General features: G+C 60.0%; 110 protein-coding genes, 1 tRNA gene and 1 pseudogene (1 of these 112 running past the window's edge). 67 read left to right on the top strand and 45 right to left on the bottom strand.

The window, feature by feature from the left end:
- Positions 1-95: 95 nt before the first annotated feature.
- The 21 genes from ndhC to BM173_RS07155 are packed head-to-tail and all read left to right on the top strand — an operon-like array spanning position 96 to position 18874.
- The gene (ndhC, locus tag BM173_RS07250; RefSeq protein WP_090479351.1) at positions 96-470 is read left to right on the top strand and encodes an NADH-quinone oxidoreductase subunit A; all 375 of its coding nucleotides are present in this window, start codon (positions 96-98) and stop codon (positions 468-470) included.
- 13 nt (positions 471-483) lie between these two features.
- On the top strand, positions 484-1050 hold the full coding sequence (locus BM173_RS07245; RefSeq protein ID WP_245755806.1) for a NuoB/complex I 20 kDa subunit family protein: 567 nt from the start codon (positions 484-486) through the stop codon (positions 1048-1050).
- A gap of 10 nt (positions 1051-1060) precedes the next feature.
- A complete protein-coding gene (locus tag BM173_RS07240; protein ID WP_090479348.1) occupies positions 1061-1909 on the top strand; it encodes an NADH-quinone oxidoreductase subunit C in 849 nt (282 codons plus the stop codon).
- On the top strand, positions 1909-2439 hold the full coding sequence (locus tag BM173_RS07235; RefSeq protein WP_090479346.1) for a hypothetical protein: 531 nt from the start codon (positions 1909-1911) through the stop codon (positions 2437-2439). Before BM173_RS07240 ends, BM173_RS07235 begins: the two co-directional genes overlap by 1 nt.
- The gene (locus BM173_RS07230; protein WP_090479343.1) at positions 2436-3653 is read left to right on the top strand and encodes an NADH-quinone oxidoreductase subunit D; all 1218 of its coding nucleotides are present in this window, start codon (positions 2436-2438) and stop codon (positions 3651-3653) included. The genes BM173_RS07235 and BM173_RS07230 overlap by 4 nt, the downstream gene beginning before the upstream one ends.
- Positions 3653-4324, top strand: a complete 672-nt coding sequence (locus tag BM173_RS07225; protein ID WP_090479340.1) for a complex I 24 kDa subunit family protein — start codon at positions 3653-3655, stop codon at positions 4322-4324. Before BM173_RS07230 ends, BM173_RS07225 begins: the two co-directional genes overlap by 1 nt.
- Positions 4321-4464 (top strand): hypothetical protein, encoded by a 144-nt coding sequence (locus tag BM173_RS14595; protein ID WP_177201835.1) that lies wholly within the window; start codon positions 4321-4323, stop codon positions 4462-4464. The genes BM173_RS07225 and BM173_RS14595 overlap by 4 nt, the downstream gene beginning before the upstream one ends.
- A complete protein-coding gene (gene nuoF / locus BM173_RS07220; RefSeq protein ID WP_090479338.1) occupies positions 4464-5768 on the top strand; it encodes an NADH-quinone oxidoreductase subunit NuoF in 1305 nt (434 codons plus the stop codon). The genes BM173_RS14595 and nuoF overlap by 1 nt, the downstream gene beginning before the upstream one ends.
- The gene (gene nuoG / locus BM173_RS07215) at positions 5768-7756 is read left to right on the top strand and encodes an NADH-quinone oxidoreductase subunit NuoG (protein ID WP_090479336.1); all 1989 of its coding nucleotides are present in this window, start codon (positions 5768-5770) and stop codon (positions 7754-7756) included. The genes nuoF and nuoG overlap by 1 nt, the downstream gene beginning before the upstream one ends.
- Entirely contained in the window at positions 7753-7944 is a 192-nt protein-coding gene (locus tag BM173_RS07210; protein WP_090479333.1) for a hypothetical protein, read from the top strand. The genes nuoG and BM173_RS07210 overlap by 4 nt, the downstream gene beginning before the upstream one ends.
- Entirely contained in the window at positions 7941-9002 is a 1062-nt protein-coding gene (gene nuoH / locus BM173_RS07205) for an NADH-quinone oxidoreductase subunit NuoH (protein ID WP_090479330.1), read from the top strand. The genes BM173_RS07210 and nuoH overlap by 4 nt, the downstream gene beginning before the upstream one ends.
- The gene (nuoI, locus tag BM173_RS07200) at positions 8999-9484 is read left to right on the top strand and encodes an NADH-quinone oxidoreductase subunit NuoI (RefSeq protein WP_090479327.1); all 486 of its coding nucleotides are present in this window, start codon (positions 8999-9001) and stop codon (positions 9482-9484) included. The genes nuoH and nuoI overlap by 4 nt, the downstream gene beginning before the upstream one ends.
- Positions 9485-9511: 27 nt before the next feature.
- Positions 9512-10132: an NADH-quinone oxidoreductase subunit J gene (locus BM173_RS07195; RefSeq protein WP_090479324.1), complete on the top strand. Its 621-nt coding sequence runs from the start codon at positions 9512-9514 to the stop codon at positions 10130-10132.
- The gene (gene nuoK, locus BM173_RS07190) at positions 10129-10434 is read left to right on the top strand and encodes an NADH-quinone oxidoreductase subunit NuoK (RefSeq protein WP_090479321.1); all 306 of its coding nucleotides are present in this window, start codon (positions 10129-10131) and stop codon (positions 10432-10434) included. The genes BM173_RS07195 and nuoK overlap by 4 nt, the downstream gene beginning before the upstream one ends.
- A gap of 6 nt (positions 10435-10440) precedes the next feature.
- Positions 10441-12432: an NADH-quinone oxidoreductase subunit L gene (gene nuoL, locus BM173_RS07185; protein ID WP_090479318.1), complete on the top strand. Its 1992-nt coding sequence runs from the start codon at positions 10441-10443 to the stop codon at positions 12430-12432.
- Positions 12432-13976, top strand: a complete 1545-nt coding sequence (locus tag BM173_RS07180) for an NADH-quinone oxidoreductase subunit M (RefSeq protein WP_090479315.1) — start codon at positions 12432-12434, stop codon at positions 13974-13976. The genes nuoL and BM173_RS07180 overlap by 1 nt, the downstream gene beginning before the upstream one ends.
- The gene (gene nuoN / locus BM173_RS07175; protein ID WP_090479313.1) at positions 13976-15430 is read left to right on the top strand and encodes an NADH-quinone oxidoreductase subunit NuoN; all 1455 of its coding nucleotides are present in this window, start codon (positions 13976-13978) and stop codon (positions 15428-15430) included. The genes BM173_RS07180 and nuoN overlap by 1 nt, the downstream gene beginning before the upstream one ends.
- On the top strand, positions 15427-16149 hold the full coding sequence (locus tag BM173_RS07170; RefSeq protein WP_090479310.1) for a biotin--[acetyl-CoA-carboxylase] ligase: 723 nt from the start codon (positions 15427-15429) through the stop codon (positions 16147-16149). Before nuoN ends, BM173_RS07170 begins: the two co-directional genes overlap by 4 nt.
- 3 nt (positions 16150-16152) lie before the next feature.
- On the top strand, positions 16153-16929 hold the full coding sequence (locus BM173_RS07165; RefSeq protein ID WP_090479307.1) for a type III pantothenate kinase: 777 nt from the start codon (positions 16153-16155) through the stop codon (positions 16927-16929).
- Positions 16926-18581: a ribonuclease J gene (locus BM173_RS07160; protein ID WP_177201834.1), complete on the top strand. Its 1656-nt coding sequence runs from the start codon at positions 16926-16928 to the stop codon at positions 18579-18581. The genes BM173_RS07165 and BM173_RS07160 overlap by 4 nt, the downstream gene beginning before the upstream one ends.
- Positions 18582-18598: 17 nt before the next feature.
- Positions 18599-18874: a DUF1467 family protein gene (locus tag BM173_RS07155; RefSeq protein WP_090480228.1), complete on the top strand. Its 276-nt coding sequence runs from the start codon at positions 18599-18601 to the stop codon at positions 18872-18874.
- Positions 18875-18878: 4 nt separating this feature from the next.
- On the opposite strand, the gene BM173_RS07150 is transcribed toward BM173_RS07155, so the two are convergent.
- Positions 18879-21488, bottom strand: coding sequence for a coiled-coil domain-containing protein (locus BM173_RS07150; RefSeq protein WP_090479304.1), 2610 nt, complete (start codon positions 21486-21488; stop codon positions 18879-18881).
- Between the two features lie 72 nt (positions 21489-21560).
- Here BM173_RS07150 and BM173_RS07145 point away from each other — a divergent pair, with 72 nt between their 5' ends.
- From BM173_RS07145 to BM173_RS07130, 4 genes are all read left to right on the top strand, one after another.
- Positions 21561-21860, top strand: a complete 300-nt coding sequence (locus BM173_RS07145; RefSeq protein WP_090479301.1) for an Hpt domain-containing protein — start codon at positions 21561-21563, stop codon at positions 21858-21860.
- 167 nt (positions 21861-22027) lie between these two features.
- Positions 22028-23119, top strand: coding sequence for a hypothetical protein (locus tag BM173_RS07140; protein ID WP_090479298.1), 1092 nt, complete (start codon positions 22028-22030; stop codon positions 23117-23119).
- A 41-nt stretch (positions 23120-23160) separates the two neighbouring features.
- Positions 23161-24117: a hypothetical protein gene (locus tag BM173_RS07135; RefSeq protein ID WP_143089595.1), complete on the top strand. Its 957-nt coding sequence runs from the start codon at positions 23161-23163 to the stop codon at positions 24115-24117.
- Positions 24114-25529 carry a sensor histidine kinase gene (locus BM173_RS07130; protein WP_090479292.1) on the top strand — a complete coding sequence of 472 codons (1416 nt, stop codon included), beginning with the start codon at positions 24114-24116 and terminating at the stop codon, positions 25527-25529. The genes BM173_RS07135 and BM173_RS07130 overlap by 4 nt, the downstream gene beginning before the upstream one ends.
- A 51-nt stretch (positions 25530-25580) precedes the next feature.
- Here BM173_RS07130 and gltA read toward each other — a convergent pair whose 3' ends face one another.
- Together gltA and gltX are read right to left on the bottom strand one after the other, a co-directional pair.
- On the bottom strand, positions 25581-26867 hold the full coding sequence (gene gltA / locus BM173_RS07125; protein WP_090479289.1) for a citrate synthase: 1287 nt from the start codon (positions 26865-26867) through the stop codon (positions 25581-25583).
- Between the two features lie 10 nt (positions 26868-26877).
- Complete coding sequence (gltX, locus tag BM173_RS07120; protein ID WP_090480225.1) at positions 26878-28332, bottom strand: glutamate--tRNA ligase; 1455 nt, start codon at positions 28330-28332, stop codon at positions 26878-26880.
- Between the two features lie 28 nt (positions 28333-28360).
- Here gltX and BM173_RS07115 point away from each other — a divergent pair, with 28 nt between their 5' ends.
- On the top strand, positions 28361-30544 hold the full coding sequence (locus BM173_RS07115) for a ComEC/Rec2 family competence protein (RefSeq protein WP_090479287.1): 2184 nt from the start codon (positions 28361-28363) through the stop codon (positions 30542-30544).
- Positions 30545-30609: 65 nt separating this feature from the next.
- Here BM173_RS07115 and lexA read toward each other — a convergent pair whose 3' ends face one another.
- From lexA to BM173_RS07070, 9 genes are all read right to left on the bottom strand, one after another.
- Positions 30610-31314: a transcriptional repressor LexA gene (lexA, locus tag BM173_RS07110; RefSeq protein WP_090479283.1), complete on the bottom strand. Its 705-nt coding sequence runs from the start codon at positions 31312-31314 to the stop codon at positions 30610-30612.
- 125 nt (positions 31315-31439) lie between these two features.
- Positions 31440-31913, bottom strand: a complete 474-nt coding sequence (gene moaC / locus BM173_RS07105; RefSeq protein WP_090479280.1) for a cyclic pyranopterin monophosphate synthase MoaC — start codon at positions 31911-31913, stop codon at positions 31440-31442.
- Complete coding sequence (gene trpC, locus BM173_RS07100) at positions 31910-32713, bottom strand: indole-3-glycerol phosphate synthase TrpC (protein WP_090479277.1); 804 nt, start codon at positions 32711-32713, stop codon at positions 31910-31912. Before trpC ends, moaC begins: the two co-directional genes overlap by 4 nt.
- Positions 32710-33702, bottom strand: a complete 993-nt coding sequence (trpD, locus tag BM173_RS07095; RefSeq protein ID WP_090479274.1) for an anthranilate phosphoribosyltransferase — start codon at positions 33700-33702, stop codon at positions 32710-32712. The genes trpC and trpD overlap by 4 nt, the downstream gene beginning before the upstream one ends.
- Complete coding sequence (locus BM173_RS07090; protein ID WP_090479271.1) at positions 33699-34313, bottom strand: anthranilate synthase component II; 615 nt, start codon at positions 34311-34313, stop codon at positions 33699-33701. The genes trpD and BM173_RS07090 overlap by 4 nt, the downstream gene beginning before the upstream one ends.
- 59 nt (positions 34314-34372) lie before the next feature.
- Positions 34373-35335 (bottom strand): prolyl aminopeptidase, encoded by a 963-nt coding sequence (gene pip / locus BM173_RS07085; RefSeq protein ID WP_090479269.1) that lies wholly within the window; start codon positions 35333-35335, stop codon positions 34373-34375.
- Complete coding sequence (locus tag BM173_RS07080) at positions 35325-36176, bottom strand: phosphodiester glycosidase family protein (RefSeq protein ID WP_090479266.1); 852 nt, start codon at positions 36174-36176, stop codon at positions 35325-35327. The genes pip and BM173_RS07080 overlap by 11 nt, the downstream gene beginning before the upstream one ends.
- Positions 36173-37687: an anthranilate synthase component I gene (gene trpE, locus BM173_RS07075; RefSeq protein ID WP_090479263.1), complete on the bottom strand. Its 1515-nt coding sequence runs from the start codon at positions 37685-37687 to the stop codon at positions 36173-36175. Before trpE ends, BM173_RS07080 begins: the two co-directional genes overlap by 4 nt.
- Positions 37688-37695: 8 nt before the next feature.
- Positions 37696-39633, bottom strand: coding sequence for a peptidylprolyl isomerase (locus BM173_RS07070; RefSeq protein WP_090479260.1), 1938 nt, complete (start codon positions 39631-39633; stop codon positions 37696-37698).
- A gap of 214 nt (positions 39634-39847) precedes the next feature.
- Here BM173_RS07070 and tpiA point away from each other — a divergent pair, with 214 nt between their 5' ends.
- The 3 genes from tpiA (at position 39848) to BM173_RS07055 (ending at position 42781) form a co-directional block, all read left to right on the top strand.
- A complete protein-coding gene (gene tpiA, locus BM173_RS07065; RefSeq protein ID WP_090479257.1) occupies positions 39848-40609 on the top strand; it encodes a triose-phosphate isomerase in 762 nt (253 codons plus the stop codon).
- A 76-nt stretch (positions 40610-40685) separates the two neighbouring features.
- Entirely contained in the window at positions 40686-41045 is a 360-nt protein-coding gene (secG, locus tag BM173_RS07060) for a preprotein translocase subunit SecG (protein WP_090479255.1), read from the top strand.
- Positions 41046-41146: 101 nt separating this feature from the next.
- A complete protein-coding gene (locus tag BM173_RS07055) occupies positions 41147-42781 on the top strand; it encodes a CTP synthase (RefSeq protein WP_090479252.1) in 1635 nt (544 codons plus the stop codon).
- Between the two features lie 330 nt (positions 42782-43111).
- Here BM173_RS07055 and BM173_RS07050 read toward each other — a convergent pair whose 3' ends face one another.
- Complete coding sequence (locus tag BM173_RS07050; RefSeq protein ID WP_090479249.1) at positions 43112-43579, bottom strand: Hsp20 family protein; 468 nt, start codon at positions 43577-43579, stop codon at positions 43112-43114.
- Positions 43580-43749: 170 nt separating this feature from the next.
- On the opposite strand from BM173_RS07050, the gene grxC reads away from it, so the two are divergent.
- The 4 genes from grxC to BM173_RS07030 all read left to right on the top strand — a co-directional run bounded on the left by grxC (position 43750) and on the right by BM173_RS07030 (position 45426).
- Positions 43750-44016, top strand: coding sequence for a glutaredoxin 3 (gene grxC / locus BM173_RS07045; RefSeq protein ID WP_090479245.1), 267 nt, complete (start codon positions 43750-43752; stop codon positions 44014-44016).
- Complete coding sequence (locus BM173_RS07040; RefSeq protein ID WP_090479242.1) at positions 44013-44828, top strand: carbon-nitrogen hydrolase family protein; 816 nt, start codon at positions 44013-44015, stop codon at positions 44826-44828. The genes grxC and BM173_RS07040 overlap by 4 nt, the downstream gene beginning before the upstream one ends.
- Before the next feature lie 6 nt (positions 44829-44834).
- Positions 44835-45311 (top strand): DUF1178 family protein, encoded by a 477-nt coding sequence (locus tag BM173_RS07035; protein ID WP_090479240.1) that lies wholly within the window; start codon positions 44835-44837, stop codon positions 45309-45311.
- 38 nt (positions 45312-45349) lie between these two features.
- A tRNA-Arg gene (locus BM173_RS07030) sits at positions 45350-45426 on the top strand.
- A gap of 2 nt (positions 45427-45428) precedes the next feature.
- On the opposite strand, the gene BM173_RS07025 is transcribed toward BM173_RS07030, so the two are convergent.
- The 5 genes from BM173_RS07025 to hppD form a co-directional block, all read right to left on the bottom strand.
- Complete coding sequence (locus BM173_RS07025; protein WP_090479233.1) at positions 45429-46604, bottom strand: MFS transporter; 1176 nt, start codon at positions 46602-46604, stop codon at positions 45429-45431.
- A complete protein-coding gene (locus BM173_RS07020) occupies positions 46601-47515 on the bottom strand; it encodes a haloalkane dehalogenase (RefSeq protein ID WP_090479229.1) in 915 nt (304 codons plus the stop codon). The genes BM173_RS07025 and BM173_RS07020 overlap by 4 nt, the downstream gene beginning before the upstream one ends.
- A gap of 61 nt (positions 47516-47576) precedes the next feature.
- Entirely contained in the window at positions 47577-48455 is an 879-nt protein-coding gene (locus BM173_RS07015; RefSeq protein ID WP_090479226.1) for a mechanosensitive ion channel family protein, read from the bottom strand.
- Positions 48456-48539: 84 nt separating this feature from the next.
- The gene (locus tag BM173_RS07010) at positions 48540-49112 is read right to left on the bottom strand and encodes a VOC family protein (protein WP_090479223.1); all 573 of its coding nucleotides are present in this window, start codon (positions 49110-49112) and stop codon (positions 48540-48542) included.
- On the bottom strand, positions 49109-50230 hold the full coding sequence (gene hppD, locus BM173_RS07005) for a 4-hydroxyphenylpyruvate dioxygenase (RefSeq protein ID WP_090479221.1): 1122 nt from the start codon (positions 50228-50230) through the stop codon (positions 49109-49111). The genes BM173_RS07010 and hppD overlap by 4 nt, the downstream gene beginning before the upstream one ends.
- 140 nt (positions 50231-50370) lie before the next feature.
- On the opposite strand from hppD, the gene BM173_RS07000 reads away from it, so the two are divergent.
- From BM173_RS07000 to BM173_RS06960, 9 genes are all read left to right on the top strand, one after another.
- Complete coding sequence (locus BM173_RS07000) at positions 50371-51525, top strand: acyl-CoA dehydrogenase family protein (protein ID WP_218152632.1); 1155 nt, start codon at positions 50371-50373, stop codon at positions 51523-51525.
- Positions 51526-51579: 54 nt separating this feature from the next.
- Entirely contained in the window at positions 51580-51894 is a 315-nt protein-coding gene (locus tag BM173_RS06995; RefSeq protein ID WP_090479216.1) for an FtsB family cell division protein, read from the top strand.
- Positions 51895-52019: 125 nt separating this feature from the next.
- Entirely contained in the window at positions 52020-53102 is a 1083-nt protein-coding gene (gene pdhA, locus BM173_RS06990) for a pyruvate dehydrogenase (acetyl-transferring) E1 component subunit alpha (protein ID WP_090479213.1), read from the top strand.
- 3 nt (positions 53103-53105) lie between these two features.
- Positions 53106-54488: a pyruvate dehydrogenase complex E1 component subunit beta gene (locus BM173_RS06985; RefSeq protein ID WP_090479211.1), complete on the top strand. Its 1383-nt coding sequence runs from the start codon at positions 53106-53108 to the stop codon at positions 54486-54488.
- A 216-nt stretch (positions 54489-54704) separates the two neighbouring features.
- Positions 54705-55946, top strand: coding sequence for a pilus assembly protein TadG-related protein (locus BM173_RS06980; protein ID WP_177201833.1), 1242 nt, complete (start codon positions 54705-54707; stop codon positions 55944-55946).
- Positions 55943-56401: a TadE/TadG family type IV pilus assembly protein gene (locus tag BM173_RS06975; RefSeq protein WP_090479206.1), complete on the top strand. Its 459-nt coding sequence runs from the start codon at positions 55943-55945 to the stop codon at positions 56399-56401. Before BM173_RS06980 ends, BM173_RS06975 begins: the two co-directional genes overlap by 4 nt.
- Positions 56401-56805 carry a TadE/TadG family type IV pilus assembly protein gene (locus BM173_RS06970; protein WP_160594923.1) on the top strand — a complete coding sequence of 135 codons (405 nt, stop codon included), beginning with the start codon at positions 56401-56403 and terminating at the stop codon, positions 56803-56805. The genes BM173_RS06975 and BM173_RS06970 overlap by 1 nt, the downstream gene beginning before the upstream one ends.
- Positions 56806-56872: 67 nt before the next feature.
- Entirely contained in the window at positions 56873-57544 is a 672-nt protein-coding gene (locus BM173_RS06965) for a hypothetical protein (RefSeq protein WP_090479201.1), read from the top strand.
- Positions 57545-57578: 34 nt separating this feature from the next.
- Positions 57579-58049, top strand: a complete 471-nt coding sequence (locus BM173_RS06960; protein WP_090479198.1) for an EF-hand domain-containing protein — start codon at positions 57579-57581, stop codon at positions 58047-58049.
- Here BM173_RS06960 and trmFO read toward each other — a convergent pair whose 3' ends face one another.
- Positions 58050-59417 carry a methylenetetrahydrofolate--tRNA-(uracil(54)-C(5))-methyltransferase (FADH(2)-oxidizing) TrmFO gene (gene trmFO / locus BM173_RS06955; protein ID WP_090479195.1) on the bottom strand — a complete coding sequence of 456 codons (1368 nt, stop codon included), beginning with the start codon at positions 59415-59417 and terminating at the stop codon, positions 58050-58052.
- Positions 59418-59485: 68 nt separating this feature from the next.
- On the opposite strand from trmFO, the gene BM173_RS06950 reads away from it, so the two are divergent.
- Positions 59486-60157, top strand: a complete 672-nt coding sequence (locus BM173_RS06950; protein WP_090479192.1) for a lysoplasmalogenase — start codon at positions 59486-59488, stop codon at positions 60155-60157.
- On the opposite strand, the gene BM173_RS14860 is transcribed toward BM173_RS06950, so the two are convergent.
- The 3 genes and pseudogenes from BM173_RS14860 to gyrA form a co-directional block, all read right to left on the bottom strand.
- Complete coding sequence (locus BM173_RS14860) at positions 60154-60429, bottom strand: TauD/TfdA dioxygenase family protein (protein ID WP_281247530.1); 276 nt, start codon at positions 60427-60429, stop codon at positions 60154-60156. The genes BM173_RS06950 and BM173_RS14860 overlap by 4 nt on opposite strands.
- 110 nt (positions 60430-60539) lie before the next feature.
- A pseudogene (locus BM173_RS14855) lies at positions 60540-60995 on the bottom strand (TauD/TfdA dioxygenase family protein); the annotation flags it as partial.
- Positions 60992-63826 carry a DNA gyrase subunit A gene (gene gyrA, locus BM173_RS06940; RefSeq protein WP_090479190.1) on the bottom strand — a complete coding sequence of 945 codons (2835 nt, stop codon included), beginning with the start codon at positions 63824-63826 and terminating at the stop codon, positions 60992-60994. The pseudogene BM173_RS14855 and the gene gyrA, both read right to left, overlap by 4 nt.
- Before the next feature lie 302 nt (positions 63827-64128).
- Between gyrA and BM173_RS06935 the strand changes: the two genes are divergently transcribed.
- Positions 64129-65418, top strand: a complete 1290-nt coding sequence (locus BM173_RS06935) for a hypothetical protein (protein ID WP_090479187.1) — start codon at positions 64129-64131, stop codon at positions 65416-65418.
- A gap of 63 nt (positions 65419-65481) precedes the next feature.
- Here BM173_RS06935 and BM173_RS06930 read toward each other — a convergent pair whose 3' ends face one another.
- Both BM173_RS06930 and BM173_RS06925 read right to left on the bottom strand, forming a co-directional pair.
- A complete protein-coding gene (locus BM173_RS06930; RefSeq protein WP_090479185.1) occupies positions 65482-66207 on the bottom strand; it encodes an NYN domain-containing protein in 726 nt (241 codons plus the stop codon).
- Between the two features lie 34 nt (positions 66208-66241).
- A complete protein-coding gene (locus BM173_RS06925; protein WP_090479182.1) occupies positions 66242-66880 on the bottom strand; it encodes a carbonic anhydrase in 639 nt (212 codons plus the stop codon).
- Between the two features lie 112 nt (positions 66881-66992).
- Here BM173_RS06925 and lipA point away from each other — a divergent pair, with 112 nt between their 5' ends.
- Positions 66993-67946, top strand: coding sequence for a lipoyl synthase (lipA, locus tag BM173_RS06920; protein ID WP_090480222.1), 954 nt, complete (start codon positions 66993-66995; stop codon positions 67944-67946).
- Positions 67946-68401: a type II toxin-antitoxin system RatA family toxin gene (locus BM173_RS06915; protein WP_090479179.1), complete on the top strand. Its 456-nt coding sequence runs from the start codon at positions 67946-67948 to the stop codon at positions 68399-68401. The genes lipA and BM173_RS06915 overlap by 1 nt, the downstream gene beginning before the upstream one ends.
- On the opposite strand, the gene BM173_RS06910 is transcribed toward BM173_RS06915, so the two are convergent.
- The gene (locus BM173_RS06910) at positions 68398-68901 is read right to left on the bottom strand and encodes a CinA family protein (protein WP_090480218.1); all 504 of its coding nucleotides are present in this window, start codon (positions 68899-68901) and stop codon (positions 68398-68400) included. The two genes, BM173_RS06915 and BM173_RS06910, sit on opposite strands and share 4 nt — an antisense overlap.
- A 14-nt stretch (positions 68902-68915) precedes the next feature.
- Entirely contained in the window at positions 68916-70055 is a 1140-nt protein-coding gene (locus BM173_RS06905; protein ID WP_090480215.1) for a bifunctional 2-C-methyl-D-erythritol 4-phosphate cytidylyltransferase/2-C-methyl-D-erythritol 2,4-cyclodiphosphate synthase, read from the bottom strand.
- 79 nt (positions 70056-70134) lie between these two features.
- Between BM173_RS06905 and dusB the strand changes: the two genes are divergently transcribed.
- From dusB to hflX, 7 genes are all read left to right on the top strand, one after another.
- Positions 70135-71154: a tRNA dihydrouridine synthase DusB gene (dusB, locus tag BM173_RS06900; protein WP_090479177.1), complete on the top strand. Its 1020-nt coding sequence runs from the start codon at positions 70135-70137 to the stop codon at positions 71152-71154.
- A complete protein-coding gene (locus BM173_RS06895; RefSeq protein ID WP_245755805.1) occupies positions 71151-72212 on the top strand; it encodes a two-component system sensor histidine kinase NtrB in 1062 nt (353 codons plus the stop codon). The genes dusB and BM173_RS06895 overlap by 4 nt, the downstream gene beginning before the upstream one ends.
- Before the next feature lie 3 nt (positions 72213-72215).
- Complete coding sequence (ntrC, locus tag BM173_RS06890) at positions 72216-73628, top strand: nitrogen regulation protein NR(I) (protein ID WP_090479171.1); 1413 nt, start codon at positions 72216-72218, stop codon at positions 73626-73628.
- 61 nt (positions 73629-73689) lie between these two features.
- The gene (locus tag BM173_RS06885; protein ID WP_090479167.1) at positions 73690-75930 is read left to right on the top strand and encodes a sensor histidine kinase; all 2241 of its coding nucleotides are present in this window, start codon (positions 73690-73692) and stop codon (positions 75928-75930) included.
- Position 75931: 1 nt separating this feature from the next.
- Positions 75932-77314: a nitrogen assimilation response regulator NtrX gene (ntrX, locus tag BM173_RS06880; RefSeq protein WP_090479164.1), complete on the top strand. Its 1383-nt coding sequence runs from the start codon at positions 75932-75934 to the stop codon at positions 77312-77314.
- 170 nt (positions 77315-77484) lie between these two features.
- Positions 77485-78021 carry an RNA chaperone Hfq gene (gene hfq / locus BM173_RS06875; RefSeq protein ID WP_090480212.1) on the top strand — a complete coding sequence of 179 codons (537 nt, stop codon included), beginning with the start codon at positions 77485-77487 and terminating at the stop codon, positions 78019-78021.
- Positions 78022-78038: 17 nt separating this feature from the next.
- Entirely contained in the window at positions 78039-79340 is a 1302-nt protein-coding gene (hflX, locus tag BM173_RS06870) for a GTPase HflX (RefSeq protein WP_090479163.1), read from the top strand.
- Here hflX and mazG read toward each other — a convergent pair whose 3' ends face one another.
- Both mazG and BM173_RS14590 read right to left on the bottom strand, forming a co-directional pair.
- Positions 79341-80096: a nucleoside triphosphate pyrophosphohydrolase gene (mazG, locus tag BM173_RS06865; RefSeq protein WP_090479160.1), complete on the bottom strand. Its 756-nt coding sequence runs from the start codon at positions 80094-80096 to the stop codon at positions 79341-79343.
- A gap of 152 nt (positions 80097-80248) precedes the next feature.
- Positions 80249-80413 carry a hypothetical protein gene (locus tag BM173_RS14590; RefSeq protein WP_177201832.1) on the bottom strand — a complete coding sequence of 55 codons (165 nt, stop codon included), beginning with the start codon at positions 80411-80413 and terminating at the stop codon, positions 80249-80251.
- Between the two features lie 383 nt (positions 80414-80796).
- Between BM173_RS14590 and BM173_RS06860 the strand changes: the two genes are divergently transcribed.
- From BM173_RS06860 to BM173_RS14880, 10 genes are all read left to right on the top strand, one after another.
- Positions 80797-81804, top strand: a complete 1008-nt coding sequence (locus tag BM173_RS06860; protein WP_143089594.1) for a tyrosine-type recombinase/integrase — start codon at positions 80797-80799, stop codon at positions 81802-81804.
- Entirely contained in the window at positions 81801-83315 is a 1515-nt protein-coding gene (locus BM173_RS06855) for a site-specific integrase (RefSeq protein ID WP_090479153.1), read from the top strand. The genes BM173_RS06860 and BM173_RS06855 overlap by 4 nt, the downstream gene beginning before the upstream one ends.
- Positions 83312-84259, top strand: coding sequence for a hypothetical protein (locus BM173_RS14425; protein ID WP_143089593.1), 948 nt, complete (start codon positions 83312-83314; stop codon positions 84257-84259). The genes BM173_RS06855 and BM173_RS14425 overlap by 4 nt, the downstream gene beginning before the upstream one ends.
- A gap of 105 nt (positions 84260-84364) precedes the next feature.
- Complete coding sequence (locus BM173_RS06845) at positions 84365-85648, top strand: hypothetical protein (protein WP_143089592.1); 1284 nt, start codon at positions 84365-84367, stop codon at positions 85646-85648.
- Positions 85649-85657: 9 nt separating this feature from the next.
- Entirely contained in the window at positions 85658-86110 is a 453-nt protein-coding gene (locus BM173_RS06840; RefSeq protein WP_143089591.1) for a hypothetical protein, read from the top strand.
- A gap of 568 nt (positions 86111-86678) precedes the next feature.
- On the top strand, positions 86679-87002 hold the full coding sequence (locus BM173_RS14420) for a hypothetical protein (RefSeq protein WP_143089590.1): 324 nt from the start codon (positions 86679-86681) through the stop codon (positions 87000-87002).
- A gap of 109 nt (positions 87003-87111) precedes the next feature.
- A complete protein-coding gene (locus BM173_RS06830) occupies positions 87112-87411 on the top strand; it encodes an MbcA/ParS/Xre antitoxin family protein (protein WP_090479139.1) in 300 nt (99 codons plus the stop codon).
- Between the two features lie 86 nt (positions 87412-87497).
- On the top strand, positions 87498-87809 hold the full coding sequence (locus BM173_RS06825; RefSeq protein WP_177201831.1) for an antitoxin Xre/MbcA/ParS toxin-binding domain-containing protein: 312 nt from the start codon (positions 87498-87500) through the stop codon (positions 87807-87809).
- 58 nt (positions 87810-87867) lie between these two features.
- On the top strand, positions 87868-88128 hold the full coding sequence (locus BM173_RS06820; RefSeq protein ID WP_143089589.1) for a hypothetical protein: 261 nt from the start codon (positions 87868-87870) through the stop codon (positions 88126-88128).
- Entirely contained in the window at positions 88019-88510 is a 492-nt protein-coding gene (locus tag BM173_RS14880; RefSeq protein ID WP_342741971.1) for a HigA family addiction module antitoxin, read from the top strand. The genes BM173_RS06820 and BM173_RS14880 overlap by 110 nt, the downstream gene beginning before the upstream one ends.
- Before the next feature lie 292 nt (positions 88511-88802).
- Here BM173_RS14880 and BM173_RS06810 read toward each other — a convergent pair whose 3' ends face one another.
- From BM173_RS06810 to BM173_RS06735, 16 genes are all read right to left on the bottom strand, one after another.
- Positions 88803-89723, bottom strand: a complete 921-nt coding sequence (locus BM173_RS06810) for a hypothetical protein (protein WP_090479126.1) — start codon at positions 89721-89723, stop codon at positions 88803-88805.
- Positions 89723-91156 carry a glycosyltransferase family 2 protein gene (locus BM173_RS06805; RefSeq protein WP_218152631.1) on the bottom strand — a complete coding sequence of 478 codons (1434 nt, stop codon included), beginning with the start codon at positions 91154-91156 and terminating at the stop codon, positions 89723-89725. Before BM173_RS06805 ends, BM173_RS06810 begins: the two co-directional genes overlap by 1 nt.
- Positions 91157-91388: 232 nt before the next feature.
- On the bottom strand, positions 91389-91601 hold the full coding sequence (locus BM173_RS06800) for a hypothetical protein (RefSeq protein WP_143089587.1): 213 nt from the start codon (positions 91599-91601) through the stop codon (positions 91389-91391).
- A 291-nt stretch (positions 91602-91892) separates the two neighbouring features.
- Positions 91893-93245 (bottom strand): HWE histidine kinase domain-containing protein, encoded by a 1353-nt coding sequence (locus BM173_RS06795; RefSeq protein WP_143089586.1) that lies wholly within the window; start codon positions 93243-93245, stop codon positions 91893-91895.
- Positions 93246-93415: 170 nt separating this feature from the next.
- Positions 93416-94767 (bottom strand): IS3 family transposase gene (locus tag BM173_RS06790; RefSeq protein WP_090483091.1). Its coding sequence is split into 2 segments (ribosomal slippage): positions 93416-94429 and positions 94432-94767, totalling 1350 coding nucleotides; the frame shifts between segments, so codons are not numbered across the junction.
- Positions 94768-94929: 162 nt separating this feature from the next.
- Positions 94930-95883 carry a cation diffusion facilitator family transporter gene (locus BM173_RS06785; RefSeq protein WP_090479115.1) on the bottom strand — a complete coding sequence of 318 codons (954 nt, stop codon included), beginning with the start codon at positions 95881-95883 and terminating at the stop codon, positions 94930-94932.
- Complete coding sequence (locus BM173_RS06780; protein ID WP_090479112.1) at positions 95883-96749, bottom strand: hypothetical protein; 867 nt, start codon at positions 96747-96749, stop codon at positions 95883-95885. Before BM173_RS06780 ends, BM173_RS06785 begins: the two co-directional genes overlap by 1 nt.
- The gene (locus BM173_RS06775; RefSeq protein WP_090479109.1) at positions 96746-97375 is read right to left on the bottom strand and encodes a cation efflux transmembrane domain-containing protein; all 630 of its coding nucleotides are present in this window, start codon (positions 97373-97375) and stop codon (positions 96746-96748) included. The genes BM173_RS06780 and BM173_RS06775 overlap by 4 nt, the downstream gene beginning before the upstream one ends.
- Positions 97372-99867, bottom strand: a complete 2496-nt coding sequence (locus BM173_RS06770; protein WP_090479106.1) for a heavy metal translocating P-type ATPase — start codon at positions 99865-99867, stop codon at positions 97372-97374. Before BM173_RS06770 ends, BM173_RS06775 begins: the two co-directional genes overlap by 4 nt.
- Positions 99868-99983: 116 nt before the next feature.
- The gene (locus BM173_RS14765; RefSeq protein WP_240956886.1) at positions 99984-100409 is read right to left on the bottom strand and encodes a hypothetical protein; all 426 of its coding nucleotides are present in this window, start codon (positions 100407-100409) and stop codon (positions 99984-99986) included.
- Between the two features lie 13 nt (positions 100410-100422).
- Positions 100423-103686 carry an efflux RND transporter permease subunit gene (locus tag BM173_RS06760; protein WP_137678839.1) on the bottom strand — a complete coding sequence of 1088 codons (3264 nt, stop codon included), beginning with the start codon at positions 103684-103686 and terminating at the stop codon, positions 100423-100425.
- Between the two features lie 37 nt (positions 103687-103723).
- Positions 103724-104872 (bottom strand): efflux RND transporter periplasmic adaptor subunit, encoded by a 1149-nt coding sequence (locus BM173_RS06755; RefSeq protein ID WP_011413836.1) that lies wholly within the window; start codon positions 104870-104872, stop codon positions 103724-103726.
- 11 nt (positions 104873-104883) lie between these two features.
- On the bottom strand, positions 104884-106137 hold the full coding sequence (locus BM173_RS06750; protein ID WP_010412683.1) for a TolC family protein: 1254 nt from the start codon (positions 106135-106137) through the stop codon (positions 104884-104886).
- A gap of 64 nt (positions 106138-106201) precedes the next feature.
- Positions 106202-106546, bottom strand: coding sequence for a hypothetical protein (locus BM173_RS14585; RefSeq protein WP_170002815.1), 345 nt, complete (start codon positions 106544-106546; stop codon positions 106202-106204).
- Positions 106547-106720: 174 nt separating this feature from the next.
- Positions 106721-108637 carry a cytochrome c/FTR1 family iron permease gene (locus tag BM173_RS06740; RefSeq protein ID WP_090479097.1) on the bottom strand — a complete coding sequence of 639 codons (1917 nt, stop codon included), beginning with the start codon at positions 108635-108637 and terminating at the stop codon, positions 106721-106723.
- Positions 108634-109275, bottom strand: coding sequence for a cation efflux transmembrane domain-containing protein (locus BM173_RS06735; RefSeq protein WP_011413839.1), 642 nt, complete (start codon positions 109273-109275; stop codon positions 108634-108636). Before BM173_RS06735 ends, BM173_RS06740 begins: the two co-directional genes overlap by 4 nt.
- Positions 109276-109413: 138 nt before the next feature.
- On the opposite strand from BM173_RS06735, the gene BM173_RS06730 reads away from it, so the two are divergent.
- Positions 109414-109809 (top strand): MerR family transcriptional regulator, encoded by a 396-nt coding sequence (locus BM173_RS06730; RefSeq protein ID WP_090479094.1) that lies wholly within the window; start codon positions 109414-109416, stop codon positions 109807-109809.
- 26 nt (positions 109810-109835) lie between these two features.
- Here the strand turns inward: BM173_RS06730 and lspA are convergent, their stop codons facing one another.
- The gene (lspA, locus tag BM173_RS06725) at positions 109836-110327 is read right to left on the bottom strand and encodes a signal peptidase II (protein ID WP_090479092.1); all 492 of its coding nucleotides are present in this window, start codon (positions 110325-110327) and stop codon (positions 109836-109838) included.
- A gap of 501 nt (positions 110328-110828) precedes the next feature.
- On the opposite strand from lspA, the gene BM173_RS06720 reads away from it, so the two are divergent.
- The 3 genes from BM173_RS06720 to BM173_RS06710 all read left to right on the top strand — a co-directional run.
- Entirely contained in the window at positions 110829-112469 is a 1641-nt protein-coding gene (locus BM173_RS06720) for an acetolactate synthase large subunit (protein ID WP_090479089.1), read from the top strand.
- Positions 112466-113872 carry an aldehyde dehydrogenase family protein gene (locus BM173_RS06715; RefSeq protein WP_090479087.1) on the top strand — a complete coding sequence of 469 codons (1407 nt, stop codon included), beginning with the start codon at positions 112466-112468 and terminating at the stop codon, positions 113870-113872. Before BM173_RS06720 ends, BM173_RS06715 begins: the two co-directional genes overlap by 4 nt.
- Positions 113873-114302: 430 nt before the next feature.
- Positions 114303-114388: the 5' end (the start) of a CBS domain-containing protein gene (locus BM173_RS06710; protein WP_090479084.1), read on the top strand. 358 nt of this gene lie beyond the right edge of the window; 86 of the gene's 444 nt are visible here — the first part of the coding sequence; its start codon is at positions 114303-114305; its stop codon lies off the right edge, out of view.

The raw sequence follows: 114388 nt of genomic DNA, 5'->3' as shown, positions 1-114388 counted from the left end.
CCATGCTTACGGGAATTGCGCCTTTCGCACCCTTGCACCTGTCACGCGAGGGGCCTAGAGGCGTGCCCGAACCAAGCCCCGCTTAGGAATCATTCGTGGTCGACCTCGAACAATATCTACCGATCCTGATCTTCCTCTTCATCGCAGTCGTCCTGTCGACTGCCTTCGTGTTCCTGCCGATGGGCGTATCCCGCCTTACCGGCGCGCACGCGCCCGATGCGGAGAAGCTCAGCGAATACGAGTGCGGATTTCCCGCATTCGACGACGCCCGCAGCCAGTTCGACGTTCGCTTCTACCTTGTCGCGATCTCGTTCCTGCTGTTCGACCTCGAAGCCTCGTTCCTTTTCCCGTGGGCTGTCAGCCTCGACATCACCGGGTGGACGGGCTGGATTTCGATGGTGATTTTCCTTCTCATTCTGGCGATCGGTCTCGCCTACGAATGGAAGATGGGCGCATTGGATTGGGACTGATATGAGCCAGCAAATGACCTCCAGCCCGCACGGACGCGACGCCCTGCTGCAGCCGACTGCCCAGCCGGGTGACGTGCGCCAGCCCGACCAAGACTATTTCAACGCGCTTCAGACGGAAGTGAACGACAAGGGTTTCCTCGTCACCAGTACCGAGGACCTGTTCCAGTGGGCGCGTACGGGTTCGCTGTGGTGGATGACTTTCGGCCTCGCATGCTGCGCGGTCGAGATGATCCACGTGAACATGCCGCGTTACGATATGGAGCGTTTCGGCGTCGCTCCGCGTGCTTCGCCCCGTCAGTCCGACGTGATGATCGTCGCAGGCACGCTCTGCAACAAGATGGCTCCTGCGCTGCGCAAGGTTTACGACCAGATGTCGGAACCGAAATACGTTATCTCGATGGGCAGCTGCGCCAATGGCGGCGGCTACTATCACTATAGCTACAGCGTCGTTCGCGGCTGCGATCGCATCGTGCCGGTCGACATCTACGTGCCTGGTTGCCCTCCGACGGCAGAGGCACTGCTTTACGGCGTGATGCAGCTGCAGCGTAAGATCCGCCGCGTCGGCACGATCGAGAGGTAAGGGCGAAGAGATGGCAACGCTTCATTCCGCGCCCCGGTTCACCCAGATCGACGGCCTCAAGAACACGATCTCGAATGCGCTTGGCGATCATCTCGTCGAGGCACGCGAAGAGCATGGCGAGCTGCTTTTCCATGTCCAGCGCGGCAGCATCGAAACTGCGCTGCGCACCCTGCGCGACGATTTCGAGTACCAGCAGCTGATGGAAATCGCCGGTGTCGACTACCCGAACCGTAATGAACGGTTCGAAGTAGTCTATATGCTGCTTTCGGTCACCACCAACAATCGCATCATGGTCAAGTGCCGCGCATCGGAAGATACGCCGGTACCGACGGTGACGACGCTCTGGCCAAATGCGGGCTGGCTCGAGCGCGAAGTGTTCGACATGTACGGCGTGCTGTTCGACGGTAATACCGACTTGCGCCGCATCCTGACCGACTACGGCTTCGAAGGTCACCCCTTCCGCAAGGATTTCCCGCTCACCGGCTATGTCGAGTTGCGGTATTCCGAAGACGAAAAGCGCGTCGTCTACGAACCCGTGAAGCTGGCACAGGACCTGCGTCAGTTCGATTTCATGAGCCCGTGGGAAGGCGCGGATTACGTCCTTCCGGGCGACGAAAAGGCGGATATGCCGCCGATCGACGATCCCAAGACTACCGAAAGCCCCAAGCAAACGGGTGCCGGCGAGAAGGCTGATGATAAGGCCGCTGAAAAAGTCAGCGCCGATGCGCCGGCCGAAAAGGACGGCGGACCCGATGCTCCGCCGCCGGAGCCGACGGAAGATCAGCCGGGGCGCAAGAAGCGGGTCGGCAAGACGACCGATACCGCGAAGGCCACCAAGCCGAAGAAGGGCACCGATTGATGCGCGCGCTTATCCTTCCTCTGACTGCGCTCGCGCTCGCGGCGTGCTCTTCCGAGCCCGCGCCTCAGGAAAGCGCGGATGACTTCGCCAGCCGTATCAACGGCGGGGAGCAGGGTGCTGCTGCGCCTGTCGATGCCGATGCGCCGAATGTCGCTGCGGAAGCCCCTCCGGCGGATGCAAATGTCACGCAGCTCGAGCAGCTTCGCGATATTGCCAATGTCGACATGGGGCCGCGCGATGGCGGCTGCACCTTCATGGACGGCAATCGCGAACTCGTCATGGCGAGCGCGCTTAAGGAACCGACCTTGCCGGGCAAGGCCGTGATCCGTGTTGGAGGCGGTCTGACGCTGCTCGACACGGGCCCCGGCGGCCTCGACTTGCTCAAGGCAGGAGCCACATTTTCGGGTGAGGGCGTGACCGTCCAGGTCGCACCGCAGGCAGGCGATGCGGCTTCGCGTCCCGCCAACCTCACCGTTAGCGCTGCCGACGGCAGCACCGCCACCTACTCCGGCAAGTGGATTTGCGCATGAGTACCGGTTTCCAACTCGAAGAATCGCCGACCACCGGCGACGAAACGATCACCAACTACACGATCAACTTCGGGCCCCAGCATCCTGCGGCCCACGGCGTGCTGCGCATGGTCATGGAGCTCGACGGCGAGATCATCGAACGCATCGATCCGCACGTCGGCCTGCTGCACCGCGGCACCGAAAAGCTGATCGAGCACAAGACCTACCTGCAGGCGCTGCCGTATTTCGACCGGCTCGACTACTGTTCGCCGCTGGCGCAGGAATACAGTTACGTCCTCGCGATCGAGAAGCTGCTGAACGTCGAGGTGCCCGAGCGGGCACAGTACATCCGCGTACTGTTCGCCGAGCTGACCCGCATTTGCAACCACATGCTCAACATTGGCGCGCACGTCATGGACGTTGGCGCGATGACGCCGAACCTGTGGGTTTTCGAGCTGCGCGAAGATTGCATGAACTTCTTCGAGCGCATGAGCGGCGCGCGCATGCACCACGCTTATCTGCGCCCGGGCGGTGTCCACCAGGACGTGCCCGAAAAGCTGCTCGTCGGCATCGGCGAATGGATCGACACGCGCCTGCCCGAACTGTTCGGCGATGCGATGAGCCTCGTGCTCGACAACCGCATCTTCAAGCAGCGCAACGTCGATATCGCGGTGGTCAGCAAGGAAGACGCGCTGGCCTGGGGCTTCTCCGGCCCGATGATCCGTGCTGCCGGTATCCCGTGGGATCTGCGCAAGTCGCAGCCCTATGACGTTTATGACCGGATGGAGTTCGACATTCCCGTCGGCACCAATTCGGACTGCTACGATCGCTTCGTGGTGCGCGTGAAGGAAGTTTACGAGAGCGCGAAGATCATCAAGCAGTGCCTGCGCGATATGCCGACCGGCCCCATCGCCAGCAGCGACCGCAAGGTCTCGCCGCCCAAGCGCGCCGAGATGAAGCAGTCGATGGAAGCGCTGATCCACCACTTCAAGCTATATACCGAGGGCTTCCACGTGCCCGCGGGTGAGGTTTACGTCGCCACCGAAAGCCCCAAGGGCGAATTCGGCGTCTACCTCGTCAGTGACGGCTCGAACAAACCCTATCGCTGCAAGATCCGCCCGACGGCCTTCAGCCACCTGCAAGCAATGGATTTCATGAGCAAAGGCCACATGCTGCCCGATGCCACGGCCATCCTCGGCGCCATCGACGTCGTGTTCGGGGAGTGTGACCGCTAATGGCTGACCGTAATCCCGCACCCGATACTCCCGAGCTGCGCGAGCGCTGGGGTGCTTTCGAGTTTAACGAAAGCTACCGCGAGCGTGCGGACAAGGCGATTGCGCGCTATCCCGAGGGACGCCAGCGTTCCGCGGTGATGCCGCTACTCGACCTTGCACAGCGCCAGGTCGGTGAGGAAACGAATACGCAGGGCTGGCTGCCGCTGCCGGTGATCGAATATGTCGCCGACTATCTCGACATGCCGGTCATCCGCGTGCTCGAAGTCGCCAGCTTCTACTTCATGTACAACATGAAGCCGGTGGGTAAGTACCACGTGCAAGTCTGTGGCACGACGCCCTGCATGCTACGCGGTTCGGACGGTCTGTTCGAAACCTGCAAGAAGCGCGGCATGAAGAAGGGCCACGTGTCGGAAGACGGCCTGTGGACCCTCACCGAAGTCGAATGCATGGGCAATTGCGCCACCGCGCCGATGGTCCAGATCAACGACGACAATTACGAAGACCTTACGCCCGAGCGCCTCGACACCATCCTCGATGCATTGGCAAAGGGTGAGCAGCCCAAGGCTGGAACGCAGGAGCCGGGCCGTCACACCAGCGAACCGGCCAACGCGCTGAGCTCGCTCGAAGCGATGGTCGAGGAAAACCACGATTATCGGAGTGAGTGGTCATGAGCGCCGACTGGCTCACCATCATCCTCGCGCTGGTCGCGATCGTGGTCGCGTGGAAAGTCTTCAAGGGCGTCGTGAAGACGATCGCACTGGTCGTGATCCTGATCGCGGCTGCCATTTTCGTATTCGGAGGTCTCGCCTGATGCTCGCCGACAAGGATCGCATCTTTACCAACCTCTACGGCTTCCAGGACTGGGGCCTGAAGGCGGCGCAGCAGCGCGGCGACTGGGATGATACCAAGTCGCTGATCGCGCGCGGACATGACAACATCATCGAGGAAGTGAAGGCTTCCGGCCTTCGCGGCCGTGGTGGCGCAGGCTTCCCGACCGGCCTCAAATGGTCGTTCATGCCGAAGGAATCGAAGGACGGCCGTCCGAGTTTCCTCGTCATCAACGCCGACGAATCCGAGCCCGGTTCCTGCAAGGACCGCGAGATCATCCGCCACGATCCGCACAAGCTGATCGAAGGCGCGTTGGTCGCCGGCTACGCCATGCGGGCGAGGGCGGCCTACATCTACATTCGCGGCGAGTACATCCGCGAGGCAGAGACTCTGCAGGCCGCGATCGACGAGGCCTATGACGCTGGCCTGATCGGCAAGAACGCCTCGAAATCGGGCTATGATTTCGACGTCTTCCTGCACCGCGGCGCGGGCGCCTACATCTGCGGCGAGGAAACCGCGATGATCGAGAGTCTCGAGGGCAAGAAGGGTCAGCCCCGTCTCAAGCCCCCGTTCCCGGCAGGCGCGGGCCTCTATGGCTGCCCGACCACGGTCAACAATGTGGAATCGATCGCCGTCGTCCCGACCATCCTGCGTCGCGGCGCGAGCTGGTTCGCAAGCTTCGGCCGCGAGAACAACAAGGGCACCAAGCTCTTCCAGATCAGCGGCCATGTGAACAAGCCCTGCGTGGTCGAGGAAGCGCTCTCGATCCCGTTCAGCGAGCTGATCGAGAAGCACTGCGGCGGCATCATCGGCGGCAAGGACAACCTCCTCGCCGTGATCCCCGGCGGTTCCTCGGTACCGCTGGTCCCGGCAGAGCAGATCTGGGACGCGCCGATGGACTTCGACGGGCTCAAGGACTTGGGTTCGGGCCTCGGCACGGCCGGCGTCATCGTCATGGACAAGTCGACCGACATCGTGCGCGCGATTTCCCGCTTGAGCTATTTCTACAAGCACGAGAGTTGCGGCCAGTGCACGCCCTGCCGCGAAGGCACGGGCTGGATGTGGCGCATGATGGAGCGCCTGCGCACCGGCGACGCGGCGATCGAGGAAATCGATATGCTGCAGCAGGTCACCAAGCAGGTCGAAGGCCACACCATCTGCGCGCTGGGTGACGCGGCCGCATGGCCGATCCAGGGCCTCATCCGCCACTTCCGCCCCGAGCTTGAGCGCCGGATCGAAGAACACAACGCAAAGTTTGCCCCCGATACTCTGGAAGCAGCTGAATAATGCCCAAGGTTACAGTAGACGGACAGGAACTCGAAGTCCCCGAAGGCGCAACCGTCCTTCAGGCGTGCGAGCTTGCGGGCAAGGAAATCCCGCGTTTCTGCTATCACGAGCGGCTGAGCATTGCCGGCAACTGCCGCATGTGCCTCGTCGAGGTGAAGCCCGGGCCGCCCAAGCCGCAGGCGAGTTGTGCGCTCCCGGCCACCGAAGGCCAGGAAATCCGCACCGATAGCGAGATGGTGAAGACCGCGCGCGAAGGCGTGATGGAATTCCTGCTCATCAATCACCCGCTCGATTGCCCGATCTGCGACCAGGGCGGTGAATGCGACCTGCAGGACCAGTCGGTCGCTTACGGCCGCGGCGCGACGCGCTATGAGGAAAACAAGCGCGCCGTCACCGAGAAATACATGGGCCCGCTGATCAAGACGGTCATGACCCGCTGCATTCACTGCACCCGTTGCGTGCGCTTCAGCGAGGAAATTGCTGGCGTGGACGAAATCGGCGCGGTCGGTCGCGGCGAGGACATGCAGATCACGACCTACCTCGAGCAGGCAGCCGAGCACGAGCTTTCGGCAAATGTGATCGACCTCTGCCCGGTCGGCGCGCTCACGTCGCGCCCCTACGCGTTCGAAGCGCGTCCGTGGGAGCTCAAGAAGACGCTCAGCATCGACGTTTCCGATGCGGTCGGCGCGAATATCCGCCTCGACAGCCGTGGCCGTGAAGTCATGCGTGCACTTCCGCGCGTCAATGATGCGGTCAACGAGGAATGGCTGTCCGACAAGGGCCGCTACATGGTCGACGGCTTGTCCAAGCGTCGTCTCGACAAGGTCTTCATGCGCAAGCGCGGTAAATTGCAGCCGGCGACCTGGGACGAGGCTTTCAAGGCCATCGCCAAGGCCAAGCCCGGCAAGGCCATCGCCGCCGTGGCCGGTGACATGGTTGATTGCGAAACGATGTTCGCCGCCAAAGCGCTGCTCAAGGCGTGCGGTTCGAAGCTGATCGAAGGTCGTCAGACCGGCATGGATTATGACGTGTCGAACCTGGCCGCGGTCAACTTCAACTCGACTTTCGAAGGTCTCGAACACGCCGGCGCGATCCTGATTGTCGGCAGCCACATCCGCTGGGAAGCCCCGCTGGTCAACGTGCGCATTCGCAAGGCCGTGAAGCGCGGTGCGAAGGTTTACGTTGTCGGACCTTACTGGGACACGACCTATCCCGCTGAATTCCTCGGTGAAGACCTTGGCGTTCTCAACAAGCTCCCGAAGGACGTCGCGGACGCCTTCAAGAATGCCGAACGCGGCGCAGTCATCGTCGGCGGCGGTGCGCTCAAGGGTGCGCATGGCAAGGCAATGGCGCTCGCCAGCGATTGGGGAGCGGACTTCAACGTCCTGCATTTCTCCGCCGCGCGTATGGGCGGCCTGATGCTCGGCTTCGCGCAGAAGGGCGGCATGGCGGACATCGTCAAGGCCAAGCCCAAGGTCCTTATCAGCCTGGGCGCTGACGAAATGGACTACGAGCCGTTCACCGATACGCTGAAGGTCTACATTGGCCATCACGGCGACAAGGGCGCGCATTCGGCCGACATCATCCTTCCGGCAGCTAGCTATGCCGAAAAGGACGGGACCTACGTCAACACCGAAGGCCGCGTGCAGTTCGCCGAAAAGGCCGTTTTCGCACCGGGTGATGCACGCGAGGACTGGACGATCCTGCGTGCGCTTGCCGATGCCCTCAAGGTTGAAGTCGGTTTCGACAATTTCGCTCAGTTGCAGTCTGCGATGATCGCTGAAGTCCCGGCTCTCGGCGAAGAAGGCCTGGCCGATTATGGTGCGCTTCCCAAGGTCGACGCCAAGGCGAAGGCGGAAGGCACCATGAGTGCCTATCCGATCAAGGATTTCTACCTCACCAACCCTATCGCGCGTGCCAGCGAAGTGATGCAGCGCTGCTCAAGCGAACTCCTGCATGACGGCGAGCTTGCGGAGGCGGCGGAATGAGCGATCCTTTCACCCGCGTGGTGGCGCGTTTCACGCCGCACTTCCTGATCCTGTTCTTTGTTGCGGCTGTCGCAGCCACCATCATTACCGGCGGTCCGGTAATCGATAATGTCTTTTACGGCAGCTGGTTGCTGATTGCCGCTGCCGCCCTGGTGCGCTTTGATATTCACATGGAAGGTCGCAAATGACCGAGTTCTTCCAATCCCTCGGCATGAGCTACGAATGGGCGTGGGGCGTAGCCACCGTTGCCGGCATCCTGCTCATCGCGCTGCCGCTGATGCTGGCAGTAGCCATGATCATTTACGTCGACCGCAAGGTCTGGGCGGCGATCAACCTGCGCCGCGGCCCCAACGTGGTCGGACCCTTCGGCCTGCTGCAGAGCTTTGCCGACGGTCTGAAGGTGTTCCTCCAAGAAACCATCATCCCGAGCGCGGCAAACAAGGGCATCTTCCTGCTCGCCCCGATCGTGACATTTACCGTCGCGCTGGCGGCATGGGCGGTCATCCCCTTCGATGCAGGCATGGTGCTGGCCGATATCAATGTCGGACTGCTCTACATCCTCGCGGTAAGTTCGCTGTCGGTCTACGGCATCATCATGGCCGGTTGGGCTTCGAACTCGAAGTATCCGTTCTTCTCGGCCATGCGCGCTTCGGCACAGATGATCAGTTATGAAGTCTCGATCGGCTTCATCCTCGTCTGCGTCGTCCTGTTCGCAGGTACTTTCAATCTCAACGACATCGTGCGGGCGCAGGAAGGCTTCGGCCTCGGCATCGTGAACGCCTATGTCGTCCACCCGCTGATCTTCCCGATCTGGGTGATGTTCTTCATCTCCTGCCTCGCGGAAACGCAGCGTGTCCCGTTCGACCTTACCGAGGCGGAATCGGAACTCGTCGCCGGTTACCAGACCGAATACAGCTCGATGAGCTTCGCGCTCTTCTGGCTCGGTGAGTATGCGAACATCCTGCTGATGTGCATTCTCAACGCGCTGCTGTTCTTCGGTGGCTGGCTGCCGCCGCTAGATATCGACCTGATCCCCTGGTTCGATATTCCGGGCATCGTCTGGCTGCTGCTGAAGGCGTTCTTCTTCTTCTTCATGTTCAGCTGGGTCATGGCGACCGTCCCGCGCTATCGCTACGACCAGCTGATGCGCCTGGGCTGGAAGGTGTTCCTGCCGTTGAGCCTCGTTTTCGTCCTTGTCATTTCCGGTTACCTGATGGCGACCGGTCACTTCGGAGCCGCCGCATGAGCGTCGCCCATCTGATCAAGTCGTTTACCTTGTGGGAGTTCGTGAAGGCGCACGCCCTCACGCTGAAGTACTTCTTCAAGCCCAAGGTCACGATCAACTATCCGTTCGAGAAGAACCCGCTGAGCCCGCGTTTCCGCGGTGAGCATGCCCTGCGCCGCTATCCCAACGGGGAAGAGCGCTGCATCGCCTGCAAGCTGTGCGAAGCTGTCTGCCCGGCGCAGGCTATCACGATCGAGGCCGAACCGCGTGAAGACGGCAGCCGCCGTACCACGCGCTACGACATCGACATGACCAAGTGCATCTACTGCGGTTTCTGCCAGGAAGCCTGCCCGGTCGATGCCGTCGTCGAAGGCCCGAACTTCGAATACGCAACCGAAACCCGCGAGGAGCTGCTTTACGACAAGGCCAAGCTGCTCGCGAATGGTGACAAGTGGGAGCGGGCCATCGCCGCGAACCTTGAAGCCGACGCACCCTATCGCTAACCGCGCCGCAACCGTAACCGGGGCAACATGATCCAGACTATCGCCTTTTACATGTTCGCGATCATCATGATTGCATCGGCCGTGATGGTAATCACGGCCCGCAATCCGGTGCATTCCGTCCTGTGGCTCATCCTCGCCTTCTTCAACGCGGCCGGCCTCATGGTGCTGGTCGGTGCCGAGTTCATCGCGATGCTGTTGGTCATCGTCTACGTCGGGGCAGTCGCCGTGCTTTTCCTGTTCGTGGTCATGATGCTCGATATCGATGTCGCGGCCATGCGCGCGGGCTTCATCCGCAATTTCCCGCTGGGGATCGTCGTGGCGCTGATACTGCTCGCAGAGCTGGTGCTGGGCATCGGTGCCTATAACGTGGGCGCGATCAACCTCGGTACGCCGCCTGCAGGCGATGCGTCGGTCGTGGCCGAGAGCAATACTGCCGCCATCGGTGCGCTGCTCTACAGCAAATATGTATTCCTGTTCGAGATCGCCGGCATCATTCTGCTCGTCGCGATGATCGGGGCGATCGTCCTAACCCACCGTCCTTCCAAATCGAAGCGCGGACAGCAGGACATCGGCAAGCAGGTCCGCCGCAATCCCGACGAGGCAACCGTCATGAAACAGCCCGAAGTGGGTAAGGGAGTCGAGCTGTGATTGGCATCGAACACTATGTCGTCGTCAGCACGATCCTGTTCGTGCTCGGCGTCCTGGGGATTTTCCTCAATCGCAAGAACATCATCGTCATCCTGATGGCGATCGAACTGATCCTGCTCGCAGTGAACATCAACATGGTCGCATTCAGCGCTTTCCTGGGCGATCTGGTCGGGCAGGTCTTCGCGATGTTCATCCTGACCGTTGCTGCTGCCGAAGCCGCCATCGGTCTGGCGATCCTTATGATATATTTCCGTGGCCGCGGCACGATTGCGGTCGACGATGCGAACCGGATGAAGGGGTAAGCAACCGTGCAATCGATCCTCGTCATCGTATTCCTGCCGCTGCTCGCGTCGATTGTCGCGGGACTGGTCAACAAGAGCGCGCCGAGCGTGTTCGCCAAGAGCATCACCACGGGCGGCCTGTTTGTCTCCTGCGCGCTGAGCTGGCCGATCTTCCTGTCGTTCTGGTCGGGTAATGCCGAAGCGACAGTCGTCCCGGTCCTCACGTGGATCCAGTCGGGTGCGCTGAGCTTCGACTGGGCACTGCGCGTCGACACTCTGACCGCCGTCATGCTGGTGGTCATCACGACCGTTTCGGCGCTCGTCCACCTCTATAGCTGGGGTTACATGGACGAAGACCCGGACCAGCCGCGGTTCTTCGCCTACCTTTCGCTGTTTACCTTCGCCATGCTGATGCTGGTGACCGCCGACAACCTCGTCCAGATGTTCTTCGGTTGGGAAGGGGTGGGCCTCGCCAGCTACCTGCTGATCGGTTTCTGGTTCAAGAAGCCGAGCGCGAATGCCGCCGCTATCAAGGCTTTCGTGGTCAACCGGGTCGGCGACCTTGGCTTCATGATGGGCATCTTCGGCACCTTCTGGGTATTCGGCACGGTGTCGATCCCCGAAATCCTCGAAGCGGCCCCCGGCATGAGCGGTGCGACGATCGGCTTCCTGGGCCTTCGCGTCCACACCATGGATGTCCTGTGCATCCTGCTATTCATCGGCGCGATGGGTAAGTCGGCGCAGCTTGGCCTGCACACTTGGCTTCCCGATGCAATGGAAGGCCCGACGCCCGTTTCCGCGCTGATCCATGCCGCGACGATGGTCACCGCCGGTGTCTTCATGGTCTGCCGCCTGTCGCCCATGTTCGAGACCGCGCCGATTGCGCTCGCGATGGTGACCTTCGTTGGTGCTGCCACCTGTATCTTCGCGGCGACCGTCGGCACGACGCAGTGGGACATCAAGCGCGTCATCGCCTATTCGACCTGTTCGCAGCTTGGCTACATGTTCTTTGCCGCAGGCGTGGGCGCTTATGGCGCGGCCATGTTGCACCTGTTCACGCACGCTTTCTTCAAGGCGCTGCTGTTCCTCGGTGCTGGCTCGGTCATCCACGCGATGCATCACGAGCAGGACATGCGGTATTACGGCAATCTGCGTAAGCACATCCCGCTCACCTTCTGGGCGATGATGATGGGCACGCTCGCGATTACCGGCCTCGGCATCTATCACCTTGGCGTAGGTTTCGCAGGCTTCTGGTCGAAGGACGCCATCATCGAAGTCGCGTTCGCGCGCGGCACCGAGCTCGGCAACTTCGCGTTCTGGATGGGCGTGTTCGCAGCGCTTCTCACCAGCTTCTACAGCTGGCGCCTGATGTTCCTTACCTTCTGGGGCAAGCCGCGCTGGATCGAGAGCGAGCACATCCAGCACTCGGTCCACAAGACCCCCGAAGAAGCGGGTGCGGACACGACCGGTGGCTACCACCCGCATGAAAGCCCGATCTCGATGCTGATCCCGCTCGGGGTGCTGTCGATCGGTGCGATTGCCGCAGGCCAGGTTTTTGCGCCCGCCTTCCTCGATAGCGCAGCGTTCTGGGGTGGTTCGATCTTCTATAACGAAGCGTTGATCCACGCGATGCATGCGGTTCCTTGGCCTGTGAAATACGCTGCTTTCTTCGTGATGCTCATCGGCCTTTTCGTCGCCTGGCTTGCCTACATCAAGGATACCTCGATCCCCGGCAAGGCGGCCGAGCAACTCGGTCCGATCTACCGCTTCCTCTATAACAAGTGGTATTTCGACGAGCTCTACCACTACCTCTTCGTGGTGCCGGCCTTCTGGCTGGGCCGCCAGTTCTGGAAGCTGGGCGATATCGGCACGATCGACCGCTTCGGCCCCAATGGCGTGGCCTGGGTCGTCGAGAAGGGTGCCGTGGGCGCCAAGAAGTTCCAGACCGGATATTTGTATAGCTATGCGCTGGTGATGCTCCTCGGACTTGTCGCCGCCGTCACTTGGGTGCTGTTCTGATGGAGTTCCCCATCCTCTCGCTCATGCTCGCCGTGCCGCTGGTTGCGGCCATCGCCTGCCTGTTCCTGAATGCCGGCAGCGCGCGAATGGTCGCGCTGTTCGCGACGCTTTTCAATCTCGCTCTCGGCATCCTGCTGTGGCTTAATTACGAGATCGGCGGCGCACAGTGGCAGTTCGTCGAACGCGCCGAATTGTTCGCCGGCTTCAGCTATGCCCTTGGCATCGACGGCATCGCGCTGATGCTCATCATGCTTTCGGTATTCCTGATGCCGATCTGCATTCTCGCCAGCTGGGATTCGATCACCAAGCGCGTGGGCGAATACATGGCGGCCTTCCTGCTCATGGAAGTGTTGATGATCGGCGTGTTCGCCGCGCAGGACCTGTTCCTGTTCTACATCTTCTTCGAAGCCGGCCTTATCCCGATGTACCTGATTATCGGTGTTTGGGGCGGCGATAACCGCATCTACGCGTCGTATAAGTTCTTCCTCTATACGCTGCTCGGTTCGGTGCTGATGCTGATCGCCATGCTGTGGATGGTGAACGAGGCGGGCACGACCGACATTCCCACGCTGATGCAGTACGATTTCCCGGTCGATGCGCAGCTGTGGTTGTGGCTGGCCTTCTTCGCCAGCTTCGCAGTCAAAATGCCGATGTGGCCGGTGCATACTTGGCTGCCCGACGCCCATGTCCAGGCACCGACGGCGGGTTCGGTCATCCTGGCTGGCGTCTTGTTGAAACTCGGTGGCTACGGCTTCATCCGTTTCAGCCTGCCGATGTTCCCCGATGCCAGTGCCGATCTTGCCTGGCTGGTCTTCGCGCTCTCCATGGTCGCCGTGATCTACACCTCGCTCGTCGCGCTGGTGCAGGAGGACATGAAGAAGCTCATCGCCTATTCCTCCGTCGCCCACATGGCGATCGTGACCGTCGGTCTCTTCGCATTCAACGTGCAGGGTCTGGAGGGCGCGATGATGGTCATGCTCGGCCACGGCCTCGTCTCGGGTGCGCTGTTCCTGTGTGTCGGCGTCATCTACGACCGCCTGCATACTCGTGAGATCGCCCGCTACGGCGGCCTGTCGATCAACATGCCGAAGTACGCGCTCTTCTTCCTGCTGTTCACCATGGCCTCCATCGGCCTGCCGGGGACCAGCAACTTCGTTGGCGAATTCCTCGCCCTTGCAGGCATCTACAAGGTTTCGACCTTCGTGACGCTGGTCTGCACCACCGGCATCATCCTTGGCGCTGCCTACATGCTTTATCTCTATCGCCGCGTGGCATTCGGCGAGCAGGTCAATGCCGACGCTGCCCGCATGCCCGATCTCAATGCCCGCGAATGGGCCATGCTCGCACCCATCGCCGCCGCCGTGCTGTGGATGGGCGTCTATCCGGAAAGTTTCCTCGCCCCGATGCGCCAGGACATTGCCACCCTTGAAGCCCGCCTCGCCAGCGTCGCGCCCGAATATGACAGCGCACTGACGGTAGGCACGCCTGACGAACACGCTGCGAACTACATCGCTGCAGAGCACGGATCGGAGGGAGAGCACTGATGTCCTACGCTAACTCGCTCTACCTGACCGGTGCGGAAATCGGGCTGTCGATTGCCGGCCTGGTCCTGCTGCTCGCCACCGCCTGGACGACGCGTTCTTCGGCCCGCGCCATTACGATCGCCGCGGTTACCGCACTTTTCGGCGCCCTGATCTTCAACCTCTCTCTCGCGAATGATGGCGTAGGCGCTGCGGCATTCGGCGGCCTGCTGGAAGTCGATGCATTCAGCATCTTTGCAAAGTCGCTCGTCTACATCGCGACCATCGCCTGCCTGATCGTGGCCCCTCGCTACTTCGAGGATCGTGGCCAGTTTCGCGGTGAATTCGCCGTACTGATGCTGTTCAATGCAGTTGGCATGGGCATCATGGTGTCCGCGGTCGACCTGATGACGCTGTATATCGGTCTCGAGCTGTCGAGCCTCTCGTCCTACGTCCTCGCGAGCTTCGCGCGGCGTGACGACAAGTCCAGCGAAGCCGGCCTGAAGTACTTCATCCTGGGTGGTCTCGCCTCGGGTATCATCCTTTACGGCGTCAGCCTCGTCTACGGTTTCTCCGGTACGACGAGCTATGACGGCGTCAGGGCTGCATTCGATGCCGATTTCTCGACCGGCGCGCTGTTCGGCGTGGTGTTCGTGCTCGCCGGCCTTGCCTTCAAGGTCGCGGCAGTTCCGTTCCACATGTGGACGCCGGACGTTTACGAAGGCGCACCTACACCGGTCACTGCATTCTTCGCCAGCGCTCCCAAGGTCGCTGCGGTGGCCATGCTCGTACGTATGGCAGCGGTCCCGTTCGGCGGTCAGGCTGAAGCGTGGCAGCAGATTGTCATCTTCGCGGCCCTCGCTTCGATCGTTGTGGGTGCGCTTGGCGCCATCGGGCAGCAGAACCTCAAGCGCTTGCTGGCGTATTCGTCGATCAACAATGTCGGCTTCATCCTTATCGGCCTTGCAGCGGCGACACCGGCCGGGATTTCCGGCGTGCTCGTCTACCTTTCGATCTATGTGTTCATGACCATCGGCAGCTTCGTTGCCCTGCTCATGCTCCGTACCGAGAAGGGTGAGGCGCTTGCGACCTTCGACGATATCTCGGGCCTTTCGACCAGCAGTCCGGCGCTCGCTTGGTGCTTGCTCGCGCTCATGTTCAGCCTTGCGGGTATTCCGCCGCTGTTCGGGTTCTGGGGCAAGTTCGTAGTCTTCCAGGCAGCCGTGCAGGCCGACATGATCGCGCTGGCCGCCATCGGTATCGCCGCCAGCGTCATCGGCGCGTTCTACTACATCAAGTTCGTCAAGGTCATGTTCTTCGACGAGCCGAAAGGCGATGCACCGGCTAAGGCGCCGGTATCGCACTGGGTTGTTCTGGGCCTGTGTGTCCTGGTCATTTCCCCGCTCGGATACCTGCTTACGCCGTGGCTGGGATCGGTAGCTGACGCTGCGGCCCAGGCGCTGTTCTTCGCAGCTTGATCGAGTACCTAGCCGAAACCGGTTCGACCAACGCGGATCTGCTGGAGCGCGTTCGTCAGGGCGAGCGCGTCAGTGAAGGCAATTGGCTGGTGGCCGAGCGCCAGTTGGCGGGGAAGGGCCGTCAGGGTCGCACGTGGTTCGACGGCGCGGGCAACTTTATGGGTTCTACCGTCGTAGAGGTCCGCGCGAGCGACCCTCCCCCGGCGAGCCTTGCGCTAGTTGTCGGCCTGGCGGTCTATGAAACCGTCGTCGCGATTGTCAGCGAACCGGGCGCTCTGGCTCTCAAATGGCCCAATGACCTGCTCCTGCGAGGTGCCAAGCTTGCCGGCATCCTTTTGGAGCGAGAGGGTGATGCTATCGTTGTCGGCATCGGTGTGAACCTAGGCAAGGCGCCCGACCTTCCAGACCGAGAGACCATCGCCCTGTCGGCCCTGGGACCCGCTCCCGATCGTAACCAGTTCGCGAATTCGCTTGCCCGGCAGCTGGATACCGAACTCGAACGCTGGCGGACTTTCGGCCTGCCACCCATGATCCGGCGCTGGGAACTCGCGGCGCACGCCCTGGGGACGGAGCTTCGCGTCCAGCCACCGGGTGAAGATGTATTGCTGGGTGCTTTCGCCGGATTGGACGACAGCGGGGCATTGCAATTGCGGTTGCCTGATGGCGAAGTGAAGGTCATCCATGCTGGTGACGTGATGTTGGCACGAGAGGAGGGCTGATCCATGCTGCTTGCAGCCGATGTCGGAAATACGAATGTGGTCTTTGCGCTTTTCGAAGGGCGGCAGATCAAGGCGCGCTGGCGCATCGCGACCGACCCGCGTCGGACCGGCGACGAATACGCCGTCTGGCTGCTCCGCCTGCTCGAACTGCAGGGTTATGCCAAAGAGGACATCGACCAGATCATCGTGGGATCGGTGGTGCCCCGTTCCATCCATAATCTCACCGTATTGGCGCAGAAATACTTCGGGATCGAACCGCTGATCGCAGGCCAAGATGCGGCAGATTGGGGCATCGCCATCGACGTAGACGACCCGCGAACGCTGGGCGCCGACCGTGCTCTCAACACAATTGCGGCCCATGCGAAGTACGAGGGTGATTTGATCGTAATCGACTTCGGCACCGCCACGACCATCGATGCCGTCGATTTCACCGGTGCCTACAAGGGCGGGATCATCGCGCCGGGGATCAATCTTTCGCTTGATGCGCTTGTCGGAAACACGGCCAAACTGCCGCGTATCGCGATCAGGAAACCCGACGACGAGAACGTGATTGGGCGCAACACGGAAGACCAGATGTTGATAGGCGTATTCTGGGGTTATGTAGCCCTTATAGAGGGTCTTGTAGACCGTATGCGCCGCCAGATAGGCCGACCGGCCAAAGTTGTCGCAACCGGCGGACTGGCTCTTTTGTTCGACGAAATTACCGACCTGTTCGATGAGGTGGATAGCGACCTCACCCTGGATGGTCTCGCCATGCTGGCTGAAAGGGCCTCCGCTTGAAAAAGAATTTCACCCCCGAAGACGAACTGTTGTTTCTCGCGCTCGGCGGCTCAGGCGAGATCGGGATGAACGTCAACCTCTACGGCTGCAACGGCAAGTGGTTGATGGTCGATCTGGGCATGACTTTCTCCGGCGGCGAGTATCCCGGCGTGGACCTTGTGTTCGCCGACCTCGAATTCATCGAGGAGCGGACGAAGCAGCTTGAAGCGATCGTTCTCACCCATGCGCATGAAGATCACATCGGCGCCGTGCCTTATTTCGCAGCCGACCTGGGCGTGCCGATCTATGCGACGCCCTTCACGATGGAACTTGTGCGGCGCAAGCTCGAGGAAGCGGGACTACTTGGCGAAATCGAGCTGCATGAGATCGAAGAAGACCACGGGAGTTTCCAGGTTGGCCCCTTCGAGGTCACTTACATCCCGCTGGCCCATTCGATCGCAGAGGGCAATGCGCTGCTGATCGACACGCCGCATGGCAAGATCTTCCATACCGGTGACTGGAAGCTGGACGACGATCCGATCATTGGAGAGCCCGCGACCGACGAAGAGCTTGCCGAGATCGGCGACGATGGCGTACTCGCGCTGGTGTGCGACAGCACCAATGTCTTCAACCCTTCGCCTAGCGGTTCGGAAGGCGCGGTCTACAAGGGCCTTCTCGAAGAAGTTCAGAAGCACAAGGGCAAGCGGGTCCTCGTGACGACCTTCGCCAGCAACGTAGCCCGTTTGCAGACCCTCGGAAACGTCGCGCGCGAAACCGGGCGACAGCTTTGCGTGGCCGGTCGATCGCTCGACCGGATCATCGAAGTAGCGCAGCAGAACGGATACCTCGAAGACCTGCCGGAACCGGTGGATTTCGACACCGCCATGGGCCTGCCACGAGGTGAGGTCATGATCCTGGCAACCGGCGGGCAGGGTGAGCCGCGGGCGGCACTTTCGCGAATTTCCGAGGACAATCACCCGCTGGAACTCGTGCCGGGCGATGTTGTCCTTTTCTCCAGCCGCCAGATCCCGGGCAACGAACTCTCCATCGGCGCTGTCCAGAACCGTCTTGCCGAAAAGGGTGTGACGATGGTGACCGACCGGCAGAGCATGATCCACGTATCGGGCCACCCTGGCCGTCCAGAGCTCGAGGCGCTCTATGGCTGGCTTCGTCCTGATATCCTCGTGCCGGTTCATGGCGAAATGCGGCACATGCAGGAGCAGGCGAGGTTCGGACGCGAAAACGGCATTCCCGATGCCGTGGTCCAGCAGAACGGCGATATCGTGCGTCTTGCGCCCGGTGCGCCGGGCACGATTGCCAAGGTCAGGGCAGGGCGCCTTGTCCTGGACGGTGACATCATCGCCCCGGCCGATGGCGATGCGATCGTCATGCGCCGGCGGATTATGCATGAGGGCGTAGTGATCGTCGCGCTCGATGGTGACCTATCCCCGCGCATCGACAGTATCGGCTTGCCGCTCGACGAGGACTACGGTGATTTCACCGAAGAAGCGCTGGCCGACATCCGCCAGGCCATAGCCAAGCTCAAGGGCATGGACGCCCGCAGCGCCTCGGCAGTACATGAGGCGGCGCGGCTTGCAGCGCGCCGCGCAGCGCAGCGCTGGTCGGGCAAGCGTCCGCAAGTGCGCGTCCTCCTGCCAGAGAACCTGGGGTAAGCGGCATGGAACTGCCGATGCAGTGGACCTCGATCCTTGCGATCTACGTTCTGTTCTGGGTCGTCAGCGCCTTCGTGCTGCTGCCTTTCGGGGTGAAGACGCCGGACGAGATCGGGGCGACAAAAGTACCCGGCCAAGCCGATAGTGCACCGGTGAACTTCCGACCCGGCGTGATTGCAGTGCGCGCCACGATCCTGTCGATCGTCCTCACCACCCTTTACGTACTTAATTACGCCTACGGGTGGATCGAGGCGGAAGACCTCATCTTCTGGGGGCCGACCGTCAACCGGTGAGCCTTTAGTTGCGCAGGCGTTCCAGAGCCTGTGCCATCGCCACGTAAAGCTTGCCCATGTCGCTCGACAGCAAGGTGACGCTGATCGCGTTGCCGTCGCGCGTGGACAGCAGGTTGCGTAGCAATGCCTCGAAATCGTGGATGTAGCGATTGGCGTGTTCGCGGAAGTCCGGATCCTCGTCGTAAAGTTCGGCGATCTCGCGGGCTTCGCCATTATCGATCAGGCGGACTGCGCGGCGCGTGAAAATCCCGCGATCCCCGCGAAGATAACTCGCCCAGGCGCTGTCGGTCACCTCGGTTGAAAGGGCCTTGGAGATATCGATGGCGTTCGAGTTGAGGCTTTCGGTGATGAGAGCGACGCGGCGCGCGAAATCGCTATCGACGCTGTCGGTGGCTTTTTCGCGTGCATGGGCGATGCGGGCTTCGAGGTTGCCCGTCAGGTCGTTGAGCCGCTTCAACTGGTCGCGCAGCTGCTTGGTCGCGTCGCGCGCAGCATCGCTGGACCGCTTACGAGCCTCGTCGAGGCGGGCGAGGGCGGTATCGGTGTGTTCGGCCAGGGCGTTGTCGATCGCCTCGGCGCTGCGTTCCGCAACCGACTTGGCGAGATTTTCGACGCGCGCCGTCTCTTCGCTTTCGATTGCCGTCATCGCATCGCGCGCGCTCGTCTCCAGCGCTGCAATTGCTGTGCGCAACTCGCCCTGGACGCGTTCGGCGAGCTGTTCGCTTTCGGCCGATAGCGCAGTGATACCCGAGCGCAGGCGCTCGACGCTGTCGACCTGGGCTGCAGCTGTCTCTCCGAAGCCCGACTGGAAGTTTTCGAACCCTTCCATCGCTTCACGCGTACGGCGTTCGACCTCGGCCATGCCCTCGGTAAGCGTGTCTCCGGACCTGCGTGCCTCGCCAAGCAAATCGCGGATTTCCGAAGTCCGACGTTCGATCTGCGCGAGGCGATCCTCCGAAGCCTCCATGGCGACGGGCAGATCCTCGCGGCTCTGGCGCGCGCTGGCCTGGATGAGTTCTAGCAGGCGCACGCTGGCGTCGGTTAGCGATGCCACGGCTGCGTCAGTGCCATCGAGAGCCTCGCGGCTGCCGATCAGTTTCTCGTTCAGGGCATCGATTGCGGTCGCTAGCGTTTCGTTCGCTTCACGGCCCTGATCGGTGACAGTTTCGAATGTCGTGCCGAGATTGGCGATCTTTTCCGCCAGTGCGTCACCTTCAGCGGCGATGACAGTCATCTGGCTGCGCTGGGCTTCGCGGCGCTCCGATATCGCTGCGTCAATCGCGCCCAGTTTCTCGGCCAGCTCGCGGCTGATGCGATCCTGCGCTTCGCCGAGAGCGGTAAGGCGCTGCTCCGCCCCGTGATCCAGCGCTTCGCCATTGGCTCGGATTTGGGTGTTGATGGATTCCGCCCGTTCGAACAGGACGTTGAGCCGTGCGGTCGCCGCTTCGATAACGGCAGCGTCCATCTTCTCGATCTCGCTTACGGCACTGGCAAGACGGTCCTTCATCTCGGCGACCTGGGTGTTCCAGGCATCCATGGCACCTTCTTCACCCTTGCGGATCGCTCCCGATGCCTGCGCGGCTTCGACCCGCAAGGCGGTGAAACGTTCGCGCATCGAGGACAGTGCCAGCTCTTCTTCCGCATTGGCGGTCTGTTGTGCTTCGGCCAATTCACCGCGCAGCGTTTCGGAACGCGTGCGGATAGCGGCAAGGGCCTCTACCTCGCGGCTGTCGAGGTCTGCGCGGGCTGCCTCGCTGCCTTCGCGAAGAGCCGCAAAGCGTTCTTCTGCAATGCGTTCGAGATCGCCAGCCTGTGCCGAGAATGCCTCGACCGCTTCGTCGACCCGCTCGCGCAGGGAAACGACCTGGCGTTCGCTGGCGGCACCGAATTCGTTGAGCCGCTCGAACCCTTCGACCAGTTTGTCGAGTTGTTCCTGCGCATTCCGGCCGGCTCCGCCGATCTGGTTCGTCACATCCTTTGCCGAAGTGGCGATGACCGGAAGGCTGTCCCGCAGGCGGGTCATGTTGTCGAGCGCTGTAGTGCTGACGCTGGCAATGGCGTCGACCTGCTCGCCGTTGTTACGAACGAGGCCTTGCAGGCGGTCAGCGTGTTCCGACAGGCGCTCGCTCGCGGAGCGGCCGGCAAATTCGAGTTCGCGTGACTGGCTTTCGAGAAATTCGCGCGCAAGGCTCAGTTCGCGGTTCACGACCGCAAGTTTGGCTTCAAGCCGAGCCGATTCCTCGGAAAGCGACCGTGAAACTTCGCCAAAACGGCGCGCCTCCACTGTGGAATTGCGACGCGCCAGCATCAGAAGGGAAACGATCAGGAGGACCGGGATTGCCCACGCGGTGATCCAGCCGCTCCACTGCTGGGGCGTACCGCCAGCAAGGATCTCGCTCCGGTGGGCCCAAGCGTAAAAGCCGCTCCATGCAGCAGTCAGCAGCGCGGCAAGGGCAGGGGCGATCCATCCGGCGCGGGAAAGCGGTTCGGGCTCTTCATCGAACCATTCCTCGGCCTCGACAAATTCCTCTTCAAGTTCAAGAGCTTCCGGTTCCTGAACCGTTTCGGTTGCAGGCTCACCCTCGACGACACTGATGTGCGAACGCTTTCTCATAGTCGGCAAGGCTACCACTTTTGCCGTATCCTTAAAGCCTCTTTAACTCCGTTCGCCGTATTTCGTGGCTCCATGGCCTATCATTCTGCCAGTTTTGACAGTGCCTTGGCGAAGGCGGCGGGGGAGGATGCCCGGATCGCTGCCGAATTGCGTTCGGCGTTCCTTGGCAGCGTCGAACAGCGGTTGGACCTGCTCAAGAGAGCGCGCTGCGATGCCAATTGGTACCAGGCGGCGGAACGACTGCGCGGCCTTGCGGCGAGCTTTGCGGCAGACGAGCTGATGACGCTCGCCGAAAGCGCCCTGGATGCAGCGCCCGGAGAACCAACCGTGGTTCGCTCCATCGAGGCGTTCATCGATAATTTCGGGGAATAGGCGAGGGCGACATTTGTCGCTCCTTCCAACTCAGGCACTGTGCTCCTAAGGTCGACTGACGTCGTCGGAGAACAAAAGTCGTGCGCATTGCCTTGCTGTCTACTCTCGACCGGGCCCCCAAGCCCGGACGGACGAGACCGGCATTCGTCCCCTTTGCAGGCGCACGCGTGATTGATCGCCAGCTGGACCTCGCCCTTTCGCTCGGATGCGAGGCGGTCGCCTGCATGGCCGACGGTATAGGACGCGAAGTCATCGAGTTGCAGCACCGTGCCGAACGTGCCGGAGCCAAGTTCATGGCCTTGCGCGAGCCTGCCAAGCTTTCGGGGCTCGTAACGGCAACCGATGAAATATTGGTCATCGCTTCCGGCGTCTTGCCCGACGCACAAACGACAGAGCGCCTGCTGACGAAACCTGCCGTCATCGCATTTCCGGCCGATATTGCCGTCCCGGCCGGGTTCGAACGTATCGATCCCGAATTCGCCTGGAGCGGCGTATTGCTCACGCGGGGCAATCTGGTCGAACGGCTTGTCGAGATGGAGCCGGACATCGATGTACCCTCGGTGCTGATGCGTCTCGCGTTCCAATCCGGGACGAGGCTGGTCCCCGCAGAACGCAAGCTCGTCGACCAGAACGACTGGACGATCGACGCGACACGTGAAGGGCTGGCCGCAAGGGAACTGCGGTGGATAGAGGCGCAGCGGGAACCGGTTTCCTTCAACGCGCCGGGGATCGCGGTTGCCGAGCGCGCAGGCACGCGCCTTGCGCGCGATGTCGTCGGCGGGCGGGGCGAGAACGGGCCGGTGGTCGCTTCGGGTGTGTTCGCGCTCTCCTCAGTGGCCGCCGGTGCGCTCTCCATGCCGGCTGTCGGCCTGGCGCTCGTTACACTGGCCGCCCTGTTCTCCCGGATGGGCCGCGTGGTGGAGCGCGTCGCAAACAAGGGACAGGTGGCTGCCAAGCGCAGCCCGCTGCTCAAGTTCCTCGAAGCCTCGTTAGATATCCTCTTTATACTGTTGATATATCTGTCGGCGCCTGACGAAAGTGACCTGACACGGATATTCGTTCCGCTTGTCCTGATGGGTCTGCTGAGGCTCGGGGAACGTCACGGCAGCGAGGTTTGGAAGCGAACCTATGCTGACCGGATATTGCTCGGATTCCTTCTTGCGCCTGCTGCATTCTTCGGTTTTGGCGTGCAAGCAGCCGCCGTCATCGCGCTGCTGGTCTTGCTGACGAGGTTTTTCGGCCCATTTCGCAACGACTAACTCCGAATTAACCAAGTCACTGCTACGCGCGGAGAATGATGATGGCGAAGGACTTTGCTGGGGCCAAGTATGGGGGCGAGGCCGACCTGCGCGCCGCGCTTTCCCGCGGCGACCAGACACTATCGCGCATCGAGCCAATTCTGGGCCATCTCCTGTCGACGCCCGACCACTCCCTGTTCAGTGACGAGATACTTGCCCGCCTTCGCGGCATGCTCAACGACCTTGCGTGGCAGATATTGCGCGTGCAGGCCCAGGCGACGGGCCAATCGGGTAGCGAGGCCTTCGCCGAACGCCACGGGGAAGCGCTTGCGATGCGATTGCAGGAAAATTCGGCCTTGCTCTCGCATTGCCACGCGCATGCGGTCGAATGGCAACTGACGGAGCGGCTCGAAGCCCAGTTTGGCGTCGATCCGGTCCTCTCGCCTCTCTTGCAGGACCTTATCGCCAGCGAGGATACGGGGACAGCCAGTACGGCCATGTCGGCCCTGGCTGCGCAGGCGCGCTTCGTGCAGGCGCAGCGGCGCATGGAACTGCCCGTGTCGGAGCTGCCAGGCGACCTCTTCCATAGCGTCCTCCTGACATGGCGTGCATACAACGGGGACCGCGCTTCGGATGCCCTGACGAGGGCCGAGGCCAAGTTGCGCAGCGATTTCGACGAAGCCTCTGGAAGGCTGGCGCTGATGGCGCGGCTCGCCACGGGTGTGGAACGGGGTAACGAGAATGCCCTGCTACCGGAAAAAGCCGGGGTTGCCCTGTTCCTGACGATCCTCGCAGCGAAATCGGGGCAGGACCGTGGCATGGTCGTCCTGGCGACCAATGCGAGGCAGGTTACGCGTCTCGCGGTGAGCTTGAGGTCCGCTGGTCTGGCAGCGACGCAAATCGATGAGGTCCTGCTGCAGTTGCATCCCCAGGCCGCGCCTGTCGCAGGCTTGGCGAACCTGAGCCCCAACGAAGCGCGCTCCATGCTGGGCGATACGAGGCCGGATTTCGGGCAATGAACGTAAAAACAGATCATATCGCTAAGGGCCGTAGCGACGAAGCCGACCGCCTGACCGAGGCGACGGGTGTGCTCGCCCAGCTTAATCGTGATTGCGGCGGAAGTATCGGCTCGACAATCGCTATTCCGGGCCTGCTTTCCCTTGTCGAGAAAGCCCGCTCATACGGCCTCAAGCTCGCCCGCCAGTTCGAGGCAATCGACGGTGAAAACCGAATTACGGCCTGGGCCGAGATTACCCCTGTCGATGGGGGTAAGGGCGGCTGCGAGATCGCTATTGCAAGCTGGCAGGCAGAACAATTGCCGCCAGAAAACGAGATCGATGCCGAGCGGCGCAGGATCGAAGTAAATCGCCATCTCGCTGAATGCACTGCGCGGCTCGATGCAAACCAGTCCATTCTTTCGGTAGAGACCGAGGCACCCGATCTCGAAGAGTTCCGTTCGCGCTCCTTGGCCGCAGTCGGCCAATCGTGGACCACCCTGGTCGACATGCCGACCAAGGATTACCAACAACCGCTGCATTGGCGCCTGCTCGACGGTGCCGAATGCACGATACCGGGTTCCAAACGGCAATGGACGGCGCATCTCGAGCCTCTGGGAAAGGGTGAACCGGGCAGTGCGGGCTTTGTCCTGTATCTCGCGGCCAGCACACCTCTTTCCGAGCACTCCGGCGATCTTCAGGCGGACACGCCTTCGCTCGGCAAGGACCTCACGCCGGTACTACGACAACCGATCAATCGTATCATTGCAAACGCCGAGACGATCCGGACCAAGCTCGCAGGGCCATTGGCGGAAGAATACAGCCAGTATGCGGCGGATATTGCGAGTGCAGGGCAGCACTTGCTGGCGCTGGTGGACGATCTTTCCGATCTGGAAATCGTTGAGTCTGACGATTTCGTAACCGCACCCGACCGGATCGACCTTGCCGATGTGGCACGACGTGCTTGCGGTATTCTCGGGGTCAGGGCGCAGGAGCGCGGGATCACCCTGGTGCCGCCTGTCGAAGGCGAGAGCCAGCTGGCGATCGCCGAATTCCGCAGGGTGCTGCAGATACTCCTCAACCTTGTCGGCAATGCCATCCGCTACTCGCCGGAAGACAGCCAGGTCTGGCTACGCCTCGACCAGATCGGGTCGCGCGCGCTGATTACCGTCGCTGACCAAGGCCACGGTCTGGAAGAGGACCAGCAGGCCCGTGTGTTCGAAAAGTTCGAACGGCTCGGCCGCAGCGGCGACGGAGGTTCGGGCCTTGGTCTCTATATTTCCCGCCGGATCGCGCGCGCGATGGACGGGGATCTGACGGTGGAGAGCGCTCCGGGCCTTGGCGCGCGCTTCACCCTTTCGGTCCCCGCTGCCGAAGACCTGCGTAGCGAGCGGCGCGATGGCCCTGGTTCGACTGTCCCTGACGCCGACAGCTAATACGAAAAAGGGGCGCCGAAGCGCCCCTGATCCAATCTATCAATCCGTCGCTTAACGCTGATCCATCATCGGATAATCGCGCTGCGTCGGGCCGGTGTACAGCTGGCGCGGACGACCGATTACCTGTGCAGGATCGGAAATCATCTCGTTCCACTGCGCGACCCAGCCCACGGTACGGGCGAGGGCGAAGAGCGCGGTGAACATAGTCGTCGGGAAACCGATCGAGTTGAGGATGATCCCGGAATAGAAGTCCACGTTCGGGAAGAGCTTCTTTTCCTTGAAGTAATCGTCGTTCAGCGCGAGCTCTTCGAGCTGGAGCGCGGTTTCGAAAACCGGGTCGTTGACGTTCAGCGCGTCGAACACTTCACGCAGGGTCTTCTGCATGACCGTCGCACGCGGATCGTAGTTCTTGTAGACGCGGTGACCGAAGCCCATCAGGCGGAACGGGTCGTTCTTGTCCTTGGCACGCTCGATGTAGTGCGGGATGCGGTCGGGCGATCCGATTTCCTGCAGCATGTTGAGCGCCGCTTCATTGGCGCCGCCGTGTGCCGGACCCCAGAGGCAGGCAATGCCGGCTGCGATACATGCAAACGGGTTCGCGCCCGACGAACCGGCAAGACGCACGGTCGAGGTCGACGCGTTCTGCTCGTGGTCGGCGTGGAGGATGAAGATGCGGTCCATCGCGCGTTCGATCGCGGGGTGGATCTCATATTCCTCGGCTGGAACACCGAAGGTCATGCGCAGGAAGTTTCCGGTGTAGCTGAGGTCGTTCTTCGGCTGAAGGAACGGCTGACCGACGGCATACTTGTACGCCATGGCTGCGATCGTCGGCATCTTGGCGATGAGACGGTGGCTGGCAATCTTGCGCTGCTCGGGATCCGCAATATCGGTGCTGTCGTGATAGAAAGCCGACAGTGCACCGACGACGCCGCACATGATCGCCATCGGGTGCGCATCGCGGCGGAAGCCCTGGTAGAACTGGCGCAGCTGGTCGTGGACCATGGTGTGGCGCGTAATCGTATAGACGAAATCGTCGAGTTCGCCCTGGTCCGGCAGTTCGCCATTCAGCAGCAGGTAGCTGACTTCCATGAAGCTGGAATGTTCTGCCAGCTGGCCGATCGGGTAACCGCGGTGAAGCAGGACGCCTTCTTCGCCGTCGATATAGGTCAGTGCGCTTTCGCAGCTGGCGGTCGACTTGAAACCGGGGTCGTAGGTGAACTTGCCGGTCGTGCCGTACATCTTGCGGATGTCGATGACATCCGGGCCGATGCTTCCTTCGAGCACGGGGAATGTCTGGCTCTGTCCGCCCAGATCGAGAGTTGCCTGTTTATCGGCCACGCGAGTCTCCTCAGTCAGTTTTGCCCGTGCCTGCCGGGGAGGCCTGCGCGTCGATCCGCGCGAGAGATTCCTCCTTGCCCAACAGGACCAGAACATCGAAAATTCCGGGCGACGTGGTTGTGCCCGTTAGTGCGGCGCGCAGGGGCTGCGCGAGCTTGCCGAGACCCAATTCAAGCTCTTCGGCATACGATTTCGTAGTGGCTTCGAGAGCCTCGATTGTCCAGCTATTTTCCGCGCTCAAACGCTCCGAAAGGCCGGCGAGGCGGGTGCGTGCGTCGTCATCGAGCAGGCCAGCAGCCTTTTCGGTAAGTTCCAGAGGGCGCGTCTTGAACAAAAAGGCAGCACCTTCAGCAAGTTCGTGCACGGTTTTGGCACGCGGTTTGAGGACCGGCATCGCTTCGGCGAGCACGGAGGTCTCGACTGGCTTGCCGATTTCCTGTGCTACCAGTTCCGCCAGCCGATGGTCGTCGGCCTCGCGGATGTAATGCGCGTTCAGGTTCTGCAGCTTCTTGATGTCGAAGCGGGCGGCGCTCTTGCCGACACCGTCAAGGTCGAACAGCTGGATTGCCTCTTCGCGAGTGATCTCTTCGCGGTCGCCATGTCCCCACCCAAGGCGGAGCAGGTAGTTGAACAGGGCTTCGGGCAACACGCCTTCCTCGTCGCGATAAGCCTCGACGCCGATGGCCCCGTGTCGCTTGGACATCTTCGCGCCGTCCGATCCGTGGATCAGCGGGACGTGGGCATAGACCGGATCAGGCCAGTTGCCTTCGATCTCCTCCATTGCACGGATGATCGGCAATTGGCGGAAAGCATTATTGAGGTGGTCGTCCCCGCGGATGATATGGGTGACGCCCATGTCATGGTCGTCGACCACCACCGCCAGCATGTAGGTCGGCGTGCCGTCCGCGCGCAGGAGGATGTAGTCGTCGATTTCCGCGTTCTGGACGGTGACATCGCCCTGCACGGCATCTTTGATCGTGGTCGCGCCTTCGGTCGGGACTTTCAGACGGACGGTGTAGGGCGCGCCTGCCGGAGCTTCCGCCTCGTCGCGGTCGCGCCAACGGCGGTCGTAACGCATGGGCTGTTTGTTCGCCCGCTGTTCGGCGCGCATCTGTTCGAGTTCTTCGGGCGTGGCGAAGCACTTGTAGGCATGGCCGGCTTCGAGCAACTTTTGCGCGACATCCGCATGGCGTTCTGCGCGGTCGGACTGAAAAACCGGCGGCTCGTCATAGTCGAGGCCGAGCCAGTCCAGTCCTTCGAGGATCTTGTCGATCGCTTCCTGCGTGCTGCGCTTCTTGTCGGTGTCTTCGATCCGAAGCAGCGCCTTGCCGCCGTGATGACGGGCGAACAGCCAGTTGAACAGCGCAGTCCTTGCCCCGCCGATGTGCAGGAATCCGGTCGGCGAGGGGGCAAAGCGGGTCACGACTTGCTTTGCGCTGGTACCTGCCGCGGTTTCACTTGCCATCTGCTTTTCTTTCCTTTCAAAGACTTCCATGGCGATAGAGGGAACGCCACAGGTGCCGTTTGGCGAGCCGGACGGCATCGCCGATGTTGCAGTGCAGCGCCCTTGGCGCATGCGCGCTGTCTTGTCCAGAACGGGTGAGGCCGCAGAGAGGTTTCTGACAGCCTCGTCATTCGACCGCGGGCCCTGGATTACGGTAGCTTTTGCAGCAGGGATCGGGGTCTGGTTCTTGCTTGATAACCGCTGGCAATGGTCGGTTGCCATGGGTGCTGCCGTGCTGGCGGCCCTGGCTGCGATAGCCGTGTGGCGTGGGCGGGATGATCGCGCGGCCTTACGGCTCGCCGTTACTGTCCTTTCCGTCGCTTTCGCCCTTGGCATGGCGACTGTGTGGAGCAAGTCGGAACTTGTCGGCGCAGCTGCAATCGAACGTCCGGCCGTAGTCAGTCTCGATGCCCGCATTCTCGAGCGCGAAGAGCAACCGGCCGAAGAACGCGTTCGCCTGACCCTTGCGGCAAGGGATGCAGAGGCTGGCCGGCCGATCAAGGTGAGGGTGAACGTACCTCTCGAGAAAGACATGGGCGAGCTTGAGGAGGGCGCTCGCGTTCGCCTCAAGGCTCAGCTGATGCCACCTCCTGCGCCGATCCTGCCCGGCGCCTATGATTTCGCGCGCGCGGCTTGGTTCAAGGGGCTGGCGGCGACCGGCTCCGTGGTCGGGGAGATAGAACTGGTCGAACAGGCCGGTAATCGCAATTCGCCGATCGCGCAGGCACAACGCTTCCTTTCCGACCACGTCCGATCCAGGCTCGATGGAGCGCCGGGCACGATCGCAGCGGCATTCGCAAGCGGCGATCGCGGCGGCATATCAGCCGTGGATGAAGACGCCATGCGTGACGCGGGCTTGACCCACTTGCTGTCGATCAGCGGGTTGCATGTCAGTGCAGTTATCGCGGCTGCCTACTTCCTCGCCAGCAAGCTCTTTGCCTTGTGGCCATGGTTTGCCCTGCGGGTCCGCCTGCCACTGGTTGCGGCGGCGGTCGGCGCGGGGGCGGGGATCGCCTATACCTTGCTGACCGGCGCGGAGGTCCCGACCGTGCGCAGCTGTATTGGAGCGATGCCGGTGCTCGGTGCGCTGGCCCTGGGACGTGAACCCTTATCGATGCGCATGGTCGCTGTGGCCGCTGCGGCCGTCCTGTTCGCTTGGCCAGAGGCGCTGGTCGGACCCAGCTTCCAGATGAGCTTTGCGGCGGTTATTGCGATCATCGCGCTGCACAATTCAGAGCCGATACGGGCTTTTCTGGCGCCGCGGGAAGAGAGCCGCGCGAGGTGGCTGGCGCGGCGTACAGTGATGCTCTTCGTGACAGGGCTTGTCATCGAAATTGCCCTGACACCCGTGGTGCTTTTCCACTTCCATAGGGCAGGCCTCTACGGCGCGTTTGCCAACGTTCTCGCCATTCCGCTGGTCACCTTCGTCTCGATGCCCCTAATCGCGATCGCGCTGTTGCTCGACATGGTCGGGGCAGGGGCACCGTTCTGGTGGCTTGTAGGCGTGTCGCTCGACCTATTGCTCGACCTCGCTCACTTCACTGCATCCCAACCAGGAGCGGTGAAACTGGTGCCGCATATGGGGCTGGGTATCATCGCCCTCTTCGTAGCAGGAGGGCTGTGGCTGGCGCTGTGGCGGGGCAAGGCGCGGCTATGGGGCCTCATCCCGGCAGCACTGGCTGCGCTGGTTCTGGCTGTATCGCCCGTGCCGGATATTCTCGTGACGCGCGATGGCGGAAACCTAGGTCTCGTCGATGAAAGGGGCAATCTCTTCGTCCTGCGAGGTGCACCGGGCACCTATGCGCGTACCAACATCGTCGAGCTTGCCGGGAGCGAGATAGAACCCCGGAATATCCGTGCCTATGAGGGTGCCAATTGCAGTGCCGATTTTTGCACGATCGGGCGGAAGACCAGTGAGAGGGAGTGGATTGTTCTTGTTGCGCTAAACAAGCAGCGCATCGACGAGCGCCAATTGGCCGCAGCGTGCGAACTCTCGGATATCGTTGTCGCGGACCGCTGGTTGCCACGTAGCTGCATGCCGCGCTGGCTGAAAGTGGATCGGCGCTATCTCGAGCGTAATGGCGGCGTCTCGATCTACCTGGAGGACGAGCAAGTCCGCACCGTGGCATCATCGCAAGGCGATCATGGCTGGTGGCAACCCGCCCAAGATTGACGAAACCCAAAGAGAAAGGGCGCCTTGCTGGACGCCCTTTCAAAAATTCAAATTATAGATGGGTCTCAGTGGTAGCGACGCAGGAGGCCTGCCAGCTTGCCCTGAACCTGCACACGGTTCGCTTCGTAGACTTGCGGGTCGTAGGCTCCATTGGCCGGATCCAAGCGGATCATCGGTCCTTCTTTGCGCAGGTACTTGAGAGTGGCTTCCTCGTTATCGACCAGTGCCACGACGATTTCCCCGTCGCGGGCCGAATCGGCCCTGCGGACGAGGGCAAAGTCGCCATCGAAGATACCCGCTTCGATCATCGAGTCGCCCGACACTTCCAGCGCGTAGTGATCGCCCGGTCCGAGCAGTGCTGCGGGTACCGGCATGCTCGACTGGCCTTCAATCGCTTCGATCGGGGCGCCGGCCGCGATCCGGCCGTGCAGCGGAACTTCGATGATATCGTTCGCAGGTGAGGGCGCCACTGTCTTTGCGGCGTGGGCCGCGAGAATAGAGTCGTTCGCCGCGGGAGCGGGCGAGGGTGCGGGAGCATTCGATCCTGTCACCGCGTCTTCGGGCAGCTTGATGACTTCCAGGGCGCGCGCACGGTTCGGCAAGCGCCGAATAAAACCGCGTTCTTCCAGGGCCGAGATCAGCCGGTGAACGCCAGACTTGCTCTTGAGATCGAGGGCTTCCTTCATCTCTTCGAACGAAGGCGAAATACCGGTGTCTTCCAGCTTTTGCTGGATGAAGCGGATCAGTTCATGCTGCTTTGCGGTCAGCATAGGTCACTCCCATATTCCTGTTCACAACCTTGTGAACGAATGTGGAACAATTAGGCAACCAATTTTCGCAAGTCAAGCAATTCAGCCATTTCGGAGGTGATTGCAGCGGAACAACCGTTCCCGTTTCAGTCCCGGGCGTGCCAGTCGCCGGATTTGCCACCGGTCTTGGCGATCAGGCGGATGCCGTCGATCCGCATTCCCTTATCGAGCGCCTTGCCCATGTCGTATAGGGTGAGCAAGGCGACGCTCGCGGCGGTCAGCGCCTCCATCTCCACTCCGGTCTTTCCGCTAAGCGAGGCTGTAGCAACGACCCGTATGCCTTCGTCTTCAGGGTGGAACTCGATCGACACAGCTTCGAGACCCAGCGTGTGGCACAGCGGGATCAACTCACCGGTCTTCTTCGCCGCCATGATACCCGCAATGCGGGCGGCGGCGATTGCGTCACCCTTGGGCAGATCGCCTTGCGTGATCGCTGCAAGGGCTTCGGTTGTCATGAGGATACGGCCTTCGGCTGTCGCGGAACGCCGCGTCACCTGCTTGTCCGATACGTCGACCATGTGGGCCGCGCCGTCGTCATCGAGATGGGTAAGCTTGCTCATGCCTTTGCCGCTTGTTCGCCATGTAACAGGCGCCGAGTAGCCAATTCCACATCGGCTTGTCTCATGAGGCTTTCTCCAACGAGGAAGCTCTTTACGCCCGCTTGGGCCAGTCGCAGGCAGTCGTCATGCGTGAAAATGCCGCTTTCACCGACAAGCAAGGCGTCCTGAGGCGCCAATGACGCCAGCCGTTCGGTGGTCGCGAGATCAGTCTCGAAGGTCTTCAAATTGCGGTTGTTCACGCCGAGCAGGCGCGACTGGAGGCGAGCGGCACGGGCGAGCTCTTCCTCGTCATGTACTTCGACCAGAACATCCATGCCGCGCTCGATTGCCGCAGCTTCGATTTCTTCCATCTGGCCGTTTTCCAGCGCAGCCACGATGATGAGGATGGCGTCGGCTCCGAGTGCGCGGGCCTCGGCGACTTGCCAAGGGTCGACCATGAAATCCTTGCGGAGCACAGGCAGGTCGCAGGCTGCGCGCGCTTCGATCAGGTAGTCTTCGTGGCCCTGGAAATAGGGCGCATCGGTAAGGACCGACAGGCAGCTTGCCCCGCCGGAGGCGTATGCACGGGCGTGATCCGCAGGAGAAAAATCGGCACGTATCAGGCCCTTGGACGGCGAAGCTTTCTTGATCTCCGCGATCAGGCCGAAGCCGGTTTGCTGGGCCGTTTCGAGAGCTCTCATGAACCCGCGCGGTTCGCTCCGCTCGCGTGCACTCTTGTCCAGATCGTCGAGCGAGGCGGCCTTGCGGCGATCCGCCACCTCCAGTCGCTTGGTGGCGCAGATTTCGTCGAGCTTGTTCATTGGGCGAGCTCGATCCAGTCGGTCAGCAGCTTGCGCGCACGACCGCTGTCGATGGCCTCGGCCGCCATTTCGGCAGCTTCGGTCCAGTCGTCCGATTTCCCCGCCACGATCAGGGTAGCGGCGGCATTGAAGAGAACCGCGTCGCGATATGCTCCGGGGGTCCCGAAGAGAAGCGCTTCCAGGGCTTTCGCATTATGCAGCGGATCGCCTCCACGGATGGCTTCGACCGGGGCATGGGCGAGGTTGGCCTGAACTGCGACGACGCGGCGCATTTCGAAATCATGGTCGCGCACATCGGCAAGTTCGTTACCGCCGGCGAGCGAGAGTTCGTCGAGGCCTTCGTCTCCGGACACGATAAAGCTGCGCTCGGTGCCGAGAGTGGCCTTTGCGCGCGCATAGATCGGGACATAGGCTGGACGGGCGATGCCGATAAGTTGGCGCTTAACGCCAGCCGGATTGGACAGCGGTCCCATCAGGTTGAAGATCGTGCGTACACCCAGCTTTTGGCGGATGGGCTGGATACGCCCCATCGCCGGGTGGTGGTTCTTCGCGAACAGGAAGCAGATGCCGAGTTTCTCAAGCGTCTTCTCGGCGGTGCGGCCGACTGCATCCATGTCGAGGCCGAGAGCTTCCAGCGTATCGGCTGCGCCGGACTTGGAACTTGCGGCGCGATTGCCATGCTTGGCGACGGGCACGCCGCAGGAAGCGACGACCAAGCTGACCGCGGTCGAGACATTCAGCGTGTGGTGGCCGTCACCGCCGGTGCCGCAGCAGTCGACAGTGCCTTCGGGCGCTTCGATCGGGATCAGGCGGGCACGCAACGCACGGGCCGCGCCTGCGATTTCCTCCGCCGTCTCGCTCCGCGCGGACATATCTACGAGAAAGCGAGCGATCTCGTCGTCGCTGGTTTCGCCATCGAGGATCCAGCCGAAAACCTCTTCGGACTGTGCCGCATCGAGATGGGTATCTGCAGAGGGGAGCTGTTTCATGCCGGAACCTTGGCGGGAATACCGCAAATCTTGAGGAAGTTCGCGAGCAAGGCATGGCCGTGCTCCGTCGCAATGCTTTCAGGGTGGAACTGGACGCCGTGAATGGGGAGCTCGCGGTGGCGGAAACCCATCACGCTGATCCCGTCGAGGCCCGGGGTTTCGCTATGCGCATTCGCTAGCAGGGTGTCGGGAATGTCTTCTACCACGAGCGAGTGATAACGGGTCGCGAGGAAGGGCGAGGGCAGACCTTCGAAAACACCTGTAGCGTCGTGCGTGACCGGGCTGGTCTTGCCATGCATCAAGCCGCCGCGAACGACCTTGCCGCCGAAATGCTGACCGATGGCCTGATGCCCGAGGCACACCCCGAGGAGGGGTTTTCCCGCATCGGCCGCAGCAGCGACGAGATCGAGGCTCACGCCCGCCTCGTTCGGGGTGCACGGGCCCGGCGAAATCAGGAAACCGGCAGCACCGCTATCCAGCGCCTGGGCAGCGGTGATCGCATCATTGCGAACGACTTCGACCTCGGCCCCCAGCTCCATAAGGTAATGGACGAGATTGAAGGTGAAGCTGTCGTAATTGTCGACGACGAGGATAGAGCGGTTTTCGGTCATTCGGCTCGTCAATGGCTGGGCAGGCGACGGGTTTCAAGCAAGCTTTGCGTCGCGCGGCGTCAGGCCTGCTTGCCGGCCAGTTCGTCGGTCGCGCGCACGAGCCCGTCGACTATGCCCGGCTCGCTCGCGCTGTGACCGGCATCGTGGACAATGTGCAGCTTGGCTTCGGGCCACGCTTTCTTGAGTGCCCAGGCGCTGGTCGGCGGGGTACAGATGTCGTGACGCCCTTGCACGATGATGCCCGGTATCCCGGCAATCTTGCCGAGATCGCGGAGCAGCTGCGCTTCTTCGAGGTAGAAGTCATTGAGGAAGTAGCGCGCACAAATACGTGCGAAGGGCAGCGCCTTGGAAGCATCGGCAAAGCTTTCCAGCAGGTCTTCGTTGGGAAGCAGCGTTGCCACCTGTCCTTCCCAGATCGACCATGCTTTCGCCGCGGTGAGACGGGTTTCTTCGTCTTCGCTGGTCAGGCGTGCGTAATAGGCTTTGACCAGGTCTTCGCGTTCGTCCTCGGGGATGATGGAGATGAAATCGTCCCAGGCTTCCGCCATGATCTGGCTCGCGCCGTAACTGTACAGCCAGCTCTTTTCCTGCGCACGGGCAAGGAAAACGCCGCGCAGGACAAGTTCGCTAACCCGCTCGGGGTACTTCTGCGCATAGGCGAGCGCCAGCGTAGAACCCCAGCTGCCACCGAATGCCTGCCATTTCTCGTGGCCGCACATTTCGCGCAGGCGCTCGATGTCCTCGACGATCCGCCAGGTATCGTTGTTTTCGATCTCGGCGAAGGGAAGTGACTTTCCGCAGCCGCGCTGGTCGAACAGCAAGACGTCGTAAAGTTCCGGGTCCCACTGGCGCCGATGGTCGGGACTCATCCCGCCGCCCGGTCCACCGTGGAGGAATACCGCAGGCTTCGCCCCCGGTGTGCCGACGCGCTCATAATAGAGCGAATGGCCTTCGCCCACGTCGAGCATGCCGGTCTCGTAGGGCTCGATCTCGGGATAGAGCGTCCGCAGATCATTCCTCATCGGGAATATCCTTTCTCTCGACCAGCACGATGGGACCGATCGGAGCGCCGGTATCGAGCCGATCCGTCGCGGGGTTCCACAGTGCCGAGACGTTTCCGTCCAGGAACAGCGCGTTGGTTGCGTTGAGTTCGTCCTTGAAGAAGCGGGCCAGCTTCCCGAACGAAAGCGGGGCGTTGGAAATCACGAAGTGCGCGCGCCCCCGTTCGTCGACGCCGACGCCATTGCGAACGTAGCGCGACGGTCCGTTCTGGGTAATTTCGGGATGTATCTTGCCATCGATGACCAGCATCGGCCCGGATTGGGTGCCGAATTCGGGGCGGTCGGACACATTGGCGAGAAAATCCTCGGTCGTGCGGATTTCCCACTTGTCGCCGCTACCGAAGAAGACCCCGTTCGGCTTCATGTGGAAGTTGCCTTCCCCGTCCGCCGTATTGAGGGTCTTGAGACGCTGCGAATTGACGACGAAGTAGCCGATCGGCCTGCCGTCATCGCCAAACATTCCCGCATTCATCGCGAAGGCGAGCCCGTCGGCCCCTCGAGACCGGGAGTAGGCCGTCAGGCTGCGATAGGGTTCTCCACCGTCAGGCCCAAGCGTCATGGCAATCCGGTGACGCGACGGCACCGCGAGGCAATGCGTAAGCGAGGTGTCTTCGAAGATGATCGAACGGCACGCGCTTTCGACTTCCGATGCAACGGAAGGCGCTTCGGACGGAGAGGCAGTCGCAGCGGGCGACGCTCCGGGCTGACCGTCGATACGCGTACGCGTTACCGGCTCACCTGCCGGCGGCGGTTCGCAAGAGGAAAGGATCAGGGCTGGAAGTGCGACCAGAAGATATTTCATTGACCGTAACCGGGTTCCTTGGCGAGGCGGATGGCATCGCGTGCTGCTGCAAATAGCGCACCTGCCTTGGCTTCGCATTCTCGTTGTTCGTAGCGGGGATCGCTGTCGGCCACTATTCCCGCGCCGGCCTGGACGTGCATGGTCCCGTCCTGGATGACTGCGGTCCTCAGTACGATGCAGCTGTCGAGCGTGCCGTCGGGTGCGAAGTAGCCGACACCGCCGGCATATGCGCCGCGCTTGGCAGGTTCGAGGTCTGCAATGATTTCGCAGGCACGGACCTTGGGCGCGCCGCTGACCGTTCCGGCGGGAAATCCTGCAAACATGGCGTCGAGCGCGTCGAACTTGCTGGCCAGTTTTCCGGTTACGTTGCTGACGATGTGCATGACATGGCTGTAACGCTCGACAGTATAGCTGTCAGTCACGGTCACAGTCCCGCTTTCCGCAACACGGCCCACATCGTTGCGGCCCAGATCGAGCAGCATGAGGTGTTCGGCCAGTTCCTTAGGATCGGCAAGGAGCGAAGCCTCGGCCTCGCGGTCGAGCGCTGTTGTCGCTCCCCTTGGCCGCGTGCCGGCGATCGGTCGGATCGTAACCTCGTCATCGCGCACGCGTACAAGGATTTCGGGACTTGACCCGACGATCGCGAAGCCCGGCATGTCCAGGAAATAGAGGAACGGCGAAGGGTTCACCCGCCGCAGCGAGCGATAAAGAGCAATCGGCGGCAGCGGAAAAGGCGCGGTGAATCGCTGTGACAATACGACCTGGAAGATGTCGCCTGCCGCGATGTATTCCTTGGCGCGCACAACCATCGCTTCATAATCGTCCGCTGCCATCGTTGACTGCGGTTCGATATCGGGAAGGGCGGATGTGTTCTCGCGAAGTTGGGCAACGGGCGCACCGAGGCGCGCAAGAGCCGTGTCGATCCGGTCCGCAGCGCGGGAGACGGGATCGTCCTCGCCGGTCTGCTCGGGCCACAGGGGCGCGATACAAAACAGTTGGTCCGACAGATTATCGAAAACAAGGATGAGCGTCGGACGGACGAACAGCATATCCGGCACTTCGAGCGGTGCGGACTTGGGCTGCGGAAGCTTCTCGACGAGACCGATCGTCTCGTAACCGAAGTAGCCGACCAGGCAGGCGAGCGCTGGCGGCAGCTCTCCGGGGACGTCGAAGCGGCATTCCGCCAGCAGGCTGCGCAACGCGTCCAGAGTCGACGTGTCACAATCGTCGAACCTGCTCCGGTCCCGCTTCCAGTCGCGATTGATCGCTGCCTTCGCGCCCTCGGCCCGGAAAACAAGATCTGGGTCGAGCCCGAGCAGGCTGTAGCGCCCGCGGACTTCCCCGCCTTCCACGGATTCGAGGAGAAAGTCGCCGCGACCGTCTTCCATCAGGTTCAGCGCCGCACCAACCGGCGTCACCGTATCGGCAACGACCTTGCGCCAAACCAGCGAGGGTCGCCCGGCCTCGAGTTCAGCGCGAGCGTTTTCGACCCCCTCGAGATGCCTGGCCAAGACCGGTCTCAGTTCGGTTCGCCGAGCAATTGACGGCGCACGGCCGCGATTGCATCGGGATTGCGCTCGACACCGACTTCTGCGCGCATCGCGGCGATCATCTGTTCCGAAAGCTCTGCCGCCCAACCCTGCGAGATCTGGCCCTTAGCCTGCGCGATAAGCGGGTCATTCTCCTCCAGCTCGCCGAGCGAGATGTCATCGAGCGCGACGATATACCAGCCCTGGTCCTGGCTGCCTTGAAGCTTCTTCGTGGTGCCCTCTGCCATCGAGAAGAAGAGTGCCAACGGCGCGGGTACCCTCGCATTACGCATCTGCGCGATTTCCTGGCGGGTGATGTTGACACCATCCGGATTGGGAAGTGCAACGTCTTCGGCGGAAAGGGCCGCTGCCAGAGTGGCACCACCCTCTACCCGCTTGAGGACGCGGTCTGCCGCAGCACGCGCGCCTTCGTTGCCGCGTACCCTGCGCCATTCGGCGATCACATTGTCGCGAATTTCTGCCAGAGGTGCGGTTGCCGAAGGCGTGATCGTGGCAACTTCGTAGACAATGAAATTCTGGCCGTCGGGAAGTGCGGCGATCTCGGGTTCGCCTTCATCGATCTGGAAAGCGAAATCGAGAGTTGGAAGCAGTGCTTCAGGCGCGCGCTGCTGCGTTCCGTAAACGAAGCCGGACGCCGTCAGTGCGGGGGTGGACTGGATTTCAAGGTCCAGTTCCTCTGCAACAGCCGTCAGCGAGGCTCCGTCCGCAAGGCGATCCTCGATCGTGGTCGCAAGCTCGGCGATACCGCGCTGACGATTACGTTCGCGCAAGACGTCAGCGATTTCGCCGCGGACCGAAGCAAGGCTTTTTGCTGCTTCCTGGTTCACGTCGTCCACGCGGGCGATATGCCAGCCGAGCGGGCTGCGGGCAGGAGCGGTCAGACCGCCTTCGGAAGCCGAGAAATACGCGTCCGCCACTGCGGCACTCGCCTGCTCACGGACGGTTTCGCGCTCCTGGTTCTCGAGCTGGGCTGTGCGGAAACCCGCCTCGGCAGCAGCAGCGGCAAAGCTCTGACCCGACGATACGCGCTGCGCGATCGCCTCTGCTCCTTGGCGGGTGGAGACGATCAGCTGGGTGAAGCTGCGGGTTTCACGGGCGGCGTAGTCTTCCGCATTCTCGCGGAAATATTCCTGGATCTGGGTATCGCTAGGCTCGATGGTCTCGCCAAGCGCATCTGCACCGAAGCTCGCATAGCGAAGACTGCGGCGTTCCGGACGGACGAACCGCTGGCCGTTTTCGGCATAGAATTCACGAAGCTGCGCATCGGTCGGGTTGCCGGTCGGCGCAAATGCGGCGGCGGGAATGGCCGCTACGAACCCGCGGCGGCGTTCCTTGAACGTACGCGCATAGGTTTCGGCGATGGAATCCGGCACAATCGTTCCGTAGGTGGCCGGAATGACCGATTGGCGGAAGAACAGCGACGTGCGGACCTGCTGGCGCAATTGCGCATCGGTCAGGCTCTGCGCGCTGAGAAACGCCTGGTAGGCACTTTCTTCGAAATTCCCGCTCGGGCCGCGTGCTCCCGGGATCTGCCTGATCTCGCTGTTGACCAGGTTTCGCCCTGCACGCAGGCCGTTTTCTTCGCCCCACGCGATAAGCACATAGCGGTCGATGAGGCCGCCAAGAACATTGTCGAGGCCGTCGCCTGCCAGCAGGGTCTGGATGGTCGCATCCGGATTCTCCTCCCGCACCCGGCGCAGCGCTTCGCTTGCCGCGTCATTGAGCGCCGCGGTGGAGACTTTCTCGTCACCGACAACTGCAACACGATCACCACCTGCAACGCCGCCGAAAGCGCCCGTGCTGGAGACATCCATACTGGCGAAGGCGAAGCCGATCAGGCCGAGAAAGGCGAGGGCGATGGCGAGGCCGACCTTCGTCTTAAAGAAATTCCGGAAAAAAGTGAGCATGACTTGCGGGAATGCCTCTTCGATGCTTTGGAGCGCGCCGCACCCGACTGGGGCACGAAGCGATACCGTTTCGAGCAGGGCGCTTTATCCGCCATGCGACCTCCCCGCAACAGGTGCTGTCCGCTTTTGACGCAATTACAAGCCCGGTCTGGCGATTGCGCGCGCGCTCTCTATATAGCGCCAGCCAGATCTGATGACGTGACAGGAAATTTACATGGCCGATCGGCCCTATATTGTTGGCAATTGGAAAATGAACGGCACGCGTGCCATGCTCAGCGAAGCACGCGCGATCGACCGTGCTGCCCAGCGTTACATGAAGGCGGAAGTCGCCGTCGCACCTCCGTACACGCTGATCCATGCCGTTCATCGCGAAGCGGAGCAGATCGGTGTGGGCGCCCAGGATTGCCATCCCGGAGCAGAAGGCGCGCACACCGGCGATATCTCCGCCACCATGCTTGCCGATGCCGGTGCGAAATTCGTGATCCTCGGGCACAGCGAACGGCGCGGTGCCCACGGCGAATCGAACGATCTTATCAATGCGAAGATCGAAAGCGCCCTGGATGCAGGTCTGCGGATCATCCTGTGCTGCGGTGAGAGCCTGGAGCTTCGCGATTCGGGAAAGGCTGAAGAATTCGTTCTCGGCCAGCTGCGTGCGAGCCTGCCGAAAATCGAAGACGCTGCGGAACGCGTAACCGTCGCTTACGAACCCATCTGGGCGATCGGCACCGGGCGCACTGCCACTCTCGAAGACATCGCTTCGATGCATGCGGCAATCCGCAAACTGCTGGACGAAACCTATGGGCCGGAGCAGTCGGCCGAGGTCCGCATCCTCTATGGCGGTTCGGTCAATCCCGATAATGCGCGCGACATCCTGTCGACTCCGGAAGTCGGCGGCGCACTTGTCGGTGGGGCAAGCCTCTCGGCAGAGAGCTTCCTTGGCATCGTGGTCGCCGCATCCGAGGCAGAGGACGCCTAAGTCGCAAACCTTGCTGTTTCACGTGCGCACGCCTAGATGCTGCGCGTCAAATTCAATTCGATCGAGATAGATACCCATGTTTCTCTTCCTCACCGTCGTTCAGGCGATCGTCGCGGCAGCGCTCGTTGGCGTAATCCTCATGCAGCGCAGCGAAGGCGGCGGATTGGGTATCGGCGGTAGCCCGTCGGGAATGCTTAGTGCGCGCGGTGCGGCGGACTTCCTTACCCGCTCGACTAAGTGGCTGGCGGTGGCATTCGTCGTACTGTCCATCGCATTGGCTGCCATGGCTGTCGAAGGCGTTGGCGTGGACGGCGTGGAATCGACCCTCGATCGTTCGGTCACACCTGCCGAGACCGTTGATCCGCTGGGCGGCCCGGGCGCGGCACCGGCACCGGACGCTGCACCTGCAGAGCCGGTCGACCCGCTGGCCGACTAAGCCAAAAACAACCTATTTCGCTGGCGTCTGTGGACGGCGCGCATTTCTGCGCGTCTTTATCCTTGCGCCGACTCACTCCCCACGCTTAAGGCCCAACTCCCATGGCGCGGTATATTTTCATCACCGGCGGCGTGGTCTCCTCGCTCGGCAAAGGTCTCATGGCTGCGAGCCTCGCAGCGCTTCTTCAGGCGCGCGGGTACAAGGTCCGCATCCGCAAATTCGATCCCTATCTCAATGTCGATCCGGGCACGATGAGCCCGTATCAGCATGGCGAAGTCTATGTAACGGACGACGGGGCTGAGACCGATCTCGATCTCGGTCACTACGAACGCTTCACTGGCGTTTCGGCCCACCAGGGCGACAACATCACCTCTGGCAGGGTGTACCAGCAGATCATCGCTAAGGAACGCCGCGGCGATTACCTCGGCGCGACGGTGCAGGTGGTCCCGCACGTGACCGATGCGATCAAGGAGTTCGCGCTGGCAGGGCAGGACGATCACGATTTCATCCTGTGCGAAATCGGCGGCACGGTCGGCGATATCGAGAGCCTTCCGTTCATGGAAGCGATCCGCCAACTGCGTAACGAGCTGGAGCCGATGCAGTCGCTCAGCGTTCACGTGACGCTGGTGCCTTACATCGCGGCTGCAGGTGAATTGAAGACGAAGCCGACGCAGCACTCAGTGCGCGAACTCGCCAGCCTCGGGATCAAGCCCGACGTGCTGCTCTGCCGCGCGGAACATCCCATTCCCGACGGCGAACGCCAGAAAATCGCGAACTTCTGCAACGTGCGCAAGGAAGCGGTCATTCCCGCTCTCGATGCGCCGTCGATCTATTCAGTGCCGCTGCAGTATCACGGGGAAGGTCTCGACACGGAAGTCCTGCGCGGCTTCGGCATTACCGATGCGCCCGAACCGGACCTGTCCCGCTGGTACGATGTGGTGGACCGCCACTCCAATCCCGAAGGCGAAGTCACGATCGGTGTGGTCGGCAAATATGTCGGTCTGCAAGACGCCTACAAGTCGCTGAACGAGGCGCTGGTCCATGGTGGGATGGCGCACCGCGTCAAGGTCAACATCAAGTGGATCGATGCCGAGGTCTTCGAACAGGGCGACAGCGATATCGCAGCCCAGCTCGAGCCGATGCACGGCATCCTGGTGCCCGGCGGCTTCGGGGAACGCGGCAGCGAAGGAAAGATTGCCGCCGTACGCTTCGCTCGCGAACGCAAGGTGCCGTTCCTTGGCATTTGCCTCGGCATGCAGATGGCGTGCATCGAAGGCGCGCGTTCCGCCGGGTTCGAAAAGGCCAGCTCGACCGAGTTCGGCAGCACGGAAGAACCGGTGGTCGGTATCATTACCGAATGGATGACGCAGGAAGGCCTGGAAAAGCGCGAAGCGGGCGGGGACCTGGGCGGAACCATGCGCCTCGGCGCCTATGACGCTAAGCTTGCTGCGAACAGCCACGTTTCGGCGATCTATGGCGGGAAGAACGAAATTTCCGAGCGGCATCGTCATCGCTACGAGGTCAACGGCGCCTATATCGAGCCGCTGGAAAAACAGGGCCTCATTTTCTCGGGCATGTCACCCGATGGATTGCTTCCCGAGATCGTCGAACGTCCGGACCATCCGTGGTTCGTCGGCGTGCAGTTCCATCCGGAGCTGAAGTCGAAACCCTTTGATCCTCATCCACTTTTTGCCGGATTTATCGGGGCGGCACTGGATCAGGAACGCCTCGTCTAAAAAAAATTTGCGACTACTATGTGAGCGTAAACACTTGTTTTCTCACATGTCGTTTTTCTACAAATTGTATGGGCGCGACACTAAGGCTCCCTCTCTGCCGAGAGGGGGTCTTTATCTTTTGTTGCATTTGATGCAGACCCTACTGAGTACAGAGGTCGCGGACCCTTGAATTTACAGACTAACGCTGCGCCAGCAAGCGGTGGGCTTGCCTCGAGTTCGGTTGTCTTCTGCGACCCGGACGGCCGAATTAGGGGCTCGGCGGCGCTAGACGTCGCGGGGGCGACACCTTCGGGTGCCGCCCCCTTTCGTTTCAGACGTTCAAACGAAGGATCAGGCAGCAGCGCTGTCGTCGTCATCCTTGACGATTTCGAGCGGCTTCTGACCGCCGATCGCGATCTTCTTGGGCTTCATCGCCTCCGGCACTTCCCGAACGAGATCGATGACGAGCATGCCGTCCTTTAGATCGGCATTTTCAACGCGCACGTAATCCGCGAGGTCGAAACGGCGTTCAAAGCCGCGGTTCGCGATGCCGACGTGCAGCATGTCGCCTTCGGGCTGGTCGTCGCGCTTGCGTCCGTGGATCGTCAGCAGGTTCTGTTGCGCGGTGATATCGAGGTCTTCGGGACGGAAGCCCGCGACTGCCAGCGTGATGCGATATTCGTCATCGTCGCGGCGCTCGATATTGAAAGGGGGATAGTTATCGCCGCCGGCATTACGAGCCTGGCGTTCCATCAGGTCGAACAGGCGGTCGAAACCGACGGTGGAACGGCGATAGGGTGTGGTATCAAAACGGTTCATCGAAACAAATCCTCTGTTGAGCAATTTGACAATATGAGGAGCCCGAAACCGGCGCTCCGATATCGCTACCTCGTGCAGCGACAGAACCAAGATAGTCAGCGACCAAACGCTTTCAAGCCGCCCGCCTGTCAGCTAAGTCGTTCTTCCACACAAGCCCTGAAGGACACCCGATGAGCCACCCCAAGATCGATATTTACACCAAGTTCGGCTGTGGCTTCTGTTATCGCGCGAAGAGCCTGCTCGACAGCAAAGGTGCCGAATACGCGGAACACGACATCACGATGGGCGGCCCCAAGCGCGACGAGATGCTCGAGCGCGCGCCCAACGCGCGAACGGTGCCGCAGATATTCATCGGCGAAACCTACGTCGGCGGATCGGATGAACTTGCCGCGCTCGAGCGGGCGGGCAAGCTGGACGCGCTGCTGGCTGCAGAATGACCCGGATCGCCCTGTTCCAGTCGACTACCGGTATAGACCCGTCGCGCAATGCTGCTGCGTTGGTCGAGGCGGTCGGTTCGGCAGCCGGGGGCGGGGCACAGATGCTTTTCACTCCCGAAATGTCGGGGCTGCTCGATCGCGATCGCAAGCGAGCTGCGGGCAATATCGTGCATGAGAGCAGCGATCCGGTCCTCGCCGCTGTGAGGAACGAGGCAGCGAAGCGCGGGCTTTGGGTCCATCTCGGTTCGCTTGCAGTCGAGGCGGGGGAAGGCAAGTGGGCCAACCGCGCCTTCGTGATCAATGAGACCGGCGAAATCGCGGCGCGTTACGACAAGATGCACATGTTCGACGTCGATCTGGATAGCGGGGAGAGTTGGCGGGAATCGAACGCCTACCAGCCCGGCGACAGGGTCGTCACCGTCGATTGTCCGGTGGGTAAGCTGGGCCTGACGATCTGTTACGATCTTCGCTTTCCCGCACTTTACGAGGCGCTCGGCCGCCTACAATGCGATGCAATCGCTACTCCCGCAGCATTCACGGTTCCCACCGGGAAAGCACATTGGCATGTGATGCAGCGCGCACGCGCCATCGAAGCCAGCGCTTTCGTCATCGCCGCGGCACAGTCGGGCAAGCACGAGGACGGTCGCGAAACCTATGGGCACAGCCTCGTCGTGGACCCCTGGGGCGAAGTCATTCTGGACATGGGTGAGGGCGCAGGTGAACTTGGTTTTGCTCAGATCGATCGCAGCCGCATAGAAACCGTGCGTGCACAGGTGCCGAGCCTTGCCAATCGGCGAGAAATCGCCATTTAGGCGCCCATGATCGTATTCGACCTTCATTGCGACAATGGCCACCGCTTCGAGGGATGGTTCGGGTCTTCTGCCGATTACGACCAGCAGAGGGAACGCGGCCTCCTCGACTGTCCGGAGTGCGGATCGTCCGTGGTGGGCAAAGCCCCCATGGCCCCCGCCGTTCCGGCCAAGGGCAATGCCTCGCAAGTGGCAAGGCCGGTCGAAGAGCCGAAAGCCGAGGCGCAGCTTTCCAACGCACCTATGCCGCCGGAGGTGAAGAAGGCGCTTGAGACGCTTGCGAAAGCGCAGGCCAAGGCACTGGAGAAAAGTACCTGGGTCGGAGACAAGTTCGCCGAGAAAGCGCGGTCCCAGCATTATGGCGAGATCGACGAGACACCCATCCACGGGAAGGCAACGCGTGAAGAGGCAGAGGACCTGGCTTCGGAAGGCATTGCGGTGGCGCCGATCCTTTTCCCGATCGCCCCTCCCGACGAACTCAACTGATTGCCACGAAAAACTCAGGCGCTATACGAAGCGCCGGGGCGCCCGTAGCTCAGTCGGATAGAGCACCAGATTCCTAATCTGGGGGCCACAGGTTCGAATCCTGTCGGGCGCACCATTTCAGCGATTTTTCCTGAAGGAATACGCTGCCAGCGCGGTCAGCACTGCAGAGGAAATCACGAGCGCGAGGCACACGCCGCCCCAGCCGAAGGTGTCATAGATTGCGGTGGCTGTGATGCTGCCGATCCCGCCTCCAACGAACATCAGGACGATGTAGATCGTGGTGAGCCTCGTCCGCAGGTCCGTGGCCAGCGAAAGGAAGGTCATGCGGCCGGTGACGTCGATCCCCGGGCCGACCAGGTTCACCAGTACCAGCGGCACGATCAGCCCCCAGAGCGAACCGCTGAGCGGATAAAACAGGGCGATGCCTATCAACTGGATGCCTGCGAATACCAGTCGTGCCTTGCGCGCTCCAACCACGTCCGCCCAGCGGCCCAGCCGGGGCGTCGAAAAAATGGAGACGGCAGCAATCGCAGCGAGATAGCCCACCGTATCGGTGCCGTATCCCACCTCCGGAGAGGTGAGATAAAGCGCGAGAGCCAACCACAGCGCAATGAATTGCGCGAAATTCAGCGCCTGGATCGCACCGGAAAGAACTACGTCGCGATGCTGCCGAGCGAGCGGGAATACCGAACCCACTAGCGACCAGTACCTGGCCTTGCCTCGCTCGCGTTCTCCGCCCTCCATCAGGTAGGGAAGGGCGATCGTAACGCTGATCATCAGGCCCGTCGCGATCCAGTATACCAGCCGCCAGCCATAGTGCTCCGCTATCCAGCCGGCGCCGACGCGCGCGATGAGAATGCCAAGGATGACCCCAGCCGTCAGCAAGGCGGTGACCTGCCCCAGTCGCTCGGGGGCGACGCGCTTGGATGCGTAAGCGGGCAGGAGGTAGGGAGCGATGGTGAAGAAGCCGAGAGCGGTGGAACCAGCAAGGAACTGCCCGAAAGTGCCCGCCACAGTCATGACCCCAAGGCTGACGGTCTGACCCACCGTAAACGCAATGGTCAGGCGTCTGTTCGAGTACCTGTCGCCCAAGGGGAGCAGGAGCAGGATGCCGAGCGCCAGCGCGAGCTGGTTCAGGGCTGGCACCAGCCCGATCCTTGCCTCGCTGACCCCGAAATAGTCGGCGACCTCGCCGATGATCGGGTGGATGTAATAGGCGTTGGCCGTCACCACCGCCGCGGCGATGGCGAGAAAGTATTGTTGCGAGCGCGTCATCAGCGCGGGCGAGGTCACCCCAGATGGCCCGCTTTACGAGCCATTGCGATCAATCCGGCCGCCAGCTCTTCAGGCTGGTCCTCCTGGCAGAAATGGCCGCAGGTCGGGAGCGTCCGGTGGTCCAGCCCCTTGGCGCCTGCAATGCGTTCGATAAGAAACTTTTCGCTACCCTTTGTGATGGGATCGTCTTCGCCGAATAGCGTGAGGAACGGCCCCTGGAATGCCGCGAGCGCCGGCCAGGCTCGCTTGTTATCTTCCACTCCCGGCATCCCGTCTTCTACCGGGACCAGGCTTGGAAAAGCGCGCGCTGCGGCTTTGGACGGTTCATCTGGAAAGGGAGCGTCATAAGCGGCGATTTCGGCTTCGGTTCGCTCCGTCGCAGTTGCGCGGTCGAGCAAGGCGCCGATGCGAAATTCGGGAGATGACCGGGCGAATTCCCGCCATGCGAGAAATGCCGGGGAGGGGGTGCCGCCAGCTGGAAGGAAGGTATTGCTCGCCACGACGCAGGTGAAGAGGTCTGGATCATGAGCAAGCATCCGCAAGCCTAGCAAACCGCCCCAGTCCTGCACGAACAGGGCAGCCGGGCGCGGTTCTACGGCTGCTCGCCACTGTTTCAACCAATCGACGTGTCGTTCGTAGGTGAAGAACTCGGGATCGTCGGGCTTGTCGCTCTTACCGAAGCCAATGAGGTCCGGAGCGAGTACGCGAAAGCCTGCATCGACGAGGATGGGGATCATCTTGCGATAGAGAAAAGACCAGCTCGGCTCGCCGTGAAACAGAAGAACAGGAGGAGCCGATTTATCGCCTTCGTCGACGTAATGCTGACGCGCGGTGTACCCTTCGCCGAGGTCTATATCGCTCCAGTTCTCGGCGAATGGATAGTCGGGAATGTCGGCGAAGCGATCTGCTGGTGTGCGAAGGATTTTCATCGGGCTCTCCCATCGCCGAAGAGAACGGAAGGCATTCTCAATCGGTTTCTGTTCGCAACCCTTAGGGCGTCGGCTTGCCGCTGTCACCAAGCTGGCTAACCGGCACCGTCTCCTTGAACGTGTGCGTCACATAAGGGAACGGGATCTCGATACCCGCATCGTCCAGCGCTGCCTTGATCGCACGCACCACCTTGTCCTTGCTTTCCCAACCCGAGCGCGGTGTCGAGCCGGCCCACCAGCGCACCAGGAAATCGACCGAGCTGGAATTGAATTCCTGCGCGAAGATGTCGACGCCCTTGCTGGCGAGCACGTCCTCCACATCTTCCACAGCGCGGCGGATCACGTCGGCGGCATGATCGAGATTGGTATCGTAGGAAACTCCGATCACAACATCATGGCGGCGCTGGTCCTCATCGGTAAAGATTTCCACCGGGTTCTTGAACAATATCGAATTGGGAACGACCGTGAGTTCACCAGACAGCTTGCGAACATGGGTTTCACGCAGGGTAATATGCTCCACCTTGCCGGTGATGCCTTCGCACTCGATGATATCGCCGATACGCATTTTCTCGCGCAACATGATGAGAACGCCGGCGAGGAAATTTTCGAAGATGTCCTGGAAGGCGAAGCCGATGGCGACGGCGCCGATCCCTAGGCCGGCGAGCAAGCTGGCCGGCGTGAGGCTGGGGATGACGACGACTGCGGCAATGAACAGACCTACCAGCCAGATGCCGAGGCGCACCAGCGTATCAATGAGGTTCTTGAGGCTGGCGCGGATTTCAGTGCGACCGACGATCGCATCCGAAATCTTCACGGCAAAACGCGCGACAATCCATGTCACGAGCAAGATAATGAGCGCGATTGCGAAGCTGGGCAGCGCCTCTACCAGGCCAGTGCCCATTTCCTGCAGCTGGTCGCGCAGCGTTGCGATGTAATTCACCCGAAGAACTCCCTTTGGGAGGCAACGTCATGCCTCCGGCAGGGTTCCGGAATTGCAAACTATTAGGGTTTGCCAGCCTTAGGCTTAATTGTTGCCGTGTTCTTTGCGCGCGATTTCATGCAGCCAATCGGCGTGGCGAGGGGCCTTTTTCGTCTCGCTCCATTCTTCCAGCATCATCGGGGCAACGCGCTTGAGTTCGGCGTATTGTTCGTCGGTGCCGATATCCGCAGCCAGTTCCACACGGTGACCGTTCGGATCAAAGAAGTAGATCGACTTGAAGATACCATGATGGGTGGGGCCGAGCACATCGATGCCGAGGCTTTCGATGTGGTCCTTGGCCGCCAGCAGTTCCTCTTCCGAGGCGACCTTGAATGCAAGGTGTTGTACCCAGGCCGGAGTGTTCTCGTCGCGGCCCATGTCTTTCTGGTTGGGCAGTTCGAAGAAGGCGAGGATGTTGCCGTTACCCGCGTCGAGGAACACGTGCATGTAGGGATCATACGCTCCGGTCGAAGGCACATGATCCTCGGCGAAGGCAGTGGTGTAATCCATGCCAAGCACCTTGCCGTACCACTCGACGGTCTCTTTTGCGTCCTTGCAGCGATAGGCGGCGTGGTGGACGCCGCCCAGCTTTACGGGATGACGGGCTACGTCGCTCATTCGGCAGGCTCCGCTTCGACGGTCTGCGCGTCCTCTACGCTGAGCACGCCGCGCTTGATCTGGTCGCGCTCCATGCTTTCGAACAGGGCCTTGAAATTGCCTTCGCCGAAGCCGTCGTCGCCCTTGCGCTGAATGAACTCGAAGAAGACCGGACCGACCTGTGCTTCCGCAAAGATCTGGAGCAGGAGGCGCGGAGTGCCGCCTTCGGTGGTGCCGTCCATCAGGATGCCGCGCATCTTGAGGTCTTCGACCTTTTCACCGTGGCCGGGCAGGCGCTCTTCGAGCATTTCGTAATAGGTTTCGGGCGGGGCCGTCATGAAGGGAACGCCGAAGTCCTTCAGCTTGTCCCAGGCCTTTACGAGATCGTCGCAGATAAGTGCGATGTGCTGGATGCCTTCGCCGTTGAATTCGCGCAGGAACTCCTCGATCTGTCCCTTGCCGCCTTCACCTTCTTCGTTGAGCGGGATGCGGATCTTGCCGTCCGGTGCGGTCAGCGCCTTGGAGGTCAGGCCGGTATATTCACCCTTGATGTCGAAGAAGCGGATTTCGCGGAAGTTGAAGAGCGTTTCGTAGTAATCCGCCCAGTACTTCATGCGGCCGTTGTAGACGTTGTGCGTGAGGTGATCGATCACATCGAAGCCGGCGCCTTCCGGGTGCTTCTCCACACCGGGCAGATATTCGAAGTCGATGTCGTAGATCGACATGCCTTCGCCGGCTTCGCTGGAATAGCGGTCGATCAGGTAGACGATCGCTCCGCCAATGCCGCGGATCGCGGGGATGCGCAGTTCCATCGGGCCGGGTTCGTTCGCGACCGGTTCAGCACCACGCTCGATCAGTTCGTCAAAGGCTTTCTTCGCATCGCGGACGCGGAAACCCATGCCGCAGGCAGACGGGCCGTGTTCGCGGGCGAAGAACCACGCGGCACTCTTTGGCTCGTAGTTGAGGATCAGGTTGATCTGGCCCTGGCGCCATAGTTGCACGTCCTTGGAACGGTGGTTCGCCACGTGCGAGAAGCCCATCGCTTCGAAAACCGGCTCTATCACGCCTTTTTCAGGGGCGCAGAATTCGACGAATTCGAAGCCGTCGAGGCCAATGGGGTTTTCGAAAAGATCGGGCATCTCAATCCTCTGTCATCTGAGTTAGTTTCAATAGAAACCAAATACGGGGACGCGCCCCGAAAGTCAAGAAACCAACGGAGCGCAAGATGGCCTGTTCCGACGGATTGCCTTCCGGACGGGACGAGTCCATGTGTCGATCGATGGCAAAAGAAGACCTAGATGAAATCCGCCGCGCCGTGAGCGCAGTCTGCTCCGATTTCCCTAGTGAATACTGGAGAGAGAAAGACCGCGAGCGCGCCTATCCGGCAGAATTCGTCGATGCGATCACGCGGGCTGGTTTTCTCGCGGCGCTCATCCCGGAAGAATACGGCGGCAGTGGTCTCAGACTCGATTCCGCGGCGGTCATCATGGAGGAAATCCAGGCATCCGGCTGCAACGGCTCCGCCGCCCATGCCCAGATGTACGTGATGAATACGCTGCTTCGCTACGGCAGCGAGGAACAGAAGCGCAGCTATCTTCCGGGCATCGCCAACGGAGACCTGCGCCTGCAGGCATTCGGCGTTTCCGAACCGACGAGCGGAACCGACACGCTTTCCCTGCGCACCTTCGCCAAGCGGGAAGGCGACGAATATGTGATCAACGGCCAGAAGATCTGGACGAGCCGCGCCGAACATTCCGATCTCATGGTCCTGCTGGCACGCACGACATCGCGTGACGAGGTGGCCAAGAAGACCGAAGGCCTCTCGCTCTTCCTGGTCGACATGCGCGAAGTGGTCGGGAACGGCATGACCATCAAGCCGATCCGCACGATGATGAACCATTCGACGACCGAGGTTTTTTTCGACGACATGCGTATCCCGGCGTCGGCGCTGATCGGGGAGGAAGGGAAGGGGTTCCGCTATATCCTGTCGGGCATGAACGCCGAGCGTATCCTGATCGCCGCCGAATGTATCGGCGATGCGAAATGGTTCATCGAAAAGGCGAGCGACTACGCCAAGGAGCGCCAGGTATTCTCGCGACCGATCGGCCAGAACCAGGGCGTGCAGTTCCCTATCGCGCGCTGCTACGCGCAGATGCGTGCCGCCGAGCTGATGGTCCACCATGCCGCCGAGGTTTACGACGAAGGCGGGAATGCAGGGGCTGAAGCCAACATGGCCAAGATGCTCGCCAGCGAAGCTAGCTGGGCGGCTGCCGACATGTGCGTGCAGACGCTGGGCGGTTTCGGATTCGCCGAGGAATACGATGTCGAACGCAAGTTCCGCGAAGCTCGCCTGTACACGGTCGCCCCGATTAGCACGAACCTGATCCTCAGTTATCTGGCAGAGCATGTGCTCGGACTGCCGCGCTCCTACTGACGGGACTGCAAATAGCCCTTGCGCGTAAAGGTTAACTGTGATTCTGTGTCCCTGATGAGAGGCAAGGTCAGACTCAACACACGGCAAAGGCAGAAAGCGTCGCACACCGCGGCGCTTGCGGCGTTGCTGGTGATGGGCGGAATTGCCGTGGCCGGACCATCCGGCCTGTTGGCGTGGAGCGAGAACCTGCGCCTCCTCGACCAGCGTGAAGCGCAGTTGGCCGCTTTGCAGAGAGAACGCGCCGCGCTCCAGAACAAGGTCGCTCTGCTGCATCCCGATCACGCCGATCCGGACATGGTTGGCGAACTGCTCCGCAGCCAGCTCAACGTCGTCCATCCGGACGAAGTGGTCATCAAGCTCGACGACTGAGTGGGCTCCAAGCCCTCAATTCCGTAAGGTTTTCGTATGCGCGCAGCTTGGGCGTTGCGCGGCACGGGCCGCTATGCCTATAGGCTGAGCCATATTCCTCCCCGGAAGATAAAGGAAGCTGTAGTTTGGCAAAGGCCCCCAAGAGCAAAGCAGCCGCAAAGGCCCCCAAGAGTCCCGCTGAAGATACGGATTTCGTCCTGCACTCCCTGCAGGAAGAACTGGAAAAGAAGCAGCGCTTCGATGCCAGCACCGACCAGATGATGCACTTCTACGAACAGATGCTGCTCATCCGTCGGTTCGAAGAGCGGGCAGGCCAGCTCTACGGCCTCGGCCTCATCGGCGGTTTCTGCCACCTCTACATCGGGCAGGAAGCCGTTGCCATCGGCCTGCAGTCCGCGCTCGACGGGGACAAGGACAGCGTGATCACCGGCTACCGCGATCACGGCCACATGCTCGCTTACGGTATCGATCCCAAGGTCATCATGGCCGAGTTGACCGGTCGCGAAGCCGGCATCTCCAAGGGCAAGGGCGGGTCGATGCACATGTTCTCGACCGAACATAAGTTCTACGGCGGCCACGGCATCGTCGGCGCGCAGGTCGCGCTTGGCGGAGGCTTGGCGCTCGCGCATCAGTACAACGAAGACGGCGGCCTGTGCCTTACCTATTTCGGTGACGGGGCGGCGAACCAGGGCCAGGTTTACGAAACCTTCAACATGGCCGCGCTTTGGAAGCTTCCCATCGTATTCGTCATCGAGAACAACCAGTACGCCATGGGCACCGCGGTCAGCCGTTCGTCCGCGGAAACCGAATTCTTCCGCCGCGGCACTGCGTTCCGCATCCCGGGGATGAAGGTCAACGGCATGGATGTCCTCGAGGTTCGCCAGGCGGCCGAGATCGCGTTCAAGCACGTGCGCGACGGCAAGGGCCCCGTCCTGATGGAATGCGAAACCTATCGCTATCGCGGACACTCCATGTCGGATCCTGCTAAATACCGCACGCGCGAGGAAGTGCAGGACATGAAGGATCACAAGGACCCGATCGAGGGCTTGAAAAAGGTCCTGCTGGAAAACGGCGCGAAAGAGGAAGACTTGAAGGCCATCGACAAGGACATTCGCAAGGTCGTCAGCGAGGCTGCCGACTTTGCCGAGAATTCGCCCGAGCCGGAGGCTTCCGAACTCTACACCGATGTCTTGGTGGAGGAGTATTGAGCCATGGCTATCGAACTGAAGATGCCCGCGCTGTCTCCCACCATGGAAGAAGGTACGCTCGCCAAATGGCTCAAGTCGGAAGGTGATGCCATCGAGATCGGCGACATCATCGCCGAGATCGAAACAGACAAGGCTACGATGGAATTCGAAGCGGTCGATGAAGGCACGCTGGGCAAGATCCTGGTCGAAGAAGGCACCGAAGGCGTGAAAGTCGGCACGGTCATCGCCATGCTTGCAGGCGAGGGCGAAGACGCCTCCGACCTCACAGCTCCTGAAACCGCCGAAGTGGATGACGTTCCGGGCGAGGGCAAGGACGTCGGCCAAGACGCTTCGGAAGCCGAGATCACCAAGCCTGCCCGCAAGGCGGACGTGAAGGATCCCGAAGTTCCGCACGGCACGAACATGGCCAAGGTCACCGTCCGCGAAGCGCTGCGCGATGCCATGGCCGAGGAAATGCGCCGCGACGAGCGCGTCTTCGTGATGGGCGAGGAAGTGGCCCAGTACCAGGGTGCCTACAAGGTCACGCAGGGGCTGCTCGACGAATTTGGCCCCAAGCGCGTGATCGATACGCCGATCACGGAATATGGCTTTGCCGGCATCGGTGCCGGTGCAGCGATGGGCGGGTTGCGCCCGGTGGTCGAGTTCATGACCTTCAACTTCGCGATGCAGGCCATCGACCACATCATCAACTCCGCAGCCAAGACCAATTACATGTCCGGCGGACAGATGCGCTGCCCGGTCGTCTTCCGCGGCCCCAACGGTGCGGCAAGCCGCGTCGGCGCGCAGCACAGCCAGAACTACGGTCCCTGGTATGCAAGCGTGCCCGGCCTGATCGTCATCGCGCCGTTCGACAGCTCGGACGCCAAGGGCCTGCTCAAAGCGGCTATCCGCTGTGAAGACCCGGTGGTCTTCCTCGAGAACGAACTCGTCTATGGCCGCACGTTCGAACTGCCTGAACTGGACGACCATGTGCTGCCGATCGGCAAGGCCAGGATCATGCGCGAAGGCAGCGATGTGACTATCGTGTCCTATTCCATCGCTGTCGGCCTCGCGCTGGAAGCGGCAGAGGAACTGGCTGGTGAAGGCATCGATACCGAAGTGATCGACCTTCGCACCTTGCGCCCGCTCGACAAGGAGGCGGTGCTGAAGAGCCTTGCCAAGACCAACCGTGTCGTCATTGCCGAAGAGGGTTGGCCCACTTGCTCGATCGCTTCGGAGATCACGGCGATCTGCATGGAGGAAGGCTTCGATCATCTGGATGCTCCTGTCACGCGGGTATGCAACGAAGATGTGCCGCTCCCCTATGCCGCCAATCTGGAAAAGATGGCGCTGATCGACAGCGCGCGCATCGTCGAAGCTGCGAAGAAGGTTTGTTACCGGGACTAGGGATCACGCCTCCGCCACCTGCCGGGCTGATTCGCTTTTGCCGCTAGGTTCTGTGACGCGTTAACCTCTCTCCCAAAGTCAGGGACTCGCTGCGTTCTCCGTGTTCCGGAAAGGCGCGGCATCTCATTTTAACCTGTCCTTAGGGCTGTTGTTTTACCTCGCCGACATCCGGGGACCCTAAGAGGGAGCCTCGACATGTTGGATATGGGGTACGCAATGCTTCGCAAAGCGGTGCAGTTTCTGAAGCAGGTTCGCGACGATGCGCGTGGCAATGTGCTCGTGCTCGTGGCCGCTTCGCTTGTTCCCATGGTCGGCACCATGGGCCTTGCCGTCGACGCAGCCCAGTGGATCAGCTGGCGCCGCGATCTCCACAGCGCCGCCGACGCGGGCGCGATGGCTGGTGCGCTTGCCATGAAGAATGGTGAAGACGTGAAGACCGTCGTCACCAAGGTCCTCGGCGAAAACTACCAGCACATCTACACCATCGATGCGATCGAAACGCCGCCCACTGCCGGTGACTTCGCAGGCGACAACAGCATGGTCCGCGTCGTGCTCAGCACTTCGCGCGAACTGCCGTTCTCCAGCCTGTTCCTGGCGAATGCTCCGACGATCAGCGTCGAGGCCGTTGCGCAGTCGAGCTCGGAAGTCCCGAACTGCATGATCGCGCTCGATACGAGCGGTACAGGACTGACGATATCCGGATCGGCGAGTGTGGACATGAACTGCGGTCTGGCATCGAACTCGAACTTCGACGCGACAACTTCGGATCACATCCGCGCAGGTGCGCTGTCTGCAGTAGGATCCGTCAACGCAGGCGGGTCGATCACCACCGACACTGCGGTCCACAACGGCATCTCCCCAGTCAAAGACCCATTCGACGGAATAATCTTCGACCCTGCAATTTCGTCGTGCAACGCTGCCCAGCGCATCAAGAATACAACGATATTGGGGCCGGGATGCTATGAGGGCATTACGATCAATGCCAAGCAAACTCTGACACTTCTCCCAGGTACATATTACATCGGAAGTGGCGGTCTGGTCGTGAACGGGCAGGCTACTCTAGAAGGCGATGGTGTTACGATTGTTTTCACGAGTACGTCTATTCCCTTCAACGACAAGAAGGTCGGAACATTCACCGGTAATGGTACTGCGGAAATCAAGCTGAGTGCTCCGGACACCGGCCCGTATGAAGGGGTCGTGATCCATCAAGACAGCCGAACTCCTCCTGGCACCTCCATGTTCATTACCGGCGATAACGGTTCTATTTTCGACGGCTCCATTTACGCCCCTTCGACCACGGTAAGCTTCAGCGGAAACTCCGGCATGAATACCGACTGCCTGCAGATCGTTAGTCAGTTCATCACCTTCACCGGCAACACGAAGGTTGTGAACCGCTGCCGCGCCGGTCGCGGTGTGGCCTCTTTCTTCGGTGACGACGTCTTGAGGTTGCGCAAATGATCTCTGTTGTTTCAAAACTCATCCGCAGCACGCGCGGCAACGCGACGATCGAGGTTGCTCTGGTCATGCCGCTCGTCCTTGCGATGGCTCTCGGCGGCATCGATTTTGCCATGGGCTATCGCCACAAGATCGAAATGCAGCAAACTGCACAGCTGGGCGCGGAATATGTGATGGGCACCCTTGAGGATGTCCCGGCGGATCCGATCGTGGCAAAAGCTATTAGTGACGCAACGGGCATGCCCGGTGGCGCAATCAAGGTTCAGACCCGGATCGAGTGCGATGGAAACAAGCAGACCATCGGCGCTCCGTTTTGCGTCAATCCCACAGCCGTCGAAACGAAATACATGACGATTACGGTCACCGAGGACTGGGAACCGATGCTCAACATCAAGGGCATCGCGGATTACGCCACCAAGCAAACGCATGTCGGTTCGGTAACGATAAGGACGCAATGATGCTGAAAAGGATCAAGACCTTCCTGCGCGACAACCGTGGAACTGCCGCGGTCGAGTTTGCACTCGTACTGCCGCTGACCGTGACGATGCTGCTCGGCACGCTCAACATGAGCATCTACCTGTTCTTCCAGAACTCGCTTTCCTCGGCTCTCGACGAGGCATCGAGGGCGGTTTCCGTCTGGCCGGTGCCGTCCGATGCCGAATTGCAAACCGAATTCACCGATCACTTGCTCAGCGCACAGCAATTCGGGAATGCCCAGCTCGCCATCACGCATGGCACCGATGTGTCGGGCAGGGACTATGTCGATCTGGAAGCGACAGGCGGGATCTATGTGAACCTCGTCTTTGTCGACCTGGGCACCATTCCTGTGCGCCTGACAAAGCGGTCGTACCCGCAGCTCTGACGCCCATTCAGACGTGCCAGGAAGGGCGCGTCTTGCGCCCGACCTACATGTTCGTCATGGCGAGGGCATGGTCGAAACAGCCCAAACCCGCCAACAGGATCTTGCTGAGGAAGTTCAGCTAGCCCTTGCTTATGCACGCCCGGCTGACCGACCTCTGTTGAGGTCCATGTTCGAACTGGATCGACGGCTTGCAGGCGTTGTGGCCACAAGCAGCGAAACCGTTATCGGCCAGATGCGGCTTGCTTGGTGGAGGGATCTTCTCTGCAAGCCGGCAAGCGAAAGGCCATTGGGCGAACCCTTGGTCACGAGCATTAGTGATGCTTGGGGCGAGGAAGCGGAAGCGCTCACAAAGCTTGTCGATGGCTGGGAAGCGCTACTGGTTGCAGAAGCCCTCGAACCCGAGACCCTGGATCAGTTCTGTAAAGGACGTGCCAGTGCATGGAGTGCGGCTGTTCGCGGACTAGGCTTTGCCGAAGCCGAGCAAGATAACGCGCGCCTTGCGGGCTATCGATGGGCTCTGGCGGATCTGGCTGCGCATCTATCCGATGAAAATGAGCGCAACCTAGTCCTCAGCCGTGCGGACACAACTCCGGGACATGGGGCAATGCACCGTCGCGCGCGCCCCTTGGCAATCCTGTCAGGACTGGCCGAACGCTCACTAACATCGGGAGGCAAGCCTTTGCTTGAGGGGCGGGGGGCAGCACTACTGGCCTTGCGTATAGGGATTTCCGGCCGCTAGACAGTGACTTAACGCAGAATTTGGGGGCGCAGGGATGAAGCATGCAATTACCGGGGCCTTGGTCACGCTCGCCGCGATGGGCCTGGGACTTTTCTGGTATCAGGGCAGGGCAGAAGTGGAAGAAGCCGCGCCCCCGCCAGACCTTTCCTCGCTCCTGATCGAAGACGCCGCACCCGAGGGACTGCCGATTGCCGATGCATCCGACATGATCGGGCCGACCCCACCGGAAGCCAGCGAGTTGACCAAGGAGCAGCAACGCTTCTTCCGCTACGATAGGGACCGGGACTGGCGCATTTCGCGCACGGAGATGCTACCCACCCGCAGTGCCGCGTTCAGGAAACTGGACAAGGATGGCAACAACCTGCTGACCTTCGAGGAATGGGCCGTGACCACGGTGGACAAATTTGAGGGTGCCGACGCCAATGGCGACAACGAGCTGACCCCGGGCGAATTTGCCACCACGCGGCCGAAACCCAAAAAACGGAAAGCGCGCTGCGCCTGCTGATCAGGCAGGCACAGCGTCCAGGCTGGCGATCCATTCGCCCATCTCGGCCTTTGCACGAGAGGTATAGGCTTCCTTGCGCTGCTTCTTCTTCACATCGTGTAGCGGCGGGAAGAGCCCGAAATTGACGTTCATGGGCTGGAACGTGTCGGCTTCCGCATCACCGGTAATGTGGCTAAGCAACGCCCCGAAAGCGGTAGTACGCGGAGGCGCCGTCCATTGCGCACCATTGAGTTCGGCCGCCGCCATCATCCCGGCCATCAAACCGACCGCGGAACTCTCGACATAGCCTTCGCAACCGGTGATCTGGCCAGCGAAGCGGATGTGTTCGGCTCCGCGCAACCGCAGCTGGCGGTCAAGCACGAGCGGCGAATTGATAAAGGTATTGCGATGGAGACCGCCCAACCGCGCGAATTCGGCGTTCTCCAGCCCCGGAATGGTCCGGAACAGCTTAATCTGTGCTCCGTATTTCAGCTTCGTCTGGAAGCCGACCATGTTCCATAGCGTGCCGAGCTTGTTGTCCTGGCGAAGCTGTACCACCGCATAGGGCCAGCGCCCCTGCGGATGCTCTTCCGTGGTGTCATAGGGATTGTCCAACCCGACACCCTTCATAGGACCGTAGCGCAGCGTTTCCACACCGCGCGCCGCCATGACCTCGATCGGCATACAGCCATCGAAATAAGGCGTGTCGGCCTCCCACTCGCGAAACTCCGTCTTTTCGCCGTCCATCAGGCCCTGGTGAAACGCGAGATATTGCTCCTTCGTCATCGGGCAATTGATGTAATCGCCGTCCTCGTTGGAGGCCTCGGTCCGCTTGTTCCAGCGGCTCTGGATCCAGCATTTCGACATATCGATGCTGTCCCGGTGGACGATGGGCGCGATGGCATCGAAGAACGCAAGCCGGTCCTGGCCTGTTGCTCCGACGATGCTCTCGGCTAGCGATTGCGCGGTGAGGGGGCCTGTCGCGACGATGGTCGGGCCGGAAGCGGGGAGGGCATCGACCCGTTCGCGTACCACGGTAACGTTAGGATGTTCGTCGAGCGTGCGCTGCACTTCGGCCGAGAACACATCGCGGTCGACCGCCATGGCGCTCCCCGCAGGAACCCGCGCAACTTCGCCCGCACGCATGATGATGCTGTCGAGCCTGCGCATCTCATCATGCAGCAGGCCGACCGCGTTCTTGTCGCTATCGTCCGAACGGAAGCTGTTGGAGCAAACGAGCTCTGCCAGCCCGTCGGTCTGGTGGGCAGCGGTCATGTCACCGCTGCCGCGCATTTCGGACAAGCGCACCTTGAAACCGCGCCGCGCCAATTGCCATGCCGCCTCGCTGCCCGCGAGACCGCCGCCGATAATCTGGATGTCGTGCGTCATTGCGATGCGCACCTAGTGCTTGCACATGCCCTCTATCAAGGCTTACCGCCCGGCTAAGAGGGGAATCCATGCCGAAACGCGCTTTATCCGAACATCGTCCCTACCTGCTGGCCAGCCTGATCGCTGCTGTGAGCTACTATTTCGTGGCGAACGATCCGATCGGCGGGATCTGGTTGATGGGATGGAAAGCAGCAGGGGTCGGATTCCTCGCGCTTTACGCCGCGCATCGCGGAAAGGGCTTCGATGCATGGCTTATTGCTGCCGTGATGGCCTTCGGAGCGATGGGCGACGCGCTGCTGGAGGTGAGCTTCCTCATCGGCGGGGGGCTTTTCGCGATAGGCCACCTCATCGCGATATGGCTGTACTTGCGCCATCGGCGTGCGGCGACAGCCGGAAGCCAGAAATCGGCGGGGTTAGCCTTGCTGATTTTCACGCCAATCCTTGCCGCGCTACTTACCTATCCGCTTCCAAACTGGGAACTCGCCGCAGGCTACAGTTTCCTCGTCGGCGCAATGGCGGCGGCTGCCTGGACCAGTAATTTCCCGCGTTACCGAGTGGGTGCTGGCGCGGTGTTGTTCGTCGTCTCCGATTTGCTCATCTTCGGTCGGGAAGCGGGCAGGATACCGAACGAGGTCGCGGAATGGCTCATCTGGCCGCTATATTACGGCGGGCAATTCCTGATCGCGACCGGTGTGGTCCAGACCCTGCGGCATCCGGAGCTCAGGGCTGGAAAAGCCTAGGCCTGCCACGCCGCAATGGTCGTGCGGTGCAGTTCGCGCCGCTGTCCCTCGTAGCCCCCGGATGCCTTGTGCAGCACGGCGCGATTGTCCCACATGACGAGCATGTCGGGTTCCCACTTGTGGCGATAGACGAATTCGTCGCGCGACTGCCACTCGGCAAGTTCGGCCAACAGGGCAATCGCTTCTGCCTGCTCCATTCCCTCGATGCCGATAATATATCCAAGCGTTGAATAGAGGCACTCCTGACCCGTTTCCGGGTGTTTCTGGACCAGAGGATGCGTCCTGGTTTCTCGCGCGTCTCATTGGGGCGGATCGCCATCGATCGGCCCTGATCCCTCTCCCCATATGTTCCCTCGGGAGCATAGGCGAGCTGGGCGCTGTGAATGGCCGTCAGGCCTCTCAGGAAATCCTTCCGGTCCTCGGAAAGCGCCTCGAAGGCGGCTTGCTGGTCCGCGAACAGGGTGTCGCCGCCGGTCGATGGAATGTCGACGGCAAGGAGACATGTACCGGCAGGCGGATATTCGAGAAAACTCCAGTCGCTATGCCAGTTCTCCGCGAATAACGGACTGGTTTCATCTGCCTCGCGCAGAATCGCGGCAATGTTCTTGCGGCCTTCGATGGGGTCGAAGAAAGGGTCTTCTCCGAAGCCGCCCATGGCGATGGTGAACCGTTCCAGATCGTCGTCGTCCATGGCCTGGCCAGGAAAGGCCAGCACCTTGTGCTCGAGCCAAAGCTCGCGGATCCGTTGGATGTCTGCTGCGGAAAGAGCTCGGGACAAGTCGACGCCGGTCACCCTGGCGCCGAACGGCCCATCGCTTCTTTCCGCAGTGACAGTCATCCGCCCGGCTCGCCTTCGATATTCTTGTCGGAATGGGCGGTGGTGTAAGGTTCGGTCGTCTTCGCGGCATTGTCCGCGATTTCTTCCGCTATAGCCTCTTCCGCCTCGTTCTCCGGTTCTTCCGTCTCGTCGATCAAAGCCGCACCGACGATCTTCTCGCCCTTGGCGACGTCGAAGATGCGGACACCCGATGATCCGCGACCGGAGATGGCGAAGCCCTTGTGGTCTTCGAACCCGTTGGGAATCTCGTGACGGAAATCGATCGGCAGGCGGATCAGCTTGGCTTGGTCGGTAACGAGCATAAGCTGCGCGCCGTGCCTGACCGGGAAGCTGCCGACTACGGGGCCGTTACGCTCCGGATTGCTGTCGGGCGTGCCAATGTTCGTCAGGCCCTGACCACCGCGCCCGATGGTGCGATATTCGTAAGCCGAGGTGATTTTGCCATAGCCGTTTGCCGTCAGTGTGAGGATGAACTCCTCCTCCTCTTCCATCGAGGCGACGGTATCGGCATCGAGCGTATGGACCGCGTCGTTGTTCTTCCAATGGGCGGCGCGAAGATAGGCCTCGCGGGTCTCCATATCGGCAGTCAGCGGATCGAGCACGGCCATGGAAACAACCTTGGCATCGTTCTTGAGCGTCATGCCGCGAACACCGATACCGGTCCGGCTCTTGGTTTCGCGAGCATCGGTGGCCGCAAAGCGGATCGCCTTGCCGGCGTCGGATGCCAGGAAAACCTCCTGGTTCTCGCTGAGCAATTCGACACCGATCAGACGGTCGCCGCTGCCCTCGACGAAGCCCATGGCGTATTTGCCGTTGCTGGGCACATTGGTGAAGGCATCCATCGAATTGCGGCGGACCATGCCCTGTTCCGTTCCGAAGACGATGTTGAGCTTGGACCACTCGTCCTCGTTCTCGGGCAGGGCGAGGACGTTGGTCACCCGCTCTTCGTCGCCGAGCGGCAGGAGGTTGACCATCGGACGTCCCTTTGTCTGGGGGCTGCCCTCCGGCAGTTTCCAGACCTTCATGCGGTAGACGCGGCCGGTATTCGTGAAGAAAAGCACGGGGTTGTGCGTTGAAGTGACGAACATTTCGACGACTGCGTCCTCGTCCTTCGTCGCCATGCCGGAACGACCCTTGCCCCCGCGTGCCTGGGCACGGAAGGCTTCGAGCGGCGTGCGCTTGATGTAACCGCCGTGAGTAACCGTGACGACCATCTCCTCGCGCTCGATCAGATCCTCGTCCTCGATCCCGTCCCATGCAGGCGCGATCTCGGTGATACGCGGCGTGGCGTAGGTAGCACGAATCTCGTCCAGCTCTTCGCGCATAACGCCGTAAAGCTTCACGCGGTCGGCAAGGATCGAGAGATACTCTTCGATGGCGATCGAGAGCTCCTTGAGCTCGTCACCGATTTCGTCGCGGCCGAGCGCGGTCAGGCGGTGGAGCCTGAGGTCGAGGATAGCCTTCACCTGCCGTTCGGACAGGCGATAGGTTCCGCCGTCCTGTTCGTCGGTCGGTTCGATCGCTTCGACCAGCGCGATATACTGGCCGATGTCGCCAATCGGCCATTCCTTCGCCAGCAACTTGCCGCGTGCTTCCGCCGGGTTGGAGGAGCCGCGGATCATCGCGACCACTTCGTCGAGGTTGGAAACCGCGACCACGAGGCCGAGCAAGATGTGAGCCCGTTCACGCGCCTTGTTCAACTCGAACTTGGTGCGGCGTGTGATGACCTCTTCACGGAAGGTGATGAAAGCCTGGATGAATTCACGCAGCGTCAGGACTTCCGGTCGTCCGCCGCGAATGGCGAGCATATTGGCCGGGAAGCTGGCCTGCGCCGGGGTGTAGCGCCAGATCTGGTTGAGCACGACCTCGGGCGAAGCATCGCGCTTGAGGTCCACGACCACGCGCACGCCTTCGCGGCTCGATTCGTCGCGAATGTCCGAGATGCCTTCGATCCGCTTGTCCTTGGCGGCCTCTGCGATCTTTTCGACCAGCGCGTTTTTGCCGACCTGGTAGGGGATGGCGGTGAGGACGATCGACTGGCGATCCTTTGCCTTGGTTTCCACCTCGTGACGGGCCCGCATAAGGATCGAACCGCGACCCGTGGTGTAGGCAGCACGTGCGCCGCTCTTGCCGAGGATCAGCGGAGCGGTCGGGAAGTCGGGACCGGGGATGATCTCGAACAGTTCCTCGCTCGTGATCCCGGGATTATCGATATAGGCGAGGCAGCCATCGATCACTTCGCCGAGGTTGTGCGGCGGAATGTTGGTCGCCATGCCGACCGCGATACCGCCAGCGCCATTGACCAGCAGGTTCGGGAAACGGGCGGGGAGCACGGTCGGCTCCTGCCGCGAACCGTCGTAGTTGTCGGTGAAATCGACCGTATCCTTGTCGAGATCGTCGAGCAGCGAGTTGGCGACGCGCGCCAGCCTCGCTTCGGTGTAGCGCATGGACGCAGGCGGATCCGGGTCCATCGATCCGAAGTTGCCCTGGCCATCGACCAGCGGCACCCTCAGCGACCAGTCCTGCGTCATGCGGGCCAGTGCATCGTAGATCGCAGCGTCGCCGTGCGGGTGATAATTACCCATCACGTCACCGACGATCTTGGCGCTCTTGCGATACGGCCTGCCGGCGACGAAGCCGCCTTCCTGGCTGGCGAAGAGGATACGGCGATGGACCGGTTTCAGCCCGTCCCGAACGTCGGGCAGGGCGCGGCTGACGATGACGCTCATCGCGTAATCGAGATAGCTGGTCTTCATCTCATCGACGATGTCGATGCGGGTGTATTCGGAGCCCGGAGCCGGGTTTTCCATCAATTCGGTTTCGTCAGACAAAACGCTGTGTTTCCATGATCTGCGATCGAGGGATCAGTTCAAGCCGCCACCTTAGGGGAAGCGGCGGATTCATGCCAATTTCGAAGGGGGAAACGGGGCCGGAATCGGCGCTTTTTCCACATATGTCTTGAGGCCTCTCGCATCGGTTTGCTGAATGGCCGGTCAGGGCGTCATTCAATGTCCATTCAGCGCGAAAACCCTACAAGATTTGCAATGAGAGCGTTAAAAGGCCAATTGCCGCACCGTTGAGTGAATTCGGCGCCCCCGCGCTCATTCCCCCTATCCACTCTTGGGAGTTACATATGATTTTCACCCGTCTTTCCAAGGCATCGAGCACGTCGTCCGCGCTCGCCCTTGCCATGATCCTCGGCGCAACCGGGACAGCTGCGACCGTCGCACTGGAGCAGCCCGCTTTCGCGCAGAAGAAAAAGAAGGACGATAAGGCCGACGCGAAGAAGTATTCCGACGGATTTATCGCAGTCTATCAGCCGATCGCCGCCCAGGTGAACGGCGATGCGCCCGACTGGACCGCGATTGCGGCACAGCGCCCCGCAGTGGTGGCCGCTGTAGAAACCGATGATGACCGCATGATCGCGGGCAACCTCATCTACAGCATGGGCAGCAACCTCGAGAACCGCGAACTCCAGCTTGAAGGCGTCGAACTGATGCTCGCAAGCGGCAAGGTCGCGCCCGAATCCCTCGGCCAGTACAACCTGCTCGCGGGCCAGCTCGCCTATAACTTCGACCAGTATCCCAAGGCGCGTACCTACCTGATGAAGGCGGTCGAGCTTGGTGCGATCGAAAGCCAGCCCGAAGGCCTGATCGCCGAATCCTATTTCAGCGAAGAAAACTACAAGGCAGGCCTCGACTATCTGGCGTCCGCCATCGCCGCGCGTGAAGCCGCCGGCGAGCCGGTCAACGAGCAGTGGGTCCGTCGCGGCCTGCAGATGTCCTACAACAACCAGATGAAGGCCGAGCTGACTGACTTCGCGCAGCTTTTCATCACGCATTTCCCGACCCAGCAGAACTGGGGCGAGGTCGTTGCGATCACCGCATATGGTGGCGGTTGGCAGAACCCGGAAATCCTGGATCTCATGCGCCTTGCACGTGACGCGGATGCCCTGCGCGACGAGCGTATGTACGCTGACTACATCGACAGCGCCGATTATCGCCGTCTCCCCGGTGAAGTCGCTGCCGTCATCAACGAAGGCTACACCAAGGGTACGCTGAAGCGCACCGATACCTATGTCTCGGAAATCTTCGGTATGGCGACTGATCGTGCCAAGACCGACCGCGCCGATCTTTCGGGTATCCTGACCGGTGCACGCGGAGCTTCCGATCTTCGCACCGTCATGACAGGCGCCGACCTCGCGCTCAGCTATGGCGATTACGCAGCTGCCGAAACGCTTTACACGAAGGCCTTGGGCCTCGCCGGCGTCAACTCCGATCTCGCTCACACGCGTCTCGGTATCGCGCAGCTGGAGCAGGGCAAGAGTGCGGAAGCTATCGAGAGCTTCAACGCCGTTGCAGGCCAGCGTGCTGCCATTGCCAAGCTGTGGGCGATTTATGCCGAACAGCAGGGCGGCATGTAAGACTGCAATCTTCTGATTGAGGAGCGGCGCGGATCCCACACGGGGTTCGCGCCGTTTTCTTGTCTAGCGCAGACGCTTGACCCAGACCGTGTTGTCGCGGCGCTCGACCTTGAATTGCTCGATAGCCTCGAACAGGTCCGAAAGTCGCTTGAAACCGTAGTTACGCACGTCGAAGCTGGACCGGTTGCCCGCGATCTGGCCGACCTCTCCCATCTGGGCGAAACCTTCGTCATCTCGCCGGGCGGCTTTCCATGCCGTGCCGAGCAGTTCGACCAGCTCTTCATCGATGCTGCCTTTGCTCTTCTTCCCGTTCTGCTTGGGAGCATCCGCCTCGTCCGAAGCGCCCTTGATGAGGGCATCGATATCGATGAAGCGCGTGCAGGCGCTCTTGAACGCATCCGGTGTCTTGTTCTTGCTCCCGAAGCCGTAGACGAGCAGTCCGTCCTGCCTGAGACGGGTGGCCAACGGCGTAAAATCGCTATCCGAACTCATGATCCCGAAGCCGTCGACCTTCCCTTGATAAAGGAGGTCGATCGCATCGATCGTCATCGCCATGTCGGTGGCATTCTTGCCCGCCGTCATGTCGAATTGCTGGTAGGGCAGGATGCCGTACTTGTGGCTGAGCGGACCCCAGTTTGCCAGGTTCGGCTTGGTGAAATTGCCATAGGCCCGCTTGATGTTGACCTGCCCCAGTTCGGCCATGACAGTCAGGACCGGATCGATCCCCTTGGGCGAGGTATTGTCTGCATCGATCAGCAGCGCGATGTTTTGCAGCGGTTTTTCAGGCATGAAAGCTCAATCGGTTCCGAAAGGGAGGGGCGGCTTATTCCGCTGCGGTGAATTCGCCAGTCTCGGGATCCAGCAGGCGCAGGATGCCGTCGGAGATGGCAAAATGCGCGCCTCTCAGCGAGAGCGCACCGCTGTTTACCTTCTCGTCGACATACGGGAAGGTCATGAGGTTTTGCAGGCTGATCTTCACTGCGGCCAGTTCCATGGCGAGTTCCGCCTCGCGGCCGGTCGTACCAAGCTTCTCGGCAATCGGGCCGCGAACATCGTCGAGCATATCGACCCAGTGGGCCACAAAGCCGCCTTCGCCGATCTCGTTGCCGTGCAGGTCTTGCGTGAGGGCGGCCTGGCAGCCCCCGCACAAGCCGTGGCCCATCACGACGATTTCCTTCACCTTGAGGAACTGGACGGCGAACTCGACTGCCGCAGACACGCCATGACGGCCCGGCGTGGTTTCGAACGGCGGGACGAGCGCTGCGACATTTCGCAAAACGAAAATTTCGCCCGGCGCGACGTCGAGGATCTGCGCAGGATCAACCCTGCTGTCGGAGCAGGATATCACCATCACTTGCGGGGATTGACCTTCGGCCAACTGCGCCCAGCGTTCGCGCTGCTCCTGCCAGTCCGAGCTGCGGAAGTGGCGATAGCCGTCGATCATTTGGTCGAAAGTCTTCATGGCTGGCGTAGCTGCCTTCAAATCGAACCGGAGGCAAGAGCACGAATCGCTTGCCGGATAAGACATACCCAAGGTTGCGGGATACCCTCTTCGCGACTAGATGGGCGGCGCAATGAACGACCTTTCCTCCGCTCCCGCCCCCGAAGACGAACGTCCGCGCAAGCAGCGCAAGCCGGACTGGATCCGGGTGAAGGCACCCGTCAGCAAGGGCTATCAGGAAACGCGCAAACTCATGCGCGACCTGAAGCTCAACACCGTGTGCGAAGAAGCGGCCTGTCCCAATATCGGCGAATGCTGGGACAAGAAGCACGCAACGGTCATGATCCTTGGCGACGTCTGCACCAGGGCGTGCGCGTTCTGCAACGTTAAGACCGGCATGCCGCGCCTCGTCGATCCGATGGAGCCGGAGAATGTCGCGATTGCGGCTGGCCAGATGGGCCTGCAGCACATCGTCATCACCAGCGTCGACCGGGACGATCTTCCCGATGGCGGCGCTGGCCAGTTCGTGAAGGTGATCAAGGCCCTGCGCCGCGAGACGCCCGACACCACGATCGAAATCCTCACACCCGATTTTCGTGGGAAGATGCGCTCGGCGGTAGAGGCGATCTGCGAAGCGGGTCCCGACGTCTATAACCACAACCTCGAAACCGTTCCGCGACTCTACCCCACGATCCGGCCTGGCGCGCGCTACTATGCCTCGCTGCGGTTGCTGGAAGAGGTGAAGTCGCATGATCCGATGATCTTCACCAAGTCGGGCATCATGCTCGGCCTCGGCGAGCAGCGTCTCGAGGTGCACCAGGTGATGGACGACATGCGCAGCGCCGACGTCGATTTCATCACCATGGGCCAGTACCTCCAGCCCACGCCGCGCCACGCCAAGGTGGAAGATTTCGTCACGCCGAAGGCGTTTGCGGCATATGGTTCGATCGCGCGTGCGAAGGGCTTCCTGCAGGTCGCCTCGAGCCCTCTGACGCGATCGAGCTATCACGCGGGCGACGATTTTGCGCAAATGAGGGCGGCGCGCGAAGCCAAGCTTGCGAAGGAGCAGGCGAGGGCGTCCGCCTGATGCCAGGCATCTCGGAGACCCGGCGGCTACCCTATAGCTGCGAGCAGATGTTCGACCTTGTCGCGGACGTCGGCAGCTATTCCAAATTCCTGCCCTGGGTCGTCGCGACGCGGGTGCGCAGCGATAGCGAGACCGAAATGGTCGCCGACATGCTGGTCGGCTTCAAGGCTATCCGCGAAAAGTTCACCTCCCGCGTGGTGAAGAGCCGCCCCGATTTCATCGAGGTTTTCTACGTCGACGGCCCGCTCAAGGATCTCGACAACAAGTGGACGTTCCGCTGCCTGCCCGATGGCGGATGCGAGATCGATTTTTGCGTCGATTTCAGTTTCCGCAATTCAGTCTTCGAAGCGCTGGCAGGCCAGTATTTCGACCGCGCGTTCCGCAAGATGGTCGAAGCGTTCGAAAAGCGCGCCGACGACCTTTACGGCCGCGAAAACGCCGCAGCTAACCTTTAGGGTAGCAGCAGGTCCAGCGCGCAGAGCGTCGCTTCCTTGCGGATGTCGGCACGCGATGTCGGCTCGAAGCGTTTCAACTCGCCTTCCGGTTCACCCTCGTCGCCGCGCACGACCTTGGCGAAGACCACCGTGCCAACCGGTTTGAGCTGCGTTCCCCCGCCGGGCCCCGCCACGCCGCTGATGGCGACGGCGACATCCGCATTGCTGCGTGCAAGCGCGCCCTTCGCCATGGCCCAGGCACAGGCGATCGAGACAGCTCCGAACGTCTCGATAATGTCGAGCGACACATCGAGCATCTCCATCTTCGATTCGTTGGAATAGGTCACGAACCCGCGATCGAGGACTGCAGACGAGCCGGGAATTTCGGTCAGCGCGCCCGCGACAAGCCCGCCAGTGCAGCTTTCCGCCAGAACGACCTTGCGTCCGATGGCCGAGTTCTCCTCGATCACGCGCTTCGCAAGATCGTCGACTTCCTGGGGGAGTAGGGTGTGGAGCGTCATGCTCACCTCTTGAACTAGTTGCGGATGACCGTCGCGATAGCCTGCGCCGCGATACCTTCGCCGCGGCCGGGAAACCCGAGCCTTTCGGTGGTGGTCGCCTTCACCGATATGCGGTCGATGTCAACGCCAGCGAGTTCTGCAATCCGCGCCCGCATTGCTTCGCGATGGGGGCCGATCTTGGGTTCCTCGCAGATAAGGGTGAGGTCGATATTGCCGATCCGGTATCCTGCCTCGCCCACCAGTTTGACGGCGTGGAGCAGAAACTTGTCGCTGCTGGCGCCCTTCCATTGCGGATCGCTCGGCGGAAAATGATCGCCGATGTCGCCGCGGGCAACCGCGCCGAGAAGCGCATCGACAATGGTATGGAGAGCGACGTCAGCATCGCTATGGCCGGACAGGCCCTTGTCGTGCTCGATCCGAATGCCGCCGAGCCACAATTCCTCGCCAGCGACAAGGCGATGCACGTCGAAGCCCATTCCAGTTCTTACGTCCGGGGTCTGACTCACGAAATCCTCCGCAAATGTCAGTTTTTTCAGGCGTTTGTCACCCTCGACCAGCGCCACTTCGCCGCCGTGTGCGCGCAGGACCTGAGCATCGTCGCCGGCATCTTGTCCGCCGGTCCACGCCTTGTGCGCATCGCGGATCGCAGCGAAGCGAAAGGCCTGCGGTGTCTGGACGCGCCGCAAGACGTCCCGGTTTGCAGCCCCGGTCATTACGCCATCAGTGTCGATCGCGAGGCTGTCTACGACGGGGAGGGTGGGTATTGCACCTTGGTGTCGATCCAGCGCCGCCAGCAAGCCGGCGATCACCGCGCGGGGCACATCGGGACGCGCGGCATCGTGGATCAGGACGAATTCGGCCGCATCGATAGTGCCTAGCGCCTTCGACACCGATTCCTGCCGCGTAGTGCCGCCCTCTACTAAGGAGACTTCCATTCCCACCAGGGCCTCACGAGCGAGTTCTTCGCCGCCCGGAGGGATAGCAACGATAACCCGACTGGCACCCGCGGCAATCAAGGCCTCGACCGAGTGCCGCACTACGGGCTTCCCTCGCCAGATAGCGAACTGTTTCGGAAGCGGCTGGCCGGCGCGCACGCCTTTGCCGGCAGCGACCACGATCGCGGCGAAAGAGGGAAGGGGAGGATGGTCTGCCATCGCCTTGCCCGCTAGCCGCTTGCCGTTTTCGCTGCAACGCACTATGTGCCTGCCCAATTATTAGGCACACGCGAAAATCATGAGCGCCCATCCCAAACCGCCCGTAGCACCTGCGCCGATCGATATCGGCAATGTCCGGATCGACACGCCTGTCGTTCTGGCCCCGATGACGGGTGTCACGGACCTGCCCTTCCGGAAGATGGTTCGGCGGTACGGGTCGGGCCTCAACGTGACCGAGATGATTGCGAGCGAGGCCGCAATCCGCGAAACCCGCCAATCCGTCCAGAAGGCCGCTTGGGACCCGACGGAAGAACCGGTTTCAATGCAGCTCGTCGGCTGCGACCCGTCCAGCATGGCCGAAGCGGCCAAGCTGCAGGAAGGAAACGGCGCCGAGATCATCGATATCAATTTCGGCTGTCCGGTCCGCAAGGTCGTCGGCCAACTCGCCGGATCGGCACTGATGCGCGAGGTCGGCCTTGCGACCAAGCTGATGGAAGAGACGGTCAAGGCGGTGAACGTGCCGGTAACGGTGAAGATGCGGATGGGCTGGGACCACTCCGATCTCAATGCTCCGGAGCTGGCGCATATCGCCGAGGATTTGGGCGTGAAGATGGTCACTGTCCACGGCCGCACGCGCAACCAGATGTACAAGGGAAGCGCAGACTGGGCCTTCGTGCGCAAGGTCAAGGACGCGGTTTCCATCCCGGTAATCGTGAACGGCGATATCTGCACCGTCGACGATGCCGCCAAGGCACTCGACCAGTCGGGGGCCGACGGCCTGATGATCGGCCGCGGCGCCTATGGTAAGCCCTGGCTGCTTTCGCAGGTCATGCATTGGTGGCGCACCGGGGACGTGCTCGAAAGCCCGACCTTCGACGAACAGTACGAAGTGGTGGTCGAGCATTACCGCGATATGCTGGAGTTGTACGGCGAGGACGTCGGCGTGAAGATCGCGCGCAAGCACCTCGGCTGGTACACCAAGGGGATGCACGGCTCCGCAGAGTTCCGCAATCGCGTGAATTTTATCGACCAAGCCCCTGTTGTTCTTGATGAACTTGAGCAGTTCTATGAACCGTTCCTCAAACGGCGAGCAGCGTGAGCGAAGCGCCCTCGGCGTCGGTACAGCTTGCAGGAATGGTCTTTGCCGTCCTGCTGGTCGATCCGGAAGGGCTTGTGCATGAAGCCAATCCTTCGGCGGAAGAATTGCTCGGAAGGAGCGCCCGGCGGATCATCGGCTGCAGGCTTCTCGACCTGATGAGCATTGCTCCAGAGCGGGTGGAAAAGTCGCTCCTCGAGACCGACACCCAGCTGATCGCGCGCGGGCTGACCGTCAACGCAGCGGGTCGTGACCATCTCGTCAATCTGAGTTGTTCGCCTTTGCATGCCCATCCGGGTTGGCGTGTCATCACCGTTTCCGAAGCGGGGCAGGGTGGCAACGAGAACGAGGACGACGACCGCACCGAGCTTCGTGCGCCTGCAGTACTGGCACACGAGATCAAGAACCCGCTTTCGGCAATACGCGGCGCAAGCCAGCTTTTAGCGAAACGGGCGAGCGAGCGGGACAAGCCCCTGGCGACCATGATCGAGGGCGAGGTTGCCCGTATCGCCGAACTGATCGACCGCATGCAGCAATTGGGAAGCTCCAATCCCGTCGAGACCGAACCCTGCAATTTGCACGAGGCAATCCGCGGCGCGATGGCCACGGTCAGGGCGGGGCGGTCGAACGCCTGCGAGCTGGTGGAGGAATTCGACCCCTCGCTTCCGCAGGTCCAGGCGGATCGCGGCGCTCTGGAACAAGTGCTCATCAACCTCCTCGCGAATGCCTGCGATGCGAGTGTCGGCGTCGAGGATGCCCGTGTCGTGGTGCGTACCCGCTTCGTTAGCGGGCTGGTCTTTTCCGCCATCAGGCTGGGCAAGCCGGTTCGCCTGCCGGTTGAAATCACCGTCACCGACATGGGCAGGGGCGTGCCGCCGGAATTGCGCGATCAGATCTTCGAGCCCTTCGTATCGGGAAAATCGCAGGGTCAGGGCCTTGGCCTCGCCCTGGTACGCAAGCTGTTGCGCGATATGGGCGGAAGGGTCGCGCATGAACGCGACGAGCGCGCCGGCCTGACCCATTTCCGCATCAACCTGCCAGTCGCGCAGAAGGAAGACTGATCCATGACGAACCGCGTCCTCCTCGTCGAAGACGATCGCGCGATCGCCACCGTCATTACCGAGGCTCTCAGGGATGAAGGCTTCGACGTCACGGCGTGCAGCAGTGTAAGCAAGCGTGACGCCTTGCTCGCAAACCACGGGTTTGACGTCATGTTGACTGACGTCATGCTGGAAGACGGCGATGGCCTGGCGTCGATCTCGAATGTTCATGAAGCCGCCCCGAACATGCCGGTCATCGTTCTTTCTGCGCAGAACACGCTGGATACGGCCGTGAGGGCGAGCGACAGTCACGCCTTCGAATACTTCCCCAAGCCCTTCGACCTCGACGAACTCACGCATGCCGTACGCCAGGCGACCAAGCGTTCTGCTGAAAGCGCCGAGAGCATCGATGGGGAAGGCGAAGGCTCGCTACCTCTCATCGGGCGCAGCAAGGCGATGCAGGACGTCTATCGCATGATCACGCGGGTCCTGCGCAACGATCTCTCGGTACTTGTCACGGGCGAAAGCGGCACCGGTAAGGAACTGGTGGCAGAGGCAATCCACGAACTCGGATCGCGGCGCACCGGCCCGTTTATCGCCGTCAACATGGCCGCCATCCCGCATGACCTCCTAGAAAGCGAATTGTTCGGGCACGAACGCGGTGCTTTCACCGGGGCGGTGTCCCAGCAGATCGGCAAGTTCGAACAGGCAAATGGCGGCACCTTGTTCCTCGATGAAATCGGTGACATGCCCGCCGAGGCGCAGACGCGCCTGCTGAGGGCGCTTCAGTCAGGCAAGATCCGCCGCGTCGGCGGGCGCCAGGAGATCGGTGTCGACGTCAGGATCATCGCGGCGACCAACAAGGACCTTGGCCCGATGATCGCGAACGGATCCTTCCGCGAAGACCTCTACTATCGCCTCAACGTGGTCCCGATCCATCTGCCGCCGTTGCGCGAGCGCCGCGAAGATGTCGGCGCGTTGGTCAAGCACTTCCTCGGACAGGCAGTGGCCGAAGGGCTGCCCAACCACCGCATTTCCGATGCCGCAATCAAGCGTCTGGAAGCGCAGCGATGGAAGGGCAACGTGCGCGAATTGCGTAACGTCGTCTTCCGCCTGGCTTTGACTGCGCGCGAGGACGTTATCGATGCGGACACTGTGGACGATGCTCTGCCAGCCACACAGGAAATGGCGAGTGGAAGCGAAACGCCCTTCGAGACCGCATTGCAGGCCTGGCTGTCGGGAAGCTCCAGCGCGCCCGGCGTCCTTTATCACACTGCGCTCGCCGCGTTCGAAAAGCCATTGTTCGAACATGCCCTGCGCGAAACCGAAGGAAACCAGCTGCGTGCTGCGCAGCTCTTGGGGATAAATCGCAACACCCTTCGGAAACGGTTAAGCGACCTGGAAATAGAGCCTGAACGCTACGTCCGACGACGTTGATGTTCATTTTGTCGTTTTTGACCTTGCATATTTGCAACAGAGGTGTCGTAAACAGGCCACGATGGCGACTTTAGCCGGTTCTACGCAGAAGCGCACTCCGCGCTGGTGGCGACGTTTTGTCGTCGCGTCCCGGCGCGCCAACCTGTTCTCCCTGGTCGAAATCATGGCGGTGGCGATCTTTGCCATCATGGTTGCCACTACGTGGGCCGCATTCACGAGGGCGCCTCCGACGGGCGAGCTCTTGCCGAGCCGTCAGGTCGCGGTCTTGCTTATCGGGACACTTATCCCCGCAATGGCCCTGTTGGTCCTTGCGGGACGCCGGCTTGCCTTGCGCAGGGCTGCGGGAAGCACGGCGCGATTGCATGTGCGGCTCGTGTTTTTCTTCTCGATGATTGCCGCCGTACCGACGCTGCTGGTGTCTGCATTCGCTGCGGTCTTGTTCCAGTCGGGCGTCGACTTCTGGTTCTCCGACAACTCGCGCGGGCTGATGGAAAATGCGAACCAGCTTGCGGAGGTCTATTACGAGGACAACCAGCTCGACCTTGGGCAGGAAACCATCTCGATGGCGATGGATATGCGCTCCATCCTGCAGCAGGTTTCGATTACCGATCCGGATTTCCAGCTGGCTTACCGTTACCAGGCGGAACCGCGTGACGTCATCGAGAGCGCGATCATGCAGGCCATGCCCGACGGGACCTCGCGCGTTGCCGTGGTCTACGGCATCAACCAGGCAAGCGATCCTGTGAGCTTCACCGAAGAGAGCCTGCGGGCGCTTCGTGGAGGCGAGCCGGTGGCGATCAAGGGCAGCCCGGAACGCATCGAGGCCATAGCGCCCATCGACCGGACCGCCGGCATTTATCTCTACACCGCGCGCAACGCCGAGGCGGCCAGCTTCCGGAGTTGGGAAAGCGCGCGTTCTATCTCGACGGCCTATGAAGAACTGACCAAGCGGGCGAGGGCGCTCCAGCTTCGCTTCAACCTCGCGCTGTTCTTCGTCAGCCTTGCCCTAGTCGGATTGGCAGTCTGGTTTGCCCTGCGCTTCGCCGATCGGCAGGTCGAACCCCTGACCGATCTGGTGGCTGCGGCTCGCAAAGTCGGTGCGGGCAACTTTGCACTTCGCGTCGAAGGCCGCACGGGAGCCGACGAAATCGGACTGCTGAACCGTGCCTTCAACCGTATGACCGCACAGATCGAGAAGCAGACCGATGCGCTTGTCGGCGCGAACGAGGAACTGGAGGACCGCCGCAGCTTCATCGAGGCAGTGCTGGAATCGGTCAGTGCCGGCGTCATCACCATCGACGGCAAGCGCCGCGTCCTCCTCATGAATGCGCCGGCCCAGAACATGTTGCTCGAAGGTGGGGAGGGCAGCGAGCATCCCGAAACTCTCGACGCCATGGTCCCGCAAATCGCGGTCCTTGTCGAAGCGGGCCTCGATCGCGGCGTGGTCAGCCATTCGCGCCATGGCGAATTGATGACGCTCGCTGTGCGCCTTGTTCCGGAAGGCGACGGGCATGTCATCACCTTCGAAGACATCACACGCCAGCTCCTCGACCAGCGCCAAGCAGCCTGGTCGGATGTCGCACGCCGGATTGCGCACGAAATCAAGAACCCGCTGACCCCGATCCAGCTGGCGACCGAGAGGCTCAAGCGCCGCTATCGCAAGCAGATCGAGCAGGATGGCGAGCTGTTTGACGAGCTGACCAATACGATCGTCCGGCAGGTCGGTGAACTGCGCACGATGGTGGACGAGTTCTCGTCCTTTGCACGGCTCCCTAAGCCGGTTTTCCGGCAGGAAGACATTCTCGATCTCGTGCGGCAGTCGATGTTCCTCCAGGAGGTGGCTAACCCCCAGGTCAATTACGGATTGACGACTGAAATCGACGGTCCCCTGATGGTCGAAGCGGACCGCCACCAGCTGGGTCAGGCGGTCACGAATATTCTCAAGAATGCCGCCGAGGCGATCGAGGCCCGCGCGGCGAATGCGGAACCTGACTATCGAGGCCGCATCGGCGTCGAAGTGGCAGAAGATGCCAAATTCATCGTGATTGCGATCAGCGACAACGGGATCGGCCTGCCTCAAGACCGTGAACGGATCGTCGAACCGTATGTGACAACCCGAGAGAAGGGCACTGGGCTCGGCCTCGCGATCGTGAACAAGATCGTCGAAGAGCACGGCGGCGAAATGAACTTCTCTTCGATCGAAGAAGGCGGAACGCGGGTCACCCTCAAAATTGCGCGGGATCCGCACCGCGGTCCTGGCATGGGCGAAGAGCGTCCGAATACCGAGAAAGCAGGAAGATAAGATGGCACTCGACATCCTCATCGTCGACGACGAACGCGATATTCGGGAGCTCGTGGCCGGCGTCTTGAGCGACGAAGGCTACGAATGTCGCACGGCGGCCGACAGCACCTCGGCACTTGCCGCGGTCGATGAAAAGCGGCCCAGCCTGGTACTGCTCGACGTCTGGCTTCACGGCAGCCAGATGGACGGTCTCGAAGTGCTCGATGCCATCAAGGTTCGCGAGCCGGAATTGCCGGTCATCATCTTCTCAGGTCACGGCAATATCGATACCGCTGTTTCTGCCGTCAGTCGCGGCGCAATGGACTTCATCGAAAAGCCTTTCGAGGCGGAACGCCTGCTTCACCTAGTAGAACGGGCGACCGAAACGGAACGTCTCCGGCGCGAAAATTCCCGCCTTCGCGAAGGCATGGGCGAGGGGGGCGAGTTCACAGGCAACTCCGCTGCCATCAACGCAGTACGCGCGACGCTGAAGAGAGTGGCGAATACAGGCAGTCGCGTCCTGATCAGCGGTCCTGCGGGGTCCGGCAAGGAAGTCGCCGCCAGATTGTTGCACAGCTGGTCCACCCGTGCCGACAAGCCGTTTATCGTGGTCAATTCTGCCCGGATTACCCCGGAACGTTTCGAAGAAGAGCTGTTCGGGGAAGAAGCCGAAGGCAAGCTGGTGCGTCCCGGCCTCCTGGAAACCGCCGACGGAGGCACGCTCTACCTCGACGAAGTGGCGGACATGCCGCTTTCAACGCAGGCGCGGATCCTGCGGGTCCTCACCGACCAGAGCTTTGTGCGCGTCGGCGGAACGCGTCAGATCGGGGTCGACGTGAGGGTCGTCTCTTCCACCGCCCGCGACCTGGAAGCGGAAATGTCGGAGAAACGCTTCCGCGAAGACCTCTTCTACCGCCTCAATGTGGTCCCCGTCGAAGTGCCGTCCCTGTCGGAAAGGCGTGACGACATACCGTCATTGGCGGAGCATTTCTTCGCACGCTACGCGATCGAGCAGGGCATCCGCCCTCCGGAAATCAGCGAAGAAGCGATGGCGGCGCTCCAGGCATACGACTGGCCCGGCAACGTCCGCCAACTTCGCAACGTCGTCGAGCGAACCATCATCCTCACCCCGCGCGAGAACCTCGACACCGTCGAAGCCGACATGCTCTCCGAAGAAGTGACGGGCGGGAAGCTGGGTGACAGCGGCGGCATGGCACAGCTGATGGGTGCCCCCTTGCGCGAAGCGCGCGAAAGCTTCGAGCGCGAATACCTTGCCATCCAGATCCGCCGTTTCTCCGGCAACATATCGAAAACCGCGAGCTTCATCGGGATGGAGCGTTCGGCTTTGCACCGGAAGCTCAAGCTCCTCGGCATGGCCGAGCGCCGAAACAACGAACGCAAATAGGCCCGGCCACAACCTGCGCTTTTGCGACAGTAGAATAATCCTGTTGCCGAAAAAGCGCGGAAACGTCACATTGCCCCTGGTTGCGGGACTCGTTGCCCGAACCCCGGACGCCGCAAGAGCGTCCAGATTGCGTCTGCCGATGCAGGCGCCAAAAAGAAGGAGCGATGATTATGGCCGGCGAACGCACCCTATCTGCGCGACCACGCGCTGCCCAGGAACCCCAAGGCAAGGGCAAGGCCCCGAGCTTGCAGGACGCATTTCTCAACCTGCTGCGCAAGAACAAGGCCCCGGTGACGGTATTTCTCGTCAAGGGCGTGAAGCTGCAGGGCATTGTCACCTGGTTCGACAATTTCTCGATCCTGTTGCGGCGCGACGGACAGTCGCAGCTCGTCTACAAGCACGCGGTCAGCACGATCATGCCCGGACAACCGGTGGATGCCGAGCAGTTCGCCAGCCAGGGATCGGGCGCAAAGCAGCGGTTGTTGCAGGACGTCTTTCTCAGCCGGGTTAGCGAGGCAGAGGCGCAGGTGACGATGTTCCTCGTGAACGGCGTCATGCTCCAGGGAAAGATCGCCGCCTACGACCTTTTCTGCATGATGCTGGAACGCGATGGCTATGTGCAGCTTGCATACAAGCACGCCGTATCCACTATCCAACCTGCTACCCCGGTCGATCTGTCCGAGGATTGGGACGAGGACGAACACTGAGCTTCGATGACGATCTGATGGGCGAAGTCTCGCGCGGTGCGCGGGCCCTCGTCGTGTGCCCCGACATCAGGGGTATGGGCTATGACCTCGATGCGGAAAGCCGTCTCGAGGAAGCGGAAGGCCTTGCGCTTGCCATCGGCATAGTCGTGGCTGACAGCTTCGTGCTGCCCGTCCGCGACGTGAAACCAAACCTCCTGTTCGGGTCGGGGCAGGTGGAAAACATCCGCATCGCTTGCGAACAGAACGAGGCGGAATTGGTCGTCGTCGACGGTGCGCTCAGCCCGATCCAGCAGCGCAATCTAGAAGACAAGCTGGCGCGCAAGGTCATCGACCGGACGGGCCTGATCCTCGAGATTTTCGGCGAACGTGCGGCCACGGCCGAGGGGCGCTTGCAGGTCGAACTCGCCCATCTTGATTACCAGCAAAGCCGCCTTGTGCGCAGTTGGACCCACCTTGAGCGCCAGCGTGGTGGCTTCGGCTTTCTGGGCGGGCCTGGTGAGACGCAGATCGAGGCCGACAGGCGTATGATCCGCCAGCGCATGGGACGCCTGCGCAAGGAACTGGAACAGGTTCGCAAGACCCGCGGCCTTCACCGTGAGCGGCGCGAGCGTGCCCCGTGGCCCGTCGTAGCGCTTGTCGGCTACACCAATGCGGGCAAATCGACGCTTTTCAACCGGCTGACCGGCGCCGAGGTAATGGCCGAAGACCTGCTGTTTGCAACCCTGGACCCGACGATGCGGGCGATCGCGCTCCCGGGGGTCGAGAAGGCTATATTGTCCGACACGGTCGGCTTCATTTCGGACTTGCCGACACAGCTCGTGGCAGCATTCAGGGCGACCTTGGAAGAGGTGACCGCGGCGGACCTGATCTGCCATGTGCGCGATATGTCGAACCCTTCGGCGGACGCACAAAAAACACAAGTTCTCAATGTTTTGCGCGACCTAGATGTGATCAGTTCGGAGGACGGAACTGAAGCGATCCCGATTCTGGAAGTGTGGAACAAGTGGGATTTGCTCGACGAAGAGACAGCCGAAGAACTCGGCGGGCTGGCCCAAGCTTCCGATGACGTAGTCGCCCTATCGGCGCTAAGCGGGGCAGGGGTGCCCCAATTCCTCGAGCGGGTGGGGGAAATCCTGACGTCCCAAGCCACGGTACGCCAGTTTGAACTACCGGCCAGCGACGGACGCCGGATCGCGTGGCTTCATGCTCACGGCGACATTCTGGAGGAAGAGGCGCTGGAGGAGGGGGCCAATGGGCCCATGAGGCGCTTCACGGTCAGGCTCAATCCCAAGGAACTGGGCCAGTTCGAAAGCCTCTGATCAGGACTTTTCGGCGCGTTTGACCGCCTGCCAAAGCTCCTCCTGCGCTTCGAGTGAACGCGTGTCGAAATCTCCGCCGGCCAGGTCTTCCATCGAACGGAACCGCCGTTCGAACTTGGCATTTGCGGCACGCAAGGCCTGTTCCGCATCGATGCCGTAAGCGCGCACGAGATTAACAGCGGCGAATAGCAAATCGCCGGCTTCCTCTTCGCGCTCTTCGGGTGATGCATCGCTTAGCTCCTCGATTTCCTCGAGTACCTTTGCGCGCGGACCTTCGGCGTCCGGCCAGTCGAAGCCATGACGAGCCGCACGCTTTTGAAGCTTCTGCGAGCGCATCAGCGCCGGCAGTGCCTTCGCGACACCGTCCATGGCGCTGTCCGATCCTGCCTCACTGCGTTCCGCAGCCTTGAGATCTTCCCATCGGGTCTCTTCCATGACGCCGCCTTCGTTCCCGAAGATGTGGGGGTGACGACGCTCCATCTTGTCCGAGATCGTCTCGACGACCGCTCCGAAATCGAAATGATCGTCCTCTGAGGCCATCTGAGCGTGAAAGACGACCTGGAAAAGAAGGTCGCCAAGTTCACCTTTGAGATCCTCATAGTCTTTGCGCTCGATCGCATCGGCAACCTCATAGGCTTCCTCGATCGTGTATGGTGCGATGGTTTCGAAGCTTTGGGCCGTATCCCATTCGCAGCCGCGCTCCGGGTCACGCAGACGTTTCATGATCGTCAGGAGGCGGTCTATATTCTGGGTCATAATGTCTACCGGAGTGGGGATAAGCTCTACATGGAGATGCTGAAGCGACGGATGCCTATGTTGGTGTGATAATATATATTATGTTAAGGCCGGGCCATTTCGTGCTTGTAGCAATTCCTTCAATCTAGTCCGTTCTCCGAGTCAAGTTTAGCTCACTTTGCCAGACGATCACCGCGTTCACCGCAATCCATGCGGCTAATCCCAAAACCGGCCCTCGAAATCCTCAAAGATCCTCCAAACAGGAAAAATACGCGCACTTCGATCTTTGAGATCGATCGATTGCCTGGAAGATCCAGCAACATATTTCCGGCTGCCATTCATCTGACCGGCACCACCATTCGCCGCATTTCAATCAATTAAAGATCCTGAAAGATCCTGATCGCAGGAAAATATATTATTTATAGCTAGTTGAGGTCCTTAGCTCGCATTGATTCCCGAATTTTGCGCGGCGATAAACGCTACAGGATTCGGGAGCTGAACATTGAAGCAGATACGTTTGAACTCGCCACTGGTCCCGCCCTCACTTCGCGGGACAGTCGGATGCGATGATAGGCATATCCCTCATTTCTGGCTGACCAGATGGATCCAGTTGTGCCTATCCGCTCATGCGCGGTCTACTCGGGAGGCTGCGACCAGAGCACTGCTCCAGCTTCACGCCACTGCCTACGAAGTCAATGGGACAAGTCTCGACATCACGTTGATGTCGCTGGATTTCCCAAAGATCAGAATCTGCCTCAACAGTCATCTGCAGAAGCTCAATAACGATGCAACTCGGCGAAAGGTCGATCTGACGAAACGCTGGGCTTGGTGCATCACGTTTATCGAGTACGTCTTGGAGGACCTTGGAAAGATAGAGGACGACCGCTGGCTTGAGATAAAGAGGCAAGTCAGATTGCTTCAAACTGCTTACAGTAATTTCTCTTTTGATGGTCGAGACAAACAGCCTGCGCCCCTCAGATCTTTGCCATCCATAGTCGTATCGGACCTCTATGAAATTTTTAATCCTGGCTCGGCACGAAATCCATTTCGGTGCGGACGAACCCGGTCTCGTAACTACCTCATTTTCCTGACACTGCTGCAAACGGGAATTCGTCGCAGTGAGATGCTTCTTCTTTACGTGAATTCCGTCAACTCCGAGTTCGACGATAGCACTGGACGGCTAATTTCGTGGATGGTGCTCAGCGACCTCGAAGATGACCAAAACCCCAAGTCGCTCATTGATCCACGGTCTCCGCCACCCAGTCTCAAGAACCCCATCGCTCGTCGCATTCTACCTATAAGCGAAGAGCTATTGGAAGCTTACGAAGAATATCTCGAGGCCCGACCGGTTAGTAATTGGCCTTTCCTCTTTCTTTCGCAACGCGGTCGTCCGCTCTCTGTGCGGCAAGTGAACGAGATATTCCAGATGGCGAGCGGCGAGCTCAGGGCAGATGCGGTTCGAGCCTTACAACGGCAAGGTAAAGCCAACGTCCAGCCACATGACCTGCGCCACACCTGCGCTGTGCGGCGGCTTGTTGGTTACTGCCCGAATGGAAACCTCGATGCCAAAGCTATAGAAAGGCTCAGAGTTTTCTTTGGCTGGAATGAAAAATCTGTGATGCCCATGCGGTATGCTCGGGCGTACTTCGAGACTGAATCCGACACCGTCAGGCAGGACAACTATGACAACTACGTCGCCGCTATCCGCACCTTGGAGCACCTGGCGTGAGTACCCTCCCTGCCAAATTTGCCAAAGCCTCGTTTCCCGAAGGCAGAAGCGAGCCTCCCCTGCCCCCACTGCCCCGCGCAGTGAAATATTGGGATGATTTTGAAGAGAAGGACCGAATTCTTAGATTCGATAGCGCGTCAAAAGAAATTATCCTTCACGACGACGGGAGGATTTTTCAATATGACCTTGCGCCTTTGTCCGAATTTCAAAGTGGGGTCATAGTATTAATTACTGCCCATCTGCTACAATCCGGTGATCCGTCCAGCGCGAAAATCTGGCTCAACCATATTTTCGCACTCGTGGAGAAAGCCACACCGAAAATTGTAAACTTCTTAGCCCATCAAACGCCGCAAAAGGTTCTAGATGTTTGGTCAACAGCTTTGCTGCCAGAATTCACGCATGCGTTTGAGGCAAGCTGCCTAAAAAAGGTCCTTCACTGCTTTTGTCGAGAAAGTGTGGGTAGCTGGGCGCCTCCCTACCATTCCATGGTTTCGAACCTGCCTTCGCCTCGTCAAGATCCCTTTGCAATCGTCCGATCAGGTGAGTGCTTCATCCCCGTCGCGGACCAAAAGGCAATCTATAGTTTCATTGATGAGACCGCGAAATCGCTATCGAGCAATGATAGCGTAGACCTCCGCAGGTTGATCGATGCGACCGCGATAATTCTTGCCGATCAACACGCGTTTCGATGTGGAACAATTGCTCGTATCAAGGTGGCCGATGTCCGAGTGCACAAAGGTGGCGTGGTCCACATCACAGCCGCTGTGATCAAGAAGCAACGACACTCCCAGCGCATCCATATCACTCGTAAAGTAAGGCAAGATTGGGCTCAAATAGTTCGATCGCTTCTTGAGCTCAGAGACATGGAAGATACGGCCGCAGATCCGAACCCAAAGCTTCTTGGTCTTACCCCCGATGAAGTTACCAGGTGCATCGCAGATCGAACTCAATCTCTTACCGGTACGCGCTGGACCGCTACTGACTTTCGTCACACAAGTGCACAGCGCCAAGTTGATATGGGCGCTTCAGCGGACGAACTAGCTGACTTCATGCAGCACAATAGCGTTTTAGTCGGGAACGTCTATTTCGATCAAAGTCCGAACCAAGCCAAACTTGTCAACGATGCCTTGGCAATCTCGCCAGTTTACTCGGTTCTACCAGAGATTCATCGAACAAGATTAATCGACAAAAGAGCTTTGATGGGCATTCCCGAAGAGCGTCAGATAGGAGCAATGCCTCATGGCTCACCGATCGCCGGGATCGGAGCGTGCGACTCACCGCAATCGCTATGCCAAAAAAATCCGGTTCTCAGCTGCTATGGGTGCCGCAAGTTTCTAGCGGTAAGCGACGTTAAAATCCATCAGCATGTTGTCGATACGCTTCGCACGGTGGTGATGGATTTCTTCAAGGCTGGTCTCGGTGATGAGAGGTCGCCCGCTTACGTGCAACTTAAGCGAACAATATCCATCGCCCAGGCTTTCGTTGACCAATTCAAAGAGCAGCCGTCATGAACCAATTCTACGCTAATTGGCTAGAGCTCGCGCGATCCACAGCTATCGGACGGGGCCTCAGTTGGAATCCCGATTTTGACAATGTGACTGGCAAGGTTGCCAAAACTCAACGCTGGGGTCTGAATTCGGCGGTCGGTTTGCCTCCAGACAGAGAAATTTGGATGTCCAATTTTGGGCATCTACGTCGAGATATTGAGTTGCTTCGCAAGGTCTCAAAATGTCCGAAGACTAATTGTGAACCACCCGAGTTAATGTCGGAGGATTGGCGTGAGTTTCTGCAGGCCAGCATTTCACATGAACTATTTATCAAGCAAAACAAAGTTTCGAATGCTTCTGCGCATGCGCGAGCAATAAGGACGATTTCCCTTTGCGCAGGTCAAACTCCACCATGGGAGTTGCGCCCCGATGATCTCCAACAGGCCTACAACGTTGCGTTGCTATCGGGAGCCTCGGGTAAACTCGCGATGAACTTGTCGATGGTCGCTAAGGTCCTATTCGATGCGAACCACCTGAGTGAATACTGCCCTCTGGTGACCTATGCAAAACCATATGAGAGTGCCAGCGCTCTAGCGGGGGAAGAGAGGGTCTCTCGTCAAAAATTACGTGAGGGAAACAACTACAATGTGCACGCCAAGCGGAGCGAGCTGAATGAACGCAAATCTGCGGAAAAGCTTCCTGAGACGGCCGCCTTCTGGGAACTGGTAAGGATAGTTTTCACAGAGAGACCAAGGACGTTTACTGATCGTATCCGCTTCGCCGTCATCAAGCTGCAGATTCTGACAGGTCTTCGCATTGGTGAAGTCGTTATGATCCCGGAGCACTGCTTACGGTGGAAGGACTACTACGCTGTCGATGGTCGCTCCGCAGGAGAACTTGGCGGATTTTCAAAGTCGCTGTCGCTACGATATTTTGCACTAAAGCAAGGTAGCCAGACTGGTGCGTAGTCTCGTCTTGTTGAGAGGTATCAGGAAATCCCTCCTCACTTTGCTGATATCATCGAGGATCTCGTAGGTGAGATAAGCGAGGCAACCGCGCCATTGAGGGCGCGCTTGAAACTTCAATCAACTTCCGGCCGGCTGATCCCGGAATATTTGCCAACAGCGTTGGTCGGTGCGGCTGAGATGTACACCCGGATTGCGGGATCTGTTCAAATCTCGAACCGAGCGATTAGCCCGGACCTCAAGGATTCGTACCTGCAAGATCACAATAGCGAACTCTTAAATCCGATTAGGGCGGAGCAAGCTGCCCACTATAGCACCACATCATGCAAGCCAGTTCGGCAGTATTGGAAAAGCCAGAAAGGCGGCCCCCCGATCAGAGACCAGAAAGGCAAAATAATCTCTGGCCCGATTGATAGGCGTTGCTATTTTCTGGTGAGCGAGATTGAAGAATTTGTGAAGAGGGAAATGCCCACGAAACTGCCTGATACCAGTCCATTTATCGCGACAGACGGCAACCCCTTCTATCCACACCAACTCCTGTTCCTTCAGCCTTCGCGTGCGCTCATTGAGGATCGGAATGGCGGGATTGTTGATGTCACAAAATATTTCTCTGTCGGGCGACTAGCAGCCGACGACATCATCTTGCAACTTTCCGGAAAAAAGAGCGGGCTGTTTGATCGCTATGGAGAGACGGAAGATGACAAAAAGCTTTCCCTGAATACCCATAGCCTTCGGCACCTCCAGAACACCGAGCTATTCCGGCTAGGCATAACCGATGCCATGATCACAAAGCGATATGGCAGGCAGAGCACGGCCCAAAGCGGCGCTTATGATCACAGGAGCTTGCGCGAACAAATCCTCGAGCTTGAACTTCCCCCGGAAGCATCCGGGCTTCCGGAGAGACTTCACGACACCGCTAAATTGATGCTGACTAGAAGGATGCGAGGCCCCATTGTAGAAGAATTTCTCGAGATTCAGCGTGAGTCAGGTGACGCACAGGCCTTTCGATACCTTGCTGCAGAGGCGGATGGTTTCCACGCTACTCCGTATGGATTTTGCCTTTCGAGCTTCACGGTTGATCCTTGTCCGAAGCACCTCGAATGCTTCAACGGTTGCAGAAATCTCACCAGAACCGAAAATCCTGTAGAAGAGCAGAATCTTAATCAACTGCTCGATCGGATGGAGCAGCACCTCTTTGAGGCCCAGCGCCGGCCCGGTGACAGTCCGGGCATCAGGAATCAGATATCTCATGCATCTACGGTCATTGAGAATCTAAAACTGGCAATTGCCGCGAAGCCCGGCAGTCAAGTGTTCCCGAATGGCCATGATCTCGCCAGGCCGATAGACCGCCCAGCAACGGTGATAGATACTGCGATCCGGTCACAGCAGTAAGGGTTGTACGTGTCATTATCGGATCAGGATCTGGAAAAGCTTGGAGCGGTGCTGGAGAAAATGCTCCTCGAGGACGAGAACATAACCACCCGGAACATCATCGCCCGCTTGCCCAGATTGTTTCGCCATCCCACGGATATCACGAGACCCCCTGCCATCCGTGAACTATACATAGAGGCTAAAGAAGGCCAAAAGAACATACGGCTTGCTGCAGCAAAATTAAAAGATTCCAAGAACACGCTGGCTGCAAAGATTGAAACACAGGCACAGAAGATTGCCTCCTTGGAAGCGGACCTGCAACTCTTAGTGGCTTCGCACAAAGCAATGTACGCGGCGGTCGGCGAAATAGGCGCACTGAAGGCCTGGCTCGCTTTCTTCGAACGGCATCAGGACTCCCTTGATGCACTCACCAGATTGAAAGCGGTGCCGCCAATGAGCTCTCCCAAGAAAATCAAACCTTAGCATTGGCTCATTCCCTCAAATGGAGTGGCCCTGCCCTCCCCTTCCTGGCGAACGAGCATTGGAACAAATCAAATACTACGATAACGACCAAACTCACGATAACGTTCTTTATCGTGATATCTCCAATAATGGGCTAATAGCGCGAATTTGAGCGCGCTCGGAATTAGGTCGATGTCGCGGATCGATAGGTGAATAGATCGTTCGGTTTGTAGGGCATTCTTGGCCAGAATTAACGGCGATTCCTGCACATTATTGTTTGGCCTCAATGGTTTGACCAAATGGCACGAAATGGGACGAAAACGAAGGTTTTTCGGCGATATTTCCCCTTACAGGAAGATTCGGGAAGGCCCTTGCATCGCCCCAAATGTTCTGCGACGCATCAGACATCGCTGGTGAGTCCCAGCGGTGGGGCGTCGTAACCCCAGAGTTCTCGGCCGGTCACATATCTGTGGCCGGGTGGCCGTCGCGCATGTCCAAGGCTCCGCCTAAAGGCGGCGGCGCCTTGGCGAGAGCTCAGGTTACGAACACCCGGCTCTGCCGGTCCGCCCCAATCAGATGGAGGACTGGCATGTATTTTTCTTTTAATGGCTTTTTCGCTGTCGACGAGTTGGAAAAACTCTCTCTCGCATTGAGCGATCTTCTGCAGGCAGAAGGTCTCGACACGCTTAGCGATGTTTCTGTCTCTTTCCTTGGATGGAGAGGCAAGGAACGTTGCCAAATTGTCGACCCGGACGGGTTCGTCACAACAATCTCTACGGACTGGGAAGAGGTGGGAAGAACCCGCGGGAGTTCCAAGGTTCAACTCCATCTGCCTGCCGGAATAACTATTCGTGACCGACCTCAGGATCTTGAATGGAGCCCCTTAGCGGTATTGGCGCGACGTGATGATTGAATTCCTGAGCGCACAATGCCGGAGGCTACTTCTATTACCTCTCCGTAAACCTTGATCGAGACAGTAGTCTCGGAAAGACTGCTCCTGCGGCTCTTAATTGGAGCATGCCATGCAAAATGAGCTGAATCTGGCGGTACTTCTTGAAAGTGGCCGCACATCAGAAGCGCGAAAGATGCTTCAGAACGGAGTACAGGTCGTCGGGGGCATCGGCGCCCGCTCAACTCAAGCAGCTATCGAAGCCGCCACTCGTCTATATGCCGGCGACCTGATCTCCACGCTTCTATTCATGAACAAGTCCCATCCCTGGCTGGATGGCCAAACACCTATCGAACGTGCGGAGCAGTCGGACGAAGGTCTTGAGTTCGTGATCGATATGATCGGTGCAATCGAGTCCGGGGTTTACATCTGATGGGCACGCCCTCGGTCGGATCGGAAAGTACGAAAAGAGATAGCGCTTGCCTTCATGCCTTCGGTAATATCGCAGCGCATTGGGACATGACCGCTTCAGAGCAATGCCACCTCCTCGGGGTCGGCGACGAAAAGGTCCTGCAGGACTGGATGGAGCGTCTTCGAGCCGGCGATAACGTGTCGCTAACCAAGGATGTACTGGAAGGCATCGGCTGTGTCCTCTCAATCTACGCATCGCTTGTGATCCTGCTCAACCATGATCGATCGAAAGGCTGGGTGCGCGCGCCCAATCGAGCTCCGCTATTTGGAGGCAGGTGCGCGATGTCTCTGATGACGAGCGGAAAGCGCAAGGACCTGGAAGATGTCGCTCGGTACTTGCTGAGCGAACGCTACAGATGATTAGGCCATTTACATGCTCGCCGCCTACCACCCTCGCCCTGTCGCGTGAGCGTGTGCAATGAAGACTTCACTTCCCAATACGCCAGCAGCATCAGGACAAGGGTACGATGCCGTCTTGCATGATTGGATCATTTTACCGCTGCCCGACTATCCCGGCACGCCCCTTCTAGTCGGGATCGTATCCAGCGACCGCAAGAACCGCTTTGCCGATGGAAGATGCATTCACACATCCGCGATCGTCACTCCGCTCGACGAAATCGTCGAAGGTGCGGTCGCCGAGGCCCTCAACACCCGATACCTGCTCGGAGAAGAACGCTAACGCAACTGAGCTTGCGCCAGACAGCACGCGGTCAGACGGGCCAAGGATCGCGGATATCGATAGAAGGGCTTTTTTCATGGCGGTAGAATTGCACGAGAGCTTTGCGATCCATCCTGGGCCATGGCTGCGCGAACATTTAATCAAATCCTATGGGATGACGGTACCGAGTGCCGCTGATCACCTACAGGTTACTAGGTCAGCTCTGACCCGAATGTTGGATGGTAATGCTCGTCTCACTCCTCTCATGGCAATGCGCTTCGAAAAGGCATTTGGGATTTCGGCAGCAGCGTTGCTTCGGATGCAGTTGTCGCACGATTTAGCGAAGGCGAAGCTGGAGGCATCGTCGATCATCATCAGTCGAGTTCCACCTCCAGTGACGTAGCACAGACCCTGACTCCGGCTGTCGTTTGATCGGGGCCAGTTGCCAAGGCCCGGCAATTTGGCGCCAGCCGATCTCATGACTTCCGCTTTGCGCCCCCATTTCGGACGTTCAGGCTTTCCCTGCGTATGCCTGAAAGCAGACCGGCAGCTTTGCTCCGGTAATGAGCACCGCCAATGTCCGAGTATGGGTGGTCAGCGGTCATAGCCGCTGAGCTGAAAGCCCCTGCGATTTGGCAGATATTTCCGAATGCGATCCGTCAAATTGCAACCGAGATCCCAAGAGCCGGGACGGATCAAAAGCGATGCGTAAGCCCGATGCGTGCTTGAAAGTAATCGTATCCCGAACCCACGACGGTGTTGGTACCTGGCGTCTGAGAATAGATCGCCTCGCCGGATACAAACCAGTTGCCTTGGGTCGGACTGATCACGCGAGCTTCGGCGTAATTGGCCTGTTTCCAGTCGGTACCGGTGCTGCGCTGGATGCCGATGCCGCCAACGGCTAACAGCTGCCAGCCATCAACGAAGCGGCGCATTTGGAGGATCGGCAGGATCTGTCCATAATCCTCTGGCGAGAAATAGTCGTACTCCTCGGGCACCGTGCTGTGGAAATAGCGCGTGCGTAGTTGGGCACTGAGGCCAGCATCGCTATCCAGTACATGTACGAAATTGCCACGCAAATGCAGCCGGACGTTGTCGCCCGTGAATTCCTGAACGCCTGCCAGTAGCGTGAAGACGTTCTTCTCGTCCGCCGGCAGGTCGATTGCCGCCCCCGCAAAGGTAGAATAGAGACCTTGCTCAAGGCCAATTGGCGTTTCCACGATATCACGCTCGATGAATGCTTCTTTGCGAAAAGTTTTGTTGTCGTTGATCGAAGCCGAACCGATGAGCGTGTCGCCATCGGTGCCGACGCTCACGGACCAATTCACATTGCCCGATCCGTCGGCAGCCTGCAGGAATATACGCTCGCGCTCGTGCGCGCCCAGCCCCAGCGGATCGTACCACGCTTTTTCTACGCGCACGCCTATGCGCGAACCATCTGGCGCATTCCGGAGGTCGAAATTGCCTGCGACCCGCCAAACGGTGGTTTCGTCGCTGTCGGTGGAAACGAAAACTTCGGTGCCGATGGCTGGGCCAGACCCCTCGGTGCTCTGAGCAACGACCGGCGTGGTCACTAAAGCGATTGCAAGGCTGAATAGGTTTATAAGGCGGCGCATCAATGCCACTCCTTCTTTCGCCCGAATAGTTCTGCGGCGTAGCCCCAGACAGATACGGGTTGCATGATAAAGGGGTAAACGAAGGCGAAAAGCACGAAGCCTGCCACGCTTTTCTTCATCTTGATTTTGTTCCGTCTCAGCATGCGCATCTGGATGCGGAAGATCACAATATTCCACAGCGCGGCCAGCGGAAGCACAAGCAGAGTGATCGGACCTGCGAGCCAATAAATGCCGAAAACCGCCAACAGCAAGCCAGGAATGAAGGCCAGCGTGAAGGCAAGGTCGATGCTAATGAACATCAGGTTCCAATAGATAAACATCGTCGATAGCCGAAGCTTCGAAAGCAGGCTCTTGTGGATTGCCAGCGCCTCAATCATGCCGCGCGCCCAGCGCTTACGTTGCCGGGAAAGCGCGCCCCAACTTTCGGGCGCGTGGGTCCACGCCACGGCGTCTTCGGCATGACGCACGATGTAACCGCGGCGCAGGAAGGACCACGTCAGGACAATATCTTCCCCTACCGTATCAGGCCAGCCGCCAGCTTGCTCCAGCGCTTCGCGGCGGTAAAGCGAGAATGCGCCCTGTGCCACCAGTGTGCCGTTGAAGTTGCCCTGCATGCGCTTGACTGCGGAGATGCCATGAAAATAGTCCCATTGCTGCGCGCGGGTCGCCCAACTCTCCATCGGATTCGCGAGTAGGATCGCACCTGCAATCGCCGCAGTTTTAGGCGGCGCGGCGTACAGGTGAGCGACCATTGATCGAAGGCTTCCTGGCTCTAGCAACGTATCGGCGTCGATGGTGACGATTAGCTCGTGGGCGGCCATTGCGAGCCCATGGTTGAGGGCCTTAGCCTTCCCGCTGTTGCGCTTCATTCGCTCGACCCGCAGCGAGTAATTCGGGTTCGCGGCGAAGTGAGGCTTACAGAGTTCGGCTACGCGGAAGGTGTCGTCCTTCGACCCATCATCGATTACGATCACCTCCACCTTCCCCGGGTAGGTCAGTGCGCTGAGGTTCTCGAGCGTTTGCGCGATAAGCTGCTCTTCCTGGTACGCAGCGACAAGAACGGTAAGGCCAGGCCAGTGCTCTGGCTCTTGTTTCAGTTGCGAAGGACGCAGCGCCAATGTCGACAGCAGGAAGGCGTTCATAAAGCCCGGGACGTAGGCGATAAAGGTCAAGACAGTAATCGCGATCGCTGGATGGGTCAGTTCGCCCAGATCGCTTAACCACGGGACTGATAACCAGATGCTGAAAAGCATCCATGCGGTGGCGAAAGCCAGCGATGCAATGAAGATGAAGTTCCTGCGAACGGCGCGTTTGCGCCAATAGGAAATCTCTTGGCGAAGGCCGAAAGCACGCCGATCGGGGCCCTTGTAAGTCGGCGTTTTGACGTCGTCCGGAGAGACCGTTTCGAACGTGTTAGGGGTAACTTCAGCCATGTTCATGCGATCCATAGGCGGCAAGAAGTAAATAACGCGGTAAGGATGTGCCGAAGGTGTTCTTCAAGGTCCTTCCGGCAAGACCGCTGGACCGTGACGGAGAACAGCCCATGGCAATCGACATTTATGACCGCCTCGGCGACATCGCATTCACCTTTGGTATTTTTGCTGCCAAGGCGTACTTCGCCATTGCGCTTATCTGATCGTGGATTTGTTGCCGATCCGGTAAGAATTAATCGACGAGACCGCGGAGGCGCGGGGGCTGCGGAATAAGGCCTACATCGATCGACAGACTGACGATAACATAGGCGAAAAAGATTATCGCTACTGCGAGTAAGCCTGCAGCGAGTGCTAACAGGAAAACGAGTTTCGGGTTGGTATTTTTGAACTGGTAAGAATCGGCCTTGTCCGCGGCATCTTCCAATTTCCACTCAGGAACAGTCATTGTGCATCCTTAAGCGCTCTGACTTGGCAAAGTTCCTAAAAAGCCTCACGAAATCGCAAAATATTTTTGCTTGTGAATCTAGGCAAGCGTTTTGCCATACCGCATTGCCAGAAACTTCAGCCGGGTTCTAAACTCCGCTATCGGGTCGTTAGCCGCCCGTCTGCTCCTGGCACATCTGTAACTCTGTGAAAGCGACTTCAGATGGGTGGCTTGCTGCCGTTCGATGGCACTGTCACGTAGAACGACAATACCTCGAAGTATGGTCAAACCCGACCACCTTTCCAAGTCGCATTACTCAGAAATCACGCGCTCCCTGGGAGCCACGAATTGGCACTGCAGACCCTTTGGATCGAACTTCAAATCGACCTTGCATCCGAACTGCGAGGCCAGACTTTTTTCGATCATATATGAACCGAAGCCCGTTCTCGACGGAGCGACTACTTCGGGCCCTCCAGTTTCAGTCCATGTCAACTTGAGACATCGTCCCTCAGCCACGTCGACTTCATCCCAAGCAATCGCGACGCATCCAGACTTAGTCGAAAGCGCGCCGTACTTCGCAGCATTGGTCGCGAGTTCGTGCAAGGCTAAGCCGAAACCTTGTGCCGCTGTCGCTTTAATCCTCGTGGGTGGGCCGGAAACTGTGATTCGATTTCCGAGCAAGTGCGCGAAATGGCCCAATTGGGACCTGATCAATTCCTCGAAGGGCACATCCTGCCACGAGCTTTGCACGAGCACGTTGTGGCTTGCTGAAAGGCCCGCGATCCTGGCCTCGAGTTGCGCTACGTAGTCCTCTGGATTCTGTTTTGCGGTTTGCCGGGCCAGAACCTGAACGACCGCCAAAACGTTCTTCGCACGATGGTTCATCTCGTTGAGGATCAATTTCTCGCGCTCTTCTCTCGCCCGCCGCTCTGTCTCGTCAGTGATGGAGGCAAAAAACACACCCCCTACATCAGGGAAATACTGGAGCTGCACAGATACGGGATAGGTTGACCCATCTTTTCTCATGTGCACGGTTTCGAACCGAAGAACTTCAACCTCACCTCTGAGCAGTGGCTCTACAAAAGCGAGAAAATCCTCTTTCGAATACTCGGGTTTGAGATCCCATGGCGTAAGCTCCCGGAGCTCCTCCATAGTGAAGCCGAGATTTTCACGAGCACCTCGGTTCACGAGTTCAAACCGAAAGGAGCGGCTGTCGAAGACGTAAGCTTCGCTAACTGACGCTTCGACTATCTTGCCAAGCCGCTCATTCAACGATGCGCTGGCTAAGCGTTCTAGCTCGGCAGCCGCCCTCGCTGAAAAAAGCTCGACTATCTCAGAGACTATTTCAGGATCGGAAAACGGTTTGTCGTCCATTACGGCGACCAAGCCTAAGACGCGACCATCTAAAGATCTGAGGGCGGTACCCGCATAGCTCTTGGCGCCAATTTCGGCGAGCATCTCGTCGAAAGGATAGAGCTTTGTAATATCGTCTGCATAACAGCAGACACCTTGAGAGGCGACGTCAGCGCATGGTGTGTTAAGCAGCTCGTATACGAAGTTCTCGGCCGGACCGCGATCCCAGAAAGCTACGGTAGAGGCTTGATGAGGGGTTGCCGGATCGAAGTGGCAAACAAACGCCCACCGGACATTCAAGGCCTTTGCCAATCCCTCAACCACAACCGGGAAATAGGCTTTGCCGACAACTCGCGACGTCTCAGCGATGATCGAAAGGGCATTTTCGACCGTGGGCGTTTGCGTAACTGTCCGTCGTCAGAACATTTGGCACAACTTGCGGCGTAGGCTTACGGAGTGTGGGCCTCGTCTGGGATTGATGTTTAGGCGGCGAGCTTGCGGTGTTGCAAGCGCCGATGTTCGAGTGTCTTTCGCTTGATCCTTTCTCGTCGCTTCACGATAGCAGGAGCCCTGCCGAAGTAGGCATCGGCAGGCGTCACGTTGTCGAGGCTCTCGTGATAGCGCCGGTGGTTGTAGTGCTCGACGAACGCCGCGATCTGCTGTTCGAGATCGCCGGGCAGGAAGTAGTTCTCCAGCAGCACACGGTTCTTCAAGGTCTGGTGCCAGCGTTCGATCTTGCCCTGGGTCTGCGGGTGGAAGGGCGCGCCGCGCACGTGGCTCATCTTGTTGGCCTCGATGTATTCGGCCAGCTCGCCCGCGATGTAGCTCGGGCCATTGTCGCTGAGCAGGCGCGGCCTGTGCAGCACATTGGCATGGTCGCAGCCTGAAGCTTCCAGCGCCATGTCGAGCGTGTCGGTAACGTCGCTGGCGCACATGGTGGCGCACAGCCGCCAGGCGATGATGTAGCGCGAGAAGTCGTCGAGCACGGTCGACAGATACATCCAGCCCCACCCGATGACCTTGAAGTAGGTAAAGTCGGTCTGCCACATCTCGTTCGGCCGCGTGGTCTTTGTGTGGAACGCCTCGGCTGCCTTGATCACCGTGTAGGCCGGGCTGGTGATCAGATCATGGGCCTTGAGCAGACGGTAAACCGTGGCTTCGGACACGAAGTAGCACCGCTTGTCGGTGAAGCGCACCGCCAGTTCGCGAGGGGACAGCTCGGTCTGTTCCAGCGCCATCTCGACGATCTGCTGCTGGATGTCCTCACCGATGCGGTTCCACACCCGGCTTGGCGCAGAGGGCCGGTCTGCCAGTGCCTCCGGCCCGCCTTCGAGGTAACGATCATACCAGCGGTAAAAGGTCCGTCGAGCAATGCCGAGCTGGTCCAGCGTCCGTTTGGTGGGCAGGTGCGACTGCTCGACGATCCGGATAATCTCCAGCTTTTCGGATGCGGGGTACCTCATTCGTCGTCTCCCCCATCCGCGATCATGCTTTTTTTGAGCAGACGGTTCTCCAGCGTCAGGTCGGCCACACATTCCTTCAGATCGCGCGCCTCACGGCGCAAATCCTTCACCTCGTCCGTGGTCGCGGCACGGGCTGTATCGCCAGCCAGGCGGCGTTTGCCGGCCTCCATGAACTCCTTGGACCAGGTATAGTACAGGCTCTGGGCAATGCCTTCGCGGCGGCATAACTCGGCAATGGAGTCATCCCCGCGCAAACCGTCAAGAACGATCCGGATCTTGTCTTCGGCAGAGAAGTGTCGACGGGTCTTGCGGCGTATGTCCTTGACCACCCGCTCGGCAGGCGATTTTGCATTGGAGGATTTGGGCTTCATCTTCGTTCCTTCGTCACTACGACGAAGCCCAAATCCTCCTTAAATCACAACCTCAAATCTGTGCCATAGGTGCTGACGGGGGACAGCAATACCGTCCGTGACCGGCGCGCGATGAGGGCTCAGGGTCTGCGAACGGTCGGGCAGGAACAGGCCAGCGAAAGCTTAATCACCGGCCGTGTCTTTCCCGTTGTTGGGTGCCGGGTGGGCAGGGATCAGCGCATCATCGCAGTCCGTAGCGAGGCAGGGCTCGAAAGTGGCATGTGCGATGCCGAAATCCTTTTCCAGCATCGCCCGCGCGCGTCGCTTGACTCCCTCGAATGCTGTTTGGGAGTAATCAACAAGAGTGAGATGGGCTTCGAGCGCCCGGTGATGTTCTCCCAGATTCCAGACATGGACGTGGTGAATATCCTGCACGCCGCCAAGCGCGCGCAGGTTTTCAACCATCTGATCAAATTCCACCTCGTCCGGCACTGCTCCCATCAGCAGACGAACGGTTCGCGGTAGGAGCGTCGCGCCCTGCCAGATGACATAGGCCGCGATGATGAGAGTGATGATGAGATCGGCGACGACGAGATCGTATAGAATGATTAGCACTCCGGCGACGATCACACCGATCGAGGCCAGCGCGTCCGAAACATTATGCAGGAAGGCAGCCTTCATGTTAATGCTGTCATGCGCGCCGCGATAGACAATGAATGCGGTGACGAGATCGATGACAAGTGCGATCCCGGCAACCCAGATCACGGTCCAGCCTTCGACCGGCTGCGGCGCGGCGAAACGGTTGATCGCCTCAACGATCAGATAGAATCCGATGATCAGCAAGGTCGTCAGATTGATGAGCGCGGCGACGACTTCTCCCTGGGCGTAGCCGAAGGTCATCAGCTTGTCCGCCGGCCGCCGGCCTATGCGCCGCGCAAACCATGCAAGACCAAGAGAGGCCGCATCGCTGAAGTTGTGCAATGCATCCGCGATAAGCGCCAGTGACCCCGAAAGGATGCCGCCGACGATCTGGGCAAGGGTCAGGAGGACATTGATCGCGACCGCGAGGATCAGCTGACGATCGCTAAGGTTTTCCTCGCCGTGACTGTGGCCAGTATGATCGTGCGAGTGCGCCATCACTTCTCTCCGCTATTTACGATTTCGTTGCCGGCGGTATCCGGATGCTGAAGGATCGCATCGGAATTATCGATTGCTCCGATCGCGGCGTTAAATCCGACTGCAATCATTCCGAACATCGCAAGCCCGGAGATGAAGGCCGCGAGTGCTGCCAAATTCAAACCTCCCAGTCTGCCCGGGATTTGCAGCAAAAAATGAACCGACCAGATAAGAAAGTATCCTGCGAGTAGAATTGCCAACCGCGCGTCGGTTGTTTCGCTCATGCCGTGGAGAAGCCAAAACCCGGCTACCGCTGCGGCAACAAAGGCGAGTGACAGAAAAACATGGATCGCCAGACGATCCATGCGTTTCATCGCGCTGTCGCGAAATCCGGCTGTTGTCTTTCGCCCCACCAGGAAAAAGGTGATTCCAACCCCTAGTGTTGCTGCGAAACCGGCGAAGACAGACACGGCTGCTGCTGCACCCAGAGCGATGCCACCAAACCCCAGCGCAATACCGCCTTGAAGCGCAATGGTCATCTTCGGCCCGCGTCTTCCCACGGCGTCGGACAGGGTTCCAACTGAGTCGCGATGCGAAGCCCAGCCTCCGATCAGCACCGCCAGAAGATAGAGAGTCCCGCCAGCGGGGAGCAGGGCTGCGTCTATGAAGTCACCCCTTGCTTGTCCAACTGCAGGACCGGTCAAAACAAGCGCAAGTGCGGCAAGGGCGCCAGAGTGGACGGCCGCCGCGAACCCATTTTCGTTCGGGGTAGGCCCGTGCTTTTCTTCCCAGACAACGCCAGCACCCAGGCCGAGGCTTGCCAGCATCGCCAAGGTCAGGATCGCCGACAAATCCTCAGTTACAAATATCTCGTGGACGAGGCTCATTCCCGTGTTTCGCCATGAACCGTTCCCGCTTCGTCGTGCTTGTCACTGTGCGCGTCGCGCAGGATATCGATCCCGCCGTAAAGAGCTATGCCAGCCACAGCGATGCCGACCACAAGGTCCGGCCAGTTCGCGCCTGTGATCATAACGATGACGCCAGCGATGATAATCCCGCCGTTCGAAATGAAGTCATTGAAGCTGAATGTGGTGGCGGCCCGCATGTTGACGTCCTTGTTCTGCATCTTTTGCAACAGGCGAAGGCAATAGAGGTTCACTATGCCCGCGACGGCAGCCATCGCGATCATCAGGATGCCACCCGGCTCAGAACCTTCAACAAACCGCCTGACGGCATCAGCAATCACTCCGCCGGCAAAGATCAAAAGCATGACGCCAGAAAAGCGCGCTGCGCCTCGCTTCCAGGAGCGCGGTCGACTCAGCGCAAGGAGACTGAGAGCGTAGACAAGCGCGTCCGACGAATTGTCGAGTCCGTTGGCCAGCAGCGCATTCGAGTCGCCAAAGTAGCCCATGACGAAAAACCCGACCGCAATCGCAACGTTAAGCCATAAGACGATCCATAATGTGCGGCGCTTGTCAGACGTATCCAGATTGAAGTTATCATCGCCGCTCATGCTTGCGTCTCCATTATCGCCTTTGCACCGCTCTTCTCTTTATACGCCAGAAGCCGGAGCGCGTTGGCGACCACGATCAATGTCGAACCTTCATGAACCGCGACAGCGGGGCCTATCCCGAGACCGAAAATAGTCGCCGGAATAAGCACAGCGACAATTCCGAGACTGACGATCATGTTCTGCCGGATGATCGAGCGGGTCTGCCGGCTCAGATCGACGGCGAAAGGCAGCCGGGCAAGATCATCAGCCATAAGGGCGACATCGGCTGTTTCCAATGCAACGTCCGAGCCTGCAGCGCCCATTGCTATCCCGACAGTGGCATTCGCCATGGCAGGAGCATCGTTAACCCCGTCTCCGACCATCGCAACCTTGTCCTGACCGGCAAGCTTGCGGATGGCCTCGACCTTGTCGTCGGGCATGAGATTACCCCAGGCCTCATCGAGGCCGACATCCTTTCCAACCGCATCGGCCACTCTTTGATCGTCGCCCGAGATCATGATCATTCGGGTGATCCCGAGGCCGCGCAGCGCTTCGAGCGTCGCCTTTGCTGCCGCCCGCGGCGTGTCGAGCAAACCGATCGCTCCAAGATCGCGCGTTTCCGAACGAACGCCCATTGTTGTCCGCCCACGCTCGCGCATGGCCTCGATTTCTCCCGACAGGCCCTCACTGAGCGAAGGAACGCCGTCTTGGCCAAACATTTCGAGCTTGCCGATCCACACCCGCTCCCCGCCAACAATTGCGGTGATGCCCTTGCCTGTGAAGCTTTCAAGATCGCGCGCTTTGGGTAGTGTCTCATCGCCGATCTGCTCGCGGCCATCCTTGACGATCGCCTGTGCCAGAGGATGATCGCTCAGGCTTTCGGCGGCGGACGCAATCGCAAGCAACTCTCGTTCCGCTACGCCGGGCGCTGCCACAACATCGGTAATCCGGGGCTCACCTTTTGTAAGCGTACCCGTCTTGTCGAACGCGATGGCCTTTAGCGCACCAAGATCTTCGAGCGGCGCTCCGCCTTTTACCAGAATACCGCTGCGTGCTGCTCTGGCTACTCCGGACAAGACCGCGCTCGGGGTGGCGATCGCCAAAGCGCAGGGGCTGGCAGCCACAAGCACCGCCATCGCCCGGTAAAAACTGTCGCGGAACGGCTCGTCGATGACAACCCAGGCGAAAAGGAGCAGGCCGGCCAGAGCGAGCACGGCGGGCACAAAAATTCGCTCAAAGCGCTGCGTGAAACGCTGGGTAGGAGATTGCTGAGCCTCGGCTTCGCTCACCATTTGGACGACCTTGGCGAGCGTCGTATCGCTCGATCGCCGGGTCACTTCCACTTCGAGCGCGCCCGATCCGTTGATCGTCCCTGCAAAGACGCGATTGTCATCCGCAAGATTGTCAGGATTGGCGCGCGCAGAAGCGATATTCGAAACCGCGCTCTTGTCGACCGGCACGCTTTCACCGGTCACCGGAGCCTGATTGATGGCACTGACGCCGTCCAGGATGAAACCATCGGCCGGAAGGCGTTCATTCGGACGCACTATGACCACGTCGCCAATCGCAAGCTTCTCGACCGGAACCTCAACGACGTCAGTTCCGCGCTTTACTCGTGCCGTTTCCGGCGCGAGCTCGGCGAGCGCCTCGATCGCCCTCTTGGCGCGGCCCATCGCGTAGTGTTCGAGCGCGTGGCCGAAACTGAACAGGAACAGCAGAAGCGCGCCTTCGGCCCATTCCCCAAGAAAGGCGGCGCCCGCAGCAGCGACAAGCATGAGGCTGTCGATTTCGAACCGGCGGAGGCGCAGATTGTCCCACGCCTCTCGGACGGTAAAGAATCCGCCAAAGAAATACGCTGCGAGATAGCACGCGAATGGCAGCCATCCGGGATGCCCAGACCATAGTTTCTCAATCCCGAACCCGGTCGCGAGAAATGCGCCCGAGGCGAGCGAGAAATAGAGTTCGGTGTTCGCGCCGAAGATTCCGCCATGACTGTGTCCGGCATGATCTTCATCATCGTGACTATGGTCTTTGGAAGAGTGCTCGGCGTTCCTGACGACATCGCCCGCCAGAACCGACACGCCGAGGTTCTTGAGCTCGCCCGCAATCCTAGGCTCATCGGTTAGCTGACGGTCGTATTCGGCGATGAACCTCCCGCTCGCATCAGCATTTGCTTCGAGGATACCGGGTTTGCTCGCCAGCAGGTCCGCGACCGTTTGGGCACGGCGGGTGGAATTGATGCCATCGGCTTGCCAGACAACGTGTCCGTAGCGTTCGGAGATTTCCGCTCCGGCCACATGGGCCAACTCCTTGATGCGGGGGACAGTCAGGCGATCGGCATCGTATGATATCGCTAGTCGGGCGGATGCATCTTTCTCGCCGGGCAATATCGTGACTTCGTGCACGCCGATCCGCGAGTTGAGCAAAGACTGCAAGCGAGCGATGCAATGGTCGGTTTCGCTGGGGATGTCGGGAAGGAGCGGTGAGACTTCGAGTTCGATGGTTCGTGTCATTGCCTATTGCATCCCATTGGAAATTGACCGCTCCCGGTGCCGCAGACCCGTAAGCTTGCAGGTTCGCGAAACCCGAATAGGGACTAGCGAAGCCCGCATATTGCGTAAAGAAAGCGTCAATGTGCGTCCTGACCTGCCGGCACTTTCAGCGAATTCGCTGGACAGCGGTGAAACGTGCGCGTGACACCGCGATAGTTGCGGGTTGTAAGTTTTTCGGCGGTGCGCTCTTCGATGGTAAGATGACGAACCCGCATCGGCCGTTCATGACCTTCAAATGGCATGTGCGCGTGGGTGTAAGCGATGGCATCGCCCTCGTCTCGCCAAATTCCGACGGCGGCGGGGGCACCGTCCGGAAGCTGCACTTCGGCATAATAGCCATCTGCGAAAAACACCCAGGCCGGTCCGCTATCACAAGACCGCGTTTCACCAAGGCTCCAGACACCGGCGATCGGAACAAGCGTGCTCTGATCCTGCGCCGATGCTGGAACACTTGAAAGTATCAGGGCGCCGGCAAGGGTCACTCTGAGCTGGCTAGTAATCATTGATACTCTCCATTCACGTAACCTCTTGCAGCTCTTGCCGTTCCTCGGGAGTGACGTTGCGGCGCAGGCGGTCCCACCAGCGTTGACGCCACGTCCGGTCATCCTTTCTGGTGGCGAAGACGAGCTTTAGGATCGCGGGAAGGACGAACAAGGTGAGCGCAGTGGCGGTGATCAGACCGCCAATGACCACCGTTGCCAGAGGCCGTTGAACCTCCGCTCCAGTGCCGGTCGCGATCGCCATGGGGACAAACCCGAGCGACGCGACCAGAGCCGTCATCAATACTGGACGCAAGCGCGCCAGTCCGCCTTCCACGATGGCCTCATCGAGCGCCATCCCCTTGTCCAGACGCTGGCGTATTGCAGTCACCATCACGAGACCGTTGAGGGTCGCCACGCCCGAGAGGGCGATGAACCCGACTGCCGCCGAAACCGAAAACGGCATTCCGCGCAGAGCCAGCGAGAAGATGCCGCCAGCGAGGGCGAGCGGGATCGCGCTGAAAACAGCCAGAGCGGGAACCCAGCCTCCGACTGCCATATAGAGCAACAGGAGTATAACCGCGAAAGCGATCGGGATAACGATCTGCAACCGTTCCTGCGCAGCCTGAAGGTTCTGGTACTGGCCGCCCCACTCGATGAAGGCTGCAGCGGGCAATTCGACCTGCGCCTCGACATTCGCCCTCGCTTCCTCAACGAAGGAGCCAAGATCGCGCTCGCGCACATTGGAGGAAACGATCACCAGCCTGCGTCCCTGTTCACGGCGGACTTCGGCAAGGCCATCCACAACCCGGAATTCGGCGACCGAGCGCAGCGGTATGGTCGCTCCGTTCGGAAGCAGCACCGGCAATGCACCAAGCTGATCGAAATCATCGCGTGTCGCATCCGAAAGCCGAACGACGACCTCGAACCTTCGATCGCCTTCAAAGACCAGCCCGGCAGGCCGCCCGCCCAAAGCAATTGCGACGGATTGAGCGACGTCTTCGACCTTCAGCCCATATCGAGCGATCGTTGGACGATCGAAGGCAATATCAAGCGTTGGGAAACCGGTGACCTGCTGGACTTTAACATCCGCAGCTCCCTCGACCTCGCGCAAAATCCCGGCGACCTCGTTCGCTGCCGAGGTCATGGCGGTCAGGTCGTCGCCGTAGATCTTGACCGCGACATCGCCGCGCACGCCAGCGATCAGTTCGTTGAAGCGAAGTTCGATTGGTTGGCTGAACTCATAGAGATTGCCAACCAGGCCTCCCAGAGCACTCTCCATTTCTGCCACCAGATCATCTTTCGAAAGATCCGGGTCAGGCCATTCATCGCGCGGCTTCAGGATCACATACGCATCGGAGGCGTTGGGCGGCATCGGGTCGCTGGCCACTTCCGCAGTACCGGTACGTGAGAATACAAGCTGCACTTGCGGAAATTCCTCCAATCGATCTTCTACTCGCCGCTGCATCGCCAGAGACCGCTCGAGAGATGTGGAAGGGATTCGCAATGATTGCACCGCGATATCGCGCTCGTCGAGCTGCGGTGTAAACTCGCTGCCAAGGAAACTGAACACCAGAGCAGCAACGGCAAAAATGCCGGCACCGGCCCCGATCACCGGCCAAGGGCGGGCGATGGCTTTGCGGACAAGAGGCCCATAGCGTTCCTTGGCGATCCGGATCGGTTTGACTTCCTTCTCCGTCAGTTTTTTGTTCAGCAGGATCGCGATCATCGCCGGGACGAAAGTCAGCGAGAGTACGAATGCCGACGCGAGCGCCAGCATGACCGTGATGGCCATCGGCGAGAACGTCTTGCCCTCGACTCCGGTGAAGGTCAGCAACGGTGCGAACACCAGAAGGATAATCGCCTGACCATAGACAGTCGGCTTGATCATCTCCTGCGCGGCAAGCCGCGTTTCCGTCAGCCGTTCGCCAAGTGTCAGGAGCCGGCCCTCATGCTCCTGTCTGGCCGCAAGACGTGCCACACTATTCTCGACGATAATCACGGCCCCATCGACGATCAGACCGAAGTCAAGCGCGCCCAGACTCATCAGATTGCCTGACACTCCGAGCCGGTTCATGCCGATCGATGCCATCAGCATCGAAAAAGGGATAACCAGAGCGGCGATAATTGCGGCCCGTATGTTGCCGAGCAAAAGGAACAGGATGGCTATGACCAGCAGCGCACCCTCGACGAGATTCTTCTCGACGGTCGCGATCGTTGCATCGACGAGAGACGAACGATTGTAGACGATTTCGGCTACCACACCTTGCGGCAGGGAGGCGCGGACTTCGTCAAGCCTCTCAGCGGCCTGGGCTGAAACAGTGCGGCTGTTTTCTCCTGCCCGCATGAGGACGGTACCAACCACAGCCTCGTCGCCATTCAGCGATGCAGCCCCGGTTCTGAGATCACCGCCAATGCTGACCGTTGCGACATCTCCCACGCGAATGGGAACGCCTCCACGTGTAGATATGACTGCTTGCTCGATGTCCTGGACACTGCCGAGCCGTGCATCGACACGAGCCAGCAGGGCTTCTCCTGATCGCTCGACGAAATTCGCGCCTTCGGCAAGGTTGGCGGCTTCCAGCGCATCGATCACCTCATCGAATGAAAGCCCGTAGCCTGTCATGCGAGCAGGATCGGGCTGTACGAGATATTGCTTTCGGAAACCCCCGATGGAATCGACACCGGCGACGCCATCGACCGACCGCATGAGTGGAGCGACCACCCAGTCCTGAATGGTACGCAGATAAGCAGCCTTAGCGACATCGCTATCCAGCCTGTCACCGCGTTCGGTAACGAAGCTTCCGTCGGACTGCCAACCGACCGCATTGCCCTTCGGTGCTTCCTTGCCCCCCGGATGCTCGAACTCGATCGTATACATGAGTACTTCGCCCAGACCGGTCGAGATAGGTCCCATTACCGGTTCTGCTCCTTCGGGCAGCGAAGCGGTGATCGGCGTCAGGCGCTCATTGACCTGCTGCCGCGCGAAATAGATGTCAGTACCTTCTTCGAAGATTGCAGTAACCTGGCTGAACCCGTTGCGCGAAATCGAACGGGTCATTTCCAGACCATCGATCCCGGCGAGACCGGTTTCCACCGGATAGGTTACCTGCGTTTCGACCTGGGAGGGGGAAAGGGCGGGCGCTTCGGTATTGATCTGCACCTGAACGTTCGTAATGTCGGGTACGGCGTCAATGGGAAGCCGAAGAAGGTTCATCACGCCATAGATGGCAACACCGATCGTCAAAACGACCATGGCCCAGCGAAAACGCACGGCCATGTCTAGGATCATGCCGATCAGGCCGTGGCGGTGCGAGTGCTCCGTTTCCTGCATGCGATCAGTGTCCATGTTCGGCTTCCTCTTTTTCGAGTTCGGCTTTGAGCAGGAAGGCATTCTCGGTTGCGATCCGCCAGTTCGCTTCGAGACCGGATTCGATCACCACGCGGCCTGCGGAACGTGCGCCGGTCACCACCGGACGGGTCTGGAAGCCGCGGCGCGTGCGCACGAAAACCACTTCCTGGCCGTCGAGTGACTGCACCGCGCTTTCGGGCACCGACATGCGGCCCGTGTCGACCTCGCCCGAAGGCCGGATGCGCGCTTGCAGGAAGGCACCTGGTTGAAGACCGGGGATGGACCGCGTGAGCGAAAGGACTGCCGTCGCGCTGCGGCTCTCAGGATCGAGCGATGGCGTGACGGAGCGGACCCGCGCTCCGATCTCGCGGTTTTCTGCAAGTTCCAGCGTGGCTTCATCGCCTGGCTGAATACGGCTCGCTTCTGCAGAGGGGAGCGCGACTTCGATCTGCATCGCATTAGGATTCACGATTTGGTAGAGTTCCTCTCCCGCATCGACAAACGAACCAAGGACAATAGGCGCCGCCGTTACCCGTCCTGCAAGAGGGCTGGTAACCGCCAAAGACCGACCGTCGCCACTCACGCCCGCTGCCGCAACCGCTGCCTGCGCGCGGGACAGTTCTGACTGGGCGACCTGGAGATTGGCGCGCACCGCTTCGAGATCCTGCCGCGCCGTAACATTGGCTTCGAAAAGCCGGCGTTCGCGCTCATAGGCGGCTGACAATTCGTTGACGCGCGCGCGCGCCGCGCTTAATTGCGATGCCAAAGCTGCCGCTTCCGCACTTTCGATACGCGCAATGGTTTCACCCTGCCGGACGTAATCACCCAGCGTTTTTTGAACGCTCCGCACCACGCCCGCCGCTCGCGCATCGATCCGCGCGCTGCCTGTGGGGCTAGCGGCGATTGTGGCTGGGAACACTAGCTCTACCGCCGAGCCCTCACCAACGGTCTCGACCATGATTTCGGAGCTTCGAATCTGCTCTTCGCCGAGTAGGACCAGTCCTTCCGGGAGATCGCTTTCTTCGGTTTCCTCTTCGCTGTGCGGTTCTGCGCCGTTGTCCGGCCACAGCATTACAGCAGCCGCAAAAACAAGAATGATCAGGCCGATCAGTACGGCCAAACGCTTACGGTTCATGGGTATTTTCCTCATTGGGCGCCAAGCCAGATCAACTGCGCCGCCAGGCGACCGCGATCTTCCTGGGCTTGGATCAAGGCTTCTCGGATTGCATCGCGGGCTTCGGCCGCAGCCAGAACCTCGATCAGCGGGAACCTGCCGTTGCGATACCCAATCCGGACGAGGCGCAAGGCTTCTTCCGCTTGAGGCAGGGAGGTTTGGGACAGAGTCTCTACACGAGCCTCGGCGGCGAGAAAGCGGCCGCGCGCCTGGGTTACTTCGAGTTCGAAATCCGCGCGGGCGACAGCCTCGCGTGCGGAGGCCGCGCGGAAGCGGGCCTCGGCAGCGGCGATGTTACCCTGATTGCGATTGCGGAAAGGAAGGGGAATCGAGACGCCCACTAGGAAGGCCTGATCCCTGCTTTCCTCGAACCGCCTGACACCGGCGGAGATGGCCGGATCGGGAACACCCAAAGAGCGCTCCCTGTCGATCGCAGCGTCCGCCGCCTCGCGTTCGGCACGCGCGACTTGGAGACGCAAAGCAGAAGGCGATGCAAGAAGCATCGCAGGAGGTTCGATCCCGGGAAACGCCGATGGCACGTCCGGGGGAGGGGACGTTTCACCCCAGAGCGCCACCAACGCGCTCCGCGCCGCTATCTCTGAAGCTCGCGCGGCTTCAAACTCCGCCTCGGCTTCAGCAAGGGCCGCTTCTGCACGAAGCGAGCGCAGCGGCGGCTCGCGGCCAACTTCGACAAGCAGGCCAGCTATACGCGCGAGTTCGCGATTGCGTTCGACTACGTCGCGGGCAAGTTCCAGTCGCGCAGCTGAAGCGACCGCCTCGATGTAGCGTTCGCGCACCATGCGACTCAGCTCAGCGACCGACAATTCTCCAGAAAGCATTGCCACGCGCGCCTCGGCCTCGGCCGAGCGAATGCGTGCGCCCCGCTTGCCGCCTAGCTCGAGGCGCTGACTCAAAGACAGCGTATATTCGGTTGCTTGCAGCCCTGAAAAGGCACCGCTTCCTGCGATGTTCTCCGCTTCAAAGGCAAGCTCAGGATTTGGCCGAAGCCGTGCCTGATCGATAAGCGCGCGTGCCGCGTCCGTTTCGGCCTGCGGCCCGATCAAACGCGGATTGTCTGATTGCACCTGCGCGCTTTCGTCCACCCCCGCACGCGCGAGAGCTTCGTCGAGCGTCAACACCGCGCGTTCTTGTGCACGCACCGCACCGGGCAGTACTGCGAGGCTCAGCCCTGCAAAAAGGGCGCCTCGCCAAATAATGGCAAACATGAATTGATTTTTCCTCTACTGACATGCCGAATGCGCGCCGACATTGCGGCGGCAATACTGGACGTCAGATTCGAGGAGGGGGCGTCAAAATCGCTTGCTGGACTGCAGTCAGGCCGACGGGTTCGAAGAAATGCTGTGCACCGGATGAACGCTCACCGGCCCCGATATCCGCATTGCCTGCAAATTGGACTCCATGATGGCAATGGCCGTGGGCGCAGATGCCATGCTGCTCATTCGGGCTGTCCGGCAAGTCTTGACCAGTCTCGCTACTTGCAGCTTTGACACTTGTAAGTTCGCCAATTTCAGGCCCGCATACCGCCGCGTCCACGCTTACGCTGAACACCAGGCCGAAGAGAATCAGCATGGCGAAAACCGGCTTCAAGGCAAGAAGGGGCATACGGAGGGTCATGACACTTTGGCCCCGCTAGCAGGACCAATCACATGGCACAAGTCGATATTCTCTTCGAATGCCGAAGCCGTCGCGCAGCTCAATGCATAAGAACGAACAAATGCGCTATTCATGTACCGACCTGGGTCGACACAAACGCCGTAATAGAAAGATATATTATCACACTGCATCGCGTTACCGGTCATTGTTTGATGCTCGGGTGTGATTAATCCAGAAACCAAGTAAAAGTGCGGATGCCATTGCAAATTGAGCGCCAATCACTTGGAACGTCGGATAAACTCCAAGCATACTTAGTCGCGGACCGCCGGCTATCGGTGCAATTCCGATCACACCCGCTTCCTGCAAGCCCGCGATCCCTTTGCCAATCAGGACAATCGCAAGCAGGGCGATGAGCACCGAACTGTAGGCAAAGAACTTTCCGATCGGCAGCGTCCGGCTGTAGCGCAGCAGCAGCCAGGCGATGACGACAAGGAGCAAACCGGCCGTGGCAGCGCCCGCCAGCAGATAGCCCGTACTTCCCTGAGCGGACAGCGCAGCGTAAAAAAGGATGGTTTCGAAGACCTCTCTATAGACGACAAGGAATACGATCCCGAACAGGAACCAGAGCGATCCGCGCGAAAGCGCCTTGCCAAGCTTGTCGCGGATATAGCGCTGCCAATTGTCTGCCTGTGATTTTCCGTGCATCCAGACGCCAACCGACAGAAGGACCAGCGCTGCAATCAGCGAACCGAATGCCTCGATCGATTCCCGGCCGGCACCGCTGATGTCGAGAAGATAGGTCGCCGCAAGCCAAGTAAACGCGCCTGCTACCAGCGCACCGGTCCACCCGCCATGGACAAATCGCAATGCCCGATCCTGTCCCGCCTTCCTCACGAAAGCGATCATGGCGATCACGATCAGCAATGCCTCCAGACCCTCGCGGAGGAGGATCGCGAAAGATGCCACAAAGGTTGACCATCCCGTCGCAGATTCCGGCGTAAGGACATTTTCAGCCTGTACGAGCAAACCCTCGATGGCCCGGATCCGTTCGCTTATCGCAGAGGTCGGCAGATCTGCGTCGATGGCTGCACGCAAGTCCATCATCCCGCTCTCGATACGCACCAGAAGATCCGGATTGCGTGTCGCCAATATCGGTTCGACGGGTTCGAACCCGTCCAAATATGCCGACAGTGCGAGCTCCTTGGCCCGGGAAATATTCCCGTTCGCGTGGGCGCGTTCAGCTTCTGCGAGCCGGGTACGTGTGATGCCAAGAGGCCCCGCTGCATCGGCGATCGCCGACGGGTTGGCCCGAAGATAGGCCATGAGCGCGTCCGCGCGCTCTTGCCCGATCTCTCCTGCCAGTTCGTCCGGCGTGATCTTCGTGAGAGCGGCAAGATCGGGAAAGCGTTTACGTAGTTCGGAATCTGACTTCCATAGACGCGCCCCTTCGTCCGCCGCCTCAAAGGCGACGGATCCCGAATAGAAGGCCAGGGCCCAACGATCGTCGGAGGAGAGCTGTGAGAAACCGGGCATGGCGGTGCCATCGATCCCTTGGTCGATAACCTGATAGAGACCCATAATGCTACGCTGGCGCGCGCGATCGACGTCGGTAAATGCGATCGGCGGTGGATCAAGGCCCGCAGACGCCGGCCCGCGACCGTTTCCTGACACCCCGTGGCAACTGGCACAAGTCTCCTGGTACAGCAGTCTTCCGCGCTCAAGATCGGGCGCCCTCGAAGGCGAGAGCGTGATCGGATAGATGGCTAGGAGATCCGCAGCGAGCTTTCTGGCTGCCGTGGCAACTTGATCAACGGGGGCCATCGAGAGGATATCGGCTTCAAGTTGCTTCGCGTTTGCCTCTAGCCGAACGCGACCGGGGCTTTCAGGCAATTCCGCAATACCCGATCGTACCGAACCGGCGAATTCGACCATTTCCTCATATTCGAGTTCGTTGACGACTTCGCCGTCCTCGACGGCAGCTGCATAATCTACCGCCATGTAATCGAGCAAGCGCCAGATCGTGTTGGGTTCTGCCGCCAACGCTTGCGCGCTGCCGAACGACAACAGAAGGGCCAGGCAAATGCCGGACAGGCGCGCCAAATATTTCATCATGCAATCTGCTGCGTCTTCATATCGCTGCGCGCATGGCGGATAATTTCGAGAGCCGAATGGAGGAACAAAAACGCAATCGCAGCGGCCACGATGATATCAGGCCATGCGCTTCCCAACCAATAAACCAAACCGGCTGCGACGATGACCGCGACATTGGCCAGGGCATCGTTGCGTGAAAATAGCCATATCGCGCGCGCTTGAGCATCGCCTCCTTTGCGAAAGCGAGCGAGCACAAAAACGGCGGCAAGGTTGATAAGCAGGGCGACAAACCCCACCCAGCCCATGATGCCGGCTTCCGGCTGCACCATATCGAACATGCGCCAGATCGCCGCGCCGATCACACTCACACCAAGCGCCGCCAGAAACAAACCTTGCGCGAGCGCCACCCGAGCACGCGTCGATGCCGTCCATCCGAGCGCAAGCAGTCCGATGAAGGTGATCGAGCCATCGCCAAGGAAGTCTAGCGCGTCGGCTTTGAGCGCCTGGCTCGCGGCTAAAAACCCGGCGGCCAGCTCGATCATGCCGAAGCCGACATTGAGGATAATCACGATCCAAAGCGCGCGGCGGTATTGCGGATCGTCAACCGCCCTCTCAGGGTCGCCGGTGCAACCACAGTCTTCCGAATCATCTAAACTCATGGTTTCTAAGCTTTACAATCTCCAGTTACTGGAGGATCAAGGACTTTCTGCGAACTTTTCGCAGAAAGTCTGACGGCCGATGTGCGATTGCGTCGCGGAGACACACACCCTGCGATGGCCATCATCGAGGATTAAAGAATGCAGATAGGAAAAATTGCCCGCGCGACCGGGACCAAAGTCAACACCGTTCGCTATTATGAAGAGATCGGTCTTCTGAAGCCCGCTCCGCGCTCCCAGTCGGGACGAAGGATTTACGCAGACGCCGATGTCGAACGGCTCGTATTCATCCGGCGGGCTCGGGGTTTGGGCTTTTCGGTGTCCGAAGTTCGCTCGCTGCTCGAAGTGTCGGACGCACCAAACCGGGATTGCAAGGACGCTGCGAATTTGGCACGAAATCATTTGCGCCGGGTGGAAGAGCAGATCGAACAGCTGCAGGCGATGAGACAGGAACTGATCGGCCTGGCACGGGCCTGCGATGGGGGCACTGCCACCGACTGCGGCATCATCGGCGGGCTTGCTAGAAAATCCGCCTAAAGATTGCCTCGGCAAAAGCGCAGAATCTACACTTTCGGCGCGGTGCCATCGTCGCGCTGCGTTTCTCCGGACCACCAGGTAACGAGAAGCAATGCCACTCCAAGGACTATTCCGACATCTGCGAGATTGAACGCCGGCCAGTGATAGCCGCCGACATAGAAGTCGAGAAAATCGGTGACCGCTCCGTCCGCCAGTCGGTCGGCAACGTTACCCAATGCACCGCCAATGATCGAACCTATCGCGGCGGATTCGAGGCGTACGGTACTGCGCCAGAGCCATCTGGCCAGAACGCCCACGACAAGAAGCGCGAACCCGGACAGCAAATAGGGCGCGATTGGATTGCCGGAACTCAGAAGGCCGAATGTAACACCGCGATTATATCCGAGCACCAGATTGAAGAATGGAAAAACATCTATCGTGCGGGCAGGGTCCATGACCACATTCACAATAAGCCATTTTGAAATGAGATCGCTCGCGAAGACTGCAACGGCGATCGAAAGACCAAGACTTCGGTACATATTGGTTCCTTGGATGATCGGCAGATATCTCTGATTCTCTGGACGATAGAAATCAGGTCTGGGCCCGGTACTCGTCGATCATGTCAATGCAGATAGGTCAACTGCACCGCCGATCACTGGCCTAGCCATTCAGGCATCCGAATGTCATCGGCACGTGATTCCAGCGCGGGAAAATATCTGTCTCCGCCATGCCTTGATGGGCAAGCAAAACATTTTCGCCGATGTCGCAAATTGCACCGGTTTCGCGTGGGGGCACACAAGGTGGATCGCGGACTCATACTGCGGCGGTGGGAATGTCAAGAAACGCAGTCCCTACCTTCCTACCAAACCCAAGGGCTATGATTTTTAGGATACTTTTTGCGGCTACGCGCATTTCAGAACATTCGCTGAACGGCATGGTGCGAATGAGGCGGGGCTCCTTGCGTCTGTGACTCTCTTTGCGGTTGTAGTGAGAAAGCATTGCCGTAGGGCATTCATGCTTCTGAAAAGGGAATATCGAAAATGAAAGCCTCTGACTTGTTTATCGCTGCATTAGAGGCTGAAGAGGTGGAATACATCTTTGCCGTTCCCGGCGAAGAAAACCTCGACCTGCTGGAATCCCTGCGCACGTCCTCAATCGAATTGGTATTGACGCGCCATGAGCAAGGTGCGGGCTTCATGGCGGCGACCTATGGCCGTCTGACCGGCAAGGCGGGGGTTTGCCTCGCAACTCTCGGGCCTGGTGCGACGAACCTGACAACTCCGGCAGCCTATGCCGCGCTCGGGGCCTTTCCGCTCATCATCATCACCGGGCAGAAACCGATAAAGACATCGAAACAGGCGCAGTTCCAAATTGTCGACGTTGTTTCGCTGTTTACGCCGCTATGCAAGGCTTCGACCCAGATCGTGAACGGCAATCGCATCCCCTCGCTCGTTCGCGAGGGTTTCCGCCTGGCGCAGGAAGAAAGACCGGGCGCTGTGCTGCTCGAGCTTCCGGAAGATATCGCTGAAGAGGAAACGATCGAACCGGTCATACCGCCGCATCACAGGCGTTATGCGGTCGCCGGAGATGCGGCGCTCGACGAAGCGGCCGAGCGGATCATCGCGGCTGAGCGGCCATTACTGCTGATCGGAGCCGGAGCAAACCGCCGCCGCGCTTCGAAGGCGTTGCGCAAATTCGTGGCCGATACCGGCTTTCCCTTCTTCGACACCCAGATGGGCAAGGGCGTGGTCGATGAAGATAACGAGCTCTATCTGGGCACCGCGGCGCTATCGTCGGGCGATTATGTTCACTGCGCGATCGAGAAGGCCGATCTGATCGTCAATATCGGTCACGACGTGGTGGAGAAGCCGCCCTTCTTCATGGAGCCGGGCGGGCAGACCGTCATCCATATCAATTACAAGGCGGCCGAAGTCGATCAGGTCTATTTCCCGCAGCTGGAGGTAATCGGTGACATTGCCGGTTCGGTCGAGCGGCTGGGAAACCGCCTGGATGGCAAGCTGCAGTGCGATCGCAGCTATTATACCGCCCTGCATCACGAGATTGCTTCGCACATTTCCGAAACCAGCGACGACGAACGTTTTCCGATGGTCCCCCAGCGCGTGGTTGCCGACGTACGCAGCGTAATGGCGCGCGATGATATCGTTGCGCTCGACAACGGTATCTACAAGATCTGGTTCGCCAGAAACTACATTGCGAATGAACCGGGCACCATCCTTCTCGACAATGCATTGGCGACGATGGGCGCGGGCCTTCCATCCGCCATGATGGCGGCGATGCTGTCGCCCGGGCGCAGAGTTCTCGCGGTATGCGGCGATGGCGGGTTCATGATGAACTCGCAGGAGCTGGAAACGGCCGTCAGGCTGGGCCTGAACCTCGTCGTACTCGTCCTGAACGATGCGGCATACGGCATGATCCGCTGGAAGCAGGACCAGCTCGGCTTTCCGGACTACGGCCTGACCTTTTCCAATCCCGACTTCGTCACCTACGCACAAAGCTATGGAGCGACCGGTCACCGGGTCGAACGGAGCGCAGATCTTGTGGCGGTCCTGAACGACGCATTCGAGGCGGGCGGCGTGCATATCGTCGATCTGCCCGTCGACTATTCCGAAAACAAGAAGGTGCTGATCGACGAACTCGGCGCGAAGGTGTGCGAGCTATGAAAACGATCGTTCACAATCCTTTCGACCGCTCGCCGATTGCAGAAGTACCGCTTGTTGACTGGGCTCAAATCGATGAATGGCTGAATGAAGCGCAGTTGCTCCACCGCGACCGCAGTTGCTGGCTTGCCGTGCACGAGCGTATCGCCATCCTCCGGCGGGCGGCGGATATCATGCGCGAACGAGCCGAAGAACTGGCTCTCCAGATCGTCAGGGAGGGCGGCAAGCCCTTGGTCGATGCGCGCGTGGAAGCCGGTCGCGCGATCAACAGCGTCGACTTGTGCGTTCAGGCGCTCAGCGATGGCGGCGGCCACGAGATCCCCATGGACCTGACAGACGCGGGTGCGGGACGGACGGCGTATACCTTCCGCGAACCGATCGGTCCTGTCGCGGCGATCTCGGCATTCAATCACCCCCTCAACCTGATCGTCCATCAGGTCGGACCGGCGGTAGCAGCCGGGTCCCCCGTTCTCATCAAGCCTGCGCTGGAAACGCCTCTGTCATGCCAGAGCTTCGTGAGCATTCTCCATGAAGCCGGCCTGCCCGAGGCCTGGTGCCGGTTCGCTCCGTGCAGCAACGATGTCGCCGAAAAAATGGCAACCGATCCGCGCACGGCGTTCTTCTCATTCATCGGTTCTGCGAAAATCGGCTGGATGCTTCGCTCGAAGCTGGCGCCGGGAACCCGCATTGCTCTCGAGAACGGCGGCGCGGCGCCGGTCATCGTGGACAGCGGCGTGGAGCGCGCAGCAGTGATCGCCTCGTTGCTCAAAGGCGGGTTCTATCATTCGGGTCAGGTCTGCGTTTCCGTGCAGCGCGTATTCGTCCCTGCTGCAGAATTGAAAGACTTCGCCAATGACCTGGGGCGAGCTGCCGAAAAGCTGGTCGTGGGCGATCCCGCCGATGCTGAAACCCAATGCGGCCCCTTGATCCGGACGGAGGAAGTCGACCGCGTCGAACGCTGGGTCGATGAAGCCATCGCAGCAGGCGGTACCCTGGTGTGCGGGGGAAGCCGTCTGAGTGACACTCTTTTCTCCCCGACCGTCATTGTCGATCCTCCCGAAAGTGCCAAGGTATCCCAGGAAGAAATCTTCGGCCCCGTGATCTGCGTGTATGGCTATGACGATATCGACCTGGCTATCGAGCAGGCCAATGCCCTGCCTTACGCCTTTCAGGCCGCTATATTCACCGATCGGCTGTCAATCGCCAATCATTGCATACAGTCTCTGGCGGGATCGGCTGTGATGGTGAACGACCATACGGCATTCCGCGTCGACTGGATGCCTTTTGCAGGGCTGCGCCGCTCCGGGCTTGGCGTCGGCGGGATCGCCTATACGATGGAGGATATGAGCCTTGAGAAAATGGCCGTCTGGAACTGGCCAGAGGATGGTTTTCGATCAGATCGATAGGAGCGTTCGATGATTGTCCCGCACACGGACTATTGAAAAAGCAGTTACTTATCGCTGCTACCCGATCTTCAACATCATGAAGACTGAGACGAGAGATGGCCGCGAATTCTTCATAAAGCGGGCAGACACTTGCATTAGGGCGGCTATCGCTGCGGAGACTGTGAAGAGCAATGAAGCGGGCCGGTGCCTGTGCCTCACGCCTCTCGGCGGACCCATACTTCTGTATTCCTGGGCTTCTGGGTAAGGCCTATTCAGATGCTAGCGCCTTCCATGAGGTGGCGAATGCCATTCTACAGCTTTCGTTCGGCATGACCGTGCCCGTTCGTCCATATCGATTTCATCCGGAAATGCGAGAGGAACATTATCCGGCGCCTCGCCGTTGCAATGGTACGCAAATATTCAGGTATTTAATAGAAATTGGAGACATATCATGGAAGCCAAGAATGTGATGACCTCGAATCCTGCATGCTGCAATCCTTCGACCAGGGTACGGGAGGCCGCTAATCTCATGGTGAA

The organism is Qipengyuania nanhaisediminis (assembly GCF_900115585.1).
In the GTDB taxonomy this organism is placed as follows: Bacteria; Pseudomonadota; Alphaproteobacteria; order Sphingomonadales; family Sphingomonadaceae; genus Qipengyuania; species Qipengyuania nanhaisediminis.
Note: the sequence above shows the minus strand (reverse complement) of the source record. Positions and strands in the feature narration are given on the sequence as shown.

What these genes read in the sequence shown, in the direction of transcription:
- BM173_RS07245 (WP_245755806.1), top strand. Translation starts at nt 484, where the DNA reads ATGACCTCCAGCCCGCACGGACGCGACGCCCTGCTGCAGCCGACTGCC.
- BM173_RS07240 (WP_090479348.1), top strand. Translation starts at nt 1,061, where the DNA reads ATGGCAACGCTTCATTCCGCGCCCCGGTTCACCCAGATCGACGGCCTC.
- BM173_RS07235 (WP_090479346.1), top strand. Translation starts at nt 1,909, where the DNA reads ATGCGCGCGCTTATCCTTCCTCTGACTGCGCTCGCGCTCGCGGCGTGC.
- BM173_RS07230 (WP_090479343.1), top strand. Translation starts at nt 2,436, where the DNA reads ATGAGTACCGGTTTCCAACTCGAAGAATCGCCGACCACCGGCGACGAA.
- BM173_RS07225 (WP_090479340.1), top strand. Translation starts at nt 3,653, where the DNA reads ATGGCTGACCGTAATCCCGCACCCGATACTCCCGAGCTGCGCGAGCGC.
- BM173_RS14595 (WP_177201835.1), top strand. Translation starts at nt 4,321, where the DNA reads ATGAGCGCCGACTGGCTCACCATCATCCTCGCGCTGGTCGCGATCGTG.
- nuoF (WP_090479338.1), top strand. Translation starts at nt 4,464, where the DNA reads ATGCTCGCCGACAAGGATCGCATCTTTACCAACCTCTACGGCTTCCAG.
- nuoG (WP_090479336.1), top strand. Translation starts at nt 5,768, where the DNA reads ATGCCCAAGGTTACAGTAGACGGACAGGAACTCGAAGTCCCCGAAGGC.
- BM173_RS07210 (WP_090479333.1), top strand. Translation starts at nt 7,753, where the DNA reads ATGAGCGATCCTTTCACCCGCGTGGTGGCGCGTTTCACGCCGCACTTC.
- nuoH (WP_090479330.1), top strand. Translation starts at nt 7,941, where the DNA reads ATGACCGAGTTCTTCCAATCCCTCGGCATGAGCTACGAATGGGCGTGG.
- nuoI (WP_090479327.1), top strand. Translation starts at nt 8,999, where the DNA reads ATGAGCGTCGCCCATCTGATCAAGTCGTTTACCTTGTGGGAGTTCGTG.
- BM173_RS07195 (WP_090479324.1), top strand. Translation starts at nt 9,512, where the DNA reads ATGATCCAGACTATCGCCTTTTACATGTTCGCGATCATCATGATTGCA.
- BM173_RS07180 (WP_090479315.1), top strand. Translation starts at nt 12,432, where the DNA reads ATGGAGTTCCCCATCCTCTCGCTCATGCTCGCCGTGCCGCTGGTTGCG.
- nuoN (WP_090479313.1), top strand. Translation starts at nt 13,976, where the DNA reads ATGTCCTACGCTAACTCGCTCTACCTGACCGGTGCGGAAATCGGGCTG.
- BM173_RS07165 (WP_090479307.1), top strand. Translation starts at nt 16,153, where the DNA reads ATGCTGCTTGCAGCCGATGTCGGAAATACGAATGTGGTCTTTGCGCTT.
- BM173_RS07155 (WP_090480228.1), top strand. Translation starts at nt 18,599, where the DNA reads ATGCAGTGGACCTCGATCCTTGCGATCTACGTTCTGTTCTGGGTCGTC.
- BM173_RS07150 (WP_090479304.1), bottom strand. Translation starts at nt 21,488, where the DNA reads ATGAGAAAGCGTTCGCACATCAGTGTCGTCGAGGGTGAGCCTGCAACC.
- BM173_RS07145 (WP_090479301.1), top strand. Translation starts at nt 21,561, where the DNA reads ATGGCCTATCATTCTGCCAGTTTTGACAGTGCCTTGGCGAAGGCGGCG.
- BM173_RS07135 (WP_143089595.1), top strand. Translation starts at nt 23,161, where the DNA reads ATGGCGAAGGACTTTGCTGGGGCCAAGTATGGGGGCGAGGCCGACCTG.
- BM173_RS07130 (WP_090479292.1), top strand. Translation starts at nt 24,114, where the DNA reads ATGAACGTAAAAACAGATCATATCGCTAAGGGCCGTAGCGACGAAGCC.
- gltX (WP_090480225.1), bottom strand. Translation starts at nt 28,332, where the DNA reads ATGGCAAGTGAAACCGCGGCAGGTACCAGCGCAAAGCAAGTCGTGACC.
- BM173_RS07115 (WP_090479287.1), top strand. Translation starts at nt 28,361, where the DNA reads ATGGCGATAGAGGGAACGCCACAGGTGCCGTTTGGCGAGCCGGACGGC.
- lexA (WP_090479283.1), bottom strand. Translation starts at nt 31,314, where the DNA reads ATGCTGACCGCAAAGCAGCATGAACTGATCCGCTTCATCCAGCAAAAG.
- moaC (WP_090479280.1), bottom strand. Translation starts at nt 31,913, where the DNA reads ATGAGCAAGCTTACCCATCTCGATGACGACGGCGCGGCCCACATGGTC.
- trpC (WP_090479277.1), bottom strand. Translation starts at nt 32,713, where the DNA reads ATGAACAAGCTCGACGAAATCTGCGCCACCAAGCGACTGGAGGTGGCG.
- trpD (WP_090479274.1), bottom strand. Translation starts at nt 33,702, where the DNA reads ATGAAACAGCTCCCCTCTGCAGATACCCATCTCGATGCGGCACAGTCC.
- BM173_RS07090 (WP_090479271.1), bottom strand. Translation starts at nt 34,313, where the DNA reads ATGACCGAAAACCGCTCTATCCTCGTCGTCGACAATTACGACAGCTTC.
- pip (WP_090479269.1), bottom strand. Translation starts at nt 35,335, where the DNA reads ATGAGGAATGATCTGCGGACGCTCTATCCCGAGATCGAGCCCTACGAG.
- BM173_RS07080 (WP_090479266.1), bottom strand. Translation starts at nt 36,176, where the DNA reads ATGAAATATCTTCTGGTCGCACTTCCAGCCCTGATCCTTTCCTCTTGC.
- BM173_RS07070 (WP_090479260.1), bottom strand. Translation starts at nt 39,633, where the DNA reads ATGCTCACTTTTTTCCGGAATTTCTTTAAGACGAAGGTCGGCCTCGCC.
- tpiA (WP_090479257.1), top strand. Translation starts at nt 39,848, where the DNA reads ATGGCCGATCGGCCCTATATTGTTGGCAATTGGAAAATGAACGGCACG.
- secG (WP_090479255.1), top strand. Translation starts at nt 40,686, where the DNA reads ATGTTTCTCTTCCTCACCGTCGTTCAGGCGATCGTCGCGGCAGCGCTC.
- BM173_RS07055 (WP_090479252.1), top strand. Translation starts at nt 41,147, where the DNA reads ATGGCGCGGTATATTTTCATCACCGGCGGCGTGGTCTCCTCGCTCGGC.
- BM173_RS07050 (WP_090479249.1), bottom strand. Translation starts at nt 43,579, where the DNA reads ATGAACCGTTTTGATACCACACCCTATCGCCGTTCCACCGTCGGTTTC.
- grxC (WP_090479245.1), top strand. Translation starts at nt 43,750, where the DNA reads ATGAGCCACCCCAAGATCGATATTTACACCAAGTTCGGCTGTGGCTTC.
- BM173_RS07040 (WP_090479242.1), top strand. Translation starts at nt 44,013, where the DNA reads ATGACCCGGATCGCCCTGTTCCAGTCGACTACCGGTATAGACCCGTCG.
- BM173_RS07035 (WP_090479240.1), top strand. Translation starts at nt 44,835, where the DNA reads ATGATCGTATTCGACCTTCATTGCGACAATGGCCACCGCTTCGAGGGA.
- BM173_RS07020 (WP_090479229.1), bottom strand. Translation starts at nt 47,515, where the DNA reads ATGAAAATCCTTCGCACACCAGCAGATCGCTTCGCCGACATTCCCGAC.
- BM173_RS07010 (WP_090479223.1), bottom strand. Translation starts at nt 49,112, where the DNA reads ATGAGCGACGTAGCCCGTCATCCCGTAAAGCTGGGCGGCGTCCACCAC.
- hppD (WP_090479221.1), bottom strand. Translation starts at nt 50,230, where the DNA reads ATGCCCGATCTTTTCGAAAACCCCATTGGCCTCGACGGCTTCGAATTC.
- BM173_RS07000 (WP_218152632.1), top strand. Translation starts at nt 50,371, where the DNA reads ATGGCAAAAGAAGACCTAGATGAAATCCGCCGCGCCGTGAGCGCAGTC.
- BM173_RS06995 (WP_090479216.1), top strand. Translation starts at nt 51,580, where the DNA reads ATGAGAGGCAAGGTCAGACTCAACACACGGCAAAGGCAGAAAGCGTCG.
- BM173_RS06985 (WP_090479211.1), top strand. Translation starts at nt 53,106, where the DNA reads ATGGCTATCGAACTGAAGATGCCCGCGCTGTCTCCCACCATGGAAGAA.
- BM173_RS06980 (WP_177201833.1), top strand. Translation starts at nt 54,705, where the DNA reads ATGCTTCGCAAAGCGGTGCAGTTTCTGAAGCAGGTTCGCGACGATGCG.
- BM173_RS06975 (WP_090479206.1), top strand. Translation starts at nt 55,943, where the DNA reads ATGATCTCTGTTGTTTCAAAACTCATCCGCAGCACGCGCGGCAACGCG.
- BM173_RS06970 (WP_160594923.1), top strand. Translation starts at nt 56,401, where the DNA reads ATGCTGAAAAGGATCAAGACCTTCCTGCGCGACAACCGTGGAACTGCC.
- BM173_RS06965 (WP_090479201.1), top strand. Translation starts at nt 56,873, where the DNA reads ATGGTCGAAACAGCCCAAACCCGCCAACAGGATCTTGCTGAGGAAGTT.
- BM173_RS06960 (WP_090479198.1), top strand. Translation starts at nt 57,579, where the DNA reads ATGAAGCATGCAATTACCGGGGCCTTGGTCACGCTCGCCGCGATGGGC.
- trmFO (WP_090479195.1), bottom strand. Translation starts at nt 59,417, where the DNA reads ATGACGCACGACATCCAGATTATCGGCGGCGGTCTCGCGGGCAGCGAG.
- BM173_RS06950 (WP_090479192.1), top strand. Translation starts at nt 59,486, where the DNA reads ATGCCGAAACGCGCTTTATCCGAACATCGTCCCTACCTGCTGGCCAGC.
- BM173_RS06935 (WP_090479187.1), top strand. Translation starts at nt 64,129, where the DNA reads ATGATTTTCACCCGTCTTTCCAAGGCATCGAGCACGTCGTCCGCGCTC.
- BM173_RS06930 (WP_090479185.1), bottom strand. Translation starts at nt 66,207, where the DNA reads ATGCCTGAAAAACCGCTGCAAAACATCGCGCTGCTGATCGATGCAGAC.
- BM173_RS06925 (WP_090479182.1), bottom strand. Translation starts at nt 66,880, where the DNA reads ATGAAGACTTTCGACCAAATGATCGACGGCTATCGCCACTTCCGCAGC.
- lipA (WP_090480222.1), top strand. Translation starts at nt 66,993, where the DNA reads ATGAACGACCTTTCCTCCGCTCCCGCCCCCGAAGACGAACGTCCGCGC.
- BM173_RS06915 (WP_090479179.1), top strand. Translation starts at nt 67,946, where the DNA reads ATGCCAGGCATCTCGGAGACCCGGCGGCTACCCTATAGCTGCGAGCAG.
- BM173_RS06910 (WP_090480218.1), bottom strand. Translation starts at nt 68,901, where the DNA reads ATGACGCTCCACACCCTACTCCCCCAGGAAGTCGACGATCTTGCGAAG.
- BM173_RS06905 (WP_090480215.1), bottom strand. Translation starts at nt 70,055, where the DNA reads ATGGCAGACCATCCTCCCCTTCCCTCTTTCGCCGCGATCGTGGTCGCT.
- dusB (WP_090479177.1), top strand. Translation starts at nt 70,135, where the DNA reads ATGAGCGCCCATCCCAAACCGCCCGTAGCACCTGCGCCGATCGATATC.
- ntrC (WP_090479171.1), top strand. Translation starts at nt 72,216, where the DNA reads ATGACGAACCGCGTCCTCCTCGTCGAAGACGATCGCGCGATCGCCACC.
- BM173_RS06885 (WP_090479167.1), top strand. Translation starts at nt 73,690, where the DNA reads ATGGCGACTTTAGCCGGTTCTACGCAGAAGCGCACTCCGCGCTGGTGG.
- ntrX (WP_090479164.1), top strand. Translation starts at nt 75,932, where the DNA reads ATGGCACTCGACATCCTCATCGTCGACGACGAACGCGATATTCGGGAG.
- hfq (WP_090480212.1), top strand. Translation starts at nt 77,485, where the DNA reads ATGGCCGGCGAACGCACCCTATCTGCGCGACCACGCGCTGCCCAGGAA.
- hflX (WP_090479163.1), top strand. Translation starts at nt 78,039, where the DNA reads ATGGGCGAAGTCTCGCGCGGTGCGCGGGCCCTCGTCGTGTGCCCCGAC.
- mazG (WP_090479160.1), bottom strand. Translation starts at nt 80,096, where the DNA reads ATGACCCAGAATATAGACCGCCTCCTGACGATCATGAAACGTCTGCGT.
- BM173_RS14590 (WP_177201832.1), bottom strand. Translation starts at nt 80,413, where the DNA reads ATGGCAGCCGGAAATATGTTGCTGGATCTTCCAGGCAATCGATCGATC.
- BM173_RS06860 (WP_143089594.1), top strand. Translation starts at nt 80,797, where the DNA reads ATGTCGCTGGATTTCCCAAAGATCAGAATCTGCCTCAACAGTCATCTG.
- BM173_RS14425 (WP_143089593.1), top strand. Translation starts at nt 83,312, where the DNA reads ATGAACCAATTCTACGCTAATTGGCTAGAGCTCGCGCGATCCACAGCT.
- BM173_RS14420 (WP_143089590.1), top strand. Translation starts at nt 86,679, where the DNA reads ATGTATTTTTCTTTTAATGGCTTTTTCGCTGTCGACGAGTTGGAAAAA.
- BM173_RS06830 (WP_090479139.1), top strand. Translation starts at nt 87,112, where the DNA reads ATGCAAAATGAGCTGAATCTGGCGGTACTTCTTGAAAGTGGCCGCACA.
- BM173_RS06825 (WP_177201831.1), top strand. Translation starts at nt 87,498, where the DNA reads ATGACCGCTTCAGAGCAATGCCACCTCCTCGGGGTCGGCGACGAAAAG.
- BM173_RS06820 (WP_143089589.1), top strand. Translation starts at nt 87,868, where the DNA reads ATGAAGACTTCACTTCCCAATACGCCAGCAGCATCAGGACAAGGGTAC.
- BM173_RS14880 (WP_342741971.1), top strand. Translation starts at nt 88,019, where the DNA reads ATGGAAGATGCATTCACACATCCGCGATCGTCACTCCGCTCGACGAAA.
- BM173_RS06810 (WP_090479126.1), bottom strand. Translation starts at nt 89,723, where the DNA reads ATGCGCCGCCTTATAAACCTATTCAGCCTTGCAATCGCTTTAGTGACC.
- BM173_RS06805 (WP_218152631.1), bottom strand. Translation starts at nt 91,156, where the DNA reads ATGGCTGAAGTTACCCCTAACACGTTCGAAACGGTCTCTCCGGACGAC.
- BM173_RS06800 (WP_143089587.1), bottom strand. Translation starts at nt 91,601, where the DNA reads ATGACTGTTCCTGAGTGGAAATTGGAAGATGCCGCGGACAAGGCCGAT.
- BM173_RS06785 (WP_090479115.1), bottom strand. Translation starts at nt 95,883, where the DNA reads ATGGCGCACTCGCACGATCATACTGGCCACAGTCACGGCGAGGAAAAC.
- BM173_RS06780 (WP_090479112.1), bottom strand. Translation starts at nt 96,749, where the DNA reads ATGAGCCTCGTCCACGAGATATTTGTAACTGAGGATTTGTCGGCGATC.
- BM173_RS06775 (WP_090479109.1), bottom strand. Translation starts at nt 97,375, where the DNA reads ATGAGCGGCGATGATAACTTCAATCTGGATACGTCTGACAAGCGCCGC.
- BM173_RS06770 (WP_090479106.1), bottom strand. Translation starts at nt 99,867, where the DNA reads ATGACACGAACCATCGAACTCGAAGTCTCACCGCTCCTTCCCGACATC.
- BM173_RS14765 (WP_240956886.1), bottom strand. Translation starts at nt 100,409, where the DNA reads ATGATTACTAGCCAGCTCAGAGTGACCCTTGCCGGCGCCCTGATACTT.
- BM173_RS06755 (WP_011413836.1), bottom strand. Translation starts at nt 104,872, where the DNA reads ATGAACCGTAAGCGTTTGGCCGTACTGATCGGCCTGATCATTCTTGTT.
- BM173_RS06750 (WP_010412683.1), bottom strand. Translation starts at nt 106,137, where the DNA reads ATGTTTGCCATTATTTGGCGAGGCGCCCTTTTTGCAGGGCTGAGCCTC.
- BM173_RS14585 (WP_170002815.1), bottom strand. Translation starts at nt 106,546, where the DNA reads ATGACCCTCCGTATGCCCCTTCTTGCCTTGAAGCCGGTTTTCGCCATG.
- BM173_RS06740 (WP_090479097.1), bottom strand. Translation starts at nt 108,637, where the DNA reads ATGATGAAATATTTGGCGCGCCTGTCCGGCATTTGCCTGGCCCTTCTG.
- BM173_RS06735 (WP_011413839.1), bottom strand. Translation starts at nt 109,275, where the DNA reads ATGAGTTTAGATGATTCGGAAGACTGTGGTTGCACCGGCGACCCTGAG.
- BM173_RS06730 (WP_090479094.1), top strand. Translation starts at nt 109,414, where the DNA reads ATGCAGATAGGAAAAATTGCCCGCGCGACCGGGACCAAAGTCAACACC.
- lspA (WP_090479092.1), bottom strand. Translation starts at nt 110,327, where the DNA reads ATGTACCGAAGTCTTGGTCTTTCGATCGCCGTTGCAGTCTTCGCGAGC.
- BM173_RS06720 (WP_090479089.1), top strand. Translation starts at nt 110,829, where the DNA reads ATGAAAGCCTCTGACTTGTTTATCGCTGCATTAGAGGCTGAAGAGGTG.
- BM173_RS06715 (WP_090479087.1), top strand. Translation starts at nt 112,466, where the DNA reads ATGAAAACGATCGTTCACAATCCTTTCGACCGCTCGCCGATTGCAGAA.